The sequence below is a fragment of the Erythrobacter litoralis genome (assembly GCF_001719165.1).
Taxonomy (GTDB): Bacteria; Pseudomonadota; Alphaproteobacteria; order Sphingomonadales; family Sphingomonadaceae; genus Erythrobacter; species Erythrobacter litoralis.
This window is the reverse complement of record NZ_CP017057.1, coordinates 2351013-2461548: the sequence shown is the minus strand read 5'-3', so window position 1 is coordinate 2461548 and position 110536 is coordinate 2351013. Positions and strand designations below refer to the sequence as shown.

At 66.6% G+C, this 110536-nt stretch carries 107 protein-coding genes, 3 tRNA genes, 3 pseudogenes and 1 riboswitch (2 of these 114 only partly in view); of the genes and pseudogenes, 53 read left to right on the top strand and 60 right to left on the bottom strand.

What is annotated here, in order from left to right; translation table 11 throughout:
• The 8 genes from Ga0102493_RS11795 to Ga0102493_RS11760 all read left to right on the top strand — a co-directional run.
• Positions 1-323 carry the 3' portion of a type III secretion system chaperone family protein gene (locus Ga0102493_RS11795; RefSeq protein WP_034903776.1) on the top strand. It extends 184 nt beyond the left edge of the window, so only the last 323 of its 507 coding nucleotides appear in the window; its start codon lies off the left edge, out of view; it ends in the stop codon at positions 321-323.
• A 9-nt stretch (positions 324-332) separates the two neighbouring features.
• A complete protein-coding gene (locus Ga0102493_RS11790; protein WP_236922216.1) occupies positions 333-1136 on the top strand; it encodes a pyrroline-5-carboxylate reductase family protein in 804 nt (267 codons plus the stop codon).
• A gap of 164 nt (positions 1137-1300) precedes the next feature.
• On the top strand, positions 1301-2041 hold the full coding sequence (locus Ga0102493_RS11785) for a Bax inhibitor-1/YccA family protein (protein WP_034903522.1): 741 nt from the start codon (positions 1301-1303) through the stop codon (positions 2039-2041).
• A 162-nt stretch (positions 2042-2203) separates the two neighbouring features.
• Complete coding sequence (locus Ga0102493_RS11780) at positions 2204-3238, top strand: hypothetical protein (protein WP_069297530.1); 1035 nt, start codon at positions 2204-2206, stop codon at positions 3236-3238.
• A 146-nt stretch (positions 3239-3384) separates the two neighbouring features.
• Positions 3385-3460 (top strand) — tRNA-Ala (locus Ga0102493_RS11775).
• 102 nt (positions 3461-3562) lie between these two features.
• Positions 3563-4645, top strand: a complete 1083-nt coding sequence (gene cgtA / locus Ga0102493_RS11770) for an Obg family GTPase CgtA (protein ID WP_034903524.1) — start codon at positions 3563-3565, stop codon at positions 4643-4645.
• 11 nt (positions 4646-4656) lie between these two features.
• Positions 4657-5778 (top strand): glutamate 5-kinase, encoded by a 1122-nt coding sequence (proB, locus tag Ga0102493_RS11765; protein ID WP_034903785.1) that lies wholly within the window; start codon positions 4657-4659, stop codon positions 5776-5778.
• On the top strand, positions 5775-6683 hold the full coding sequence (locus Ga0102493_RS11760) for an NAD-dependent epimerase/dehydratase family protein (RefSeq protein WP_034903526.1): 909 nt from the start codon (positions 5775-5777) through the stop codon (positions 6681-6683). Before proB ends, Ga0102493_RS11760 begins: the two co-directional genes overlap by 4 nt.
• Here the strand turns inward: Ga0102493_RS11760 and Ga0102493_RS11755 are convergent.
• The 10 genes from Ga0102493_RS11755 to Ga0102493_RS16160 all read right to left on the bottom strand — a co-directional run bounded on the left by Ga0102493_RS11755 (position 6680) and on the right by Ga0102493_RS16160 (position 15893).
• Positions 6680-7261 carry a hypothetical protein gene (locus Ga0102493_RS11755; RefSeq protein ID WP_034903528.1) on the bottom strand — a complete coding sequence of 194 codons (582 nt, stop codon included), beginning with the start codon at positions 7259-7261 and terminating at the stop codon, positions 6680-6682. The genes Ga0102493_RS11760 and Ga0102493_RS11755 overlap by 4 nt on opposite strands.
• Positions 7262-7299: 38 nt before the next feature.
• Positions 7300-8055 (bottom strand): phosphoadenylyl-sulfate reductase, encoded by a 756-nt coding sequence (locus Ga0102493_RS11750; RefSeq protein ID WP_034903531.1) that lies wholly within the window; start codon positions 8053-8055, stop codon positions 7300-7302.
• Positions 8052-8531, bottom strand: coding sequence for a DUF934 domain-containing protein (locus tag Ga0102493_RS11745; RefSeq protein ID WP_051697936.1), 480 nt, complete (start codon positions 8529-8531; stop codon positions 8052-8054). The genes Ga0102493_RS11750 and Ga0102493_RS11745 overlap by 4 nt, the downstream gene beginning before the upstream one ends.
• Entirely contained in the window at positions 8524-10152 is a 1629-nt protein-coding gene (locus Ga0102493_RS11740) for a nitrite/sulfite reductase (protein ID WP_034903534.1), read from the bottom strand. Before Ga0102493_RS11740 ends, Ga0102493_RS11745 begins: the two co-directional genes overlap by 8 nt.
• A gap of 1 nt (position 10153) precedes the next feature.
• Complete coding sequence (locus Ga0102493_RS11735; RefSeq protein WP_034903537.1) at positions 10154-10453, bottom strand: DUF2849 domain-containing protein; 300 nt, start codon at positions 10451-10453, stop codon at positions 10154-10156.
• A complete protein-coding gene (gene cobA / locus Ga0102493_RS11730) occupies positions 10450-11232 on the bottom strand; it encodes a uroporphyrinogen-III C-methyltransferase (RefSeq protein ID WP_034903540.1) in 783 nt (260 codons plus the stop codon). Before cobA ends, Ga0102493_RS11735 begins: the two co-directional genes overlap by 4 nt.
• Positions 11233-11313: 81 nt before the next feature.
• A complete protein-coding gene (locus Ga0102493_RS11725; RefSeq protein WP_034903543.1) occupies positions 11314-12417 on the bottom strand; it encodes a mechanosensitive ion channel family protein in 1104 nt (367 codons plus the stop codon).
• The gene (metC, locus tag Ga0102493_RS11720; protein WP_034903789.1) at positions 12414-13637 is read right to left on the bottom strand and encodes a cystathionine beta-lyase; all 1224 of its coding nucleotides are present in this window, start codon (positions 13635-13637) and stop codon (positions 12414-12416) included. The genes Ga0102493_RS11725 and metC overlap by 4 nt, the downstream gene beginning before the upstream one ends.
• Entirely contained in the window at positions 13634-14488 is an 855-nt protein-coding gene (locus Ga0102493_RS11715) for a sulfurtransferase (RefSeq protein WP_034903545.1), read from the bottom strand. The genes metC and Ga0102493_RS11715 overlap by 4 nt, the downstream gene beginning before the upstream one ends.
• Before the next feature lie 61 nt (positions 14489-14549).
• Entirely contained in the window at positions 14550-15893 is a 1344-nt protein-coding gene (locus tag Ga0102493_RS16160; protein ID WP_161490063.1) for a hypothetical protein, read from the bottom strand.
• Positions 15894-16054: 161 nt separating this feature from the next.
• Between Ga0102493_RS16160 and queF the strand changes: the two genes are divergently transcribed.
• Positions 16055-16516, top strand: coding sequence for a preQ(1) synthase (queF, locus tag Ga0102493_RS11705; RefSeq protein WP_034903550.1), 462 nt, complete (start codon positions 16055-16057; stop codon positions 16514-16516).
• 28 nt (positions 16517-16544) lie between these two features.
• Here the strand turns inward: queF and Ga0102493_RS11700 are convergent, their stop codons facing one another.
• Entirely contained in the window at positions 16545-17825 is a 1281-nt protein-coding gene (locus Ga0102493_RS11700; RefSeq protein ID WP_034903553.1) for an NADH:flavin oxidoreductase/NADH oxidase family protein, read from the bottom strand.
• A 124-nt stretch (positions 17826-17949) separates the two neighbouring features.
• Between Ga0102493_RS11700 and Ga0102493_RS11695 the strand changes: the two genes are divergently transcribed.
• From Ga0102493_RS11695 to Ga0102493_RS11680, 4 genes are all read left to right on the top strand, one after another.
• Complete coding sequence (locus tag Ga0102493_RS11695; RefSeq protein WP_034903556.1) at positions 17950-18339, top strand: hypothetical protein; 390 nt, start codon at positions 17950-17952, stop codon at positions 18337-18339.
• Positions 18340-18516: 177 nt separating this feature from the next.
• Entirely contained in the window at positions 18517-19557 is a 1041-nt protein-coding gene (locus Ga0102493_RS11690) for a universal stress protein (protein ID WP_034903559.1), read from the top strand.
• Positions 19558-19649: 92 nt separating this feature from the next.
• Entirely contained in the window at positions 19650-27773 is an 8124-nt protein-coding gene (locus tag Ga0102493_RS11685; protein WP_161490062.1) for a GH36-type glycosyl hydrolase domain-containing protein, read from the top strand.
• 215 nt (positions 27774-27988) lie between these two features.
• Positions 27989-28426 (top strand): baeRF12 domain-containing protein, encoded by a 438-nt coding sequence (locus Ga0102493_RS11680; RefSeq protein ID WP_034903565.1) that lies wholly within the window; start codon positions 27989-27991, stop codon positions 28424-28426.
• 31 nt (positions 28427-28457) lie between these two features.
• Here the strand turns inward: Ga0102493_RS11680 and Ga0102493_RS11675 are convergent, their stop codons facing one another.
• Positions 28458-28820: an ANTAR domain-containing protein gene (locus Ga0102493_RS11675; RefSeq protein ID WP_051697938.1), complete on the bottom strand. Its 363-nt coding sequence runs from the start codon at positions 28818-28820 to the stop codon at positions 28458-28460.
• A 459-nt stretch (positions 28821-29279) separates the two neighbouring features.
• Between Ga0102493_RS11675 and Ga0102493_RS11670 the strand changes: the two genes are divergently transcribed.
• Both Ga0102493_RS11670 and Ga0102493_RS11665 read left to right on the top strand, forming a co-directional pair.
• A complete protein-coding gene (locus tag Ga0102493_RS11670; RefSeq protein WP_081845643.1) occupies positions 29280-30629 on the top strand; it encodes an erythromycin esterase family protein in 1350 nt (449 codons plus the stop codon).
• A 196-nt stretch (positions 30630-30825) separates the two neighbouring features.
• Positions 30826-31479: a phosphoribosyltransferase gene (locus tag Ga0102493_RS11665; RefSeq protein ID WP_236922215.1), complete on the top strand. Its 654-nt coding sequence runs from the start codon at positions 30826-30828 to the stop codon at positions 31477-31479.
• Positions 31480-31498: 19 nt separating this feature from the next.
• Here the strand turns inward: Ga0102493_RS11665 and Ga0102493_RS11660 are convergent, their stop codons facing one another.
• Positions 31499-32434, bottom strand: a complete 936-nt coding sequence (locus Ga0102493_RS11660) for a 1-phosphofructokinase family hexose kinase (RefSeq protein ID WP_034903569.1) — start codon at positions 32432-32434, stop codon at positions 31499-31501.
• A gap of 246 nt (positions 32435-32680) precedes the next feature.
• Between Ga0102493_RS11660 and Ga0102493_RS11655 the strand changes: the two genes are divergently transcribed.
• Complete coding sequence (locus Ga0102493_RS11655; protein WP_051697940.1) at positions 32681-34585, top strand: PAS domain S-box protein; 1905 nt, start codon at positions 32681-32683, stop codon at positions 34583-34585.
• Positions 34575-35243, top strand: a complete 669-nt coding sequence (locus Ga0102493_RS11650; RefSeq protein ID WP_034903572.1) for a response regulator transcription factor — start codon at positions 34575-34577, stop codon at positions 35241-35243. The genes Ga0102493_RS11655 and Ga0102493_RS11650 overlap by 11 nt, the downstream gene beginning before the upstream one ends.
• Before the next feature lie 67 nt (positions 35244-35310).
• Here the strand turns inward: Ga0102493_RS11650 and Ga0102493_RS11645 are convergent, their stop codons facing one another.
• From Ga0102493_RS11645 to Ga0102493_RS11595, 11 genes are all read right to left on the bottom strand, one after another.
• Positions 35311-36105: a universal stress protein gene (locus tag Ga0102493_RS11645; RefSeq protein WP_034903575.1), complete on the bottom strand. Its 795-nt coding sequence runs from the start codon at positions 36103-36105 to the stop codon at positions 35311-35313.
• On the bottom strand, positions 36102-36356 hold the full coding sequence (locus tag Ga0102493_RS11640; protein WP_069297528.1) for a hypothetical protein: 255 nt from the start codon (positions 36354-36356) through the stop codon (positions 36102-36104). The genes Ga0102493_RS11645 and Ga0102493_RS11640 overlap by 4 nt, the downstream gene beginning before the upstream one ends.
• Positions 36353-36895, bottom strand: a complete 543-nt coding sequence (locus Ga0102493_RS11635; RefSeq protein WP_051697942.1) for an Hsp20/alpha crystallin family protein — start codon at positions 36893-36895, stop codon at positions 36353-36355. The genes Ga0102493_RS11640 and Ga0102493_RS11635 overlap by 4 nt, the downstream gene beginning before the upstream one ends.
• Before the next feature lie 271 nt (positions 36896-37166).
• Positions 37167-38570: a transporter gene (locus Ga0102493_RS11630; RefSeq protein ID WP_051697944.1), complete on the bottom strand. Its 1404-nt coding sequence runs from the start codon at positions 38568-38570 to the stop codon at positions 37167-37169.
• Between the two features lie 15 nt (positions 38571-38585).
• Positions 38586-39173, bottom strand: coding sequence for a peptidoglycan-binding domain-containing protein (locus Ga0102493_RS11625; RefSeq protein ID WP_034903578.1), 588 nt, complete (start codon positions 39171-39173; stop codon positions 38586-38588).
• Positions 39174-39205: 32 nt separating this feature from the next.
• Complete coding sequence (locus tag Ga0102493_RS11620; RefSeq protein WP_034903580.1) at positions 39206-40063, bottom strand: hypothetical protein; 858 nt, start codon at positions 40061-40063, stop codon at positions 39206-39208.
• A gap of 11 nt (positions 40064-40074) precedes the next feature.
• On the bottom strand, positions 40075-40812 hold the full coding sequence (locus tag Ga0102493_RS11615) for a C39 family peptidase (protein ID WP_069297527.1): 738 nt from the start codon (positions 40810-40812) through the stop codon (positions 40075-40077).
• Between the two features lie 169 nt (positions 40813-40981).
• The gene (locus Ga0102493_RS11610) at positions 40982-42001 is read right to left on the bottom strand and encodes a hypothetical protein (protein WP_051697947.1); all 1020 of its coding nucleotides are present in this window, start codon (positions 41999-42001) and stop codon (positions 40982-40984) included.
• 21 nt (positions 42002-42022) lie between these two features.
• The gene (locus Ga0102493_RS11605; protein WP_034903583.1) at positions 42023-42676 is read right to left on the bottom strand and encodes a hypothetical protein; all 654 of its coding nucleotides are present in this window, start codon (positions 42674-42676) and stop codon (positions 42023-42025) included.
• The gene (locus Ga0102493_RS16155; RefSeq protein WP_069297526.1) at positions 42673-43167 is read right to left on the bottom strand and encodes a hypothetical protein; all 495 of its coding nucleotides are present in this window, start codon (positions 43165-43167) and stop codon (positions 42673-42675) included. Before Ga0102493_RS16155 ends, Ga0102493_RS11605 begins: the two co-directional genes overlap by 4 nt.
• 194 nt (positions 43168-43361) lie before the next feature.
• The gene (locus Ga0102493_RS11595) at positions 43362-43913 is read right to left on the bottom strand and encodes a helix-turn-helix transcriptional regulator (protein WP_034903586.1); all 552 of its coding nucleotides are present in this window, start codon (positions 43911-43913) and stop codon (positions 43362-43364) included.
• Between the two features lie 237 nt (positions 43914-44150).
• Between Ga0102493_RS11595 and Ga0102493_RS11590 the strand changes: the two genes are divergently transcribed.
• The 3 genes from Ga0102493_RS11590 to Ga0102493_RS11580 all read left to right on the top strand — a co-directional run bounded on the left by Ga0102493_RS11590 (position 44151) and on the right by Ga0102493_RS11580 (position 45856).
• Entirely contained in the window at positions 44151-44939 is a 789-nt protein-coding gene (locus Ga0102493_RS11590; protein WP_034903589.1) for an SDR family oxidoreductase, read from the top strand.
• A 29-nt stretch (positions 44940-44968) separates the two neighbouring features.
• Positions 44969-45541: an NAD(P)H-dependent oxidoreductase gene (locus tag Ga0102493_RS11585; RefSeq protein WP_034903591.1), complete on the top strand. Its 573-nt coding sequence runs from the start codon at positions 44969-44971 to the stop codon at positions 45539-45541.
• Positions 45542-45673: 132 nt separating this feature from the next.
• Positions 45674-45856, top strand: a complete 183-nt coding sequence (locus tag Ga0102493_RS11580; RefSeq protein WP_034903593.1) for a DUF1289 domain-containing protein — start codon at positions 45674-45676, stop codon at positions 45854-45856.
• A gap of 51 nt (positions 45857-45907) precedes the next feature.
• Here the strand turns inward: Ga0102493_RS11580 and Ga0102493_RS11575 are convergent, their stop codons facing one another.
• The 8 genes from Ga0102493_RS11575 to Ga0102493_RS11540 form a co-directional block, all read right to left on the bottom strand.
• The gene (locus Ga0102493_RS11575) at positions 45908-46690 is read right to left on the bottom strand and encodes an ABC transporter ATP-binding protein (protein WP_034903596.1); all 783 of its coding nucleotides are present in this window, start codon (positions 46688-46690) and stop codon (positions 45908-45910) included.
• A complete protein-coding gene (locus tag Ga0102493_RS11570) occupies positions 46687-47664 on the bottom strand; it encodes a FecCD family ABC transporter permease (protein ID WP_034903598.1) in 978 nt (325 codons plus the stop codon). The genes Ga0102493_RS11575 and Ga0102493_RS11570 overlap by 4 nt, the downstream gene beginning before the upstream one ends.
• A complete protein-coding gene (locus Ga0102493_RS11565; protein ID WP_034903600.1) occupies positions 47661-48494 on the bottom strand; it encodes an ABC transporter substrate-binding protein in 834 nt (277 codons plus the stop codon). The genes Ga0102493_RS11570 and Ga0102493_RS11565 overlap by 4 nt, the downstream gene beginning before the upstream one ends.
• 10 nt (positions 48495-48504) lie before the next feature.
• Positions 48505-50457, bottom strand: a complete 1953-nt coding sequence (locus Ga0102493_RS11560; RefSeq protein WP_034903603.1) for a TonB-dependent receptor plug domain-containing protein — start codon at positions 50455-50457, stop codon at positions 48505-48507.
• 166 nt (positions 50458-50623) lie between these two features.
• Positions 50624-50847: riboswitch (cobalamin riboswitch) on the bottom strand.
• Between the two features lie 17 nt (positions 50848-50864).
• On the bottom strand, positions 50865-51626 hold the full coding sequence (locus Ga0102493_RS11555) for a hypothetical protein (protein WP_236922214.1): 762 nt from the start codon (positions 51624-51626) through the stop codon (positions 50865-50867).
• Positions 51627-52524: 898 nt separating this feature from the next.
• Positions 52525-52600, bottom strand: a tRNA-Thr gene (locus tag Ga0102493_RS11550).
• A 45-nt stretch (positions 52601-52645) separates the two neighbouring features.
• Entirely contained in the window at positions 52646-53530 is an 885-nt protein-coding gene (locus Ga0102493_RS11545; RefSeq protein WP_034903606.1) for a hypothetical protein, read from the bottom strand.
• Positions 53527-54861 carry a replication-associated recombination protein A gene (locus tag Ga0102493_RS11540; protein ID WP_034903609.1) on the bottom strand — a complete coding sequence of 445 codons (1335 nt, stop codon included), beginning with the start codon at positions 54859-54861 and terminating at the stop codon, positions 53527-53529. The genes Ga0102493_RS11545 and Ga0102493_RS11540 overlap by 4 nt, the downstream gene beginning before the upstream one ends.
• 98 nt (positions 54862-54959) lie before the next feature.
• Here Ga0102493_RS11540 and Ga0102493_RS11535 point away from each other — a divergent pair, with 98 nt between their 5' ends.
• Positions 54960-55601 (top strand): PadR family transcriptional regulator, encoded by a 642-nt coding sequence (locus Ga0102493_RS11535; RefSeq protein WP_034903803.1) that lies wholly within the window; start codon positions 54960-54962, stop codon positions 55599-55601.
• Between the two features lie 136 nt (positions 55602-55737).
• Positions 55738-56199: a hypothetical protein gene (locus tag Ga0102493_RS11530; RefSeq protein ID WP_034903611.1), complete on the top strand. Its 462-nt coding sequence runs from the start codon at positions 55738-55740 to the stop codon at positions 56197-56199.
• Between the two features lie 35 nt (positions 56200-56234).
• Here Ga0102493_RS11530 and Ga0102493_RS11525 read toward each other — a convergent pair whose 3' ends face one another.
• The gene (locus tag Ga0102493_RS11525; protein ID WP_034903614.1) at positions 56235-57416 is read right to left on the bottom strand and encodes a glycosyltransferase family 4 protein; all 1182 of its coding nucleotides are present in this window, start codon (positions 57414-57416) and stop codon (positions 56235-56237) included.
• Between the two features lie 256 nt (positions 57417-57672).
• On the opposite strand from Ga0102493_RS11525, the gene Ga0102493_RS11520 reads away from it, so the two are divergent.
• The 5 genes from Ga0102493_RS11520 (at position 57673) to Ga0102493_RS11500 (ending at position 62787) form a co-directional block, all read left to right on the top strand.
• Positions 57673-58854 carry a phosphoserine transaminase gene (locus tag Ga0102493_RS11520; RefSeq protein WP_034903617.1) on the top strand — a complete coding sequence of 394 codons (1182 nt, stop codon included), beginning with the start codon at positions 57673-57675 and terminating at the stop codon, positions 58852-58854.
• A 111-nt stretch (positions 58855-58965) separates the two neighbouring features.
• On the top strand, positions 58966-60549 hold the full coding sequence (gene serA / locus Ga0102493_RS11515; protein ID WP_034903620.1) for a phosphoglycerate dehydrogenase: 1584 nt from the start codon (positions 58966-58968) through the stop codon (positions 60547-60549).
• Between the two features lie 89 nt (positions 60550-60638).
• Positions 60639-61769, top strand: coding sequence for an ATP phosphoribosyltransferase regulatory subunit (locus tag Ga0102493_RS11510; protein WP_034903622.1), 1131 nt, complete (start codon positions 60639-60641; stop codon positions 61767-61769).
• Positions 61766-62170 carry a RidA family protein gene (locus tag Ga0102493_RS11505; RefSeq protein WP_051697949.1) on the top strand — a complete coding sequence of 135 codons (405 nt, stop codon included), beginning with the start codon at positions 61766-61768 and terminating at the stop codon, positions 62168-62170. Before Ga0102493_RS11510 ends, Ga0102493_RS11505 begins: the two co-directional genes overlap by 4 nt.
• Before the next feature lie 101 nt (positions 62171-62271).
• Positions 62272-62787, top strand: coding sequence for a DUF1697 domain-containing protein (locus Ga0102493_RS11500; RefSeq protein ID WP_034903806.1), 516 nt, complete (start codon positions 62272-62274; stop codon positions 62785-62787).
• On the opposite strand, the gene Ga0102493_RS11495 is transcribed toward Ga0102493_RS11500, so the two are convergent.
• Both Ga0102493_RS11495 and Ga0102493_RS11490 read right to left on the bottom strand, forming a co-directional pair.
• Complete coding sequence (locus Ga0102493_RS11495) at positions 62788-63168, bottom strand: DUF3224 domain-containing protein (RefSeq protein ID WP_034903807.1); 381 nt, start codon at positions 63166-63168, stop codon at positions 62788-62790.
• Between the two features lie 147 nt (positions 63169-63315).
• Positions 63316-63804 (bottom strand): annotated as a pseudogene (locus Ga0102493_RS11490) (transposase); the annotation flags it as partial.
• Positions 63805-63980: 176 nt separating this feature from the next.
• Between Ga0102493_RS11490 and istA the strand changes: the two are divergent.
• Both istA and istB read left to right on the top strand, forming a co-directional pair.
• Positions 63981-65483 (top strand): IS21 family transposase, encoded by a 1503-nt coding sequence (gene istA, locus Ga0102493_RS11485; protein ID WP_034901634.1) that lies wholly within the window; start codon positions 63981-63983, stop codon positions 65481-65483.
• Entirely contained in the window at positions 65480-66316 is an 837-nt protein-coding gene (istB, locus tag Ga0102493_RS11480) for an IS21-like element helper ATPase IstB (RefSeq protein WP_034901636.1), read from the top strand. The genes istA and istB overlap by 4 nt, the downstream gene beginning before the upstream one ends.
• 103 nt (positions 66317-66419) lie before the next feature.
• Here the strand turns inward: istB and Ga0102493_RS11475 are convergent.
• Positions 66420-67313: pseudogene (locus Ga0102493_RS11475) on the bottom strand (transposase); the annotation flags it as partial.
• A gap of 128 nt (positions 67314-67441) precedes the next feature.
• A complete protein-coding gene (locus tag Ga0102493_RS11470) occupies positions 67442-68494 on the bottom strand; it encodes an alpha/beta hydrolase (protein WP_034906963.1) in 1053 nt (350 codons plus the stop codon).
• A gap of 221 nt (positions 68495-68715) precedes the next feature.
• Here Ga0102493_RS11470 and Ga0102493_RS11465 point away from each other — a divergent pair, with 221 nt between their 5' ends.
• The 3 genes from Ga0102493_RS11465 (at position 68716) to Ga0102493_RS11455 (ending at position 71732) form a co-directional block, all read left to right on the top strand.
• Positions 68716-70005 (top strand): adenylosuccinate synthase, encoded by a 1290-nt coding sequence (locus Ga0102493_RS11465; protein ID WP_034906961.1) that lies wholly within the window; start codon positions 68716-68718, stop codon positions 70003-70005.
• Positions 70006-70075: 70 nt separating this feature from the next.
• A complete protein-coding gene (locus Ga0102493_RS11460) occupies positions 70076-70636 on the top strand; it encodes a L,D-transpeptidase family protein (protein WP_034906960.1) in 561 nt (186 codons plus the stop codon).
• 106 nt (positions 70637-70742) lie between these two features.
• Complete coding sequence (locus Ga0102493_RS11455) at positions 70743-71732, top strand: helix-turn-helix domain-containing protein (protein WP_034906959.1); 990 nt, start codon at positions 70743-70745, stop codon at positions 71730-71732.
• Here the strand turns inward: Ga0102493_RS11455 and Ga0102493_RS11450 are convergent.
• From Ga0102493_RS11450 to argH, 4 genes are read right to left on the bottom strand one after another with little or no spacing between them, the layout of a single operon-like run.
• A complete protein-coding gene (locus Ga0102493_RS11450; protein WP_034906958.1) occupies positions 71729-72580 on the bottom strand; it encodes a precorrin-2 dehydrogenase/sirohydrochlorin ferrochelatase family protein in 852 nt (283 codons plus the stop codon). The genes Ga0102493_RS11455 and Ga0102493_RS11450 overlap by 4 nt on opposite strands.
• A gap of 15 nt (positions 72581-72595) precedes the next feature.
• Positions 72596-73852, bottom strand: a complete 1257-nt coding sequence (lysA, locus tag Ga0102493_RS11445; protein WP_034906956.1) for a diaminopimelate decarboxylase — start codon at positions 73850-73852, stop codon at positions 72596-72598.
• Positions 73853-73876: 24 nt separating this feature from the next.
• Positions 73877-74125, bottom strand: a complete 249-nt coding sequence (locus Ga0102493_RS11440; protein WP_034906954.1) for a hypothetical protein — start codon at positions 74123-74125, stop codon at positions 73877-73879.
• Positions 74122-75519, bottom strand: coding sequence for an argininosuccinate lyase (gene argH / locus Ga0102493_RS11435; protein ID WP_034906952.1), 1398 nt, complete (start codon positions 75517-75519; stop codon positions 74122-74124). Before argH ends, Ga0102493_RS11440 begins: the two co-directional genes overlap by 4 nt.
• Positions 75520-75583: 64 nt before the next feature.
• Here argH and Ga0102493_RS11430 point away from each other — a divergent pair, with 64 nt between their 5' ends.
• Positions 75584-76165 (top strand): TlpA family protein disulfide reductase, encoded by a 582-nt coding sequence (locus Ga0102493_RS11430; protein ID WP_034906950.1) that lies wholly within the window; start codon positions 75584-75586, stop codon positions 76163-76165.
• Positions 76166-76230: 65 nt separating this feature from the next.
• Here the strand turns inward: Ga0102493_RS11430 and Ga0102493_RS11425 are convergent.
• Positions 76231-76306: transfer RNA gene (locus Ga0102493_RS11425), tRNA-Val, on the bottom strand.
• A 130-nt stretch (positions 76307-76436) separates the two neighbouring features.
• On the opposite strand from Ga0102493_RS11425, the gene Ga0102493_RS11420 reads away from it, so the two are divergent.
• From Ga0102493_RS11420 to Ga0102493_RS11385, 8 genes are all read left to right on the top strand, one after another.
• On the top strand, positions 76437-77873 hold the full coding sequence (locus Ga0102493_RS11420; RefSeq protein ID WP_034906949.1) for an amidohydrolase family protein: 1437 nt from the start codon (positions 76437-76439) through the stop codon (positions 77871-77873).
• Positions 77874-77953: 80 nt separating this feature from the next.
• The gene (locus tag Ga0102493_RS11415) at positions 77954-78784 is read left to right on the top strand and encodes a hypothetical protein (protein ID WP_051698499.1); all 831 of its coding nucleotides are present in this window, start codon (positions 77954-77956) and stop codon (positions 78782-78784) included.
• A 13-nt stretch (positions 78785-78797) separates the two neighbouring features.
• Complete coding sequence (locus Ga0102493_RS11410; RefSeq protein WP_034906948.1) at positions 78798-79784, top strand: asparaginase; 987 nt, start codon at positions 78798-78800, stop codon at positions 79782-79784.
• Positions 79785-79904: 120 nt separating this feature from the next.
• Positions 79905-80501, top strand: coding sequence for a hypothetical protein (locus tag Ga0102493_RS11405; RefSeq protein WP_150132464.1), 597 nt, complete (start codon positions 79905-79907; stop codon positions 80499-80501).
• A gap of 152 nt (positions 80502-80653) precedes the next feature.
• Positions 80654-82006, top strand: a complete 1353-nt coding sequence (locus tag Ga0102493_RS11400; RefSeq protein ID WP_081845806.1) for a metal-dependent hydrolase family protein — start codon at positions 80654-80656, stop codon at positions 82004-82006.
• Between the two features lie 199 nt (positions 82007-82205).
• Positions 82206-82757, top strand: a complete 552-nt coding sequence (locus Ga0102493_RS11395; RefSeq protein ID WP_199796955.1) for a porin family protein — start codon at positions 82206-82208, stop codon at positions 82755-82757.
• Positions 82758-82975: 218 nt separating this feature from the next.
• Positions 82976-84031, top strand: a complete 1056-nt coding sequence (locus tag Ga0102493_RS11390; RefSeq protein ID WP_034906967.1) for a linear amide C-N hydrolase — start codon at positions 82976-82978, stop codon at positions 84029-84031.
• 36 nt (positions 84032-84067) lie between these two features.
• Positions 84068-84520 carry an META domain-containing protein gene (locus Ga0102493_RS11385; RefSeq protein ID WP_081845805.1) on the top strand — a complete coding sequence of 151 codons (453 nt, stop codon included), beginning with the start codon at positions 84068-84070 and terminating at the stop codon, positions 84518-84520.
• Between the two features lie 73 nt (positions 84521-84593).
• Here the strand turns inward: Ga0102493_RS11385 and Ga0102493_RS11380 are convergent, their stop codons facing one another.
• Genes Ga0102493_RS11380 through fmt form a run of 3 tightly spaced genes read right to left on the bottom strand, consistent with a single transcriptional unit; the run spans position 84594 to position 87378 of the window.
• A complete protein-coding gene (locus tag Ga0102493_RS11380; RefSeq protein ID WP_034906944.1) occupies positions 84594-85706 on the bottom strand; it encodes a zinc-binding dehydrogenase in 1113 nt (370 codons plus the stop codon).
• Entirely contained in the window at positions 85703-86476 is a 774-nt protein-coding gene (truA, locus tag Ga0102493_RS11375; protein ID WP_034906942.1) for a tRNA pseudouridine(38-40) synthase TruA, read from the bottom strand. The genes Ga0102493_RS11380 and truA overlap by 4 nt, the downstream gene beginning before the upstream one ends.
• Positions 86473-87378 carry a methionyl-tRNA formyltransferase gene (gene fmt, locus Ga0102493_RS11370; RefSeq protein WP_034906941.1) on the bottom strand — a complete coding sequence of 302 codons (906 nt, stop codon included), beginning with the start codon at positions 87376-87378 and terminating at the stop codon, positions 86473-86475. The genes truA and fmt overlap by 4 nt, the downstream gene beginning before the upstream one ends.
• Positions 87379-87431: 53 nt before the next feature.
• Here fmt and recR point away from each other — a divergent pair, with 53 nt between their 5' ends.
• On the top strand, positions 87432-88028 hold the full coding sequence (gene recR, locus Ga0102493_RS11365) for a recombination mediator RecR (RefSeq protein ID WP_034906939.1): 597 nt from the start codon (positions 87432-87434) through the stop codon (positions 88026-88028).
• Between the two features lie 100 nt (positions 88029-88128).
• A complete protein-coding gene (locus tag Ga0102493_RS11360; RefSeq protein WP_034906938.1) occupies positions 88129-88701 on the top strand; it encodes a peptide deformylase in 573 nt (190 codons plus the stop codon).
• A 170-nt stretch (positions 88702-88871) separates the two neighbouring features.
• Here Ga0102493_RS11360 and Ga0102493_RS11355 read toward each other — a convergent pair whose 3' ends face one another.
• Complete coding sequence (locus Ga0102493_RS11355; protein ID WP_034906936.1) at positions 88872-89285, bottom strand: four-helix bundle copper-binding protein; 414 nt, start codon at positions 89283-89285, stop codon at positions 88872-88874.
• A gap of 127 nt (positions 89286-89412) precedes the next feature.
• Between Ga0102493_RS11355 and Ga0102493_RS11350 the strand changes: the two genes are divergently transcribed.
• Entirely contained in the window at positions 89413-89799 is a 387-nt protein-coding gene (locus tag Ga0102493_RS11350; protein ID WP_051698493.1) for a DUF1622 domain-containing protein, read from the top strand.
• A 59-nt stretch (positions 89800-89858) separates the two neighbouring features.
• Positions 89859-91283, top strand: coding sequence for a DNA recombination protein RmuC (locus tag Ga0102493_RS11345; protein WP_034906933.1), 1425 nt, complete (start codon positions 89859-89861; stop codon positions 91281-91283).
• A gap of 48 nt (positions 91284-91331) precedes the next feature.
• On the opposite strand, the gene Ga0102493_RS11340 is transcribed toward Ga0102493_RS11345, so the two are convergent.
• The 8 genes and pseudogenes from Ga0102493_RS11340 to Ga0102493_RS11305 form a co-directional block, all read right to left on the bottom strand.
• The gene (locus tag Ga0102493_RS11340) at positions 91332-92132 is read right to left on the bottom strand and encodes a TrmH family RNA methyltransferase (RefSeq protein ID WP_034906930.1); all 801 of its coding nucleotides are present in this window, start codon (positions 92130-92132) and stop codon (positions 91332-91334) included.
• Positions 92133-92164: 32 nt separating this feature from the next.
• Positions 92165-92931 (bottom strand): annotated as a pseudogene (locus Ga0102493_RS11335) (IS5 family transposase).
• Positions 92932-93000: 69 nt separating this feature from the next.
• Positions 93001-93291, bottom strand: a complete 291-nt coding sequence (locus Ga0102493_RS11330; RefSeq protein WP_034900458.1) for an HPr family phosphocarrier protein — start codon at positions 93289-93291, stop codon at positions 93001-93003.
• 47 nt (positions 93292-93338) lie between these two features.
• On the bottom strand, positions 93339-93776 hold the full coding sequence (locus tag Ga0102493_RS11325) for a PTS sugar transporter subunit IIA (RefSeq protein WP_034900459.1): 438 nt from the start codon (positions 93774-93776) through the stop codon (positions 93339-93341).
• 58 nt (positions 93777-93834) lie between these two features.
• On the bottom strand, positions 93835-94773 hold the full coding sequence (gene rapZ / locus Ga0102493_RS11320; RefSeq protein WP_034900532.1) for an RNase adapter RapZ: 939 nt from the start codon (positions 94771-94773) through the stop codon (positions 93835-93837).
• A 76-nt stretch (positions 94774-94849) separates the two neighbouring features.
• Positions 94850-95302, bottom strand: a complete 453-nt coding sequence (locus Ga0102493_RS11315; protein WP_034900533.1) for an HPr kinase/phosphorylase — start codon at positions 95300-95302, stop codon at positions 94850-94852.
• Between the two features lie 7 nt (positions 95303-95309).
• Complete coding sequence (locus Ga0102493_RS11310) at positions 95310-96899, bottom strand: sensor histidine kinase (protein ID WP_081845486.1); 1590 nt, start codon at positions 96897-96899, stop codon at positions 95310-95312.
• Positions 96900-96966: 67 nt separating this feature from the next.
• Complete coding sequence (locus Ga0102493_RS11305) at positions 96967-97788, bottom strand: response regulator transcription factor (RefSeq protein WP_051697437.1); 822 nt, start codon at positions 97786-97788, stop codon at positions 96967-96969.
• Positions 97789-98123: 335 nt separating this feature from the next.
• Here Ga0102493_RS11305 and Ga0102493_RS11300 point away from each other — a divergent pair, with 335 nt between their 5' ends.
• Entirely contained in the window at positions 98124-99731 is a 1608-nt protein-coding gene (locus Ga0102493_RS11300) for a phosphoenolpyruvate carboxykinase (protein WP_034900461.1), read from the top strand.
• 117 nt (positions 99732-99848) lie between these two features.
• Positions 99849-100208 carry a hypothetical protein gene (locus tag Ga0102493_RS11295; protein ID WP_034900462.1) on the top strand — a complete coding sequence of 120 codons (360 nt, stop codon included), beginning with the start codon at positions 99849-99851 and terminating at the stop codon, positions 100206-100208.
• A gap of 26 nt (positions 100209-100234) precedes the next feature.
• Here the strand turns inward: Ga0102493_RS11295 and Ga0102493_RS11290 are convergent, their stop codons facing one another.
• Both Ga0102493_RS11290 and Ga0102493_RS11285 read right to left on the bottom strand, forming a co-directional pair.
• Positions 100235-101800 carry a hypothetical protein gene (locus Ga0102493_RS11290; protein WP_051697439.1) on the bottom strand — a complete coding sequence of 522 codons (1566 nt, stop codon included), beginning with the start codon at positions 101798-101800 and terminating at the stop codon, positions 100235-100237.
• 161 nt (positions 101801-101961) lie between these two features.
• Complete coding sequence (locus tag Ga0102493_RS11285; RefSeq protein ID WP_034900465.1) at positions 101962-103851, bottom strand: DUF885 domain-containing protein; 1890 nt, start codon at positions 103849-103851, stop codon at positions 101962-101964.
• Positions 103852-103987: 136 nt separating this feature from the next.
• Between Ga0102493_RS11285 and Ga0102493_RS11280 the strand changes: the two genes are divergently transcribed.
• Positions 103988-104203, top strand: a complete 216-nt coding sequence (locus Ga0102493_RS11280) for a hypothetical protein (RefSeq protein ID WP_236922212.1) — start codon at positions 103988-103990, stop codon at positions 104201-104203.
• 131 nt (positions 104204-104334) lie between these two features.
• Here Ga0102493_RS11280 and Ga0102493_RS11275 read toward each other — a convergent pair whose 3' ends face one another.
• From Ga0102493_RS11275 to Ga0102493_RS11265, 3 genes are all read right to left on the bottom strand, one after another.
• Positions 104335-104490 (bottom strand): energy transducer TonB, encoded by a 156-nt coding sequence (locus tag Ga0102493_RS11275; protein WP_150132462.1) that lies wholly within the window; start codon positions 104488-104490, stop codon positions 104335-104337.
• 32 nt (positions 104491-104522) lie between these two features.
• Positions 104523-104915, bottom strand: a complete 393-nt coding sequence (locus tag Ga0102493_RS11270) for a hypothetical protein (protein ID WP_034900467.1) — start codon at positions 104913-104915, stop codon at positions 104523-104525.
• Between the two features lie 198 nt (positions 104916-105113).
• Positions 105114-105770: an alpha/beta hydrolase gene (locus Ga0102493_RS11265; RefSeq protein ID WP_034900469.1), complete on the bottom strand. Its 657-nt coding sequence runs from the start codon at positions 105768-105770 to the stop codon at positions 105114-105116.
• Positions 105771-105885: 115 nt separating this feature from the next.
• Here Ga0102493_RS11265 and Ga0102493_RS11260 point away from each other — a divergent pair, with 115 nt between their 5' ends.
• The 4 genes from Ga0102493_RS11260 (at position 105886) to Ga0102493_RS11245 (ending at position 109603) form a co-directional block, all read left to right on the top strand.
• Entirely contained in the window at positions 105886-106941 is a 1056-nt protein-coding gene (locus tag Ga0102493_RS11260; protein WP_034900471.1) for a cysteine desulfurase family protein, read from the top strand.
• A complete protein-coding gene (locus tag Ga0102493_RS11255; protein WP_034900473.1) occupies positions 106938-108035 on the top strand; it encodes a cysteine desulfurase family protein in 1098 nt (365 codons plus the stop codon). Before Ga0102493_RS11260 ends, Ga0102493_RS11255 begins: the two co-directional genes overlap by 4 nt.
• A 31-nt stretch (positions 108036-108066) precedes the next feature.
• Positions 108067-108402 (top strand): 2Fe-2S iron-sulfur cluster-binding protein, encoded by a 336-nt coding sequence (locus tag Ga0102493_RS11250; RefSeq protein WP_034900474.1) that lies wholly within the window; start codon positions 108067-108069, stop codon positions 108400-108402.
• Between the two features lie 97 nt (positions 108403-108499).
• Positions 108500-109603 (top strand): AI-2E family transporter, encoded by a 1104-nt coding sequence (locus Ga0102493_RS11245; protein ID WP_051697442.1) that lies wholly within the window; start codon positions 108500-108502, stop codon positions 109601-109603.
• A 195-nt stretch (positions 109604-109798) separates the two neighbouring features.
• Here Ga0102493_RS11245 and Ga0102493_RS11240 read toward each other — a convergent pair whose 3' ends face one another.
• Positions 109799-110341 carry a type 1 glutamine amidotransferase domain-containing protein gene (locus Ga0102493_RS11240; RefSeq protein WP_034900475.1) on the bottom strand — a complete coding sequence of 181 codons (543 nt, stop codon included), beginning with the start codon at positions 110339-110341 and terminating at the stop codon, positions 109799-109801.
• Positions 110342-110532: 191 nt separating this feature from the next.
• On the opposite strand from Ga0102493_RS11240, the gene parC reads away from it, so the two are divergent.
• On the top strand, positions 110533-110536 hold the 5' end (the start) of the coding sequence (gene parC / locus Ga0102493_RS11235) for a DNA topoisomerase IV subunit A (RefSeq protein ID WP_034900476.1). 2303 nt of this gene lie beyond the right edge of the window; the window shows 4 of its 2307 coding nt (coding positions 1-4); the start codon lies at positions 110533-110535; its stop codon lies beyond the right edge, outside the window.

Sequence of the window (110536 nt, the reverse complement as noted above, 5' to 3'; positions counted from 1 at the left end):
TCCTGCAATTCCTCTGCCTGCCCGACATCCGCGTCAGCCGCGAGAAGCGCGGGGCGGCCTATGAACTTCTCAGCCTCGTCAACGAACAGATGTGGCTCGGTCATTTCGACATCTGGTCGAACGGTGACATGCTGCTTTACCGCCATGGCGCGCTGCTGGGCGATGACGGGATGCTCTCGCTCGACCAGGCGCAGGCGCTGGTGGAAAGCGCGGTCGACGAATGCGACCGATTCTACCCCGCCTTCCAGTTCGTCCTGTGGGGCGACAGGAACCCGCGCGAGGCGCTCGATGCGGCGCTGGTCGATGCGGCGGGCGAGGCCTAGGCGCAGCCCGTGGCATCGCGGCTCCTGCTGATCGGCTGCGGCAACATGGCGGGCGCGATGCTCGCCGGCTGGCTGCGAGCGGGTGAGGATGCGGGCCGGTTTGCGGTGCTCGATCCCGCGCTTTCCGGGACGCCCGATGGGGTGCGCCTGCATCGCACGCCCGAACAGGCCGCCGAGGCGGGCCACGACGCGGTCCTGCTCGGCTTCAAACCGCAGCAATTGCGCGCGCTCGCCCCGACGTTTCAGCCGCTTGCCGGGCCGCAGGTCGCGGTCCATTCACTGCTTGGCGGGATTACGCTCGCGCAGATCGCCGCCGCCTTTCCCGATGCGCGCGCGCATGTCCGGGTCATGCCCAATCTCGCCTCGCGGATCGGCAGGTCTCCGGTTATCCTGGCCGAACGGGGGCTGGGCGAAGCGGAGCGCGAGCAGGTGCGGCTGCTCTATGATGCGCTCGGCTTCGCGGTGTGGCAGGCGGACGAGACGCGCTTCGACCTCGTCACCGCGCTCGCCGGGTCGGGCCCGGCCTTCGTCTATCGCTTCATCGACGCGCTGGCGGGCGCGGCGGCCGATCTCGGGCTCGACGCGGACGAGGCGACCCGGCTCGCAACCGTCATGGTCGACGGCGCGGCGAGCCTTGCCGCGGCCTCCGATCTCGCACCCGGAGAGCTTGCCGAGCGCGTCGCGAGCCCGGGCGGGATGACGCGCGAGGGGATGGACGTGCTCGATCAAGGCGACGCACTGCGCCGCCTGCTCACGGTGACCCTGCGCGCGACGGCCGACAAGGGCGCGGCGCTGGCGCGCGAAATCGGCTAGGCGCCGCCGCCCCCTCGGCGTTCACCTGCGGGCAAGTCAAGGTTAATGACCGGCAGGTATCGCGCGCCGGTTTCGCTTGAAAAGCCGGGGCAAACACCCGATATTGCGGATCACAAGGCGCGGGCTGCAAAATCCGCGCCGCATTTGGAGACAAGGGTTCCACGATGGCTGATTGGAAGAACGAACGCACCGAAAGCCGCTTCGGCTCGGTACCGCGCGCGGGCGGGGACGTCCAGGGCCGCGCGACCTATGACGAGGGCCTGCGCAAGCACATGCTCTCGATTTACAACTACATGGCCTCCGGCGTGCTGCTGACCGGCATCGTCGCGCTGCTCGCCGCCGAAAGCGGGATCACCCTCGCGCTCGCGAACAGCGGGCTGTGGTTCGTGATCGCGCTCGCGCCGCTCGGGTTCATCCTCGCGATGAGCTTTGGCCTCCACAAGATGAGCCAGTCGACTCTGCAGATCGTGTTCTGGTCGTTCGCGACCGTGATGGGGCTGTCGATGTCGACGATCTTCCTGCGTTTCACCGACGAATCGATCGCGCTGACCTTTTTCGCGACCGCCGGTGCCTTCGCGGGGCTGTCGCTGTGGGGCTACACGACGAAGAAGGACCTGTCGGGCTTCGGCACCTTCCTCGTGATGGGTGTGGTCGGCCTGCTGATCGCGATGCTGCTCAACTTCTTCCTGCAGTCGGGTGCGCTCGCGCTCGTCATCAGCGTGCTCGGCGTGCTGATCTTTGCCGGGCTTACCGCCTGGGACACGCAGCGACTGAAGAACGAATACCAGTATGTGCGCGGGACGCAGATGGCGGGCAAGGCGGTCATCATGGGCGCCACCAGCCTCTATCTCGACTTCGTGAACATGTTCATGTTCCTGCTCAACCTGCTCGGCAATCGCGAATAGGACGCATATCCGCCCCCGGGCGGGCCGCCTGGCGACAGGACTGGTGAAATCCGGAACGCCCGGATCCTTTTTCGAGGGTCCGGGCGTTTGCTTTGTTCCCTCAGCGAATTAAAAGGGTGACGCTTAAGGCCAGCGCAAGGCTGGGTCTGGCATGGGACAGGCATGAACATGACTGCAGGCGCGAACGACAAGGATACGCACGCCGATATGGGAGAGAAGACGCGAACCCACGTCACGGGCTTCGGCTTCAGGATCGTGACCGTCGCCGTGACGGCCGGAATGCTCGCCGCCTGCGCGACCCCGCCTCCGCCGCCGCCTCCGCCGCCGCCTCCGCCGCCGCCCCCGCCTGTCGAGGCGATCCCCTATCGCCCGCTTCCGCCGGGGGGCGCTGCCTATGTCATGAACATCCCGCCCAGGGGGCCGGATGGCCGGCGCATGACGGTCAACCGCGAACTGACCGAGGACGAGCTTGTCTGGCATTTCCGTTCGGGCTGGAACGTTGCCGCGCTCAATTGCGTCGCGCCACGCTTTCAGCCGATCCTCGACGGCTACAGTGCCTTCATCAGGGATAACGAACGCGAACTCAAGCGGGTCAACGACCGGCTGGAGAAGGTCTATCGCAGCCAGGCCCGCACCCGGCGCGAGGCGATGGTCGCGCGCGACGGGCGCACCACCATGGTCTACAATTTCTTCGCCCTGCCTCCGGCGCGCTCGGAATTCTGTGCCTCCGCGCTCGAAATGGCGAACCGCGCGCTGGCGAACCCGCCCGAGGGCGCGCTGCAATTCGCGCGCGACAATTTCGACCAGCTGGTCGACCCGTTCTACAGCTTCTTCGATCAGTATGAGCGTTACCAGCATCTCTCGGCCGAATGGGACGCGAAATACGGCGCTCTCTACGGGCCTTCGCAGCCCGGCTGGGTCGCGGTGGAGGAGGCGCGCGCGAACGGCGTCTACGTGCCGCGCGCGGGCGAAAGCGATCCTTCGACAACGATCGCCAATCCGCGCGGGAGCATGACCGTCACCGATCCCGAGACGGGCGAGAAGGTTCCCGTCGTGCCGGTCGACGAGCGGACGATCTCGCAGCCCGTGGTCGAACCGATCCCGACCAACGCCAATGAGCGCGATCGGGGCGATGAAGGCAGCGCGGGCGACCCGTCGGAAAGTCCGCAGCCCGCTCCCGGCGCGCGCCTACGCTGACCCGGGCGAGAGGCGCCTGAACGCCTCCCCGGACCAGGGCCGCAGAGCGGGCGAAAGATTGGCGTTGCAAGCCCGATGCCTTCACGCTAATGCGCGCGCCTGCCCGCAGCCGGGAGCGCCAGGCGCCCCCTGCCAAGCACCTGAACGGGGCCGTAGCTCAGATGGGAGAGCGCGTCGTTCGCAATGACGAGGTCAGGGGTTCGATTCCCCTCGGCTCCACCAGGTGCCTTTCGGGCTTTCCCCTTTCCCGAGCGATCCCGCGCCCGTCCGGAGCGGAGAAAACAGGAATCGCTTTTCCCCGCGCAAGGCCATAGGTGAAAGCCCATGCATTTCCTCGACCAGGCCAAGATCTATCTCAAATCGGGCGCAGGCGGCCCGGGCGCGGTCAGTTTCCGGCGCGAGGCCTATGTCGAATATGGCGGGCCCGATGGCGGCAATGGCGGGCGCGGCGGGGACATCATGTTCGAAGCCGTGCCCGGGCTCAACACGCTCATCGACTTTCGCTATTCGCAGCATTTCAAGGCCGCGCGCGGCGGGCACGGCATGGGCCGCAACCGCACCGGCGCGAGCGCCAAGCCGCTCGTCATCAAGGTCCCGGTCGGCACCCAGATCCTGTCCGAAGACAAGGAGGAAGTGCTCGCCGACTTCACCGAAATCGGCCAGCGCCTGACCCTGCTCGAAGGCGGGATGGGCGGGCGCGGCAATGCCTCCTACAAGACCGCGACCAACCGCGCTCCGCGCCAGCACCAGCCGGGCATTCCGGGCGAGGAGATGTGGGTCTGGCTCAGGCTCAAATTGCTCGCCGATGTGGGCCTTGTCGGGCTTCCCAATGCGGGCAAGTCCACCTTCATCAATGCGGTGTCGAACGCGCGCGCCAAGGTCGGCGACTACGCCTTCACGACGCTCGTGCCGAAACTGGGCGTGGTGCGCCACAAGGGCCGCGAATTCGTGCTTGCCGACATTCCCGGCCTGATCGAGGGCGCCGCCGACGGAGCGGGGATCGGCGATCGTTTCCTCGGCCATATCGAGCGCTGCCGCGTGCTCATCCACCTGATCGACATTTCGGGCACGGGCGAACAGGACCCGGCCAGCGCCATGCGCGTGGTCGAGGAAGAGCTCGAAGCCTACGGCGCGAAGGAACACGCGGGCCTTGCCGACAAGCCGCGCCTCGTCGCTCTCAACAAGCTCGACCTTGCCGATGAGGAACTGGTCGCGGGTTTCACCGACGAACTGCTCGAAGCGGGTGCCGAGAAAGTCTTCGCGGTCTCCGGGGCGACCGGAGAGGGGATCGGGAAACTGCTCGATGCGGTCCTGTCCTATCTCCCCACGCGGACCTCGACAGAGACCAAGGCCGCCGAAGTGGACGACGGGGACGGCGAGGAGCCGGACGAGTGGTCGCCGATCTGAACCGCACCGACATGACCCTCGCGGACCTCCTCGATCCGGCGCGATGCGGTCGGCTGGTGGTCAAGATCGGCTCTGCCCTGCTGGTCGAGAACGGGGCGCCCCGCAGGTCATGGCTCGAAACCCTGGCGGACGATCTTGCGGCCCTGCGCGAAGGCGGCACGCAGGTGATCGTCGTCAGTTCGGGCGCGATCGCGCTGGGCGCGGCGCGGCTGGGGCTTTCCGGAGGCGGGCGCGCTAACCTTGCCGAGGCGCAAGGGGCGGCGTCGGTCGGGCAGGTCGCGCTGGCGCAGCTGTGGGCGGGCGTGTTCGAGGCACACGGGATCATCGCGGCACAGATGCTGGTCACCCTCGGCGATCTGGAGGACCGGCGGCGCTATCTCAATGCGGCGGCGACGATCGATATGCTGCTTGGCAAGGGCGCGGTCCCGGTCGTGAACGAGAATGACAGCGTGGCGACCGAGGAAATCCGGTTCGGCGACAATGACCGGCTCGCCGCGCGCGTGGCGCAGGCTGCGGGGGCCGACGGCGTGCTGCTGCTGAGCGATGTCGACGGGCTCTACGACCGTCCGCCGTCCGAAGAGGGCGCGAAGCTGGTCGAGCGGGTCGAGGGCGTGACGCCTGAGGTGATCGCGATGGCGGATGGCGGCTCGGGTTCGGGGCTGGGCTCGGGCGGGATGCTCGCCAAATTGCAGGCCGCGCGCATCGCCGAGCGGGCAGGCATCGCGCTCGGCATTGCGGACGGGCGGGGCGATGCGCCGCTTGCCCGCCTGCGCGGGAGCGGGCGCGGGACGATCTTCCTTCCGGTTCGCTCCGACAACGCCCGCAAGGCATGGCTCGGCGGGCGGATCGCGCCCGAAGGCGTGCTGACGGTGGACGATGGCTGCGTGAAGGCGCTCGGCGAAGGGGCAAGCCTGCTGGCAGCTGGGCTGACCGAGGTCGCGGGCGATTTCCAGCGCGGCGCGCTCGTCAGCCTGCACGGTCCCAAGGGCGAGCGGCTGGGGCAGGGCCTTGTCGAATATTCGGCCGAGGAATGCCGCGCGATCGCTGGGCTGCGTGCGAGCGAGCAGGAGGCACGCCTTGGCTACGCCCCGCGCGCGGCAGTGGTGCACCGCGACCACATGGTGCGCGCGTGAAGGCGCTCGCGCTCACCGGGGCGACCGGCTTCGTCGGTTCTGCGGTGCTGGACGAGGCGCTGGCAAAGGGCCGCTCCGTGCGGGCGCTGACCCGGCGGGAGCAGGGCCCGCGCGCAGGCGTCGAATGGATCGCCGGCACGCTGTCCGATCCCGAGGCGCTGGCCGGTCTGTGCGAGGGTGCCGACGCGGTGATCCATGTCGCCGGGCTGACGAACACGCCGGACCCGGCCGAGTTCGAGGCCGCCAACGCCGTCGGCACTTCTACCATGATCGGCGCCGCGAAACGGGCGGGCGCAAGACGGTTCGTCTTCGTCTCCTCGCTTTCCGCGCGCGAGCCGAAGCTGTCCGCCTATGGCGCGTCGAAGGCACGCGCCGAGGCATTGGTGGAAGCGAGTGGCCTTGACTGGACCATCGTTCGTCCGCCTGCCGTCTACGGCCCGCGCGATGCGGACATGTTCGAACTGTTCCGATCGGCAAAGCTGGGTGTGGTCCCGCTGCCGCCGGGCGGCGCGACCTCGATCATCCACGTGGCCGACCTCGCCTGCCTGCTGGTCGCGCTCGCCGGGGACAAGGGCGCGAAGGCGATCTACGAACCCGACGACGGGCGCGAAGGCGGGTGGGCGCACAAGGAGCTCGCGCAGGCGATCGGGCGCGCGGTGGGTCGCCGGTCGGTCTTCGCGCCGCACCTGCCGCGCACCGTGCTCGACATGGCCGCGCGCGCGGACCGGATGCTGCGCGGGGACGGGGCGAAGCTGACCGCCGACCGGGTGGGCTACATGGCGCATCCCAACTGGGTCGCGCGCTCCGACCGGCGCGTGCCGCGCGAGATCTGGGAACCGCGCATTGGCGGCGAGGAAGGGCTGAAGGCTACGGCGGAGTGGTATCGCAAGCAGGGCTGGCTCTAGCTGTCCTCCCCGTCCTCTGCGAAACAGGCAGGGGCCGAGTAGACATCGGCATAGCTCTTGCCCCAGCACCGCTCGAAGGCTTCGAGCACGTGCAGGTTGGGCGGCCACTTGAAGTCGGTCGCCGGCCTGCCGTCGCCATAGACCATGCCTGCGGGGCTTCCGCCGATCCCTTCGAGCCGCGCCTTGGCCCGGTCGAACGCGGCGCGGTCGCCTTCGAGGAAGGCGATCGTCCCGTCCATGTAGTGATTCCAGCCGAAATTCGCGTCTTCGTCCACCGGCTTGTAGGTCAGCCGAAGGAGCGCGATGGCCTGCTCGGTCTGCCCGGCATAGGCGCGCATCTGGCCTTCGTGGGTGTAGAGGATGCTCGCATGGTCGCGCTTTTCGTGACGCCATGCGCGGATCAGTTCCGCGGCTTCGACATAGCAGCCGCGTTCGTAGAGCGCGCGCCAGCCGCCGTCGGGCAGGGTCTGGTCGAATTCCTTTCGGGAGAGCGCGAGCATCGCCTCGAGATCGTAGGAGCAATCGGGCTGCGGAGAGGGATCCGGCTGCGCGGCGGCGAGAAGAAGTGCTTCGATCATCGGGCAAGCCTAACGCCCGCGCGAGGTAACACAACGCTTTACAGGAACGGCTCCTCGCCGGGCCTGTGAATGCCGCATTCGGTCTTGTCCCAGCCCTTCCACCGGCCTGAGCGCGGGTCCTCGCCCGGCGCGACCTTGTGGGTGCACGGCTCGCAGCCGATCGAGGGGAAACCACGCGCGACCAGCGGGTGGCGGGGCAGGTCGTTAGCCTCGAAATAGGCGTCGATGTCATCGGCCGACCAGTCGATCAGCGGGTTGATCTTGAGGCGGCCCTGCGTGTCCGAAGTGTCGATCTCGAAACGCGGCAGGTTCGCCCGGGTCGAGGACTGGAACGCCTTGCGCCCCGTCAGGCTGGCATCGTAGCGCGCGAGCGCTTGGGCAAGCGGCTTCACCTTGCGGATCTCGCAGCAACCATCGGGATCGTAGGACCAGCGCAGCCCGCTTTCGTCCTTGGCGGCAAGTTCCGCCTCGTCCGGCTTGAGCACGACGAGGTTGAGGCCAAGCCGTTCGACGAGCGCGTCGCGATAGGCCAGCGTCTCTGCGAAATGCTTGCCGGTGTCGAGAAAGAGGACCGGCACGGGCGGGTCCACATCGGCGACGAGATGCAGCAGGACCGCGCTTTCAGCGCCGAAGCTCGAAACCACGGCGAGGTCGCCGGCAAGGTCGCCTTCGATCACGCCCGCGAGCATTTCCCGGGTCGAGGCACCGCGGAACATCCGGTTGAGACGCACTGCGTCATGTTCGGTGAAGCGCGGGGCGGCGTCGAGCCGGTCGATCTTCCGGGTCTCGTTCATGCGCCCTCTCCGTGGCGGCGCTGGGCAATGGTCGTGCGGCCCGTCAGCGCGGTGTCGGCAGCGTGCTGGTAGACTTTTTCCCAGGTCGCGAAGGCGCGCTTGGCATCCTGCTCGTCGAGGCGCTTGTCGGGTGCGAAGCTGTCGAAACCGCAGCGGCGCATGTGAGAAAGCTGGTCGATCAGCACATCGCCCACCGCGCGCAGTTCGCCCGCATAGCCCGCCTCGCGCAGGATGCGGGCCGCGGAATAGCCGCGCCCGTCGGTGAAGGCGGGAAAGTTGATCTCGACCAGCGCCAGCCGGTCGAGGAAGGGCAGGAGCAGGCGCGCGTCGTCGCCGGGCTCGATCCGGACGGCGTTGGCGTTGGTCTGCTCCAGCGCGGAATCGACCGTGACCGTGCCATGATCGACCGGCTCGTCGTCGCGGAAGCGGAACTGCACGTCGTCGGGGCTGGTGCCGAAATCCCCTGCCTCAACCATAAAGCGCCTCCTTGAAGGGCTCCATGCCGAGCCGGCGATAGGTGTCGATGAAGCGTTCGCCTTCGGTGCGCTGGGCGAGATAGAGGTCGGTGACCTTCTCGACCGCCTCGATCACGCCGTCCTCGTCGAAGCCGGGGCCGGTGATCTTGGCGAGGCTGACATCCTCCGCCTCGCTGCCGCCGAGCGAGAGCTGGTAATTTTCCTTGCCCTTCTTATCGACGCCGAGAATGCCGATATGGCCCGCGTGGTGGTGACCGCAGGCATTGATGCAGCCGGAAATCTTGAGCTTCAATTCGCCCAGTTTCCCGGTCTTGCCGGACTTGTCGAAGCGTTCGCTGATCCGCTGGGCGAGCGGGATCGAGCGGGCATTGGCGAGGCTGCAATAATCGAGCCCGGGGCAGGCGATGATGTCCTCGATCGTGTCCATGTTGGGCGCGCCGAGGCCGGCTTCGTGGAGCTCGGCCCACAGGGCGGGCAGGTCCGCGATCCGGACATGGGGTAGCACCACGTTCTGCGTGTGCATGACGCGGATTTCATCGAAGCTGTATTGCTTCGCCAGCCGCGCCATCAGGCGCATCTGCTCGCCGGTCGCATCGCCGGGAATGCCGCCGACGGGCTTCAGGCTTATGACGGCAGAGACATAGGCATCGTGTTTATGGCGGTGCGTGTTGCGGTCGACCCAGACGGCGAAATCGGGGTCGGAGCGCTCGACGCTTTTCGCACCGTCCTCGAACGGCGGATCGGTGAAGAAGGTGCGGATGCGCTCCAGTTCGGCCAAAGGCGGTTCCACCCCCTGTTCGAGGAGATGCGCGAATTCCTCTTCGACCTGGCGGGTGTATTCCTCAGCGCCCAGTTCGTGGACGAGGATCTTGATGCGCGCCTTGTATTTGTTGTCGCGCCGTCCGTAGCGGTTGTAGACCCGAAGGCAGGCCTCGGCATAGGTGACGAGCTGGTCGAGGGCCACGAAATCGCGCACCATCGGCGCGATCATGGGCGTGCGGCCCATGCCCCCGCCGACGAAGAATTGCGCGCCGAGCTCGCCATCGCGTTCGATGATGCGGATGCCGATATCGTGCAGGCGCATCGCCGCGCGGTCCTTCTCCGAGGCGATCACGCAGATCTTGAACTTGCGCGGCAGGTAGCTGAATTCCGGGTGGAAGCTCGACCATTGGCGCAGCAATTCGGCATAGGGGCGCGGGTCCACGACCTCGTCATGCGCCGCGCCCGCGAAATGATCCGAGGAGATGTTGCGGATGCAGTTCCCGCTCGTCTGGATCGCATGCATTTCGACCGTCGCAAGATCGGCGAGAATGTCGGCGGCGTCCTCCAGCTTCACCCAGTTGTACTGGATGTTCTGCCGGGTGGTGAAGTGGCCATAGCCGCGATCGTATCTGTCCGCGATATCGCCCAGCATCGTCATCTGGCGCGAATTGAGCGTGCCATAGGGGATCGCGACACGCAGCATGTAGGCGTGAAGCTGGAGATAGAGCCCGTTCATCAGCCTGAGCGGCTTGAACTGGTCTTCGGTAAGCTTGCCTTCGAGGCGGCGGCGGGCCTGGTCGCGGAATTCGGCGACGCGAGCATCGACCATCTGCTGGTCATATTGGTCATAGGCGTACATGTCAGATCACCCAGTCGAGAGCTTCGGGGTCCTGCGGCTTCAGCGTGAGGTCCGGGCGGACCGTGGGGCCGAGTGCGCGGACGCGGTCCTTGATATGGGCGGGGCGGACATGGCCGTCGTCCTCGCGCGTGGCCTCTATCGCATAGGGCACGTTGACCCGGCGCGCGGCCTCTTCGGCGGCCATGATCTCTTCGGCGCGCTCGCCCACATCGACCGCTTCGTCGACATGGAGCGACCAGAATTCGCCGGTCCACCAAACGACGGCACCGGTCTTCAGGTCGTTGCCGGTCAGGATCTTCATTGATGCGCCTCCATCGCGATCCGGGCGAGCGCGGAATTGTCCCGCTGCGTGACTTCACCGATCACGATCAGCGCGGGGCTGGTGATGCCGTGATCCGCGACGAGATCGGCAAGACCGGCAAGCGGCCCGCGCACGACGCGCATGTTCGCTCTCGCGCCGTTCTCGATAACCGCGACCGGCATTGCGGGGGAAAGGCCGTCGCCCATCAGTTTCTCGGCGATTTGCGGCGCGGTGCGCACGCCCATGTAGATGACGAGCGTGCGGCCCTTGCCCGCAAGGCCCGACCAGTCCTGGTCCGACAGGCCCTTGCACTGGCCCGCGACGAAGCTGACCACGCTCGCCGCCTCGCGGTGGGTGAGCGGGATGCCGGATGCCGCCGCGGCGCCGTTCGCGGCCGAAATGCCGGGCACGATCTCGACCCGGACCCCCGCCTCGCGCGCCGCTTCGGCCTCTTCGCCGCCGCGCCCGAAGATGAAGGGATCGCCGCCCTTCAGCCGGACCACGTCGCGCCCCGCCAGCGCCTCGCGCACCAGCAGGGCGTTGATCTCCTCCTGCGGCAGGGTGTGGCGCGCACGGCTCTTGGCGACCGAGATCATCCGCGCATCACGGCGGGCTAGGGCGAGGATTTCGTCGCTGACGAGGCCGTCATGGACGATAGTGGCTGCGCGCTCGATCAGCCGCGCGGCGCGCAGGGTCAGGAGGTCCGGATCGCCCGGACCCGCGCCGACAAGGAAAACCGTGCCCGGCACGAGCGCCTGCGGAGTGGGTGTCGCTTGCATGGGAAGCGAAATGGGCGAAACCGCCCGGCGCTGCCAGCGAGAATGAATTTGCGCCGCGCAAGCGAAACTTGTGCGCCCGCCTCACTCGGCCTTCTTCGGGTCCCCTTCCAGCGCCGCGATCAGCCGGTCGAACTGTTCGGAACTGCGCACATTGAGGTCGCGCTGCGGGAACGGGATCTCGACATCGTTCTCCTTGAACAGGTGCCAGATGCGCCGGTAGATGTCGGAGCGGATGTTGGCCATCCCCTCCTCCGGATCCTGGATCCAGAAGCGCAGCTCGAAATTGACCGAGGAATCGCCGAATTCCATGATGTTGACGCGCGGCCTCGGCGTCTTGAGCACGCGTTCGGTGTCCTCGGCGGCCTGATAGAGCAACTTGGTCACCAGCTCGATGTCGGAATTGTAGGACACGCCCACCGGCGCCTTCACCCGCACATCGCGCGAGGAATAGGACCAGTTGACGACCTGGTTGATCATGAGCGTTTCGTTGGGGATGAGATATTCGGTCCGGTCGCGCGTGATGACCGATATCGCGCGAATGCCGATCTTGCGGATCTGGCCGAAGCTTTCCGCACCCGAGGAATCGTGGACCGAGATGACGTCGCCCGGCTTGATCGACTTGTCGAGCAGCAGGATGATCCCCGAGATGAGGTTGCCGAAGGTCTTCTGGAGGCCGAAACCGATGGCGAGGCCGAAGGCGCCGCCGAAGAAGGCGAGCGCGGTCAGGTCTATGCCGAGCAGGTCCACCCCGATGAAGAAGGCCGCGGTCCAGATGACGATGGTCGCGATCTTCTCCGCCAGCAGCGCCTGCGCCCCGTCAAGGCGGCTCATCCCGCGCAGGCCCTTGCGTACGAGCCGCGTGCCGAACCACGCCGCGCCCAGAACAAGCAGGATCGTCGCCACCACGAACAGGATGTCGAAAGCCGAGATCCGTACCGACCCGATCACGAAGGCCCAGCTGTCGAGGCCCTCGACCACGGCTCCGACGGTTTCGCTCTGCTTGGCTATGCCTTCCTTCGCGCCGCTGGCAACGCCGATGATCTGTTCATCCGGGGCATCTTCGGCGAGAGTCCAGACCTGCCCGGGAGAGGGCGGCTGCGCGGCCCCTTCGGCGGGTGCGCCGGTCGCGGCGGCATCCGGGGAGGCGGCCGTTTCGGCGGGAGCGGGCGGCGTCGTGGCGGTCATTCGGTGTCCAGCTGCGCAAGGCCTCTCGCGAGATCCGCGATGAGGTCCTCGCTGTCTTCGAGCCCGATCGATAGGCGAATGGCAGGCCGGGTTCCACCCCCGCTCCCGGGCGCCTGAGTGGGCGAGGGCATGACAGTGCGGTGGACATGCGGCGTGATCGGCAGGGCGAGGCTTTCGTAGCCGCCCCAGCTGTAGCCGATCCCGAACAGGCTGAGCGCGTCCACCACGCGGCCCGCTGCCTTCATGTCATCGCTCGCCAGGATGAAGCTGAACAGCCCGCAGCCGCCGGTGAAATCGCGCCGGTAAAGCGCATGGCCCGGATCGTCCGGCAGGAGGGGACAGAGCACCCGTTCGACCTGCGGCTGGTCGGCGAGCCATTCGGCAATGCGCGCGGCGCTTTTCGTCGAGGCCTCGAGCCGCACCTTCATCGTCCTGAGGCCACGCGCGGCGAGGGCGGCATCGTCGGGGGAGACCACCTGGCCCAGTTCCTGGGCGGTGCGGCGCAGTTTCGCATAGAACGCATCGCCCGCGCTGGCCGACCCCATCATCACGTCCGAATGGCCGCCGACATGTTTCGACAGGCTCATCATCGCGATGTCGCAGCCATGTTCGAGCGCTGCAAAGCCGAGCGGGCTTGCCCAGGTGTTGTCGATGATGCTGACCGCTTCGTGCTTGCGCGCTACCGCCGCCAGTTCGGGCACGTCGCAGACCTCCATCGTCAGGCTGCCCGGGCTTTCGAGCCAGACCGCCTGGGGGCGGAATTCCCCGACCAGCGCGGCATAGGCGGCAAGGTCAAGCGGGTCGAAAAAGCGCGTCTCCACCCCCATCCGCGCCAGCAGGCCGGTCGCCATGCTGCGGCTGGGATCATAGGCATTGTCGCTCATCAGAAGGCGATCGCCGGGAGACAGCACTGCGAGCAGACAGCCCGCGATCGCGGCGACCCCGCTCGGATAGAGCACGGTGCCCGCCGCACCCGGTTCGATCTTGGTCAGCGCCTCGGCAAGCGACCACTGGGTCGGTGCGCCGCGGCGCCCGTAGAAGAACTGTCCGTCATGGTCCCGGCCGCCCGCGCGCCGTCGCTCGGCATCGCTGGCATAAAGGTGGGTCGAGCCGCGCCAGACCGGCGTGTTGACGACGCGCCCGGTCCATTCGGGCCGTCGGCCCGCGCGGGTGAGGCGGGTGCTCTCGCCAAGGCCCTCGGGTTCGTCGCCGCCGCTCATGCCTCCCGCCCCTGCGCCTTGGGCGTCGCGGGATCGGCGCCCCATTCCATCCAGCTCCCGTCATAGAGCGCGGTGTCGTGCTTGCCGATCAGGTGGAGCGCGAAAAGCAGTACGCTCGCCGTCACGCCGCTTCCGCAGGTGGTGACGACGGGGCGGGAAAGGTCGATGCCGGCCGTCTCGAAAGCCGCGCGCAGGTCTTCGGGCGACCTGAAGGTGCCGTCTTCGGCGAACAATTCGCCATAGGGCAGGTTCCTGGAACCCGGGATGCGCCCGTTCGCGCCGCCATGGACCGGGTCCTCGCCCGTGCCGAAGACGCGGTCGGCCCCGCGTGCGTCGAGCACCTGTTCGGCCGCATTGTCCAGATTGGCGAGCATGTCGGCCTTGCTGCGCACCCTCCGCGCGGCGTGGAGCACTGCCGGTTCGGCGCGCTGGACGACGCCCGGGCCGCTTTCGAGCGGGCGACCCTCGGCCCGCCACTTGCCGAGGCCGCCATCGAGGATCGCAACCGCCCCGCGCCCTGCCTCGGTCAGCGCAAACCACGCCCGCGCCGAGGTTTTCACGGCGCTGTCGTCATACACGATGATGGCCGCCTCCGCTGCGACCCCCAGGGACGCAAGCCGGGCTGCGACCTGCTCGCCGGTCGGCAATGCGGCGGGAACCGGCGAGGCGGGGTCGGTCAGGCTCGCCAGGTCGAGGAAGCGCGCTCCCGGTATGTGCGCAGCCTCGTATTCGGCGCGCGGGTCGCGCCCGGTGGCGGGCAGGTGGCGCGAGGCGTCGAGAACGGCGATGCTCTCATCGTCCAGCCGCGCGGCCAGCCATTCGGTCGAAACGAGGCTCGGAAAATCGTCCATCGGCCAGCGGGTAGCGCGGACGCGCGCCTGCGCCAAGGGTGAGCGGGGCGGGAAGGTGCGTTCAGGCCCTCCTTTCGGCGGCGCGGGGGATATGGACGAGCTGCGCCCTGAGGCCGTGGATTCCCCCCAGGGGTGCGGCCATGGAGAGCGGGTGAAGCCGCCCGGTTCCGTTCGCGCTGGGCGTGCCGATCACGAAACTCCGCCGGGTCGCGGGGACGTCTTCGCCTTCGAAAGTCACGTGGACGAGCGGGATGAAGACCAGCCCGCCCCCCTGCTCGATGAGATGCATTTCGGCGACCGGCATCTCCACCCGTCCGGTCAGGCTCGCGCCCTGGTGCGGGCCGATCCGGGCGATTTCGCCGAGCGGCTGGCCCGTGCCCGCCGCGCCGCCGCCTGCCTTGTCCGGCCTCGCGCAATCGAGCTTTGCGGACACCGACACACCGCGCACCGCGCGCTCGGAGCGGTTGGAGAAGGTCAGGCGCAGGTCGAGCGAGACAAGCATCATCGAACGCGTCGCGCCTACCATGTCGAGCCGCACGTCGATGCGCGGCGGGACTGCAGCGGAACCGGGCGCATCCTGCCGCACAGGGGCGTTTTTTTCGGTGTCGCCGTCGGTGGCATAGCCCGGCCGCGCGGGGGTGGGCGCGCCGCCGCGGCGGCGCGCGGCGATCCAGAGCGGTACCGCAAGGGCCGCCAGCAGCGCGAGGGCCGCGAGCAGCCAGCCCTCATAGGCGCGCAGCAGGTCGAGCAGGCCCGGCCGATGGACGCGCATGTCGAGGTCCTGCTCCCGCTCCGCTGCGGAGGGCGGCAGAGCGGATGCCGGGGTTTCCCTTTCGCCCGGATCGTCGGGCGGCTGCTGCGCGACGTTTTCCTCGGCTACGGGCGCCTGTCCCTGCGCGCGCGCTGCCGGGGACGGCGCAGGCGCAGGCGCAGGCGCGGCCGAGGGCGCGGCCGAGGGCGCGGGCGAGGGCGGGGGCGGGGGCGAGGGCATCGGGGAGGGGACGGGCGACGGGCTCGCCGCGGGAGCGGGGACGGGTTCCGAAGGCGGGGCCTGGCGGGCGGGTGCGGGGCTCTGCTCGGGGGACTGTTCGGCCCCCTGCTCCTCGAATACGCGGGGGCCGATGACGACGCCTTCACGGATATCGACCGGGCCCTGCGGTGCGGTTCTGGTGCTGGGGCTGGGGTTGGGGCTGGGGCTGGGGCTGGGGCTGGTGCTGGGTTCGGGCAGCGTGAAGGTGCCGGGCGATTGGCGGGCCTGCGCCTGTCCGGCAAGCGCGAGGCAGAGCGCGATCGCCAGCGTCGATAGCGTCGCCGACCGGACTTCGCCGCAACTGGTTCCGCCACCGCGCCGGGGCGGGCAAAGGGCGATACGGGCCGGCAAGCGGTCGGCGGGCCGATCGGGCAAGGACTGTCTTTCGGCGGGGCGCATGGGGTCGATCCGTAAGCCGGCTATCCGGACGCCAGCGCTAGTTGCGCCGATTCCGGAGACAGCAAACCATAAGGCGCAGCCGGGCGCAAGCTACCTCCCGGCTTGCGCCGTCCCGTCTTTCGCGGCAACAGCGCGGCATGGAAACCACACAATCCGGCCCCGCATTTCTCGGCAAGGACACCCCGCTGCCCGCTTCGCCCGAAGAGGCGCAGCTCGATTACGTGCCCAATCCGCGGCCCGGCACGCTCTATCTGGTGCGCTTTGCCGCGCCCGAGTTCACCTCGCTCTGCCCGGTCACGAGCCAGCCCGATTTCGCTCATCTCGTGATCGATTACGCACCGGGCGAAACCATCGTCGAATCCAAGAGCCTCAAGCTGTTCCTCGGCTCCTTCCGCAATCACAACGGTTTCCACGAGGACGTGACGGTCGGGATCGGACAGCGCCTGGCCGAGGAAATGAAGCCGCGCTGGCTGCGCATCGGTGGCTATTGGTATCCGCGCGGAGGCATCCCGATCGACGTGTTCTGGCAAACCGGAAAGCCGCCGGAGGAATTGTGGCTGCCCGATCAGGGGGTCGCGCCCTACCGCGGCCGCGGCTAGCGCCCGCCCTTCTTCGCGGGGCGAGCAATCAGCCCGCGCGCGCGGCGAGGATTTCGCGGTTGCGCTTCTCGAGCGCCATGAAGGCCCTGAACGCAGCGATGCCCCGCTCGGTGCGGCCCTCGTGCCCGAGCAGCCAGAGCTGCTGGTAGAACCACGCCATCCCGGCAAAGCCGTTGACCGCCTTCACCACCTGAAGGCGCTTGAGAAAGCCGAGCCAGCCCGGGATCATGTCGAGTTCGTCCTCGTATCGGGGAAGTTGCTCCAGCCCCTCCATCAATCGACGCGGCGCATCGGTCATCAGACACATCGGCCGCCCGAGTCCGATAATGTCGGCCGCCCCGATCTCGAGCGCCTGCACCATAGCCGCGCGGCTGCGAAAACCGCCCGTGACCATCAGCGGCACCGCGACCTTGTCCTGCATCGCCTTGGCGAAATCGACGAAATAGGCCTCGCGCGCGGCGGTCGAGGGGGCGACGTCCTGCTTTTCCTCGGCCTCCATGCCTTCCATGCCCATCAGCTTGGGCTGTTCGTAGGTCCCGCCCGATATCTCGATCAGGTCGACGCTCGCTTCCTCGAGCCATCCGACGACCGCGAGGCTGTCGTGGAAATCGAACCCGCCCTTCTGGAAGTCGGCGCTGTTCAATTTCACCGAGACGGGAAAATCCGGACCCACGGCCTCGCGCACCGCGCGCACGATCTCCAGCAGGAAGCGCGCCCGGTTTTCGAGGCTGCCGCCATATTCGTCCTCGCGCAGGTTCGAGCGGGGGCTGAGGAATTGCGAGACGAGATAGCCATGCGCGGCGTGCACCTGGACGCCGGTGAAGCCCGCATCCCGGCACGCCTTTGCCGCGATCGCCCAGCGCCGGACGAGGTCGGCGATCTCCTCGCGGGTCAGCGGCACGGGCTTGGCGAATTGTCCGCCCGGAAGCGCGAGCTGCACGTCAGAGGCGGATTTGGGCGCGGGATTGACGCTTTTCTGCACCTGCCTGCCGCCATGGCTGATCTGCGCCCACAGGTGATTGCCCCCGCGTGTCCCGGCCTTCGCCCAATTCGCCAGCGCCAGGGCCATGGCGGCATCGGGTTCGCGATCGATCACGACATTGCCGGGGCGTTCGAGATGGTCCCGGTCAACGATCACGTTGCCCGTCAACAGCAGCCCGGCCCCGCCATCCGCCCACAGGCCATAAAGCCGCTCGAGCGCGTCCGTCGGCACGCCCTCGGGCGTCGCCAGACCTTCGGTCATGGCGGCCTTGGCGATGCGATTGGGCAGCATGGCGCCGCAGGGGAGGGTGAGAGGCGTGTCGAGCATGGCGGGGCGGGTCCGGTGTTCTTGCGATGGTGCAACCTGTCTGAACCATCCTCGATCTGCGCTCAAGCGCGCGGCTTCCGGCACCGGAAGGCCCGGCGCGCGTTGGAAGGGCAAGGGGCACATCATGATCTACGTAATTCTCAACCTCCTGCCGATCGCGGCCGCCACCGCCGTGGGCCTCGTCATCGGGATCGTCTGGCTGCGCGCCTCCGATATCCTGCTGCCGGGCTGGAAGACGCTCGCAGGCGCCGCGCTGGCCGAGTTCTGGCTCGCATCGATCCTCGCTGGGGCGCTCATTCTCGCTCCTCCCGAGGCGGGCGAATGGGTGATGGCGCTGGGAAGCGCGGTGGTGATCTGGATCGGTTTCGTCGTGCCGGTGCTGTGGGTGACGTTCATGGCCTACGAAATGGGAGCGCGACGGACGCTTTCGGCGGCGCTGCACTGGCTGGTGGTGATGGTAGCGCAGGCAATGTGCATGCAGTGGATCGGCCTTGCCCCGCCGCCGGGCGTGTAGCGTTCGCGCCTGTCCGGGCGCCCTTCGCACCGGCGGGTGAGGGCCGGCGAGCGCGGTCCGAAGCCGGAAGGGCAAGGGCCGCTAGCAGACCTTCTCCCCGTAACTTTGCGGATTTCGCGCAAGGCCTGAGATCGGCTCAATCCGAGACCCGCCGATCTTGCCCGAGAGTGCCCTGCCATGCCCACCCTTTCCCTGTTCCCCTCGCTCCGATCCGAGCTCGATCCGTCCCGGCCCGACGCCGCCGCGATCATCGCCTGCCTCGATCTTTCGCCGCATTCGCAGCGTGTGGCGCGACTGGCCGCCTTTCTTGCGCGGGAGACGGATCGTCCGCTGATCCTTTTCCATGCGGTCTCGGACGAGCAGCCTGCTGGGGGCCTTCCCGATCCGCTCGAATGGCATCTGCGGCGGAGCCGGGCGCGCCGGTTCCTCGAGGAGATGGCCGCCTCGATCGAGAATTTCCCGGGCGAAATCGGAATCGGCATCAAGGAGGGGCAATGGCAGGCGGGGCTTGCCGAATTGTGCGCCATGTCGGGTCCGGCAACCGCGGTCATCGGGAAATCGAGCGTGGGCGACCATGTCCACCTGTCGGCCAGCCTGCTCGAAAGCGGGGCAGGCAGCCTGCTGGTGGTCCCCGCTTCCGCCAGGGCCGAGCGCCCCGCGCGGCTGCGCATCATGGTGCCTCTCGACGGGTCGAGATTCGCCGATGCGGCGCTTGCCCGGGCGCGCGCGATCGCGGCAGCGACATCGGCCGAACTGCTGCTTGCCCATGTCATTCCCGCCGCCGGGATCGAGGAGTTCGGGCCGCCCGCTCTGGGCGATCTCGAATTGCAGCGGCGCGTCGATCGCCGCAATGAACGGGCGGCCTGCGAATTTCTCGAGGATGCGCTGCACCGCCTCGAAGCCGAGGGCATTGCGGCGCGCAGCCGCTGCCTGAAAGGCGATCCGCGCGCCGGTCTCGACCGGCTGATGGCGGAGGAGCAACCGGGTCTCGTCATCCTTTCCGCCCGCGGGCACGGGGTCAAGACCTGCGAGAACATGGCTCTGGGCAGCACGGCGGCCTATCTGCTCGACCACGCGTCCGTGCCGATCATGGTGGTGCCGATTATGATGGTCCCTGGCCGGACGGCAACCTCGCCCGGCCCCGCCCGGCAGGCCGGACGCGCGCACGGGACCGTTTCGGGCAGAGGGCCACTCAACCGGCGTCCTGCCGCCGCATGATCGCCGATCCGTTTACGGATCCGGTCGCATCGCAGGGGTGGGAGGCGGGAAAGGATTGGCGGTTCGCGGCAACGCGCCGGAAATCGCGCGGCGTGCCGGCCTGGCGCTCGCTCGATTCCCTTGATGCCTGGCTCGCCGATGCCTTGGGCGCTGCGAGCGAAGCCCATCCGGCGGCATCCTCGGCGGCCGAATGGCTGCTCGACAACGGCTATATCGTAAAGCGCGCGATCGTGCAGCTCGGCGAGGATCTGCCGCGCGGCTTCTATGCGAGGCTGCGCCCGATCGAGGGCGGACCTGCCGGGGGCGAGCCGCGCGTCCTGATGCTGGCCCACGGCCTGCTCCATGCCGGCAAGCACCAATTGTCGCGCGAGGTGCTGCTTGCCTATCTCGAAGGCTACCAGTCGCACCATCCGCTCGATATCGCGGAATTGTGGGCGCTGCCGGCCATGCTGAGGCTCGCCTGCATCGAACGGCTCGCCAGCGCGGTCGGCGAGGCGTTTCCGGCGGTCAAGGTGCCGTTCGAATGCAGCCGCAGCTGCCGTGCTTTCGCGCCGCCGGCGGCGGCGGAGGAATCCATCGCGCGGATGATCGCCAATCTCGTCGCCATATCGAGCATCGACTGGAAGGACATCTTCGACCATGCGAGCGCGGTCGACCGCCTCCTGTGCGAGGACCCGGCCGAAACCTATGCGGCCTGCGATTTCGAGACCCGCGATGCCTATCGCGATTCGCTCGAGGATCTCGCCGATCGCGCCGCGCTTGCCGAAGTCGAGGTTGCAGAGGCGGCGCTGGCGATGGCGCGCGAGACGCAGGACCTGCCCGGGCGGCATGTCGGCCATTGGCTGTGCGGCGCGGGCCTTGCGGCGATGGAGCGGCGGATCGGGATCAGCCTTTCGCTGGGCCGCAGGATGGCGCGGGCGATGCGCGCGCGGGCGGGGCTGGTCTATGCCGGATTGCTTTTCGCTTGCGGGCTGGCCGGGCTGCTGCTGCCCGCGGCCTATCTCGCCTACGAGCAGGCGAGCGCGGTGCAATGGGTGCTTGGCCTTGCGCTTTGTGCCCTGCCGACGACGGTGCTGGCGGTCACTTTCGTCAACTGGCTAGTCACCGCGACTGTGCCGCCGCGCCGATTGCCCAAGCTTGACTTTCGCGAGGGGATAGACCGGTCAGCGCGCACGATCGTCGCGGTCCCCGTCATCCTCGGCAGCGTCGCCGAGGCGCAGGAAATCATTGCCCGGCTCGAGCTCCACCGCCTCGCCAATCCCGAAGCCGATGCCTTCGTTCTTCTGAGCGATCCGACCGACGCCCCGCAGGAGCGCATGCCGGGCGACGAGGAGATCGAGCGGGCCCTGCGCCGCGGCGTCATCGCGCTCAACCGCAAATGGCATGGCGGATTCTGCCTGCTTCACCGCGCGCGGCAATACAACCGGGCCGAGAATTGCTGGATGGGCTGGGAGCGCAAGCGCGGCAAGATCGAACAGTTCAACGCCTTCCTCGAGACCGCCAATCGCAGCGCCTTTCCCGTCACCGCAGGCGCCGTGCGGCGGCTGGTCGGCACGCGTTTCGTGGTCACCGCGGACGCCGACACGCGGCTTTCCCCGGGCTCCGTCGCGAAACTCGCGGGCGCGCTCGCCCATCCGCTCAACCGGCCGGTCTTCGATGACGGAGGGCGGGTGCTGGCGGGATACACGGTCCTCCAGCCACGCATCGAGATCGGACCGCAGGGCACGCATACGCGCTTTGCCCGATTGTTCGGCGGCGATAGCGCGATCGATATCTATTCTCGCGCGGTCAGCGATGTCTATCAGGACCTGATCGGAACCGGGAATTATGTCGGCAAGGGCATCTACGACGTCGAGGCCTTCGCCCGCAGCCTTGCCGGGCGCATTCCCGAAAACCTGCTGCTGAGCCACGATCTGTGGGAAGGCCTGCAAGGGCGCGCGGGTCTGGCGAGCGATATCGTGTTCTACGAGGGCTTTCCCGAAAGCTATGCCGAATATGCGCGGCGCTGGCATCGCTGGGTGAGGGGGGACTGGCAGCTTCTCCCGTGGCTGTTCGACCGCGTGCCCGGCCCGGGCGGACAGCGGATCGCCAATCGCCTGACGACCTTCGACCGGTTGCGGATATGGGACAATATGCGCCGCAGCCTGCTCCCGCCGAGCGTCATGCTGCTGCTGGCGGGCGGCTGGTTCGTGCTGCCCGGTTCGGCATGGGTGTGGACCGCGATCGCCCTGCTTGTGCCCGGCGCGTGGCTGTTCACCGAAGTCGTCACCGGAATGGCGCGCGGCCGCAGGCGCGGGGTGCTCGCCACCACGGGCAACCGCGCGCGCGAGCATCTGGCGCGCTGGCTGCTGCAGATCGTGTTCCTGCCCGCGGACAGCTTCGTCGCCCTGCATGCAATCACCCTGACGCTCGTGCGGCTGCGGCGCGGCGAGCGGCTGCTGCAATGGACGAGCGCGGCCGAGGTCAACCGCCTGATCGCGCTCGGCAGCGTGAGAAGCGCGCAATTCGCTGCCACCTGGCCGGCTCCGGCGGCGGGGCTGATCGCGCTGGCCGCGCTCGGTCTTGCGCGAAGCCCGGCGCTCGCCGCGGCGCTGCCGCTGGTCGCCGCGTGGCTCGCTGCGCCTCTGATCGCCCGCCTGACCGCCTTCCCTGCGCGCCGGCCGCGCCCTTCGCTCGAACGCGCCGACCGGCACTATCTCAGGGCCGTCGCGCGCCGGAGCTGGCTGTTTTTCGAACGCTTCGCCGGGCCGCAGGACCACTGGCTGCCGCCCGACAACCACCAGGAAGCGCCGATAGCTGCGACCGCGCACCGCACTTCGCCGACCAATATCGGCATGATGGCGCTCGCTGCCCTGTCGGCCTGGCGGCTCGGCCATCTCGGCACGCCTGAATTCGCGATCCGGATGCAGTCCATGCTCGACGCGCTCGACCGGCTGGAGCGCTGGCACGGCCACATCCTCAACTGGTACGATACGAGGAGCCTCGCTCCGCTGGAGCCGCGCTATGTCTCCAGCGTCGACAGCGGCAACCTTGCGGTAAGCCTCGTCACGCTCGCGCGCGGATGTCGCACCATCGCGGACGCGCCGCTTTTCACGCCGGCCCGCTGGGATGGCTTCTCCGACTGCCTGCGGCTGCTCGGCGAGGCGATCGACAGCTGCTCTCTCGACGGCGATCTAGCGGGAGAGGCGGCCCATCTGCGCGAGATCGTCGCCGGGCTCGCGGAGGAGGAGCGCCACTGGCGCGACCTCATCGATGCGGCGGAACGCCAGCTTGCATGCCTGCGCAGCGGGATCGTGCGTGCGCTGGTCGAACAGGAGGCAAACGAACCGACCGGCATCGAACAGGTGCACGACTGGCTCGAGCGCTCGGAACACCATCTCGCCGAATGCCGCCGCGAATTGCTGGGCGAGGCGCCTTCCTCGCGCGATCGGATCGCGCACGTGCTGCGCGACATCGCCCGCCGGGCCGATGCCTTTGCACAGGGCATGGATTTCGCTCCGCTCTACGACAACCACCGCCGCCTGTTCCATATCGGCTACGATGTCAGCGGCGAACGGCTCGACCCGCATCTCTACGATCTGCTCGCGAGCGAGGCGAGGCTGGCGAGCTATTTCGCCATCGCCAAACGCGACGTGCCGACCGAACACTGGTTCCGGCTCGGGCGCCCGGTGCGCCAGCGGCGGGGGCGCACGGCGCTCGTCTCGTGGAACGGTTCGATGTTCGAATACCTCATGCCCTCACTGTTCGTGCGCAGCGACGAAGCGACCCTGCTCGGCATGACGGAAAGGGAAGTCGTCGCGATCCAGAAGGCGCATGCCGGGCGCCGCCGGGTGCCATGGGGCATCTCGGAATCGGGCTTTGCATCCTATGGCGGCGACGGCGCATGGCGCTATCGCGCATTCGGCGTGCCCGATATCGGCCTGCGGCGGGGGCTGGAGGAGGATCTCGTCATCGCTCCTTACGCCTCGGCGCTCGCCTTGCCGGTCGATCCGCGCGGCGTGGTCGCCAATCTGCGCCGTCTCGAAAAGCTGGGCGCGCTCGGCCGTTTCGGCTTCCACGAAGCGCTCGATTTCACGCCCGCGCGGCTTGGCGAGGGGGGAGCGCCGGCACTGGTGCGCTCGTACATGGCGCATCATCACGGCATGACCATCGCCGCGATCGCCAACGCGGTGGCCGACGATGCGATCGTGCGATGGTTCGGGGCCGACCACCGAATGCAGGCGGTCGATCTCCTCCTCAACGAACGCATTCCGTGGGAGATACAGCCCGAACTCGAACGCCGGCAGACGCTCGCCGAGCCTTCTCCGGCCGCATCCAAGCCGCCGCGAGCGCAGGCGTGGGAACGGGGCGGCGAAGAATCGGACATGGTGCATCTCATGGGCAATGGCCGGGTGTCGTTCGCGATCGGGACGGATGGGGCGGGCGATCTGGTGTGGAAGGGCAATGCCGTGACCTGCCCAGCCGGGCGCGACCGCGATCGCGGCCATTTCCTGCATCTTCGCGGCGGCAGGGACACTCCGCTTGCCGCAACCCTGTCGCCCTTCCCCCCGGCGGCCGGACGCAGCGCCGTGATCCATCCGCACAAGCTCGAGATCCGAAGCCAGGCCGGAGACCTTTCCGCCGTGCATGAAATGCTCGTCGCCCCGGTCGACGATGTCGCGCTCCACCGGCTGCGGCTCGTCAACCATTCGGCAAGAACGATGCATCTCGACTTCGCGAGCGATGCCGAAATCGCGCTCGCCCCGCTCGGAGAATGGAATCGCCATCCCGCTTTCGCCCGGCTGTTCGTCGAAGCGCGTCATCACCCACCCACGGATGCGCTGGTCTTTACGCGCCGGTCGCGCGATGCGGATGCACCCGGTCTCGCCATGGCGCAGCGGATCGTCGGCACGCCCGGGCGGGTGCGCGTGACGGGGTTCGAGGTATCGCGCCGCCATGCGCGCGGAAGGCTGGCTACGCATCGCGCCTTTCCCGAGGTCGCAGCGCGTCCCGCTTCGCTAGAGACGCATCCGCTCGATGCGGCATCGGTGCTCGCGGCGCGGATTTCGCTGCCCGCGCATGGCGAGGCGGAGATCGCCGTCGTCACCGCGCTCGCGCCGAGCGGTGAGGAAGCGCTCGAAGTTCTCGAACGCTATGGCTCGCTCGCCGCGCTCGACTGGATCGACGGCGATGCGAAGCACCGCGCGCGTGCAGACCTTGCGCGGATCGGCCTGTTGCCGGAACGACTGCGCGATGCGCAGCTGCTGTTCTCGGCGCTCGTCGCGGAACCGGGGCCGCGCAATCCCGCCAGCGGCGAGGCGCGGCGCCAGGACCTTTGGGAGCTTGGCCTGTCGGGCGACCTGCCGATCCTGGTCTACGAACCCGGCGAGGATGTCGCCGGCGAGGATCTGCGGTTTGTCCTGCGCGCGCACAGGCTGTGGCGCTGGCATGGCCATCCGGTCGACCTCGCGATCCTCTATCCCGGCCCGCCGGGCTATATCGATCCGGTACGCGAGCGCATCGCCGAAAGCCTGCGCGATGTCGGAGTGGAGGACCATCTCGGCCAGCGCGGCGGGATCGTCCTGATCGGCAAGGAGCAGCGCGAGGCGCATCTGGTGGCGGCGCTCGAAGCCGCGGCGAGAGTGACGCTGCGGGCCGGGCTGGAGGCGGTCGAGAGGCAGATCGACAGCGGTCGGGCCGGGCCCGTCCCGCTGCCTGCCTTCCTGCCCTCCGCAGCGCCGGCGCAAGACAGTTCGGGCGAGGGGCGGGGTCCCGCGCACGAGGATCGCGCGCTCGTGGCGGGGCCGGGCGGTTTCACCCCGGCGGGCGATTACGCGATCGAGCTCGCACCGGGCGAGGCGACGCCTGCGCCCTGGTCCAATGTCATCGCCAATGCCTCCTTCGGGACGGTCGTCACCGAAGCCGGGCTCGGCTTCACTTTCGGCGGCAACAGCGGCGAGCAGCGGATCACGCCATGGCACAACGATCCACTGCGCGATCCTTCGGGAGAGGCGCTTTACCTGCGCGACGAGGCGAGCGGACGGGTCTGGACGGTCACTCCGCTTCCCGCCGGCCGCGATGCGCCCTGCCGGATCGAGCACCGGCCGGGCGAGACGATCTGGACACGGAATTCGGACGGGCTCGAACAGACGCTGGCTTGCTCGCTTGCCGAAGACGATCCGGTCAAGATCGTGCGTCTCACGCTGCGCGATACGAGCGGGCAGGCGCGAAGGATCACCGCGACGTTCCTGGCCGACTGGATCATCGGTGCGAACGCCGCCGATCCGGCACCGCTTCGCACCAGCCGCTACCGCGCCGACCTCGCCGCGATCCTCGGGCAGAACCCGATGGACGGAGCTATGGGCGGGGGCATCGCCTTTCTTGCGGGGGAAGGGACGATCCACGGCCTTTCGACTTCGCGCTCTGACGTGCTGGGCGAACCGCCCGACTGGAAGCGGCCCGTCGCGCTCGGCGCATGGGGCCTCGGCGACCGGTCCGGCAATTCGGGGGAGGATGCCGCCGCCGCCCTCCAGGTCCATATCGACATCGCGCCCGGAGGCGAGGCCGGGACGGTCTTCTTCCTCGGCATGGCCGCAGGAGAGGACGAAATCGCCGATTGCCTCGCCCGGTTGCGCGGTCCCGGCGCGGCGGCGGTGGCAGCGGCCAACACCATCGCTTCCTGGGAGGAGCGTTTCGCCTCTTTCGAGGTCAAGACGCCCGATCCGGCTTTCGACCTGATGGTCAATCGCTGGCTGCCCTATCAGATCCTGTCCTCGCGGGTGTACGCCCGCGCGGGCTTCTACCAGGCATCGGGCGCGTTCGGTTTCCGCGACCAGTTGCAGGATGTCTCGGCGCTGTTCCTGTCCGCGCCCGGGATCGCGCGCGCGCACATCCTCAGGGCCGCCGCCCACCAGTTCGAGGAGGGCGACGTGCTCCATTGGTGGCATCCGCCTTCGGGAAAGGGAGTGCGCACGCGCTGTTCCGACGATCTCGTCTGGCTGCCTTTCGTGACCGCCGACTATGTCAGGGCAACCGGCGACATGACGATCCTCGATGAGGAGGTGCCGTTCCTGCGCGCGCCGGAACTCGCGCCAGACGAGGCGGATCGTTACGGCGAATTCGCGCATGGCGAGAGCGGCAGCCTGTTCGAGCATTGCCGCCGCGCCTTCGACCGCGCCTTTCGCACCGGAGAGCACGGCCTGCCGCTGATCGGAGATGGCGACTGGAATGACGGCATGAACAGGATCGGGGCGGGCGGGAAGGGCGAGAGCGTGTGGCTCGCCTGGTTTCTCATCGCTTCCATCCGTTCCTTTTCCGACGTGGCGCAGGCGGCAGGACAACCCGAATTCGGCGCGCGCTGGATCGCGCGGGCGGACCAGCTGACCCGCGCGCTCGAGGAGCATGGCTGGGACGGGGCATGGTATCTGCGCGCCTTCGACGATTATGGGCGGCCCTGGGGTTCGGCGGAAAACGAGGAATGCCGGATCGATGCACTGGTGCAGGCCTGGTCGGTGATCGCCGGCGGCGACAGCGCCCGCTCGCGGCGGGCGATGGACAGCGCCTTCGAACAGCTCGTGCGGCCTTCGGACAGCATTGCCCGGCTGCTCGACCCGCCGTTCGCCGACTCGCCGCGCGATCCCGGCTACATCCAGGCCTATCCACCCGGCATCCGCGAGAATGGCGGGCAATACAGCCATGCCGCGGCCTGGCTCGGGATAGCCTGCGCGATGCTTGGCGACGGGGCGCAGGCAAAGGAAGTGTTCGACCGGATCAACCCTGCATGCCACGCCGCCACGGTCGAGGATGCAATGCGCTACGCGGTCGAGCCCTATGCCGCGGCGGGCGATATCAGCGGCGGTGACGAACATCTCGGGCAAGGCGGGTGGACGTGGTATACCGGCGCTGCCGGATGGGCATGGCGGCTCGCGAGCGAGCACATTCTCGGCATCCGTCTCGATCGCGGGCGGATCGATCTTGCCCCGTGCCTGCCGCCCGACTGGGACGGCTTCTGCGCCTCGGTGCGAGGGCAGGGCGTGATCGAGATCGAGGTGCGCCGCGGCGAGGCCAGCGCGCTGACGATCGACGGCGAACAGGCCGAAAGCGGTCCGATCGACTTTCCGGGCGAAGGCAAAAGGCGCGAAGTGCTGCTTGTCCTCGCCCCGGCGCCCGGTACGCGCCCCGCCTCCTCTTCCGACCCGGTCCCTCAGCCCAGCGGAGCCGCAGCCGGCCGCGCCTGATCGGGAACTCTACGGAGAGAACCGGCCCCGCCCGCAGCGCATTATCGCCCTGCCTTGCGCACCACGAAGGCGGCTCGAAAGGGAAGAAGTTCGATGGTCAAGGTTTCCCGGGTCATGGATGGCGGGGCGGTCCCGATCGACCGTGATGATCCCCTCGCCGAAACTGCCGCGCGACCGGTATCGCCGTGCGCGGCGCAGGTGGAGGAAAGCGCGCCATGAAACTGCCGAACCGCACACTCGTCCTCGTCACCGACGGAGCGCGCATGGTCCTGCTGCGCAATGCGGGCGATGCGGTCTATCCCCGGCTCGAGGTGCTCGAGCATCGCGAGGTCGTCCTTGTTCCCAACCGCTATTTGTTTTCCGGCGCGCCGGGCCGGACCTTTTCGAGCCAAACTCCCGCGCGCAGCAGCTATGAGACGGGCGATCCGCATGGCGCGCACGAAAGGGAGTTTCTCGAAGGGGCGATGGCCGCGCTCGCGGAATTCGCGGAGGAAAGCACGCCCGCCATCGTGATAGTCGCCGATCCCGTCTCGCTCGGCCGGCTGCGTTGCACCTGCCCCCGGCAAGTGAGGGACAAGCTGCTGGCCGAGATCGACCGCGATTACACCGCCATGCCCGTGGCCGAGATCACGCACCGCCTGCTTTCGGCCTGAACGACCCTGCGGGGGGGGGGGGGCTTCGCCATCAGTGCAGGACGGGCCTGCCTTCCAGCGCGATGCCGACCGCTTCCTCGATCTGGTTGACGCGGAACGGGCCTTCATAGCTCGATGCCATTTCGAGCCGTTCGCTTGCCCGTGCCGGATTCCCGCTCACCATCAGCACCGGGATCGAATCGTCGAGCGAGATCCTGCGCGCCGCGCGGATCGCGGATCCCCATTCGATGTCGTCGCCGATCACGATGATGTCGGGCCGCCGTCGCGCCGCCGCGTCGAGCGCCTGCTGTTCGGTCCAGGTGATGTCGAAGGAGGCAAAGCCGAGCCCGCCCAGGTGATGCTGGATGGCGCGACTGATCGCGATGTTTTCGTCGATGATGAGTGCATGCGGCATGCCGGTTTCCCTTCTTCCTGTCCGTCCTGTTGCCGGGCGAATGTGGCGGGGGCCTTTCGCGAACGCCCTTCGCAATTGTCCGTAGTGCGGGCGATTTCACCGAATGGACGAGGCATAGGGCGATCCCGCAAGGATCCTTAGGGACATCTACCGATGGAGGGCGCCGTGCGGCAGGCCTAGACGATGATTGTCAGACGGGAGCGCCAGCTTCGTTTTGAACCGGATCGCAAAGAAAAGGTTCTGACCCAAGACTGCGCGACGATCGTATGACCAGGGCTCGCGGAGGTTCCCAAAACGAGATGCGCCCGCGCATCACGGGTCAGGGAACCCCGCGGGTTCGCCCCTTTGTTGACCCAGACTCGGCGGTCCCGAAGCCGTGCGCTTCGGGGCCGTGCTTGCCTTTGGCTGACGAATGCGCCGATGGCAGGGCGCATTTATCCTATCCTCGGGAGGCGGCCGATGAATGCGATTACCGCGACGCGTGAGAACACCGAGCTGCCGCAGCTGTCCGTCCTTCTGCACGATGCCGCCGAGCCCCTGCCGCATCCGGCCGATGCCGCCCGTTTCGGGAGCCGGTTCGACCGCTTCGCCGATGCGAAAGTGCTGCTTCTGGGCGAGGCGACCCATGGCAGCAGCGAATTCTACCGCGCGCGCGCAGCGATCACGCGCCGGATGGTCGAGCGCCACGGCTTTTCGATCGTCGCGGTCGAGGCCGACTGGCCCGATGCAGCGCGGATCGACGGTTACGTCCGCCGCGACGGGGGCCACGTTGCCGCACGGCCCGCGCAGGGCGATGCCTTCGTGCGGTTTCCTACCTGGATGTGGCGCAATCTCGAAACGCTCGAATTCGCCGACTGGCTGCGCGGGCACAATCAAGGCCTGCCAGCCGGACGCCAGGTCGCGTTTCGCGGGCTCGACATCTATTCGCTGAACCAGTCGATGAATGCGGTGATCGATTTCCTCGAGGAGCGCGACCCGTTCGATGCCGCGCTCGCGCGGGAACGCTATGGCTGCCTGTTTCCCTGGCGCGAGGACCCGGCGCGCTACGGCCATGCGGTGGTCCATGGCGGGCGCGAAAGCTGCGAGAACGAGGTGGTGGGGCAATTGCGCGACCTGCTCGACCTGCGACTCGCGGCGCTGGACGACAATGGCAAAGGCTGGTTCGACGCGGTGCAGAACGCGCGCATCGCCGTCACGGCCGAGAAATATTACCGCGCGCTCTACCGCGGCGCGGCCGAAAGCTGGAACCTGCGCGACCGGCACATGTTCGCGACGCTTCAGTCGCTCCTTGCCCATGGCGGCGATACCGCAAAGGCAGTCGTGTGGGCGCACAATTCGCATGTCGGCAACGCCGCGGCGACCGCGATGGGATGGCGGGGCGAATTCAACATCGGCGAATTGTGCCGCATGGCGCACGGCGACGAATGCGTCGCCATCGGCTTCGGCACCGATCGCGGCACCGTCGCGGCGGCAAGCGAATGGGGCGGGCGGATGCAGGTCAAGACCGTGCGCCCCGCGCGGATCGACAGCTGGGAGCACGCCTTTCGGCATGCCGGTTTCGCTCGCTCGCTGACCGACTGGCGCTCCCCCTCCCGGCGCACGCTCGCCGAACAGCTGCGCCGCACCCTGCTCGAGCGCGCGATCGGCGTCGTCTACCGCCCCGAGAGCGAATATCTCAGCCATTACTTCGAAGCCGTGCTCGCCGACCAGTTCGATGCCTATGTCTGGTTCGAGGAGACCACTCCGGTCACACCCCTGGGTGTCGAGCGGCCCGAAGGCGCGCCTGAAACCTACCCGTTCGGATTGTAGCCATGGACGATCCATCTTCCTTGCCTAGTTTCCTCTTAAAATCGCTGACTGCACCGCACGAAATCGTCATCGACCCTGGTGCCGGCCACCTGTCCGGGGAAGCGGGGGCATCGGCCCGGCCTGCCGGGCGTGCGAGCCGCCGGTTCGATCGCCATTCTGCGTTCGGCGAGGTGTTGATGGGATGAGGATAGCGTCCGTGATCGAGAACAGGGCCAGCGCCGGAAAGCAGCTTGCAGCAAGGCTCGGCCATCTGCGCGGACACGATCCGCTGATCCTCGCCCTGCCGCGCGGCGGGGTGCCGGTCGCCTGCGAGATCGCCCGCGCGCTCGATGCGGAGCTCGATCTGATGATGGTCCGCAAGCTCGGTGCGCCCGGCAATCCCGAATATGCGATCGGAGCGGTGGTGGACGGCGAGGACCCGCAGGTCGTCCTCAACGACGAGGCGCTCGAGATCATCGCGCCGGGGACCGATTATCTCCAGCGCGAGATGAGCCGCCAGCTGGTCGAACTCGAACGCCGCCGGATGGCCTATATGGGCAATCGGCGAAAGCCGCGCATGGAGGGGCGCACAGTGGTGATCGTCGATGACGGGATCGCCACCGGGTCGACCATCACCGCCGCCATTCGCGGAGCGCGCAAGGCGGGCGCAGAGCGGCTGATCCTCGCCGTGCCCGTCGCCCCGCGCGACATTGCCGACAGGCTCGCCCCCTTGTGCGACGAGATCGTGGTGCTCGAATTGCCCGAACCGTTCGGATCGGTGGGACAGCATTACGGCGATTTCAGCCAGACAAGCGATGCCGAGGTGGTGCGGATCATGGAGCGCGCGCGCGGCAATCGGGCAGAGGACTGATCCGCACCGTGCCGGCTTCCTAGCCTCCGGTAAGCGGCAGGAGGCGTTCGATGTCGCGCGGCTCGGCAAGACCCGTTCCCGGCGTCATGACGGCCGCCGCGCCCGCCGCGATGCCGTGCCTGAACGCCTCCTCTATCGCGCGTCCCCCGCTGAGCGCGAAGACCATGGCCGCAAGGAAGCTGTCCCCCGCTCCGACCGCGCTGCGCCGTTCGACCTCGAGCGCGGGCAGGCGGACATGCCGGTCCTCGCCGACCAGCAGCGCGCCGTCTGCGCCCAGCGTCACCGCGACATGGCGTGCCGACCCGGCCGCTACCATGCGCCCGGCGGCCTGGGCGATATCCCTGTCGGTCGAAAGATCCTCGCCGGTGAAGGCGCGCAATTCGCTCAGGCTCGGCTTGACGAGGAAGACCCCTGACCCGGAAAGACCCCCGGCAAGGCCGCGCCCCGAACTGTCGAGCACAACTTTCGCGCCGTTCGCCGCAGCCATCGCGGCAAGCTCGGCATAGGCATTGTCGGGCACGCCGCGCGGCAATGTCCCGCTCAGCACCAGCCACGAACAGCGCAGGCTGCGAAAGCGTTCGAGGCAGGCGGCCCATTCGCCGGGCGATATTTCGGGTCCGTCGGTGGTGAAGCGATATTCGGCATCGCCCGCGCGTTCGTAGACGGTGGTGCTGATCCGGGTCGAGCCGCAGATGGGGATCGGGCGCTTCACCAGCTGGTGCCGGTCGAGCAGGTGATCGAACGCCGCGCCGCCCGGCCCGCCCGCGAAATAATGGCAGGGCGCGGTCCCGCCGAGCCGGGCTATGACGCGCGAGACATTGATCCCGCCGCCGCCCGGATCGTGTCGCTCGCTGTCGCCGCGCATCTTGTGGAGCGGGTAGATCCGGTCGACCGCGAAGGACAGGTCGATCGCCGGATTGAGCGTCAGCGTGGCTATCGGGAAATTGTCGGCCATGACGCTGCCACCCTAACCGAGGATGGGCCGCCCCGCCACTGTCTTCGATTGCCCCCGACAGTCCATTGCCGCCAAAAAAAAGGCGATCGATTTTCGATGATTCTAGCGGTTGTCTAGGGGCCCGAAAGAAAGCGCCGTGCGCACTTCGCGCCACTTCTCCGTAATATTACGGATGTCCCCAATGGCTTGTCCCCCGACACTGGCGCGAGGACAATTGACGTCGTATAACGGGGCCCAAGAGAGCGGATGAACAAGGCGGACATCAATTTCCGCACGGAGCGAATTCCCTATGTCCGGCTGGTCGCTCCCATGATCGACCAGATCCCGGCAGCGATCGCCTTGTTCGATACAGATCTTGCCTGCGTGCTGTGCAATGCGCGCTGGAAGGGGTTGTTCGACCTGCCTGCGGACTCCGGTCCGCCCTATTCCCCCGACCATGTATCTTCCTGCCATCAGGGGCCCTGGCGCAAAGTGCTCGGGCAAGCGCTCGATGGCGAGACGATCGCTAGCGATTTCGACCGGCTCGAACGCGCCGACGGCGGTGTCGAGTGGATCCGGTGGAGCGTCTCGCCGTGGAAGGACACGAAGGGCGCGGTGCGCGGCGCCCTGATGGTCTGCGAGGATATCACCGCTGAGATGGAGCAGCACCTCAGGTCCAAGGTGCTGAAGCAGGAATTGTCGCTCTTCATCGACATCGCGGAGAATTTTGCGCTCTGCATGCTCGACGACGAGGGGCGCATAACGATCTGGAACCAGGGAGCCCAACGCCTGTGCGGCTGGCGCGAGGCGGAGGTGCAGGGTCGGCACTTCGATATCCTGTTCGACCCGTCCGAGCGCGAGCGGGGCCTGCCGCAAAGGCAGCTCGAGCTTGCGCGCAAGAACGGGTCGTTCCGCGACCGCTGCTGGCGCACGCGCAAGGACGGGTCCCGTTTCCTCGCCGAGGTGACGATCTCGCGCGTGGAAGGGGACGATGTCCTGCCTAGCGGGTTCGGGCAGATCGTGCGCGACATAACCCATGAGGACACGCAGGCGCGCTCGCTCGAGGCGAGCACGGTCCTCCTTCGCTCGATTCTCGACACCGTGCCCGAAGCGCTGATCGTGATCGATGTGGACGGCAGGATCCTGCTCTTCAGCAAGACGGCCGAAGAGATGTTCGGCTATTGCGCGCACGAGGTGATCGGGCGCAACGTGTCGATGCTGATGCCTTCGCCCGACCGCGAGGAGCACGATGGCCACATGCAGCGCTATCGTTCGCAGGGGGAAAGCAGGGTCATCGGGTCGAAGCGCCGGGTCTACGGCCTGCGCAAGGACGGCACGATCTTTCCGCATTCGCTCAGGATCGGCGAGGCTTTCGGCGGCGGGCAGCGGATGTTCGCGGGCTTCGTCCAGGACCTTACCGAGAAGGAGGCGACCGAGGCGCGGCTCGAGGAATTGCAGCGCGAACTCGCTCACATCGCCCGCGTGAGCGAGATGGGAACGCTCGCCACCTCGATCGCGCACGAACTCAACCAGCCGCTCATGGCGATCGGGAACATCGTCCAGACTTCGGCAGAACTGCTGCGCCGGGCGGAAACGGATTCGATCGAGAAGGTCGCCGATGCACTTGAGCAGGCCGGGCACGAGGCGCTGCGGGCAGGAGAGATCGTCAAGCGGCTGCGCAGCTTCGTCGCACGCGGTGAGATCGAACGCACGCTGGAGGATCCGGGCAGGCTCGTGCGCGATGCCATCGCACTTGGGACGGCCGGCACCCGCCATCGCAACATCGAGCGATCGGTCACGGTCGGGCCGGAACTCAAGCACGTTTTCGTCGACCGGGTGCAGATCCAGCAGGTTCTGCTCAATCTCATGCGCAACGCGGTCGATGCGATCGAACGCGACGGAGAGGTGAACGTCGCCATCACCTGCGATGGCAGCGCGGTGCGGTTCACCGTCACCGATTCCGGCCCCGGCGTCCCGCCGGAGCGCATCGAACGGCTGTTCGAGCCCTTCAGCACGACCAAGAAAGACGGCATGGGCATGGGTCTCGCCATCTGCCGGACCATCATCGAGGCTCATGGCGGGCGGATCTGGTACGACCCCGATCTCGCCGACGGTGCGGGTTTCGTCTTCACGGTGCCCTGCTTAAGGGAGGAGGACGAACATGGCGATTGAACGCTGGCTGGTTCATGTAGTCGATGACGAGGAATCGATCAGGCGGTCGCTTGATTTCCTGCTGTCGAATTCGGGCTATGACGTGATGCGTTGGTGCGGGTCCGAAAGCTTTCTCAAGGGCGCCGACAAGATGACGCCCGCCTGCGCTCTCGTCGACATCAGGATGCCGGGGATGGACGGGCTAGAATTGCAGCAGGAGATGAAGCGGGAGGGATTCAACTTTCCCGTCATCTTCCTGACCGGTCACGGTGACGTGACCATGGCCGTCAAGGCGATGCAGGAAGGCGCGGTCGATTTCCTCCAGAAACCGGTCGATCGCCAGAATGTCCTCGCCGCCGTGCAGGCCGCTTTCGAAACGATGCGCGACAGCGAGGAACGGCTCAACCGCAAGGAATGGGCCAAGACCCAGCTCGGCCGGCTCACCTCGCGCGAGCAGGAAGTGCTCGATGGGCTCGCCTGCGGCTATCCCAACAAGACGATCGCCTACGATCTCGGCATCAGTTCGCGCACTGTCGAGGTCTATCGCGCCAACGTGATGGGCAAGCTCGACGTGCACAGCTTCGCCGATGCGCTGCGGATCGCCTTTGCCGCGGGGCTGGGTTCGGAAAGACGCTGGCTGTCAGAGCACACCCTGCTCGCGCCGCGCGAAAACAACTGACGGGCGCCCCGTCTCCCCCCGACGGCGGGGCGAGCTGGAACGAGGGAAAGAAGGGCCGGGTGCCGCCTCAATGCGCCAGCAGCAACGGCACAGGGCTCTGCTGGAGCATCGTGCGGGTCACGCCGCCGAAGATCCGCTCCGCGCTCGGCAGGCTGCCATAGGCCCCCATCACGAGCAATTGCGCACCGATCAGCTGCACCTGGTCGAGCAGGGCGGCAGCCACGGTCGGCTCGCGGTCGCGCTTTATCAGTTCGGGCCTGATCCCGTGGCGCGAGAGATAGACCGCAGCCTCCTCCATATCGAGCGCGCCCGAGCCCTTGCCGACCTGGATCAGGACGACTTCGCGTGCGCCCTTCGCAAGCCGCGCGGCCGCGCGCACCGCCTCCACCGCGGGACGCGATCCGTCCCACGCGATCACCATCGGCGCGTCGAGATCGATCCCGCGCGCTTTGGGCGGCACGGCGAGAATGGGTCGTCCCGAGCGCAGCGGAAGCCGTTCGGGCGCGGGCGGCTCGTCGGCGTCGTCGTCGAGCCGGGCGGACATGACGATGAGATCGGCGAAGTCGGAGGCATAGGCCAGCGCTTCGGTCGGAGCCTCGAAGGACCGGTCGAAGGACCAGCCCACGTCCTCGCTCGCGAGCCGTTTCTCGAGCGCGGATTGCAGCGAACCGGTCTTGACCTCGCCCGCATCGAGCAGGACCATCGCCTCGCTGGCCGAATAGTCGCCATAGGCGATCATCGGCAATTCGCGCACCGCAAGGCATTCGAGATGCCCGCCGAGCCTGCGAGTGACGTCGAGCGCGACCTGGAAGCGTGCTTCCTGGGCCGGGTCGTCATGGACGAGCAGCAGGATGTTCTTCATTCGAGGTATCCCTTCCTTCGGGGGGAGGCCGCACCATCATGCGAACGTCCGTCTTCCTGCGGGCCGGGATATTCCTCCGGCGAGCGGTTTGGTTCGTCGATGTCGGGTTCGGTCGGCTCGGTTTCGGGAACGACGCCCGGCTCGTTTTCATCCGGCAGCGGTTCCACGTCGGGCGGCCCGACCGGGTCGATCCGGTCGGGCCGCAGCGGCGGAATGCCGGCAAGCCGGGGCAGGCGGACCGCCAGGGTCATGCGACCTTGATCTTCCGGACGCGCTCGGCCGCCTTCTTGTCCTTGCCGAGCGTGACATTGAGCACGCCGCGCTCGTATTTCGCGTCGATCTGTTCGGGGTCGACATCCTTGGGCAGGTTCAGTCGCCGCCGGAATGCGCCATAGCTGCGTTCGCTGATGAGGCAGCCCTCGCTTCGCTCCTCGCTTTCGGCATGCTTTTCGCCCGAAATCGACAGGACCCCGTCGGCGAACTCGACGTCGATGTCCTTGTCATCGAGGCCGGGCAGTTCGATCGCGAGCGCGTAATGGTCCCGCTTGTCCTTGAGCTCGATCGCCGGAGTGAATTCGATCCCGCCGGACATGTGCAGCGCCCGGCGCACCTGCCGGGGCATGGCGACGTCATCGAACAGATCGTCGATCTCGTCGCGCAGTCGGCCAAAGACGGCGGCGATGCCCTGATCGTTGCGGTGCTCGTTGCGGGGATCCTTGCGGAGATCGTTGCGGGGGGCGGTGCTGGGTTCTTTCCCGGTGCTTGCCGGGATATGGGCCTGTTCGTTCATGCTGATCCTCTTTCCTCTTCGAAGCCCCGCCGCGGGTTTCGCCGATGGAGCGCGGGGCCTGGCAGAGTGCTATTCCGACGCGGCGCGCGGCGACATCGGGAAACCTACGGGGAAGCCTGCAGCCTGCGCGGCGACCTTCGGTAAGCCCGGGCCGGGCATTTACTGATGGCACCGGACCGCTTGATGCGTGCATGATCGGTTCCGCAGGCGATCCGGGCGAAGGACGGCCCTCAAACCCTCCGCCCGGTTGCCTGCACCCTCAGCGGCAGCTTCAGAATCGGAACGGCAGGCGGATGCCGACCGACATGTCGGGGCTGTCGTCGGTGAGGCCGATCCCGACATTGGCGATGAGGGCAAGACGCCGGGAAAGCGAGAAGGTCGCACCCAGGTTGACGAGGCCGACATTCGCCTGGCTCCCCACGACGATGCGCGAATCCTGGCCTTCCGGCCTCAGCCGCGTGCGCTCGATGATGCGCTGGCTGTAGGACATGGAAATGCTCGACTTGTCGTTGAGCGCAAAGGCGAGCCCGGCACCGAACTGGAACGCATCGCCGATATCGACCCGCCCGGGAATGTTGCCCTCGTTCTCGTCGATATCCGCGAAATCACGCGAGAAATTGTGGAAGTAGGTCGCATTGCCGAAAATCACCATCGGGTCGAGCGTCTTGAGCATCGCCCAGCCGATCGAGGCACCGTAGACGCCGGTCCCGGTGGCGAGCGCCGCGGGAACCTGCAAATTGCCCTCGCTTCCCGCCACCTCGACGAATTCGATGCCGAACGGATCGCGCCCGGTGGGCACACGCACCCGGGCGCTGACCACGACATCGGGCATGCTGGCGGTTTCCTCGATCAGGCGGTAGCTCGCGCCGAAATTGAGATCCCCGATGCCTTCATCGTGGACCGTCCGCTCGATCAGGGCCGAAGCCGAACCGCCGGCGCCGCCGGAGCGGAAATTGGACGTGCGGTAGAGCACCGGCAGGTTGGCATCGACGAACAGGCGATCGCTGATGCCGTAACGAATGGTCGGATCGAAGGTGAAGATGTCCGATTTCACTTGGTCGATGCTGATCGTCCCGAGGAAGATCGCATCGAGCGCGAGGAAGCCGTTGAGCGAGATCCGCGCGGTGTCGAAATGCGAATAGGACAGCCCCAGGTCGAAGCCGAGCCGGTCGCCAAAGCGTCCCTGCTGTTCCCCGCTGATCTCGGCCACCGCCTCGCTCGGAGCGGGGGAACGGCGTTCCTCCTCCTCCTCGCCTCCGGGCGGAGGTGCGTCCTGCGACGGGAGGACGAAGGATTGCGACAGATCCTGCTTGCGAAAGAAGGCGAGCGAGGGATCGTCGGGGATCGCGACGGGCCGTGGGGCGATATAGGCACCGCGCAGGTTCGCTGCCTCTGCCGCGCCCAGAGAGGCGCCGGGAACGGCCTGGCCGCGCTCGATCAGGGCAAGCCGCGCCTCGAGCTGTTCGAGCCTGCGGCGATATTCCCGTTCCCGCTCGCGCAGTTCCTCGACCTGTCGTTCGAGATCGGCGCGCGCGTCCGCCTCTTCATCGGGCGCCTCCTGCGGTTCTTCCTCGGGCGCCAGGGCATCCTGCGCGAATACTGGCTGGGCGCTGATCGAGAGTGCAGCGGCAAGGGCAAGGCCCGCGACGGTGCAGCGAAAGTCCGCTTTCATCATCCATCTCCCGTCTTGTCAGGGGTTGAGCAGTTTCCACAGGGTCGCAGGATCCGGCACGCCGGTTTCGTCCAGCTCGACCTCGCGCTGGAAGGCGCGGAATGCCTCTCGCAGTTCCGGGGAATAGGTCCCGTCCTCGGGGCCCGAATAAAATCCGCGCAGCTGCAGCGCGGCCTGGGCGCGGCGCAGGATCGCCTCGTAGACGAAGGCGCTGTTCTGCTCGTCCCCGACTTCGAGCATGGGCGAGAAGCGGGCGACCCGAAACGGCCTGAAGCCGCCCACCATGCGCTGGGTCACGCCGACCAGGCGATCCTCGGGATATTGCGAGCAGTGATGCTCGACGATCATGTCGAGAGCGGCCGCGTTGTGCCACGGGGTGAGATCGAAGGTATCCGGTTCGTAGAGATTGGCCGCGCTGAGATAGCCTTCGATGAAACCGATCATCCGCTGGTGTTCGAGCGGTGCGTCGGTGCGCGCTTCTATGAATCGTGCGCAGGTCGCCATCCCCGCGCCTTCGACGGCGAATTGCCGGGTATCCTCCTGCGCGCTCGCGGATGCCAATGCGGTGGCCGCGAGCGCTGCCATCGCCATGAGATGGTTCTTCATGTCCTTTCTCCCCCGAAGCGTGTTTTCGAATTTCAGAACCCGTGTCCCTTCATCGCGCTCAGCGCCTCCTGCACGCGGACGGTCTGCTGGTTCTGCAGCGCGTCGATGCCGAAGATCACCGAAGCCCGGTTCTCGATCATGTTGCTGTTGCTGTTCAGGATGGTCTGCTGAAGCACCTGTCCAATATCGCCCCCGGCCAGCTGGCTGGTGCTGTCGAACCCGTCATTGCCTGTCATGACGATGCCGAGCTGGTTGTCGGCGAGCCGGAATTGCAGCGTGTCGCCGTCGGCGAAGGCGAGTTCCGCCGGGCCGTCGATCGCGGTCAGGCCGTCCTGCGACAAGGCCCCGACCGCAGATGAGGGCACGACCATCACCTGCATGGAATTGAGCGAGCGGTTGTCGGCGCCGGCAATGACATTCACCTGCGCGGCGCCCGAAAAGGTATCGAGCCCGCCGACGCCGAAGGCCTCCTGGGGCGGGATATAGGGCGTGTAGCCCTCGTGCATGTCGGTCACGTCCATCGAGGGGTCGCCCCCGGTCTCCCCGGCGCGCGACCAAGCGATCATCAATTGCGGCGTGGGCGCGCCGCCTTGCGCGCCCGGCAGGAAATCGACGCTGAAAAGCAGCCGGGCGAGCGTTGTGACCCCGCTTGAGTCCTGCCAGCTCGTGAGCATCGTGATGCCGAAGAACGACACCGCGTCCGAGGTCACGAACTTGCCCCTCATGTCGGCCAGTTCCTCGTCCGCGATTGGCTCTGCATCGGCGAGCGCGGACAGATCCGGGCCTGCCGCGAGGAGCGGCTGGGTCGGGATGGCGAGCAGCAGGGTGAGCGTCGCTGCGCTGGCGCACCTGCGTCCGGCGACATGGCTGCTATTGGCTTTCCGGGACATCTTTGCCTCCTTCAGAACGAGATCCGCGGGCCGAAGCCGAATTCGGCCAGCTCGGCACCGGGCATGGTTGCAGTGAGCTCGAGCAGCTTTCTTGCGGAAAGCGGCTCGGGCGGATTGCGCAGGATGTTGTCGGGCACGTAGCCATCGCCCGAGATCACGAAGAGGATGCCGTTCCAGGCTTCCTCGAATTTCTCGCGCGGCATCGTCATGTTGCCGAGTGCCGGATCGCCGATCGCGATGCGGTCGCCCCAGGCGCGGCGGACGACGACGAAATGCTTGTATCCGCGGATGTCGAGCAGGGCGATCGTCGGCACGTCGAGCTTCTCGAGCGTCGCGTAATCGACCCTGTATCCTTCCGCCTCGTAGCCGACCGATTGCGAATAGGTCTTCATGTCCAGCAGCGAGAAGCCCTTCTTGCGCACGACGTCCGGGTCGGCGACGCGCAGCATGTTGACGAGCACCTGCTCCTCGGTCGTTTCGCGGCCGAACGCGTAATTGAAGACGGTGGCGAGCGCGGCGGCGCCGCAGCTGAAATCGGTGCGCTGGCGCACGAGGTTGTCGAACTTCATCTCCTTCCAGCTGGAAAGGGAAACCGCGAGCGTGGGGCCGTTGGTCGTCACCGCTCCGAGCCAGAGCGGGACCGCCTCGCCCTCGGGCGCGCTGGCGCAGCCGGTCGCAAGAGCGAGCGCGGCCAATGCCGCTGCCGCTGCTGCGGGCCTTGCCGCGCCATGTCGCCTTGCGCTTTTCATCTCGGTGTCCTCTCCAGGATCCCTCGGTTCCCGATCGGGGGAAGAGCCGGTTGGCTCTTCCCCGTCACGGCCGGCAGATGCTTGCTTCGGGGGCGCGTCTTTCTGCCGGTGCCCCTCCCCGCCATCCGGGTCGCTGCATGGCGATTGGGGCGGGCTTCATGCGGCTTGCTCAGTTCGGGTCGGTACCGCCACCACCGTCGCCATTGGCCGGCGCACCGCCGGCAGAGGCCGCGATGGTCAGCGAATTGAGCTGCTGGTTGCCCACGCCCGCGGCGAAGTTCACCCCGACATTGCCCGAGGCGCCGTCGATGTTGAGCCCGGTCACGAAGTTCTGGCTGTCCTGCTGCTCGACGAAGCTGAGCGTCGAGGACTGGATCAGCCCGGCATTCGCTTCGGCCAAGGTCGCATCGTTGGCCACGGCCAGCGTCATCAGGTTCGCCTGCTGGTTGAGGCTGCCTGCTGCCGCGTTGACGCCGATATTGCCCGAACCGGCGATCGTTCCGCCGAGAACCGAATTGCGGTCGCGGAAATTGTTGTTTCCGCCGCCTTCATCGGGATCATCGCCCGGCGAGCTGAAGCCCGGGACTGCCGCCTGGCTCACGCCGAGCAGCGACTGGAACGAGGTGGTCGAGGCTTCGGCCCAACCGCCGGCGGCTTCTTCCGAGGCATTGCTCGAGGTGGCGAGCGTCGCCGCATTCATCTGCATGTTGAAGTAGCCGGCAGCGAGGTTGACGCCCGTATTGCCCGAGGAATCGATCGAGAACTCGTCCACGGTATTGATGATCGGCGCGAAGTAACCGGCGCGGATGCGCGGTTCGAGGGAGCCGTCGATCAGATCGTCATTGGGGTCGTTGCCCGCTTCGCTCCAGGCCGGGCCGAAGATGGGATCGACATAGCCGTTCTCGCCGTTGAGCTCGTTCTCTTCACGATAGGTCACCGCGACGCCCTGCTGCAATTGCTTGGCATCGGTGATCGCCACCGCCGAACTGTCGACTTCGACGACACCGGTCACGATCGCACCGCCGAGAATGCCGACGAGCTTGAAGAACGTCGCATCGGTGGTGAGGCTGGTGTCGATGTTGTTCGAATAGTCGAGATCGACGCTGACCTCGACATCCGCGTCCTGGGCCATAGCCGGCATGGCGATGAACGCCGACGCCGCGACGGACGAAAGCAGAAGTTTCTTCATCTCGTTTCTCCTTCAGTTCACTCAGGGTTGCCCACCCGCCATCACGGCGAGCGAGAAGGTGTTGGCGGAGGAATTCCTCTCGCCACCGATCAGGTTGGCCTGGAAAACGCCGCTTCCGCCGGCGAATGCCCCATCGTCGATTTCGATGGAGTCATTCCGCCCGCTCGCGGCCGCCCTCGGCCCCCCGGATGGTTCGATGGGAGCGCGCGTCTGCTCGAGCAGCTGGTCCGACAGCGCGCTTGCCTGTCCGATTGCGATGGAAGCCAGGTTGGCGGACTGGTTGCCCGTCCCGGCAGTGATGTTGAGGCTGGCAAGGCCCGCATGGCCCGCAAAGGTCCCGTCGCCCAGAACGATCCTGGTCGACCGCTCCTCGGCGCCGCTCGCCTCGCTTTTCTGGACCACCCGTTCGCGGGTCACCGCGATCGCACCCTGGGCCAGAACCACGCTGGAGGCCTGCTGGTTGAGATCGCCGGCCGCGATATTGACCGCAAGACGTCCGCTCCCGCCCGCACCCTGTTCGCCTTCGAGGACAACGACATCCTGAGTTCGCACGTCCTCGGACGGGGATTGGGTGGCCGACCCGGCGCTCTGGGCACACAGGCCCGCGACCGGAACGATCGGCCCGAAAGCCAGCATGGCGAAGGCGGGCCACGACATGTTTCGCGCGCCGCTCATGGCTTGCCCCCGGTGATGACCGAAAGGCTGCCGAGCGCGCCGTGAAGCGATTGCATCGCCGTTCCGATCGTCGAACCGGGGTTGAGCGAGGCGTTTTCGGATGGGTTGATCTGGTTCGCCTGCCCGCCGAGCGTGCTGGCGATGATGCCCTGCGCCCCACCGAGATCGAGAACCGCGAGCGAGCGGGGCAGCGATGCGGTCACACTGGCTGTCTCGAGGTCGGAAAGCGGGACGAGCCCGTTCGACACGGTCGCTATGAGCATGCCCGTCGGGGCGGTCACGGCCTCGTGGCTGCGGCCCGGAAAATTCGGTGCGCCGACGCTGTGGCCGACTTCACGGGAATAGACGATGTGGCCATCGCTTGCTGGCTGTGCGCCGGTAGCGGCTGTTTCCTGGGCAATCGCCGGAAGAGGTATGGCCCCCGCAAGGGATGCCATTAGAAACCAGGGCAAGGCGAGCGGGCGCCTGCCGAAAATCCATGTCGAATGCATGATTCCTCCTCCCGTCCGACTCCGTGGAGCCGATCAAAACCTGACCAGATCGGATCGATCCGTGTGGTTTGACGTGACTGGGATATAATCCGCCGTATCGGGGACTGGATGCATCCGGTTTTATACTAATCGAATATTAACTAAGTAGATAACAATGAAATTCGATTAGTCAAAATTGACGATTGAATAAAAACCTAAAGGCAGATTCTGGCAATACGACTCAGCATCTCTTCGCGGGTTTTCGCGCCGATCTTCTGGTGACATTGCCGGATATGCGCGCGGATCGTGTGGATCGAATTGCCGCGCCGGTCGGCGATCGCCGCGGGCGAGCGTCCCTCAATCATGTCGAGCACGACCTGGGCTTCGCACGCCGTCAGCCCGAACAGCGAACCGAGCTCCTCGATACGGCCGGACCTTTTCGCGCTCGCCATCAGGAAAAGAATGCAGACATGCCTGTCGTCGATCGCCGAGGCGCGAACGATGATCGGTCCACCTCCGTCCGCCCGTTCGAGCATGGCGATTTCCGTTTCGTCGCCACGCACTCTCAGCAGGCGGTCGGCCAGCCGGGGCGCTGCCACGATGCGCGAGGCGACGCCGCCATTGCCGCGCGATGCGGGCTGGTTGTCGCCGATCATGTTGCCGAGAAGTGAGGAGGCGAGACGCGGGCGTGCAACGATCATGCCGTCGCGATCGACAACGAGCCGGATTCGCCCGTCAAGCTGCGCCAGGCAATCGAGAAACGCCACGATACTAGGCTCTCCCGCTGCTTTTCCTGCTGGCTCTCTATCGATCGCTTCGCTTGCAGACATCGCTGCCCCCTCTCGCGCGGAGTTGAATGCGGCATCGTGGCTGTGCGTTGCATCCGCAATTCCCCCGATGTCTTGCGAAGCTGCCGCCCGTCCTTCCTCCGTAGGTTTCCCAATCGTGCCGGACGGCGGGCGTGGCAGGATGCGCGAAGGGTCAATGGAAGGACGAGTGCTGCAATGAATGCCCCGCCGAACGCTTCGCGGACGATCCTGATCACCGGGGGAGCCCGCGGTATAGGGGCGGCGAGCGCGCGCCTCCTTGCCGAAAAAGGGGCAAGGGTGTTGGTCACGGACATACTCGACGGGGAGGGGGAAAGCCTTGCCGCGCAAATCGGCGAGCGGGCGGCCTATCACCGCCTCGACGTGTCGAGCGAGCAGGGCTGGGCGGACGCGATCGCGCGCTGCGAGGACTTGTTCGGGCGGATCGACGGACTGTTCAACAATGCCGGCATCCTCGCCCACGGATCGGTCACCGAATGTTCGCCCGAAGAATTCCGGCGGGTCGTCGAGATCAATCTTACGGGGATATTCCTAGGCATCAGGGCCGCCGCCCCGGCACTGCGCCGCGCAGGTGGCGGGACGATCGTCAATACCTCGTCAATTGCCGGGATGCAGGGCTATGCCCGGCTGTGCGCCTATGTCGCGAGCAAGTGGGCGATCCGGGGCCTCACCAAATCCGCCGCGCTCGATCTTGCCGGGGACGGCATCCGCGTCGTCTCGCTCCATCCCGGCCCGATCCGCACCCCGATGACCGAGGACATGCCCGAAAAGGTAGCGGCGAACCAGCCGATCGCGCGCTTCGGCGAAGCGGAGGAGGTCGCGCGGATGGTGCGCTTCCTGTTCAGCGAAGCCTCCTATTCGACCGGATGCGAATTCGTGATCGATGGGGGTGCCCTTGCCGGGACCTGCCTGCCTTTGGAGCCGGAGAGCCCGGGCAGCGAGCAATCCGTGCCGGACGGCAAGTAGCAAGCGGGCGCAGGAAAATCGGGACCGGCATGGCGCGCATCACGATCATCGACGGTCACCCCGATCCCGACCCCGATCGCTTCGTCCATGCCCTCGCGCGGACCTATGCCGACGCCGCCCGCGTTTCTCACGAGGTCCGCGATGTCGAGATTGCCGCGCTCGACTTTCCGCTGCTGCGCGACCCGGCGCAGTGGCGCAATGGCAAGGTTCCCCCCGGCCTCGAGCAGGTCCAGCGCGATATCGAATGGGCCGAACACCTGGTGTTTCTCTACCCGCTCTGGCTCGGCGACGTGCCGGCCCTGTTCAAGGGCTTCCTCGAGCAGGTGCTGCGGCCCGGTTTCGCGATCCAGCCGAAGGAAGGCGGGCTGTTCGGCAAGCTTCTGCTGGGCAAGTCGGCCCGGGTCATCGTCACGATGGGCATGCCGGCGGCAGGCTATCGCCTTTACTTCTTCTCCCACAGCCTTCGCAGCCTGAAGCGCAACATGCTGCATTTCGTGGGCATCTCCCCGGTCAGGATGACACTTATCGGGAGCGTTGAGGACGCGGACGCGCGCGCGCGCGGGCTGCGCAAGGTGGGCGATCTCGGGCGGCGCGGCCGATAGCCGGGCCTGCCCGGTCAAGGGCGTGCGGCTTTCGGGCATGAGGGCCCGCCGACGGACGCGATGCCAACCGGTTGCCACTTGCCGCACTGAACGGTTACACCGCGCCTTTCGCTCGGTCGAAAGGTTCCCCGCATGGACGATTGCGTGCCGTCTCCCTGCCGAAAGATCTGCCAACTGTCGCAGGACGGCCAGCTCTGCGTCGGCTGCGGGCGCACCCTGGGCGAGATTACCGGCTGGCCGACGATGACGAGCGATGAAAGACGTGTGGCGAGCAAGGCCGCGAGTGCGAGGCTGGCGGGGCTAGCCGCGCGATAGGGCCGCGTCGATAAGTCCGTGGGGATGCCCGACGGGGGCAGGAGCAGCGGCCTATTGCGGCGAAGGACCGATGATCCGCACCTGCACGCGTCCCCCGGCGTCCGGCGCCCGTTCGGCCTCGATCCCGAAGACGGCGCGGAGGCGTTCGGGCGTCAGGGTTTCGGCAGGCGATCCGTCGGCCACGATGCGGCCATCCTTCATCCACAGCAGCCGGTCGGCATAGCGCGCGGCGAGGGCGAGGTCATGGACCACCGTCAGCACGGCCGTCCCCGCGCTCGCCGCACGCTCGAAGATGCGCAGCACCTCGTGTTGATAGCGCGGGTCCAGCGCTGCGACCGGTTCGTCGGCGACCAGAACCCGCGCCTCGGCGGCGAGCGCGCGGGCGAGGTGGACGCGCGACATCTCCCCGCCCGACAGCGTGTCGGCTGCGCGTTCCTCGAACCCGGCGAGGCCGCAGGCGGCGATCGCGCGCTCGACCGCCTGCGCGTCATCGGGGGAAAGCCGGGCGGGCGTGCCGCCATAGGCGAAGCGGCCGAGAGCGACGATATCGCGCACCGGCTGCGGCCAGACGAGCGGGCGCTGCTGCGGCAGGTAGGCTGCGAGCTGGGCGCGATCGCGCGGGGGAAGGGCGCGGGCGTTCCGCCCAAGAATCAGCGCCTCGCCTGCATCGGGTGCGAGCAGGCCGAGCGCGAGGCGAAGGAGCGTCGTCTTGCCCGCGCCATTGGGCCCGATCAGCACGGTAAGCGCGCCCTCTTCGAGCGCAAAACCGGCCTCCGCAACGAGCAGCCGACCTTGCGCCTGGTAGGTGAGCGAGCGGGCTTCGAGCGCGCTCATGTGAGCCTCCGCCGCGACGCGATCCAGACGAAGATCGGCGCACCGATGAGCGACGCGACGACGCCGAGTTTCAGCTCGCTGTCGGTCGGAACGAGCCGCACGCCGATATCGGCCAGCACCAGCAGCAGCGCACCGAGCAGCGCGGAGGGCACCAGCAGCCGCGCCGGGTCGTAACGCAGGAAGGGCCGCACCAGATGTGGCGCGACGATCCCGACAAAGCCGATCGCGCCCGCCAGCGCCACCGCCGCGCCCGTCGCAAGCCCGGCGCCGAGGATCACGCCGAGCCGCTGGCGGGTGAGATCGAGCCCCAGCCCCTCGGCGGTTTCCTCGCCCAGCGCGAGCGCCGCAAGGCCGCCGCGTCCGACAAGCAGGATCGCCATGCCGACGCCGAGGAAGGGGGCAGAGAAGGCGATGTCGGCGAAACTGCGATTGGCGACCGTGCCGAGCATCCAGTTGACCATGTCGGCAAGGCTGAACGGGTTGGGTGCGAGATTCATCAGCAGCGCCATCAACGCCGCGGCGAAGCTCGAAAGGCCGACCCCGATCAGGATCAGCGTAACCACCGACCGGGTTCTGAGCGCGGCGGCAGCGACCAGGCCGGTCGCAGTGAGCGCGCCCGTCACCGCTGCGATCGGCAGGACCAGCGGACCGGCGCCTGCGAGGCCAAAATAGAGCACGCAGCTCGCGAACAGCGCCGCGCTCGCCGAAACGCCGAGAATGCCGGGTTCGGCAAGCGGATTGCGCAGCAGGCCCTGCAGCGCCGCCCCGCTCATGCCGAGCGCCGCGCCGACCATTGCGGCGGCAAGCGCGCGGGGCATGCGGATCTGCCATACGACGAGGCCGTCCCCCTCGCTCCCGTTTCCTGCCAGCGCCGCGAGCACCCGCGCAAGCGGCAAGGAAACCGAGCCGAGCAGCAGCGAGCAGAGACAGGCGATCACGAGCGCAGCGGTGAGGATGGTGGAAATGCGGTTCATCGCGCGCCGGCCTGCCCGCGCCCCTGCGCCAGCGCCTTGATTGCATCGACCAGGAACCAGCCCCCGCACGATGTCCATGCCCCATCGAGCCGGACGACCGGCTTTTCGCCGAGCAGTTCCAGCGCGACCGGGTGGCGCATCGCGCTCCAGCTGTCGACATGGCTCGCCCGGTCCTCGAGAAAACCCGCGGCGACGAGATCGGGCCTTTCATAGGCCAGCCGTTCGAGCGGGATCGGGTTCCATCCGGGGCGATCCTGGAAATTGGCAAGGCCCGCCGCCAGCATCAGTTCGTGGACCAGCGTGCCTTCGCCCGCCGCCACCCCGCCCGGTGTCATGTAGAGCGCACGAGGCCGCGGGCCATCGCGCTGCGCAAGCGCCGCCAGCCGCGCATCCATGTCATTTGCGACGGCGCGCGCGGCATCCGGCCCGCCGAGTTCGCTGCCCACGCGCAGCACCTCTGCGCGGACGTCTTCCAGCGTTTCGGGAAAGCCGATCTGCACCACCTCGACCCTGGCGCGCTCCATGAAGCCGGTGACATTCGGCCCGCCGCCATAGGAACGCACCACATGGGTAGGCCCGAGCGCGAGGATATCGGCTGAGCGAGGCCGCACGAGCGGCAGTCCCTCGGCGGCCTTGCGCATGTAGGAATAGGGATCGCGCGCATGGGGCGAAAGGGCGAGGATCTCCTCGCGCCGGGCAAAGCGCAGGACATACTGGTCGGCGCAGTAATCGAGGCTGACGATCCGCCGCGGCGCGGACTCCTCCCGCTCCGCGCCCTGCGAACAGGCGAGGAGAAGAAGGGAGGCAAGGCCCGCGAGGATCGTCCGCATCGTCACCGCCTCACATCCGGTAACGCAGGCCGCCGAACACGCCGCGGCCCGGCTGGCCATAGAGGAACACCGTTTCGTATCGCTCGTCGGTCACGTTCTCGATCCGCCCGAACACCTCCAGGCCTTGCGTGATGCCGTAGCTGACCCTGATGTCCGCCACCACATAGCCGTCGAGCCGGATCGTGTTCGCGGCGTTTTCGAAACTGTCCCCGGCGACGAAGATCGTCGTGCCGATGCCGAGGCCGTTTTCCATCCGATAGTCGGCGACGAGGCTGAACGTCTCCTCCGCCCGCCGCGGCAGGCGGTTTCCGGTGGCTTCGTCGAAGGCGTCGATGATCGAATAGTTCACCGCGACGTCGAAGCCGTCCACAGGGCGCAGCGCAAGCCCGAATTCCCAGCCGTCGGCGCGTGCGCGCGCGATGTTGTCGTAGGTGCCGAAGGGCGGATTGGGGACCTGGCAGGGCGGCAGCGGGTTCTGGAAACAGCCGACGAAGACGATTTCGTTGGTCCCCTCGCGTTCGAAATAGGTGACGCCGATCTCGGCCCGTCCGCCAAGAAAGCCGTGGGTCGCCCCGATGTCCCAACCATCCGAGCGTTCGGCATCGAGGCCGGGATTGCCGAAATCGCTGAACAGCTGGAACAGCGACGGGGCCTTGAAGCCTTCGCCATAGCTTGCGCGCACCACCGTATCGCCGTCATTGGGCGTATAGGCCCCGCTCGCGGCGAAGGTGGTCGCGCTGCCGAAGGTTTCGTGATCGTCATGGCGCAGGCCCGCGGTAAGCGAGAGGCCGGCGAGCGGCGTAAGATTTACCTGCCCGTAGATCGAATTGATCCAGACATCGGCAAGGCTTGCCGGGCCGCCGAAGCTCGACGTGCGGAACTCCGATTCCTCGCGCTCGGCCCCGAAGACAAGGCCGGCGAAATCGGTCGCATCGAACACGCCCTGGTATTCGAACCGGCGGTTCTCGCCATTGGCATCGAAGGTCTCGATCTCGGAACCGCCGGACACATCGATGCTCTGCCGGTCGATATTGGTGTAGGCAAAGCCGAGCCGGTTGCGCAGCCGCCCGTCGAGAAAGGCCGCGTTGATCCCGGCATAGCCGACGAAATCCTGCCTGCGCGAAAGCTCGTCCGTGTCGGCAAGTGCGAAGGTGGGTGGAGCAAAGCCGTCGGCCTCGCTTTCGCCATCGGCATAGAAGGCGCGCAGGTCGAGAGAGAGTGCGTCGGTTATCGCGATGTCGAGCTTGCCGTTCACGCCGAGGCTTTCGAACCCGTCGCGCTCGGTGCCGCCGCGCGCCTCGCTGAAGGCCGAAATTCCGTCGGACCTGAGATAGGTCGCGCCTACGCTGGCGGCGACCGAGCCGAAGCGCCCGGAGACATTGCCGACCAGTTCGGCCGTGTCGCGCGCGCCGTATTCGGCGCGGGCGAAAGTCTCGATCTCCTCGCTCGGCTCCCTTGTGAGGAGGTTGACCACCCCGCCGATCGCCTGGCTGCCATAGAGCACCGATTGCGAGCCGCGCACGACCTCGACCCGGCTGATATTGCCCACCAGCAGCGTGCCGAAATCGAACCCGGCGCCGGGCGAGGCCGGATCGTTGAGCTTGATCCCGTCGATCAGGACCACGGTCTGGTCCGCCTGCGCGCCGCGGATCGAGACGCCCGATACCGTGCCGAGCCCGCCATTGCGGCTGAAGGTCACGCCGGGGACGGTGCGAAGTATGTCGAGCACCTCGCTCGGCTGGCGGTTGACGATTTCTTCCTCGCCGATGACCGTCACGGATTCGCCCACCTGCGATTTCGCGCGGGCGGTGCGGTTGGCCGTGACGATGATCTCCTCATCCTCCGGATCCTCGCCTCCCAACCGGTCGAAGGACTGCCGATCGAGAGCCTGCTGGGCCAACGTGGGTCCGGGCACCAAGGCGAGGATGGAGACGGCTGCAAGCAGCCGGATTGTGATTTTCATGAGCGTTTCCAAAGTCGTGCCGCGAGAGGGGTCCGGTTCCCCGCGCGGATCGGCAGACAGTTGGCCCGCCAGCTGCACCCGCAATCGGACCGCTGACGCCGAAACCGGCCTCGCTGTCGTTACTTCGGAAAAAAGCTTTCCTGTCCCACTGGGCTGGTCCCGGCCCCGGACGAACGACGCGACGGCAGGTCTCCTGGCTCACCGATCGTCGCCCTCGAAGCGTCTTCCCGGCGCCGCCCCCGAAAGGGCCTTGCCAGTGACATGGGTGCTTCGGGACTCCCGGCCTACAGTTGCGGGCACAGCGCCGGCCTTGCCCCGAAAGGCGCACCGGCTTCCCTCTTAGCTCCGGGCGTTCGTCTGCCCGCAGCACCGTCTGCACTGTTCAATGCTGTGGACGCGGCTGGCTGTCAAGCCGAGCGCATCGAGGCGAGCGACCCAGCGTGCAGGGGCTCGACTATGGCGCTGTCGGCGCGCGGCAGCGGTGGGCCTGGCTGGTGCAGGACGAGTGCGGAAAGGGCGAGCCATGCGGTGAACATCACCAGATAGGGCCAGCGCTGCGGCCACAGCCATGCCACCAGCAAGGTCGCCGCCGCAGTACCCGCAAGGGCGAGCATGGCCGAGCCTGCGGCAAGAGCGCCCGGTCCGGTCAGCGCCGTCTGGATCGCGACGCTCGCCCACTGGGCCGGCAAGAGGGCAAGCAGCCAGTCCGGCAGGGCCTCCGGCGCGGCGAGGGCAGTCAGGACGATCGAAACCTCCCCGGCGATCACGAGCAGGGCGATCCACCAGCCCTTGTCGGAGGCGGAACGGGCAAACAGGGCGCCGCGCGCGGCGAAGCTGGTGCTGGCGATGACGACGGCCAGCCCCAGTGAAACCGGATTGGGGAGGGGCGGCATGCCCAGCACACGCGCAAGACCGACAAGACCGGCGCCGGTCAGCAGCGCAAGCAGAATGCCTACCCCGAGACGAGAGGCAGCGGCCGCGCCGATCATCCCGGCTCCCATCAGGCCCACCGCCAGTATTGGTCCGCCGAATTGGGCGAGCGGGAATGGTGCAGACGAAATGCGAGCGTGCGCGTTCACAATAAGCACCATGGCAAGAGCAGGCGCTGCCATTCCGACCAGCGCCGCCATGAACCATGCTAGCTGCCACTTTTGCGAACGGAGCTTCATGAGGCAGTCATTGCTTTGAGCCTGAGGCGTTGTCGAACGACGAATGCGGCGCGGAGATGACAGGACCCGGCCCCAGGGCGGGTCTCACGTTCGCGTCTTTGCACAGCGACGGTGCAGATGGAAGCTTCGCGCGCTCCTTGTCCGCGTTCGCGGCGATCTCACTCAGACTCTGCCTGATCACCACTGGGCGATTCTGGAAAGTCCCTAGGGTTCGTCTGGGTGTAGAAGTCCTACTGGGGATCAACATCGCCCGCTCGGAAACAGCCAATCAGCCGGTTCCGAAACGCTTGCCTATCCTCAGTTCCAGGGGGGTCAGCGATCAGACTTTTCATCGATCGCGGTTTATGCAGCAATGCGGGCGGATTTCTGAGTTTTCGACGAACGCGGCCCCTAAATCCCTTTCTGCTTTGTGCGTAGGTGAGGAGAGCTTCGACCTCGTCTCGCCGTATTCGAAGCGTCGAGAGTTCGTGCTTGTCGTTACATGCCGACATCTCGGCTTCGATCTGTCTTAGGTGTTTTTCGCAGATGCGTGCGAGCTTCTCCGGGCCAGTCTCGCCTGCCGGATCGAATTGCTGCCCTAGTGATTGCAGTCTGGCTTCTGGGGACGCCACTGTACAGCTTTTCCACGGCCCTGATTCGCCAGCAACGCTTGGCGGCGTGACGAACCGTTCAGGCTTGGCTGCAAAGTCGAATGCTTCTGGCAAGTCTGGCCTCCCTTTGAGCAGTCGAGGATCCGGCGCTAGGTCAGTTCCACTTTTCCATATGGCCCCTAAATGTGGCCCCCAAATTGCTTATCTGTCAATGGATCGCGGTGAACTTGTCCGAACTTTCGGAGCCTACGAGATACCAGTTTTCTGCGGGTTTCTCGGCCCTCTCTGAACTTGTCCGGATTGGTATCTGGTGCCGGCTGCAGGAATCGAACCCGCGACCTGATGATTACAAATCAACTGCTCTACCAACTGAGCTAAGCCGGCCCTTGCTTCACGAACCGCGACCCGCGCGGGAAAGCGCCTCTATCTTCACAACGCGCCGAAAGTCCAGCCTTCCGTCGCCGCGAGCGTGGGGGTGAGGCCGCGCGGCTTCCAGCGCGCCTCCTCGCGGTGCACCGCGCGCAGCCAGACGGCGGTGATGAGCGCGTCGCAGCTGTGATCGTCGAGCGGGCCTTCGCCCGGGACCGGAGGCGCGCCGAGCGCAGCGAGCGCTTCGTTCAGTTCTTCGACACTGCGCATCTTGGCCCGCGAAGCGGACCGCCCGGCCTCGATCGCGGCGAGCGAGGTGTAGATCTCGCAGACGACCGGGCCGCTCGCAGGAAGCGGGTCGATCGGCCAGACGGACACTGCGCGCCCGAGCCGGTGAAGCAGGCGCATGCCGGTCAGCGAGGACTTGCCGACCTGCGCCGCCCCCACGAGATTGAAATTGGAATAGGGTTTCAGGCCCATCGCGGCCTGTGCATGTTCGGTCACGCGCAGCCGCCCGCGGCCATGCGCAGCATCGTCGGCCCTGAAGCGCGCGCCCTCGCGTCCCCCATGGCGGCGGAAATAGGGGGCGATTTCGGGATGGTCGACGAAGCTTCCCGCAGCAAGGTAATCGTCGGCCCCGGCAAACGCGTCGACCAGCGCCCAAAGGCCGCGCGCGGCAGGGGGCGAGCGATCCCAGCCGGGAAAGAAGGCGTCGCAATCGGCGTAAGGCAACGAGATGCCGAGATCCATGCCGACCAGCGTGTCGCCCGGAAGATCGAGCAACAGCGCCAGCACCTCGCCCCGCGACCAGCCGCGCGGGTGAGGCGGGCGGATGAGGACCGGGGCCCCGCCTGCGCCGTGGGCAAGCGCGAGCGCGATCCCCCGTTGCCGCTCACCCGCAGCGCCCGACCAGTCGACGGCAAGGAAATGCCCGAAGCCTCTCACGCTCCGCGCCGCTCCGCGCGAAGGCGATTCCAGTATTCCATCCGCTCGCGCACCTTGCGTTCGAATCCGCGCTCGACCGGCGTGTAGAAGGCCTGCGGCTCCAACTCGGCGGGCCAGTAATCGTCGCCTGAGAAGCCTTCGCCTGTATTGTGGTCGTAGGAATAACCCTCGCCGTATCCGATCTCCTTCATCAGCTTTGTCGGCGCGTTGAGGATGTTGGCGGGCGGCATCAGGCTGCCGGTCTCCTTCGCCGATTTCCACGCCGCCTTCTGCGCCGCATAGGCGGCGTTCGATTTGGGCGCGGTGGCGCAATAGAGGCAGGCCTGGACGATGGCGAGCTCGCCTTCGGGGCTGCCGAGGAACTGGTAGGCGTCCTTTGCCGCGAGGCATTGGGTGAGCGCCTGCGGGTCGGCGAGACCGATGTCTTCAGAGGCGAAGCGCACGAGGCGGCGCAGGACGTAGAGCGGTTCCTCACCCGCAGTCAGCATCCGCGCGAGATAGTAGAGCGAGGCCTGCGGGTCCGATCCGCGCAGAGATTTGTGGAGCGCGCTGATGAGGTTGTAATGCCCGTCGCGGTCCTTGTCGTACACCGCCACGCGGCGTTGGAGGAACGCGCCGAGCTCCGCCGGGCCGAGCGGCTCGTCGAGCCCCGCATTGTAAAGCGTTTCTGCCTGTCCGAGCAGGAACCGCCCGTCGCCGTCGGCGCTGGCGATCAGGGCGGCGCGCGCTTCGTCGGTGAGGGGGAGGGGGCCTTCGAGTCCCTCCGCGCGGTCGAGCAGCTTTCCAAGAGCCTCGTGGTCCAGCCGTTCGAGGATCAGCACCTGCGCGCGGCTGAGCAGCGCGGCGTTTAGAGCGAAGCTGGGATTCTCGGTCGTCGCACCGACCAGGGTGACGGTGCCGCGCTCGACGAAGGGCAGGAATCCGTCCTGCTGCGCGCGGTTGAAGCGGTGGATCTCGTCCACGAAAAGGAGCGTCTTCCTGCCCGATCCGGCCATGCGATCGGCTTCGGCGAAGGCCTTCTTCAGATCCGCAACGCCGGAAAAGACCGCGCTGATCGAAACGAAGCGCATGTCCACCGCATCGGCGAGCAGCCGGGCGATGCTGGTCTTGCCGGTGCCCGGAGGCCCCCACAGGACCATGCTCGAAAGCCTTCCGGCAGCGACCATCCGCCCGATAGCGCCTTCGGGGCCGGTCAGGTGCTCCTGCCCGATCACCTCATCGAGCGCGCGAGGCCGCAGCCGGTCGGCAAGCGGGGCATCATCGCGCCCCGCGCCGCTCAGGGTGCCGGGCGAAGGGGAAGGGGGTGCGTCATCTCCGAACAGGTCTGCCATTGGTCCGGTGAGATAGGCCTTCGGTCGGAAAATGCCACGGCCCGCTTGCATCGCTGTATCCAAGATATATCTTGAACCTATCGAACATGGAGGATGCGATGACAGGTTTCAGATTTACCCGCCATGGCGGCCGCGGTCGGCGCGGCTCCGCGTGGCAGTTCTACGGCCCGCTGATGGCGATGGCCGCAGCCGGGAGCGGCCGCTGGGGCGGCGACTGGAACGCCGACTGGAGCGAGGAATGGGGCACGGGGCCGCGCGGCGGGGGGCGGCGACGTCGCCGCCAGCGCATGTTCGGCTCCGGCGAATTGCGCCTTGCCCTCCTCGCGCTCATCGCCGAGCAGCCGCGCCACGGCTATGAACTGATAAAGGCGATAGAGGAGATGACCGGCGGCACCTATGCGCCGAGCCCGGGCGCGGTCTATCCCACGCTCCAGCTGCTTGCCGACGAGGGCAAGATCGCCGAGGCCCAAGCGGAGGGCGCGAAAAAACCCTTCGAGGCGACCGAGGAAGGGCGCGCCGAACTCGACGAGCGCAAGGGCGAGGTCGATGCGCTGATGGCCCGACTTTCCGACGAAGGAAGCCGCGCGGAAAAGGCCCGTTCGCCAGACCTGATGCGCGCGCTCGGCAATCTCGCCAATGTTCTTGCCAACAAGGCCAAGGGCGGGCGGCTGGACAAGGCGGCGATGGAGGAGATCGTCGATATCATCGACGAGGTCGCCAAGCGCATCGAACGACTCTGACCGATCGCGCTGTGGACGCTGGGGGGGAGGCGTCCGCACAGCGGCCTGCGCGGGCTGGCAGACAAGGCGATTGCCGCGTCCGGCGCGCTTGCGTATTCCTTGCGCGGGTCGCGCCCACCGGGAGAGGGGAAGGACAATGACCGAGACCGCATCGCGCGCAAGGGCGCCATGGCACCTGTGGGCGCTCGCCCTCGTCAGCCTGATATGGTTCGCAGGCGGCGCGAACGACTACCTCCAGACCAAGCTGGGCAACCGCGAATACCTTGCGATGGCAGCCGAGGGCAGCGGTGTTTCGCTCGAGATCATGGACGGCTATGTCGCGAGCTTTCCGCTCTGGGCGACGATCGCCTGGGCGCTCGGCGTGTGGGGCGCGGTGGGGGGTTCGCTGCTGCTTGTGCTGCGCAGCCGCTTCGCCGTTCACGCCTTCATCGCCTCGTTGGCCGGCCTCGCCGTAACCACGGCCTGGACCTATGCCTCCGAGGCGTCCGCGCCTTTCGTGAACACCTTCCAGATCGTATTCAGCGTCCTCATCTGGCTGTCGGTGATCGGCATGGCCTATTATTCGTCGCGCATGACCAAGGCGGGGGTCCTGCGCTGAGGTGAGAATACCGGGCGACCCTTGCGCCCGGCCTACTAGGCCGCTTCCGCCTCGCGCCTTTGCAGCGCGCGGCGCTCCTCGACCAGACGGACATAGATATCCGCCACCACCTGGTTGATCGCGTCCCAGCTGTATTCCCGCGCCCGCGCCTCGCCCGCCGTGCCATGGGCGGCGCGCAGGGTCGCATCCTCGCAATATGGCGCGATCGCCTCGGCATAGGCACACGCATCGCCAGGTGGCACCAGCCGCCCTGTATCGCCGTCGACCACGAGGCTCGAGGCGCCGGTCGCGCCTGCCGCAACGACCGGCAGCCCGCTCGCCATCGCTTCCAGCGTTACATTGCCGAAAGTCTCGGTGACGCTGGGGTTGAAGAACACGTCGCCGCTGGCGAGCGCTTCGCCCAGGGCCTCGCCCGTCTTGAACCCGGCGAAGATGCCGCCCGGCAGCGCTTCCTCGAACCATCCGCGCGCCGGTCCGTCGCCGATCACGAGCACGCGGTGCGGCACCTGGCGCTTGCGGAGTTGGACGATCGTCTCGGCGAAGATGTCGAGCCCCTTTTCCATCACCAGCCGACCGAGGAACACGATCGCCACGTCGTCATCAGCAAGGCCGAGGCTGCGCCGCCATTCGAGATTGCGCCGCTTCGAGGTGAAGACCGCGCGGTCGACCCCGCGGCTCCACAGCCCGATATCGTCGTGCATCTCCATCGCCAGCAATTCGTCGATCATGCTCTGCGACGGCGCGACGAGCGCGTCGCAGCGATTGTAGAACCGCCGCAGCAGGCGCACCAGCAGCGGTTCGAGGAAGGCCATGTTGTAATAGCGCGGATAGGTCTCGAAGCGGGTATGGACCGAGGCGAGCACGGGCACGTCGTGTTCCTGCGCCCAGCGCAGCGCGGCATGGCCCGAGGGATCGGGCGAGGACAGATGGACGATGTTCGGCCCGAAGCGGGCAAGATCGCGCTTCACCTTCCCCCCGAGCCCGGTCGGCAGGCGGTATTCACCGCGCCCCTTCACCGGCATGGGGATATTGGGCACGCCGACGAGATCGCCGGTCGGTTCGAAATCCGGTTCCGGCACGACGGGCGAATAAACCCGCACCGCCGCGCCCTCGTCGAGCAGCGAGCCGACCAGCCGGTTCAGGGCCTGGTTCGCCCCGTCGCGGGTGTAGTTGTAATTGCCGCTGAACAGGGCGATGCGGAGGTCACTGGTTTCCATTAGCCGGCCCGTTTAGGCGAGGCAGCGCCGACGCTCAAGCAGGGAGGCACCGGCGCCGCAAGGACCCGCCTTTGGCCCAAGGCGCGCGGCTCGCGCGGCCAGTGACCGGAAAATGTCGCCGAAAGACCATCTCGCCGAAGGTTTTGCTCGGCGAAGTTTTTGCATTGCGTCATTGACTTGGCGCGCAAGCTGTCTAGTTCGGCCAGCGGGCCACGCGGTCCCAACGCCGCGCGAGCTCTCTGGAAGGAGAGAATACATGACTGCATATGCACGCGGGCTCCTGCACGAGCCGCCCGTGAAACCTGAACGTCCGCAATTTTCTTCCGGCCCTACGGTGAAATTCCCGGGCTGGTCCCTCGACAAGGTGAAGACCGCATCGCTCGGCCGATCGCACCGTTCGGCCGATGCCAAGGGCCGTCTCAAATACGCGATCGACCTCTCGCGCGAGCTGCTCGGCGTGCCCGACGACTATCTCGTCGGGATCATGCCCGGCTCCGACACCGGCGCGATCGAGGCGGCGATGTGGACCATGCTCGATCCCGCGCGCCCCGCGACGGTGGCGGCGTGGGAAAGCTTCGGCAATGTCTGGATCCAGGACGCGGTCAAGCAGCTCAAGCTGCCGAACCTGCAGATCCTCTCGGCCGATTACGGCCAGATCCCCGACCTCACCACCATCCCGCAGCGCAATGACGTGGTGTTCACCTGGAACGGCACGACTTCGGGCGCACGCATCCCGAACACGGACTGGCTCGAAAAGGGCCGCGAGGGCGTCGTGCTGAACGATGCCACCAGCGCCATCTTCGCCCAGGAGATGGACTGGCCGAAACTCGATGCCACGACCTATTCCTGGCAGAAGGTGATGGGCGGCGAAGCGCAGCACGGCATGCTGATCCTCAGCCCCAAGGCGGTCGAGCGGATCGAGAGCTATGATCCTGCCTGGCCCCTGCCCAAGTTGTTCCGCCTGAAGAAGGGCGACAAATTGAATCGCGCGATCTTCGAAGGGGCGACGATCAACACGCCCTCGCTGCTCGCGACGGAGGATTACATCGCCGCGCTCGAATGGGCGAAGTCGATCGGCGGGCGCAAGGCGTTGATCGAACGCGCCGATGCGAACGCACGGATCGTCCTCGACTGGATCGAATCGACACCCTGGCTGCGCAACATGGTCTCCGACCCGGCGCTGCGCACCAATACCGGCGTATGCATGGTCTTTCAGGGCGACTGGTACGACAACCTGCCCGAGGACGAGAAGGCCGCAGTGCCGAAGAAGATCGTCAAGCTGCTCGAAGAGCGCAATGTCGGCTACGATTTCAACGGCTATCGCGATGCGCCGCCCTCCCTTCGCATCTGGTGCGGCGGCACGCTCGAACAGGAGGATATCAAGCGCCTCCTGCCGTGGATCGAATGGGCCTACGCGACCGTCAAGGGCGCGGCCTGAGTCATTCTCACGGGTGAGGCCCCGCGCAGGCGGGGCCCTCGTTCCCATGCCTTCCCCATTGCCGCAAGAAGTCCCCGCCTGCGCGGGCGACTCGCTGGATTGGAATTTCCCATGAGCAAGCCAAAGGTACTCATTTCCGACAAGATGGACCCCAATGCCGCGCGCATCTTCGAAGAGCGCGGCTGCGAGGTCGACGTAAAGCCCGGCATGACGCCGGATGAACTGAAGGGTGTGATCGGCGACTATCACGGTCTCGCGATCCGGTCCTCGACCAAGGTCACGCCCGACATTCTGGACGCTGCGACCAATCTGAAAGTGATCGGCCGCGCCGGCATCGGGGTCGACAATGTCGATGTCCCCTATGCCAGCGGCAAGGGCGTCGTCGTGATGAACACACCGTTCGGCAATTCGATCACGACCGCCGAACACGCCATCGCGATGATGATGGCGCTCGCCCGCCAGATCCCCGACGCCAACACCCGCACCAAGGCGGGCGAATGGCCGAAGAAGGATTTCATGGGGGTCGAGGTGACCGCCAAGACACTCGGCCTTATCGGCGCGGGCAATATCGGCTCGATCGTGGCCTCCCGCGCGCAGGGTCTCAGGATGAAGGTGATCGCCTACGATCCCTTCCTGACCGAGGACCGCGCGATCGAACTGGGGATCGAGAAGGTCGATCTCGACACGCTGCTTTCGCGTGCCGATTTCGTGACGCTGCACACGCCGCTGACGGACGAGACCCGCAATATCCTCAGCCGCGAGCGGCTCGAGAACGCCAAGCCCGGCATTCGCATCGTCAATTGCGCTCGCGGCGGCCTGATCGATGAGGTCGCTCTGAAGGACTGCCTCGAAAGCGGCCAGGTCGCGGGTGCAGCGCTCGACGTGTTCGCTGAGGAGCCGGCCACGGACAACCCGCTGTTCGATGCGCCCAATTTCATCTGCACGCCGCATCTCGGCGCTTCGACGACCGAGGCCCAGGTCAATGTCGCGCTGCAGGTGGCCGAACAGATGGCGGACTATCTCGTCAATGGCGGCGTCACCAATGCGCTCAACATGCCGAGCCTGTCGGCCGAGGAAGCGCCCAAGCTGCGCCCCTACATGGCGCTTGCCGAAAAGCTCGGCAGCCTCGTCGGCCAGCTTGCTCATGGCAGCCTTACCAAGATCAGCATCGAGCGCGAGGGCGCGGCAGCCGAACTCAACGGCAAGCCGATTACCGGCGCGGTGCTTGCAGGCTTCATGCGGCGCTATTCGGACACCGTGAACATGGTCAACGCACCCTATCTCGCGAAGGAACGCGGATTGGACGTGAGTGAGATCCGGCATGACCGCGAAGGCGCGTTCAACACGCTGATCCGGGTGACGGTCGAGACATCCTCCGGTCCGCGCTCGGTCGCCGGCACGCTGTTCGGGACGCAGTCTCCGCGCCTCGTCGAGATTTTCGGGATCGGGATCGAGGCCGAACTCGACGGCGACATGCTCTACGTGGTCAATGACGACAAGCCGGGCTTCATCGGCAGGATCGGGACCATGCTCGGCGGCCACGGGATCAATATCGGCACCTTCAATCTCGGCCGCCGCGATGCGGGGGGCGAGGCGGTTCTGCTGCTCAGCCTCGACGAGCATCCGGGCGCGGAAATCATGACCGAGGCCGAAAAGCTCGAGGGCGTTAAGACGGTGAAGGCGCTGAGGTTCTAAGTCTCTCGCACCAAGCTGGCGAGAATCCATCGGCCTCCCGGCGCGCATGCTTGCCGGGGGGCCGTTTTCCTTTTAGCGCCAGCGCCGACATGACCCAACCGACCGACCTGTTGCCCGAGGGGCTCGAGGACCGCCTTCCCGCTTCGGCCGCGCGCATCACCCATGCGATGCGCGCCTGCCTCGACGTGCTCCACACCCATGGCTACGACCGGGTGCGCCCGCCGCTGCTCGAATTCGAACGCTCGCTGGCGAGCCGGATGCAGGGCATCCGCACGCAGGCCATGTTCCGCTTCGTCGATCCCGCGAGCCTGCGAACGCTCGCTCTGCGTTCCGACATCACTCCGCAGGTCGGGCGGATCGCCGCGACCAGCATGAAGACTGCCCCGCGCCCGCTGCGGCTCGCCTATTGTGGGGAGACCGCGCTGATCCGCGCGAGCCAACTCGATCCCGCACGCCAGCGGCTGCAACTGGGCGCGGAACTGATCGGCGTGGATACCATCGCCGCCGCGAGCGAGATCGTGATGGTGGCGATAGAGGCGCTCATGGGCGCAGGGCTGACCGGTATCAGCGTCGATTTCACTCTCCCCGACCTCGTCGATACGCTGGCCGCGAGGGACGGCGACACCGATCCTGACCATATCGAGGCGGTGCGGCGCGAACTCGATACCAAGGATGCGGGCGGGCTGAGAGATGCGGGCGGCGAGGCCTATCTTCCTTTGCTCTACGCCGCCGGTCCGTTCGACAGCGCACTCGCCGACCTGCGGGAATATGATGCGGGCGGGGCGCTCGCGACGCGGCTCGACGGGCTCAAAGCGATCGCGGCGCGGGTGAAGGCGGCGCACGGGCCGGACGTTCGCCTGACGCTCGATCCGACCGAGCGGTATGGCTTCGAATACCAGAGCTGGTTCGGCTTCACGCTCTATGCCGATGCCCTGCGCGGCGCGGCGGGGCGCGGCGGGACCTACCGGATCGGCGGGAGCGAGGAGGCGGCGACGGGTTTCTCGCTCTATGTCGACCACCTCGCCGAGGTCGCGCCCGAGGCGGGCGGCGGGCGGGTGGTCTACCTCCCGCTCGGCCACGACGCGGACGCGGCGGCGAAGCTGCGCGCCGAGGGCTGGCGCACGCTCGCGCAGCTTGGCGAGGGCGAGGATGCGGGGATGCTCGGCTGCACCCACGTGCTCGAAGGCGACACGCCGAAGGAACTGGAGGCATCGCAATGACCGACGCCGATAAGAAGGTAGGGGCCGCCCCCATCGCGCTCGAAAACGACCCGCTCGCGCCCTATTTCATAGCCCCCGCATGGCGCGTGGGCGACCTCGTGCTGTGCTCCGGGCAGGCGAGCATCGGCGAGGACGGCAGCATCGTCGGCGAAGGGGATTTCGACGCCCAGCTTGCCCAGACCTTCGCCAATATCGAACGCGTTCTGGCCGCGGCCGGAAGCGACCTGTCGAAAGTGGTCAAGGTCGTGATCTACCTCACCGACATGGCGCATTTCCCCAAGATCGTGGAAGCGCGGCAGAAATACTTCACGCCGCCCTACCCTGCCGACACGACGGTGGAGGTAAAGGGGCTGGCGCTGCCCGAGCTACTGGTGGAGATCGACGTTACCGCTGTGGTTTGAGGGGGTGCTGAGCCAGGGCCGCAATGGCTGCTTCTGGGTGGTTTTCTGACTGGCGGGTTTTGGGCAGCGTTAATACAGTAGCTGCCATACGGAGAGCGAAATTGATCGGATATGTTGCCTTGCTTCGTGCCGTGAATGTCGGCGGGACCGGCAAATTGCCGATGACCGAACTGGTTCGGATGAGCGAGGCGGCAGGGTTTGAGAATGTGAAAACCTACATCGCGAGCGGCAATGTCGTGTTCAAAAGCAAGAGGTCCGAGGGCGAGGTGCGGTCCGCTCTCGAGGAGCGGCTAAAAGAGTATGCTGGCAGGGACGTGGGCGTGGTCTTGCGGACGGCCACCGAACTCGCTGATACATTGGCCCGCAACCCGTTCTCGGACTCACCAGGCAATCGCGTCACGGCGCTATTTGTGAATGAAACACTTCCTACCGATCCACTTGACGGCGTGAAAGGGATCACGAACGAAGAGGTGCGACTAGGCAAACGCGAACTGTTTGTTCTCTATCCGGACGGCATGGCCAAAACCCGGCTTCGCATACCGAGCGACAGACACGGAACGGCCCGGAACATGAATACCGTGGCGAAGCTCGCGGAGATGGCCGCGACCGTCGCTTAGTCAGAGTTTGTAACGGAACACATAATCATGCCGATCCTGCAGGGCATCGATAGTCATCGTTCCCGTGAGTCCGGTTAGCCCATCTGATGCGGAATCTGGGACGACGACGACCGTCAGTGATGGCGTGCCCTTGTCCATCAATCCGCTATGCTGGAGAATGAAGGAGCCCTGTTTGCCGCCGAGAGTGGCGGTCACACGCTCCATCGCTACGTAGCCGGCGGAACCTTCAACGCCACTGCGAAACGCGAGCATCTGCCCAGCACTCGTTCCTTGCAGGTCACCGCGAAAAGTCTTGTCGATAGACATACCGCCGATTGGGCCATCATCCGAACCGATTGGCGTTAGCTTTACGTCAAAAGTGCCTGTCGCTGTGTTCTGCATCTGCTTCCTCATTCCAGCTCTGTCTGCTTTTAGCTCCCTCGCGCTCAGGATGGAACGACCGAAAAGGGGTCTATTCTGTTGAAGAAGTCGCGGCAGGGGCGAGCTGAAGGCGAGGTTTGGATTTACGCGAGCGAGCTGCCATCCCGCTCAGGCGGGTGCGAGCCCCGGCATTGGTTGCATCTTGGCCAGTTTTCGGAGGTTCTGGGCTGCTGCGGCGAGGTGGAACTCGTCTTTTGCTCCGTTGGGACCGCGCAGGCGTAAGCGGTCTAGCTTCAGTATTCGCTTGAGGTGCGCAAACAGCATCTCGACCTTCTTTCTCTGGCGGCGTGAGACGAGATAGGCTTCGGTGTTGGCGATATCGCGGGCCATATCGCGTGCGCCTTCGTGGATCGAGCGCATGATCTTGCGGGCGGGCATTTTGGGCGTGCAGCGCTGCTTGAGTTCGCAGCCCTGGCAGTCCTTCTGGCTTGCGCGGTAGCGGATGAAGCCATCGGCATTGGCCAGCGGACGCGGCGTCTTGAAGTTGCGATTGGACGGGCGGAGGCGTTTGCCGCCAGGGCAGATATAGCTGTCGTCCTCATGGTCGAAGGTGAAGGCTGATCGCTCAAAGGTGTCGTCCTTTCTGGCCGACTTGTCGCGCGACAATCAGGATGAGAAAGCGCGACAATCAAGATGAGAATCCGGTGTGGGGGAACCGGCGCAGGGCGTAGCCCGTAGCCGGTTCCCCCACACCGGGGCGCCCTTTGCTGGGCTGCCGAGATGATCGCGGTGTCAGGTATGGTTGGGTTTTCCTTCTGCGGAGGACCTGCCGTGTGCCTGGCCGTCACATAACCGATCATCAGATGAGGCTGTTCATGACATTGAGGAAAGATCACTCGGTAGCGCAGGCTGCGGTGAAGGCCGGGATGAGTCCCGCGACGGGCTATCGGCTGTTGCAGGATCCGCAGCGGCCGTTGCAGACGAAAGCGCCGCGCGGGCGGCGGCGTCCCGATCCGCTGGCAGGATACTTTGACGAGGAGGTCGTGCCGTTGCTGGAAGCAGCGCCCGGGCTTCGTCCGATCGCGATCTTCGAGGAGCTGCGCCGCCGGCATGGCAGCCTGCCGTTTGCGCGCCGGACGCTCGAGCGACGGATCAGGGCCTGGCGTGCGCTGCATGGGCCCGAACGCGAGGTCATCTTCCGGCAGTTGCATGAGCCTGGCAGACTTGGCCTGTCGGACTTTACCGATATGGGCGATTTTGATGTCACGGTCGCCGGCGTGCCGCTTGAGCACATGCTCTATCACTTCCGGCTGACCTATGGCGGGTTCGAGCACTGCCATGTGATCCTGGGCGGCGAGAGCTTTGTTGCCTTGGCCGAGGGGCTGCAGAATGCCTTGTGGTCAGCGGGCGGCGCACCGCGGCTTCACCGGACGGACAGCCTGTCGGCGGCGTTCCGCAATCTTGCTGCTGATGCCCGGGCTGATCTGACCACGCGATATGATGCGCTGTGCCAGCATTACGGGATGGAGCCGACCCGCAACAACACAGGGGTGGCCCATGAGAACGGTTCGATCGAGAGCTCTCATGGCCATATCAAGGCTGCGGTGAGGGATGCCTTGCTGCTGAGGGGAAGCAGCGACTTTGCCGATCTGGCGGCGTATCGCTGCTTCATCGATGAGGTCGTGACCGCGCGCAACCGGCGTCATGCTCCCTCGATCGATGCCGAGCGCCGCACCTTGCAGCCGCTGCCTGACACGCGCACGAGTGATTACGAGGAGGTGCTGGTCGCGGTCACCTCATCGGGCGGCTTCACCTTGCGCAAGGTGTTCTACACCGTGCCCTCGCGGCTGATCGGACACAAGCTGCGCGCGCGGCTTTACGATGACCGGATCGACCTGTTCCTGGGCGGCACCCAGCTGATGACCCTGGTGCGCGGCCGCGCTGGCGACAATGGCAAGCATGGTCATATCGTCGATTACCGGCATGTGATCCACTCGCTCAGGCGCAAGCCGATGGCGCTCATGGGGCTGGTCTATCGCGACAGCCTGTTCCCCCGCGAAGCCTACCGGCGGATGTTCGAGCATCTGCTGGAGCAAGAAGGCGAGCGCTCGGCTTGCAGGATCACCGTTGATCTGCTGGCCATGGCGCACGAGCGGGCCTGCGAGGCTGAACTTGCCGGACTGCTCGAAGCCGATCTTGCCGCGCGACGATGCCCTGACATCGGCGCCCTGCGAAGCCGGTTCTCCCCCGATCCCGCTCAGCTGCCCGCGGTCACGGTCAAGCTCGGCGGGCTTGCATCCTATGACAGCCTGATCGGATGGGGAGAGGCGGCATGAGCACAGGTCCGATGATCGATGCCCAGCGCCTCAGCCTGATGCTGAACGAGCTGCGCTTGCCGGCAATCAAGCATATCTGGGGCGACTTTGCCGCGCGCGCAGACAAGGAAGGCTGGCCTGCGGCCCGGCTTCTGGCCGCGCTCGCCGAGCATGAGATCGCCGAACGGGATCGGCGGCGGACCGAGCGGCATCTGGCCGAAGCCAAGCTCCCTGCCGGAAAGACCCTCGATACCTTCGCGTTCGATGCCGTGCCAATGGTCTCCAAGGCGCAGGTCATGGCGATGTGCGCCGGCGACGGATGGCTCGAGCAGGGTGCCAACCTCATCCTGTTCGGCCCTCCTGGTGGCGGCAAGACCCATCTGGCCGCTGCCATCGGCCTCGCGCTGGTCGAGAATGGTTGGCGCGTCCTGTTCACGCGCACGTCCGATCTGGTGCAGCGGCTCCAGATCGCCCGGCGCGAACTGGCGCTCGAATCCGCGCTGGCAAAGCTCGACAAGTATCATCTGCTGGTGCTCGACGACTTCGCTTACGTCAGCCGGGACCAGGCCGAAACCTCGGTCCTGTTCGAACTGATCAGCGCCCGCTACGAACGTCGCTCGCTGCTGATCACCGCCAACCAGCCCTTCGGCGACTGGAACAGTGTCTTCCCGGATCCGGCCATGACGCTCGCCGCGGTGGATCGTCTGGTCCATCACGCAACAATCTTCGAGATGAACGTCGAAAGCTACCGGCGACGAACCGCCGAAGCGCGTCGCTCAGGCCCAGGCCGACCAGCGACCTACACGACGCCCAAGGTCCTCGAAGCCGTCCGCGACAATCAGGACGACAAATAGCCCTTGCCAGCGACAATCAGAATGCGCACAAACTGTCGCGCCGCGACAATCAACTTCTCATCCTGATCGTCGCGCAACTCTCACCTTGAATGTCGCGCTACACCGACTTGTCGAACACCGGGATATGCGGCTCGATGCCCTGATCCTCGACCAGCCAGGCGAGGTTCGGTGCTGAGCCATAGGCCGCATCTGCCACCAGCTTTTCAGGCCACAGCCCGAAGCGTTCTTGCGTCCGCTCGATCATCCGGCGCTGGGCGAGCACTTCGGCCTGGCGCACCGATGTGGTCGCCTCGACATCGACGATCACCGCGTGGTCGAGGTCGATCATATAGTTGGTGGAGTAGGAGTAGAACGCCGCCTCGCGCGTTGCCGCAGTCCAGCGCGCGGCAGGATCGGTGAGGTTGATCCGCTTGGGTGTGACCGGCGTCGATCCACCGAACGCGGCATCGTCGAGCACTTCGAGATACTCGGCCACCGCGCGGCCCGCAGCTTCGGGTGGCAGCCCCTCCTCGCCAGGCACCGAACGCTGCCGGTGTACATCGGCGCGGATCAGGCTGGCATCGACCGCGAAGCCTTCGGCACCCACCAGCCCTTCGGCCATGCAGCGCTCGACGGTCATCTCGAACAGCTTGCGCAAGAGGTCACTGTCGCGGAACCGACCATGCCGGTTCTTCGAGAAGGTCGAGTGATCGGGCACTGACCCATTGAGATCAAGTCGACAGAACCAGCGATAGGCAAGGTTGAGATGAACTTCCTCGCACAGCCGCCGCTCTGATCGGATGCCCATGCAGTAGCCGATGATCAGCATTCGGATCATCAGTTCGGGATCGATCGAAGGGCGACCGGTCGAACTGCAAAACGGCTTCAGGTGCTCGCGGATGCCATCAAGATCGACGAACCGATCGATCGAACGCAGCAAGTGATCTTCGGGGACATGATCCTCGATGCGAAAGCTGTAGAACAGCGCCTCCTGCATCACCGTCCGCTCGCCCATCATCAGCATATCTCCCGCTTCGCGAAGATCACTGAATCAGCAGCTTAGCCCTTCTGCAAGCGGAGTTTTTCAACAGAATAGGGGTCGTAAGCGGACAGTCCGCTGTCGGCTCTCGGCAGGGCCGCTCGCCCTTATCCGAGCACCCGCGCCAGGAACGCATCCACCTCCCGGGTCTGCACCCCGCCCGCCTCGGTGCCGATTTCGCGGTTCATCCGCCCGTGGTCGGTCCCTTCGACCGCCACCGCTTCCGCTTCGACGCCGCCCGCGCGCAGGCGTTCGGCAAGCGCCTCGGACTGGGCGGAGGAAGCCTCGCGGTCCGCGACGTAGAGCGCCAGCCAGTTGGGCGCGTCTTTGCCGCCGACATGGGTGACGGGGGAAAACGCCTCCTGCACCGCTTCGTCCGCGGTGAAGGCGTTGTAGTAGACCTGCCAGAACTCGGGCGCGGCCGAGGCCATCTGCGCCTTCACGTCGTAGCCGGCCCCGTCGAGCAGGACGACGCCCCGGATCGCGTGGAACGCCTCGTCCGCGTATTTCGGATCGGTCGCGACCAGCGCGGCGAGATGCGCGCCCGCGCTGTGGCCCATCAGCACGATGCGGTCCGCGTCGAAGCCGATCGCGCCCGCTTGTCCGCGCAGCGCCCGCAGGGCCGCACCGATGTCCCCGGCCTGCTCCGCCACGCTCACATCCGGCACCAGCCGGTATCCCGTCGACGCGAAGTAATACCCTTGCGCGTTCAGATGCGCCGGCTTCACCTGCACCAGCTTGTGGTTTCCCATCCGCCAGCCTCCGCCATGGACGAACAGCACCAGCGGCAGCGGATCGACCGCGCCCTCGGGTTCGTAGACGTCGACCTGCTGGCGCGCATCTTTCCCATAGAGAACGCTGCGCGTCGGTTTTGCCGTCGGGCGCAGGCCCTCGGGACGGGTTTCGAGCGAGCCCTGACGCCCGCGCGCCTCGATCCGGGCGCGCAGCTCGGCCTTGCATTCATCGGGGATCTCGGCCCGCCGCTCGCGCAGGCAGGCACGGAATGCCGCGCGGTCGGCTTCGTCCACCTCGTAGCACAGCGCGATCAGCTCCTCGCGGCAGTTTTCCGACAGGCGGCCCGCGCGCTGCTGCGCGAGGATCGGCGTCGCGGCGAGCGCGCCAGCCACGAGGGCGGCGAGCGCGGCTGTGAATTTCGTCATGTTGACCCCTTTTTGCTTGCCTCTATCGCTTTAACGCGCGCTTCGCCGCCACCCTTCGCCCGCCCGGGGAGCGAGTGCAAGCAAGCAGCGCGGCAAGGTTCGCGCAATGACCGCAGCGGGGCGGCTCCGGCGGTGCTTGCCCTTGGCTGCCCAAGCGCCTAACCCCGCCCGGTTTGCGCGCCCGAGCCGGGCGCGGCCGAGAGGACTCGCAAAGGACATACATGGCCAACGTCACCGTGATCGGCGCCCAGTGGGGCGATGAAGGCAAGGGCAAGATCGTCGACTGGCTGGCGAGCCGCGCCGATGCCGTCGTGCGGTTCCAGGGCGGGCACAATGCGGGCCACACGCTCGTCATCGACGGGACCACCTACAAGCTTTCGCTCCTGCCTTCCGGTATCGTCTCGGGCACGATGAGCCTCATCGGCAACGGCGTCGTGCTCGATCCCTGGGCGCTGCGCGACGAGGTCGGCAAGCTCGAAGGGCAGGGGGTGAAGATCGATGACGACAATCTCGCCATCGCCGACAATTGCCCGCTGATCCTGCCGCTGCACCGCGACCTCGACGCGCTGCGCGAAGGCGCTGCGGGCAAGGGCAAGATCGGCACGACCGGGCGCGGGATCGGCCCTGCCTACGAGGACAAGGTCGGCAGGCGGGCGATCCGCGTTTGCGACCTCGCCCATCTCGACACGCTGGAGCCGCAGCTCGACCGGCTGTGCGCGCATCACGATGCGCTGCGGGCAGGCTTCGACCAGCCGCCGGTCGACCGCGCGGAGCTGCTCGAACAATTGCGCGATGTCGCCCCCTTCGTGCTGCGTTTCGCCCAGCCGGTGTGGAAACGGCTCAAGAAGATCAGGAAGGCCGGGGCCAAGGTGCTGTTCGAGGGCGCGCAGGGCGTGCTGCTCGATGTCGACCACGGCACCTATCCCTTCGTCACCAGTTCGAACACGGTGAGCGGGACGGCGGCGAGCGGAAGCGGGCTCGGGCCCAACGCGACCGGCTTCGTGCTTGGCATCGTCAAGGCCTACACCACCCGCGTCGGCTCCGGGCCTTTCCCGACCGAACTCGACGACGAAACCGGCAAGTCGCTGGGCGAGAGGGGGCACGAATTCGGCACTGTCACCGGGCGCCAGCGGCGCGTCGGCTGGTTCGACGCGGTGCTCGTGCGCCAGACCTGCGCGATCAGCGGCGTGACCGGCATCGCGCTGACGAAAATCGACGTGCTCGACGGGCTCGAAAAGGTGAAGATCTGCACCGGTTATCGCCTGCGCGGCAATGTCTACGACTACCTCCCCAGCCATGCCGGCGACCAGGCCAGCGTCGAGCCGATCTACGAGGAGATGGAAGGGTGGCGCGAAAGCACTGCGGGCGCGCGCAGCTTCGCCGATCTTCCGGCCAATGCTGTCAAGTACATCCAGCGCGTGCAGGAGCTGATCGAATGCCCCGTCGCGCTAGTCTCGACCAGTCCCGAGCGCGATGACACGATCCTCGTGCGCGACCCGTTCGAGGATTGAGGCGAACAGTCAAGTGCCGGGGGTCGCCCCCAATTGAACGGAAACCGGCGCGGCTGTATTGTGCGCAGCCATGCGATGCCTGATCTCAGCGGTCCTGCTGGTCATCCTTGCCGCCTGTTCCGGTCCTCCGGAAGAGGTCGTGCGCGCGCCGAGCGAGGGGATCACCACCACGCGCAGCCCGGCCTCGCGCGAGCTGCCGCCGGGCCGTGCGCTGGTCGCGGACTACCTTCTGGTCGACAAGTCGGAACGGCTTCTGGTTGCCTACAGCAGAGGCGAGCCGATCCGCGCTTATCGCGGCCTCGCATTCGGTGACGCGCCGATGGGTCACAAACGGTTCGAAGGCGACGAACGCACTCCGGAAGGGATCTACAGCATCGACTTGCGCAATCCCAACAGCCGCTATCACCTGTCCCTGCGGATCTCCTATCCCAATGCCGACGACCGCGCTTTCGCCGCGCGTTACGGGCGTTCTGCTGGCGGCGACATCTTCATCCACGGCCAGCCGAACGGCTATCCCGGACCGCCTCTGCCCGGCAATTGGACCGATGGCTGCATCGCGCTCTCGAATGCCGAGATCGAGGAACTCTGGCGGCTCGTCCCCGACGGCACCCCGATCGAAATCAGGCCCTGAAGCGGCCTGAACCCGCCCCCGCGTCAAGCGGTCGGGACGGCTTTTGGACTTGACATGATCGCGCTTTGTTCTAATTTTGTTCCGATCAGGCAGAAGGGGCAATTCGATGAGCGCGACAGATTTTGCATATGACCTCGCCAGCGATGCGGCGGGGCTTCCCTCTCGCATCGCCGTTTTCGCCGATGGCACGGCAAGACGCCGCGAAATGCTCGGCGATCTTGCCGGGGCGGGCTTTCGGACGATCGACGGGGGCGCGCTCGATGCGCTGCTCGGCGGGCCGATCACTTTGCTGGGCGATGTCGTTCTGGTCGATTGCCCCGCCGTCGATGCGCAGCACCTTGCCGCGCTCGCCCGCCTCGACATGCGCGTCGCGCAGTCGGGTGCCCGGCTGATCGTTTCGACCTCGATGAAGGCGCTCGACGACGTGTTCGCCGCGCTCGACCAGTGCGAACCGCAGATCCTCGTCACGCCCAGCCGGGCAGAGCGGGTCGTGGCGGTCGGCCGCGTCATGGCCGAGATCGCCGATCCGCGCGTACGCGAAATGACCGAAGAGGACCGCTTCGACCTGCTGCGCCTTTCGCAGCAGGTCGAAGCGATCGCGAGCAAGCTCGATGGGCTTTCGGGCAGCGGCCGCTTTGCCGGGCCGCATGGGCAGGCCGACAATGCGGGGGAGGGCCGGTCCTTACCCGATACGCCCGCCCACCAGCCTTCGAGCCCGGCCCGGCTGTACGATTCCCAAAACCCCCCGCTCCCCGATCCGCGCATGGTGCGCAGGATCATCGCCGGCCGACAGGCGCATGCGCGCTTCTTCGATGGCGCGCTTTTCGTCGATCCTGCCTGGGACATGCTGCTCGACCTCACCGCAGCCCATGGAGAAGGGCAGAAGGTTTCAGTGACCTCGCTGTGCATCTCTGCGGACGTGCCAGCGACAACGGCGCTGCGCTGGCTGGGGCAGATGGTCGAAACCGGTATCTTCCGGCGGATCGCCGACGAAACCGACCGTCGACGCGCCTTCATCGCGCTGAGCGATGCCTCGATCGAGGCGATGTCGCGCTATTTCGCCGAAGTCGAGGTGCCGCTGGCGCAGCCCGCCTAGCCGGGGTTCGCGCCAGTACCATGGCGCAGGATAACCGTCATCCCGGCCGGGTCTGCGCCGCCGTCCGGAAAAGCGCATCGCGGCCTTTCTGAAGAACGGCAGGACAGACGATCGCAGGTTATCCGCCGCGCATCTGCGCGGACCCGGGCGAGGATCGCAGGGGCGATCCCCGGATCGGCGCAGACCGTGTCGGCCTCGCCAAGCATCCGGGCCTGTTTCACGGTGAGGTCTTCGGGATCATCGCTTCGGATGGTGAATTCGGCAAGGGTGGGGGGGCGCGGCGTATCGGCTGCCTCGAGCCAATCGCCAACCCGCTCGTGCGAGGCGGGATCGAGCACATCGAGCGCGCCACCTTCGCGCAGCGCCGCATCGAGCGCGCGGCGGCGTTCGGCAGCGTCGGGGAACCTATCTCGCAGGCGGGCGCGGAATGCGAACAGCGCATCGGCAAGCCCGCCCAGCTGATCGGGAAGGATCCGTTCAAGCCTCAGGCGCAGGTGCTTCGCAAGGCCGGCCGAAGCTCCCCCGGTGCCGACCGCGATCAGGACGGGTTTGCGGTCGAGCAGGCTCGGCGTGGTAAAATCGCACAATTCTGGCCGGTCGACGACATTCACAAGCATTCCTGCACAGCGCAGGTTGATCGCCGCCACCTCGCAGGCCTTCGCGTCCTCGTGCGCGACAAAGGCGATGCGCACCCCCTCGTCTATGGCGCGCTGCATGTCCTCGACGATTATCCCGCCAGCACGCTGCACAAGCCGCCGCTTGGGTTCGGCCGCCTGCCCTTCGCCCAGCACCAGGACCTTCTGACCCTCGATCCGGTGAAACAACGGGAGGCTTTCAAGTTCGGCCATGTCAGCGGGTGGGGCTCAGAGCCATTCGGGAACGCGCTCCGCATCCATGATCGCAGCAGCCTCGATCCGGTCGGCAACGACGGCGTAGCGGTCGCCATCGACCAGCACTTCGGCGACGAAACCGCGCGAATTGTAGGACGACGCCATGGTCGCGCCATAGGCGCCGGCAGTGCGGAACACGGCGAGTTCGCCCGCTGCGAGCCGGTCGCATTCGCGGCCCATCGCAAAGGTATCGCCGGTCTCACAGATGGGCCCGACGATATTCGCGGTCATGTTCTCGCCCGAAGGCTCGACCCCGACGAAGTCATGATACGCGCCGTAAAGTGCCGGCCGCGCGAGGTCGTTCATCGCTGCATCCACGATCACGAAGGGATGATTGAGCCCGCGCTTCACCCGCACCACCCGCGTCAGCAGAACGCCCGCATTGCCCGCGATCACCCGGCCGGGTTCGAAGATCAGGGTCACGCCCCAGCCCTTCGTCACCCGCGCGACCATTGCCCCGTATTCTGCCGGGCTCGGCAATTCCTCGCCGCGCTTGTAAGGCACGCCCAGACCACCGCCGAGATCGACATGGGTGATCGTATGGCCCGCCCCGCGCAGCGCCTCGATCAGTTCGCCGAGCTTGCCGAAGGCGCGTTCGAGCGGGGCTAGGTCGGCAAGCTGGCTGCCGATATGGACCGCGATCCCGCGCATCTCGACGCCCGGCAGGCCTGCAAGCTGGCCGAATATCTGCCCGGCCTCGTCGATCGGCACGCCGAACTTGTTGTCGGCCTTGCCGGTCGAGATCTTGTCATGGGTCCCGGCATCGACATCGGGGTTCACTCGCAAGGCGCAGCGCGCGCACATGCCCATCGCTTCGGCGATCGCGGCGAGCTCCTCGCCTTCCTCGGCGCTTTCGATATTGAACTGGCCGATCCCCGCTTCGAGCGCGGCGGCGAGTTCGGCTGCGGTCTTGCCCACACCCGAGAAGACGATCTTTTCGGGCGCGATCCCCGCCGCGAGCGCGCGGCGCATCTCTCCCACCGACACGACATCGGCGCCATATCCCTGGCCCTTGAGCACCTTGAGAACGGCGAGATTGGGATTGGCCTTCACCGCAAAGGCGATGAGCTTGTCCGGCACGCCGTCCAGCGCCTCGCGAAAGACGCGGGCGTGGCGTTCCAGCGTTGCGCGGGAATAGACATAGACGGGCGTGCCGACTGCCTCCGCGATGCGCGGCAGGGGAATGTCTTCGGCATGCATGACGCCGTTCTTGTATGCGAAGTGGTCCATGATCGTGTTCGTTTCGCAATAGGCCTATTCGGGCGGAAGATCGAAGGGGTCGTCCTCGCGTTCCTCGGAGCGGCGGCGCAGTTCCACCGAGCGTTCGGGAGCGGCGAGCGCATCGAGTTCGAGCAATTCCTCGGCATCGAGCCGGGCGGGGGCGCCGTAGGGCGCAGGCGGGAGCGTCTCGCCCGGCGGCGGGGTGAGCGGTGCGCTCGCCCCGCATCCCGCGAGGGCACCGGCCAGCGCGGCGATACCGATGCCGAATCCAATGCGCCTCATTCGCCCGCCTCGCCGGTCAAGGTTTCCATGCCGAGCGCCGCGCGCGCCCGATCGACCTGCATACGCACCTGTTCGGGCGCGGTTCCGCCATAGGAGGCGCGCGCGGCGACCGAGGCATCTACCGAAAGCGCGTCGAACACGCGCTCGTCGATCCGTTCGTCGATCGCGGCGAGGTCGGCCAGCGGTACTTCGTTGAGCGCAAGGCCGCGCGCATCGGCGAATTTCACGACCGCGCCGGTCACGTGATGCGCTTCGCGGAAGGGGATCCCCGCCTCGCGCACCAGCCAATCGGCAAGGTCGGTCGCAGTGGCATAGCCCATCTCGGCCGCCTGTCGCATCCGCGCGGTGGCGAAGGTCGCATCGCCGATCATGCCGGTCATCGCCGCGATCGACAGCGCCATCAGCGACGCCGCCTCGAACACCGGCGGCTTGTCGTCCTGCATGTCCTTCGAATAGGCGAGCGGCAGGCCCTTCATCGTCACCATCAGCGCGGTCGCGCAGCCGATCACCCGGCCCGCATGGCCGCGCACCAGTTCGGCGGCATCCGGGTTCTTCTTCTGCGGCATGATAGAGGAGCCGGTCGAAAGGCTGTCGGGCAGGCGCACGAAACCGAAGGGCTGGCTCGCCCACAGCACCAGTTCCTCGGCCAGGCGAGAGAGGTGGAGGGCACACGCGCTGGCGGTGAACAGGTAATCGAGCGCGAAATCCCGGTCCGACACGGCGTCGAGCGAATTGGCCGTGGGCCGGTCGAAGCCCAGCGCCTCGCTGGTGATCTCGCGGTCGATCGGAAAGCCGGTCCCGGCGAGCGCAGCGGACCCCAGCGGGCATTCGTTCAGCCGATCGCGCGCATCGGCAAGGCGCGAACGGTCGCGCCGGAACATCTCGTAATAGGCCATCAGGTGATGGCCGAGCGTCACGGGTTGTGCGGTCTGAAGATGGGTGAAGCCGGGCATGATGGTGGCGGCGTGTTCGCCCGCGCGGGTGACGAGCGCGCGCTGGAGCGCAGCGAGCCCGGCATCCATTTCGTCCAACGCCTCGCGCACCCAGAGCCGGAAATCGGTCGCCACCTGGTCGTTGCGGCTGCGCGCCGTGTGGAGGCGCCCCGCGGCCGGCCCGATCAGTTCGGCGAGCCGGGCCTCGGTCGTCATGTGGATGTCCTCGAGGTCCCAGTTCTCTGGCACGCCGTCGCGCTCGTATTCGTGGGCGATTGCGGCGAGCCCGTCGCTGATCGCGCGCGCGTCCTCGGCCGAGACGATGCCCTGCGCCGCGAGCATGGCGACATGCGCTTCGGAGGCCGCGATGTCCTGCCGCCAGAGCGCCTTGTCGAAGGGAATCGAGGCGTTGATTTCGCGCATGATCGCGCTAGGGCCTTCGGCGAACCTGCCGCCCCACATCGCGTTGCCGCCGCCTGCCGCAGCGTTCCCGCCGGGGCGGGCGGAAGCCTGAGAGGTACCCGATATGTTGCGTTTCTCGTTCATTCTGGCCGCGATGGTCCTTGCGCTTGGCGGCTGCGATAGGGCGCGCGAGGGCGAGGCGCAACCAACGAACGCCCCGCAGGCGGCGGAAGGGGACGATACCACGGCGCTCGCCGGAGTCGTCTCGCGCGATCAGGCGGGGGAGCCGCTGCCCGAATTCACGGTCACCGATCCCGCCGGCAATACGCTCGATCTTGCCAGTCTCGAAGGAAGGCCTGTCCTGCTCAACCTGTGGGCGACGTGGTGCGCGCCCTGCGTGGTCGAGATGCCGATGCTCGATGCGCTGGCGCAGGATATGGCGGGCGAGCTGAGGGTGGTGACGGTCAGCCAGGACATTCGCGGGGCGGAAAAGGTCGAGCCCTTCTTCGACGAGCGCGGGTTCGAAAGGCTCGAACCGTGGCTCGATCCCGGCAGCGAACTGGCCGTGCGGATGAGCGAGGGCGGCCAGCTGCCGCTCACCGTGCTTTACGATGCACAGGGGCGCGAGGTGCTGCGGATCGCTGGCGGGTATGAATGGGACGGTGAGGAGGCGCGCGCGCTCATCGGGGAAGCGTTGGGCGGCTAGGCGAGGGTTCGGCCCTGCGCCCCGGAGTGATCCGGCCGAAATCGCCACGCGGACGGTCCGGAAACTGGTGGGCGATGACAGGCTCGAACTGCCGACCCTCTCGGTGTAAACGAGATGCTCTACCAACTGAGCTAATCGCCCTCTTGCGAGAGGGATGCCGATTAGGCTTAGGTATCGAGGTGGTCAAGCACGGGTCTTCGATCGCTTGCCACCAGTCGCCGGGGAGCGATGATGGCTTCGCTGCGCCGGGCAAGTCACCGCGGAGAGGGGCATGCGGATTTGGCATCTGGGTTTCTGGTTCGCCGCGCTGCTCGGGCTGAGCGCGCAGGCGGGGGCCGGCGGGACGACCGGGGACGGCGAGACGATCCTGCTCGATGACGTGAGCGTGCTCCACCTCGACGAGCCGGGCGGCCGGATCGAGACCGGGCGCTCGATCCTGATCGCCGACGGACGGATCGCGCGGATAGAGGCCTCATCGCTGACAGCGCCGGCGGGTGCGCGCATGATCGAGGGCAATGGCCGCCTCGTCATGGCGGGCCTTGCCGACATGCATGTCCATGTCTGGGACGAAGCCTCGCTCGGTGCCTATCTCGCGGCAGGGGTCACGACAATCCGCAACGCTTCGGGCATGCCGTTCCACCTGCGGCTCGCCCGGCGGATTTCGAGCGGCAAGATGCCGGGTCCGAGGCTGGTCACGACCGGTCCGATCCTAAACAGCCCCGGCCCCAATGCGCAGGTCAATCATCACATGGTGGTCACCGCCGAGGAGGCGCGCGCTGCCGTGCGGGCGCACCACGCGGCGGGCTTTCGCAGGCTCAAGGTCTATTCGAACCTCACGCGCACGGCCTATGAAGCGGTGCTGGAGGAAGCGCGCCAGCTTGGCATGACGATCATGGGCCACACGCCCGAGGGTGAGCGGCTGCCGGGCATGCCTCACGAGAAGCCTTTCGCCATCGCTTTCGAAGAGGTGCTGGACGACGGCTTCGTCACGATCGAGCATGTCGAATCCATCGTCTGGCACGGGCTTCGCGATGCGCATGACGATGCGGCGGGCCGTGCCCTCGCGCGGCGAATCGCGCAAGCGGGCGTGCCGGTCGATCCGACCCTGCTCGCTTTCTACAACCTGTTGCAGGTGGCCGAGACGGGAGGCGCCTATCTCGATCGGCCCGGCACCGACAGGCTCAACCCGCTGCTCGTCGCAGCCAGCGGCGCTGAATACGAGCGCTGGTCGAACGAGGACCCCATCCGCCACCGCGCGGCGTTCGAATTCTACAAGGCGATGACGAGGATGCTCCACGAAGAAGGCGTGCTGCTGGTTGCAGGGAGCGATGCGGGAATCTTCACCAACATTCCCGGCACTTCGCTGCTCGATGAACTGCACCTGCTGGTCGAAGCGGGAATCGCGCCCTCCGATGCGCTGCGCATGGCGACGCTGAACGCGGCAAAGGTGCTGGACGAGGAAGGCGAATGGGGCGCCGTTAAGGAAGGCCAGAGGGCCGACCTCCTGCTGCTTGGCGGCGATCCGCGGGGCGATCTGGGCATGCTCGGTTCGCCTGATGCGGTGATCGCGGGCGGGCGGCTGTTCGACCGTCAGGCGCTCGCTGAAATGCAGCGCCGCGCCAGCGCGCACGATCTTGCCCGCACGCAGGCCAATCTCGTCGAGGCGTTCGAGGCGCAGGGGATCGATCCGGCCATCCTCGGCCTTTGATCCGCTGCCCGCTTTCCTTTGCATGCGCTCCACCCTCGTCCTAGGGAGCGGGCGACGAAAAACAGGCACAGGGCTGCGCGATGAAGGTTGAAATGAAGACATGGGCGCAACTCGGGCTTGCGGGCGCGCTGGCGGGTTCGGGCCTTGCCGGATGCGCGGAGGAAGCCCCCGTCGATACCGATGGCGAAACCGCCGAAATGCAGCCCGGCCCCGCGGGCGAAGGCGGCGAAGGTGGTGAAGCCGGAGAGGGCGGCGAAACCGGAGAGGGCGGCGTCGATTTCGATGCCGCCGCCCGCGATCCGGTGGTCTACCTCACCGCGCTTGCCGTGGCCGAGGCGCATGCGATCGCTGCCTACGACGCCTTTCTTGCCGGAAAGACCGATCCGGCAGCGGAAATGTTCGGTCACCCGGTGTCCGAAGTGCTCGCCGACATGGACCCGGTCTTTGCCGAACTGGGCGTCGCCGATCTGAAGCCGCGCTTCAACGAGGCCTCGCAGGCGGTGCTGTCCGGCCGCGCGGATATCGAGGTGAATGAACGCTATGGCGCGATCCTGGCCGCCATCGAGGAAGCCGGGCGCAAGGCCCCGGACAGTCAGGCGAGCGAGGCCGACATCGCCGCTCGGGTCGCCTCCAACATGATCGACCGCGCGATCGCCATGTACGGCGAGGCGCAGGGTTCCGATCGTTACGAACCCTATCTCGACGGCTACGGTTTCTATCGCGCCGCCGCGAGCGCTTTCGAGGATGCGGAGCCCGCGATCCTCGCCGCAAAGCCCGGTCTCGCCGCGGATATCCGCGAAGCGCTCGACCTGCTGGGCCAGGCCTATCCCGGCGCCGAAAGGCCCGGCACGCTCGCTTTCGAGCGCGGCCGTCTGATCGCCGCGGGCTCGCGCGTGACGCTCGCGCTCTAGGCGCGGTGGCCCGATGACGATACCGCGCATCCTCGTTCTCGGCACCGGCGGCACCATCGCCGGGGCGGCGCGTACGCGCACGGGCAAGGCCTATGCCGCAGGCGAGGTGGCGCTTGAGACGATGCTCGGCGAAGCCGGCTCGCTCGAGCTCGAGGCGGAGCTTGTCCCCCGTCCCGTCGCGCGGATCGGCTCGCAGGACATCGGCTGGAAGGAATGGGACGCGCTCCACCGGGACATCGCCGCGGCCCAGGACGACCCCGTGATCGCCGGGATCATCGTCACCCATGGCACCGACACGGCCGAGGAAACCGCCTTCCTGCTCGACTTCACCCTGCCCCCGCGAAAGCCTGTCGTGCTGGTGGGCGCGATGCGGCCCTCGGACGCGGTGGGAAGCGACGGGATGCGCAATTTCGCCAATGCGGTACGGGTGGCTAGCGATCCCGAAAGCGCCGGGCGCGGGGTGCTCGTCGTCATGGCCGACACGGTCTTCGCCGCCGCCGATGTGCGCAAGGCCGCGACCGCGAATATCGACGCGTTCAGGGGCTTTCCGCGCGGGCCGCTGGCGCGCGTCACCCCTTCGAGCCTCGACTGGTTCGCGCCCGCCCACCGCACCGGCAGCCCGGCGCGCTTTGCCTGGCCCGACGCGCTTCCCCGCGTCGCCATCCTGACGGCGGGCGCGGGCATGGATGCAAAGCCTGTCGAAGCGCTGCTCGGCATCGGATGCAAGGGGATCGTGCTTGCCGGGATGGGGCAGGGCAACGCGCCGCGCGTGGTGATCGAGGCGCTTTCAAGGGCAGCCGCAGGCGGCGTGCCAGTGGTCCGTTCGGCCCGGGTCGATGAAGGGATGGTCGATCGCAATGTCGAGGTCGACGACGATGCGCACGGCTTCGTCGCCGCGCGCGCACTTGGCCCCGCCAAGGCGCGAGTGCTGCTGATGGTGCTGATCGCGAACGGGATTACCGACCCCGCCCGGATACAGGCGGCGTTCGACGGACGGTGAGCGGCGGGCGGCGCGCTCCTGTCGATATCCCGCCCGGCGCATTGGAATGCGATGATCCCGGCCCTAGGCTCGGCCCGGCCAGCGCATTGGTGCGGCGGGACGGACACAGGGCAGGTGCGCATGATCGACGGGATGGAGCCGGTACAGGTCGACGAGGCGACCTTCGCGCATATCCGAGTGATCCTTGGCGTGGTCACCTCGCTGGCCATCGCGCGGATACTCAACGGCCTTGCAGGTTTCGCCCAGAACCGGCGGCGCAACACGCCCTATCTCGTCCATACGCTGTGGGCGATTTTCCTGCTTCTGCTGACCGCGCATTTCTGGTGGTTCGAATTCGCGCTCGCCAAGGTCACCTTCTGGCCGTTCGAGACCTATGCCTTCCTCATCTTCTTCGCCTCGCTGCATTTCTTCACGGCGGCGCTGCTGTTTCCCGACCAGCTGGACGAAGGGGCGCCTTACGAAGATTACTTCTTCGAACATCGCGGCTGGTTCTTCGGCTTTCTGGGTGCGCTGTTCCTGTTCGACATGGTCGATACCGCGCTGAAGGGCCCGGCGCACTTCGCCTCGCTCGGAGCGCTCTATCCGGTGCGCCAGGTCTCCTATGCAATCGCCTGCCTTGCCGCGATCCGCTGGGACAATCGCCGGTTCCACCTTGCCCTCGTGATCGCCTTCCTCGTTCTCGAGGCGGCCTGGATAGTCGAGCGATATGCCGACTGAGGGACCCGAAGATCGAGTGAAATCATAATTAAATATTATTCATCGCTCCATTGGCGAAATAAGTTTCTTTCAAATTCATCTCGATCTGTCATCATATGATAAAATTGCAGGCCTAGACAGTGTCGGGTCGCAAGGAAGGAGGGGAGACCTTCATGAGGACGACTTCGATCGAGGGCGCGCTCGGCCCGCTGCTGGTCTTTCTGCTCGCTGCATTTTTCTGCGTGTCGGTTTCCGCGCAGGATGCGCCGCCCGATGAAGTCCTGTTCACCGGCGTCCGCATATTCGACGGATCTTCGGAAACGCTCTCCGATTCGACCGATGTACTGGTGCAAGGCAACACGATCGCGGCGATCGGGGCCGGGGCGAAGGCTTCGGGTGAGGGCGCGATCGTGATCGATGGGCGCGGGCGCACGCTGATGCCCGGCCTGATCGACAACCACGTCCACATGATGTTCAACAGCCTTTCGCCCGCGCAGATGCTCGAACCTGACATGGGCCTTGAAAAGGTGATGCAGCTTTCCGCCGGGCAGGCGCGAGCGATGCTGTTGCGGGGCTTCACCGCGGTGCGCGATGTCGGAGGGCCGTCTTTCGAACTGAAGCGCCTGATCGACAGCGGCCGGGTGATGGGGCCGCGCATATGGCCGTCAGGGCCGATGATCTCGCAGACTTCGGGCCATGCCGATTTGCGCCTGCCGGACGAGCCATCGCGCCGTTTCACCGGCAAGATCCCGCGCGCCGAGCAGGTCTGGGCAAGCGTCATCGCCGATGGCCGGGCCGAAGTGCTGACCGCGGTGCGCGAGAACCTGCGTTTCGGCGCCAGCCAGATCAAGATCGCCGCGGGCGGCGGGACAAGCTCGGAATACGACCCGCTCGATGTCACGCAATACACGCTCGACGAAATGAAGGCCGCGGTCGATGCGGCCTCCGACTGGAACACCTATGTCACCGTCCACGCCTATCATCCGAAATCGGTCCGCCGTGCGATCGAGGCGGGGGTGAAGGTGATCGAGCACGGCAACCTGCTCGACGAGGACACGCTGAAGCTGATGGCGGAAAAGGGCGTGTGGCTGTCGGGCCAGATGCTCGTCGAATCGACCGAGGCGATGGACCCGAAACGGCGCGAGAAGCGCAAGCCCGTGATCGAGGGCCAGAAGCGCGTCTGGCCCCTGGCGAAGCGGCTCGGCGTCAAGCTCGCCTGGGGCACCGATTTCCTGTTCGAACCCGATCTCAACGAACAGCAGAACGCCTATCTCCTGCGGCTCAAGCCCTATTTCACGCCGGCCGAATTGCTGCGCCTCGCGACGCATGACAACGCGCAATTGCTCGCGCTCTCGGGGCCGCGCACGCCCTATGAGGGTCGGCTCGGCGTGGTGGAGGAAGGGGCGCTTGCCGATCTCATCCTCGTCGAGGGCGACCCGCTTGCCGATATCGACCTGATCGCTGATCCGCAGCGCAATTTCGCCGTCATCATGAAGGATGGCCGCATCGTGAAGGGCGCGCCGTGATGGACCTTGCGAAGGCATTTCTGGGTGCGGCCGCTCTCGCTGCCCTCGCGGCGCCCGTCCATGCGCAGGAGGTGGAAGACGAAGAGGCTTCCGACGGGGCGGGCAGATAACCGTCTATGGCTGGCTCGCCGAGGCGACCGGAGATTTCACCCCCTTCGCGGGCGCACCGGCACTCGAATTCGACAATTCCTTCGGCGAGGTGCTGGAGGATCTCGATGCGGCCTTCTTTGCCAGCGGGCAGTTCCGGCGAAACCGCTTCGTGGTCGTTGCGGACGTGTCCTACGCCTCGCTCTCGCGCGAGGGGCTGGTCCCGCCCGGCATACCGGCTTCGGGTGAGGTCTCGCAGCTTGCGATCACCGCGCTGGCAGGCGCCCGGGTCGAGGATGGCGACGACATCACGGTCGACCTGCTCGCAGGGGCGCGCCTGTGGAATCTCGACGGGCGGGTCGACGTGCCGCTCGCCGGAGTGAGCGTCGCACCCGACAAGACATTCGTCGATCCGATCGTGGCCGCGCGGGTCAACATCGCGCTCGCCGAGCGGCTTTCGGGAATCGTCCATGCCGATATCGGCGGCTTCGGCGTGGGCTCGGACTTCACCTACCAGGTTGTCGGCACGCTCAATTACCGGATCGCCCGCAGCACCTTCGTATCCGTGGGCTGGCGGCATCTTCATCTCGACTACGATGATGCGGGTACCGCCTTCGAGGGCAGCCAGACCGGGCCGCTGGTGGGCGTGACCCAGAGGTTCTGAAGGGAGGCGGGCTTGGACGCAGTGCGCGAAAGCGCCATCGGCAAGAAGGAACGAGCGAGCGCAGCGACGCCCGCCCGGACGCGTGCCGCGCCCGCGCTGGCCTGTCTCGCCGGCGGTGTCATGCGAAGCATCACTTCCCCCGCAATGGCAGCTTCCGGTCCGTTCCTGTGGATGACCCTCTTCCCCTTCGAAGACTTGAACAGATGCAGGAGAAAGACATGGCCAGCCTGATAAGGTGTTTCACCGTGCTGCTTTGCGCCCTTGGCCTGGTTAGCGCGCAGGCTCTTGCCTGCACCCGCGTAACCTATCTTGGGCCGGAGGGGCGCGTGCTCACCGGACGCTCGATGGACTGGAAGCTGCCGATGATTTCCAACCTTTGGGTCTTCCCGCGCGGAATGGAACGCGAGGGGGCGGCCGGGCCTCGTTCGGTCAGGTGGACCTCGAAGCACGGCAGCATGATCTTCTCGGGCTATGACATCTCGACCGTCGACGGGATGAACGAGAAGGGGCTCGTCGCGAACCTGCTGTGGCTGGCCGATTCCGAATATCCCGAGGATGACGGGACGACACCGCGTCTTTCGCTGTCAATGTGGGCACAATACTTCCTCGACAATTTCGCCAGTGTCGAAGAGGCGGTCGACCATATCCGCAGCAACCCGATCGACCTTGCTACCGGCGACGTGCCAGACCAGCCCGGCAAGCTGACTACGGTCCACCTCTCGCTGTCCGATGCAAGCGGCGACAGTGCGATTCTCGAATGGGTCGATGGCAAGCTCGAAATCCACCATTCCCGCGAATACCGCGTGATGACGAACGAGCCGAGATTCGAAGATCAGCTCGCGATCCGGGCATACTGGAAAGGCGTCAACGGACGCGAGTTCCTTCCCGGGACGAACCGCGCGAGCGATCGCTTCGTGCGCGCTTCGCACTACATCGACGCAGTACGCCAGTCGGATGACCCTCGGATTGCGGCGGCTTCCGTATTCAGCGTCATGCGGAATGCCTCGGTCCCTTATGGCATCAGCATGGAGGATGCGCCCAACCTTTCGACCACGCGCTGGAGGGTGGTGGCCGACCACAAGGATCGTCGCTTCTACGTCGAATCCGCCGTGTCGCCGAACGTCTTCTGGGTCGAACTCGACCAGCTCGACTTCAGCGAAGGCGCAGGGGTCATGAAACTGGACCTCGGCCTCGACATGACGGCGATCCATTCGGGCGAAACCTCGGCCGCTTTCGTCCCGGCCACCCCTTTCACCTTCGAACCGGCCCAATGACCCGTTTGCCAAGCCTCTGACCTAGGGAGAACAGAAATGACACGTATCCTTGCCTCAATGTCCGCAATCGCGGGCGCTGCACTGCTTGCCGCCTGCACGACCACGCCAGACATGGCCGAGCCGCTGGCCGGCACGAGCTGGCGGCTGCTGGAAATGCAGTCGATGGACGATGCGCAGGGGACCACGCGCGCCGACAATCCCGACCGCTACACGATCACCTTCGCCGAGGACGGGACGGCCTATATGAAGCTCGACTGCAATCGCGGGCGCAGTTCCTACGAGACCGCCAGCACCGGCGCGAAGCAGGGCTCGCTCCAGTTCGGGAACATCGCCTCGACCATGGCGATGTGCCCGCCGGATTCGCTGAGCGAAAAGCTCGGCCAGCAGCTTGGTTTCGTGCGCAGCTACGTCATGCGGGACGGGCGCCTCAACATGGCGCTGATGGCCGATGGCGGCATTCTGGTGTGGGAACCGACAGAGGCCGAATGAAGGGGCGATCTCCGGTAAGCCGAAGACCGCCGCCTCTCCCGGCGGCGGGGCCTGCGGCGGCCCTGCGCCCCTTTCAGCCCCAGGGCGTGACGAGATATTTCTCGCCCGTCTTCATCTGGCGGTAGTCGCAGATCGCCTCCTTGGTCAGCATCCCTTCGAGGTCGACCTTGCTCTTGTAATGCGAGGCGAATGTGGTGGTGAGATTTGCGAGCACGCGCTGGCGCATCTTCACCACCGTCTCCATTCCCGCGCGCTGGAGGAAGGGCGTCAGCAGCCAGCCCGACACGGTCCATTGCAGGCCATAGGAAGGCGTCAGGATGGTGGGCGAGAAATCGAGCCTGCCGTAAATGTAGACCTTCTTGTCCTGGTTCGAGCCGTAGCGGGAGAATTCCTTCATCTGGCTGGAGGCGACCTGTTCCATCGCTTTGAGCACATGGTCGGTGTTCTTGCCGCCGCCGATCGGGTCGAAGCCGAGATAGGCCCCGGTTTCGGCAATGGCGCTGCGCAGCTGATCCATGAAATCGTCGTCCGATGAATTCACGACGTATTGTGCGCCCTGCGATTTCAGCAGGTCGACGTGTTCCTTGCGCCGCACGATGTTGACCAGCTTCATTCCGTCCTCGATGCAGATCCGGTTGAGCATCTGGCCGAGGTTCGACGCGGCAGCGAGATGGACGATCGCGTCGTGCCCTTCCATCTTCGCGGTCTCGACGAAGCCCAGCGAGGTCATCGGATTGACGAAGGAGGACGCGCCGGCTTCGGCGGAGTGATCGCCCAGCGGCAGGCACATCATCGCATCGGCAATGGCGTATTGCGAGAACGCCGTACCAGGAACGCAGGCGACCCGCTGGCCCATCAGCGCCTTCGCCGCGTCGCTGTCGCCGGTCGCGACGACCGTGCCCGCGCCTTCATTGCCAGCCGGAAGACGCTGGCCGTGGCGGCCCTTCTGGCCCGACAGGAACGGCTCCGGCATGTCGGCGACGACCTTGCCGGGGGAATAGTCCGCGTTCTCGAAATCGGCAGCGCCCGTTAGGATCGCGAGGTCGGAAGGGTTGATCGGCGCCGCCTCCATCTTGAGCAGCACCTGGTTACCGGTCGGCTCGGGGAAGCTTGCCTCGGCCACTTCGAGCGTCAGCTTGCCGTCGGCGGTAAGGGTGGTGAAAAGCTGTTTTCCGGTCGTTGTCATGATGTTTCCTCTCCGGTTTCGGGATAGATCGCTTCGACGAAGTAGAGGCCGTGGGGCGGCGCGTTAAGGCCCAATTCGGACCGGTCGCGCGCTGCGAGCGCTGCGGCGACGCGATGCTCGGGCCACGTGCCTGCGCCCACCAGCTTGAGGCAGCCCACCATCGAGCGGACCTGGTGGTGGAGAAAGCTGCGCGCCTCGGCACGGATGTGGATTTCGGGGCCGAACTCGCCTGCGCTCGGGGCGACGTCGAGCCGGTCCAGCGTCTTCACCGGGTCCTTCGCCTGGCATTGCACGCTGCGGAAGGTGGTGAAATCGTGCCGCCCGACCAGCGCCTGCGCGGCGCGGTGCATCGCGAGCGGATCGAGCTCGGCCGCGACATGCCATGCGCGCCCGCGCCCCAGCGTGAGCGGGGCGCGCCGGTTGACGATGCGATAGAGATAGCGCCGCCCGATGCAGGAAAAGCGTGCGTGCCAGTCGTCGGGCACGATCTCGCAATGGGTGACCGCTATCGGGTCGGGCCGCAGATGCGCGTTCAGCGCCCCCATCAGGCGGAACGGGGCGATGTCTTTCGCAAGATCGACATGGCTGCGCATGGCGAGCGCGTGGACCCCCGCATCGGTGCGGCCTGCGCTGTGAAGCGTCGCCTCCTCGCCGGTGATCCGGTGGAGCGCATCCTCGATGCTCTGCTGCACGCTCGGCCCGTGGGCCTGCCGCTGGAGGCCGTGGAAGGGCGTGCCGTCGAATTCGAGGGTGAGAGCAAAGCGGGTCAAGACAGGCGCGTTCCCGCCGCGACCGGGCGCCCGCGCAGCACGTCCTCGCGCGCCATGGCGGGCTTGCCCGCGCGTTGCAGGCGAACGGGGCGGATCGCGCCGGACCCGCAGGCGATGGTCATGTCCGCATCGAGCACTTCGCCCGGTTCGCCCGAGCCTTGCGCGAGTTCCGCCAGCAGCAGCTTGACCCGTTCATCGCCCCATTCGAACCAGGCACCGGGAAAGGGGGCAAGTCCGCGCACCTGCCGCTCGATCGTCTCCGCGCTGTTCGACCAGTCGATCCGGGCCTCGGCCTTGTCGATCTTGGGCGCGTAGGTGGCGTCGGCGTCGTCCTGCGCCACGGGCGGGAAGGCGGGGAGGTCGGCAAGCACTTCCACCATCGCCCGCGCTCCGATAGCGGCCAGTTCCCCGGTCAGTTCCCCGGTCGTCTTGCGGTCGATGGGCGTCTTGACGACATGCAGCATCGGTCCGGTATCGAGCCCTGCCTCCATCTGCATGATCGTCACCCCTGTCTCGGCGTCGCCCGCCAGCACCGCGCGGTGGATCGGCGCCGCGCCGCGCCAGCGGGGCAGGATCGAGGCATGGATGTTGAGACAGCCGTGCCGCGGCGCATCGAGGATCGGCTGCGGCAGGATCAGGCCATAGGCCGCGACCACCGCCACGTCCGCCCCGAGCGCGGCGAAGTCGGCCTGTTCCTGCGCCCCCTTGAGCGATTTGGGGTGCCGCACCGTCAGGCCCAGCGCCTCCGCCTTCGTCTGCACCGGCGAGGCGCGCAGGTTCTTCCCCCGCCCGGCGCGCGCGGGCGGCTGGGTGTAGACGCAGGCGATTTCGTGCCCGGCCTCGTGAAGCGCGACAAGCGCCGGGACGGCGAAATCGGGCGTTCCCATGAAGATGATGCGCATAAGAGCGGAGCCCGAGCTTTGTGAAACTGCTGTCCGCCCCTATCTGTCCCCCCATGGCATCGCAAGAGATCGAGACCCTCGCCAGTGCGCTCGCCCGGTTGCCCGGCCTGGGCCCGCGCTCGGCCCGGCGCGCGGTGTTGTGGCTGGTCAAGAACCGCGAGGCCGCGCTCCCCGCTCTGCTCGAGGCACTGGACGCCGTGTCGCAGACTCTCGTCGAATGTTCGAACTGCGGGAATGTCGACACGCGCGACCCCTGCGGCATCTGCGCCGATCCCCGGCGCGACGAGCGCGCGATCTGCGTGGTCGAGGATGTCGCCGATGTCTGGGCGCTCGACCGTGCGCGGCTGTTCCAGGGACGCTACCACGTTTTGGGCGGGCGGCTTTCGGCGCTCGACGGGGTTGGGCCTGAGGACCTTGCCATCCCCTCTCTTCTATCGCGGGTCGAGAACGGGGCGGTCGACGAGGTGGTGCTGGCGATGAACGCGACGCTTGAGGGGCAGACGACGGCGCATTACGTCGCCGAACGGCTCGAACCGCACAATGTCCGGATTACCCAGCTCGCCCACGGCCTGCCGGTCGGCGGCGAGCTTGATTATCTCGACGAGGGTACGCTGGCGCAGGCCCTGCGGGCGCGTCGCCCGCTCGACTGACACCACGGGTGCGCCGCCCGCTCGACTCGGCGCATTTTCGATCATCGTGATCGCCCCCTTTGTCTTGCAGCAAACGCACCGCGCGACTATCTTGCGTCCCATGGCTATCCGCGAAATTCTCGAAGTGCCGGACCCCCGGCTCAAGACCGTCTCGACCCCGGTGGAACCGGACGAATTCAATGACGACCTGCGCAGTCTGGTCGCCGACATGTTCGAGACGATGTACGATGCCCCCGGCATCGGCCTTGCCGCGATCCAGGTCGGCGTGCCCAAGCGCGTGCTCGTCATCGACCTCCAGCCCGAGGACCCGGACGCCGAGCCGGTCGAATGCGAACATGACGGGCACAAGCACACCCATCCGGCGACGAAGAACGACCCGCGCATCTTCATCAACCCGGTGATCGTCGATCCGGCACAGGAATTGTCGACCTATCAGGAAGGCTGCCTATCGGTCCCCGAGATCTACGCCGACGTCGATCGCCCGGCGACCTGCACGGTGCGCTACCAGGACCTCGACGGGAACCACCACGAGGAACAGCTCGAAGGGCTGATGGCGACCTGCCTCCAGCACGAGATGGACCACCTCGAGGGGATCCTGTTCATCGATCACCTCTCGCGGCTGAAGCGGTCGATGGCGCTGAAAAAGCTCAAGAAGATCCGTCAGGCGGCCTAGCTTGCCTTGCGAAGGTGCATTCGCACCGTCGTCCTCGCCAGGCGCGCAGCATAGCTGCGGCCGCTGCGGGCGGGGGTGCAGGTGCGCTTCGCACGTCTGCGCTTTCGGCTTCGAATCCGGCCTTACGGCGCTGCGCGCCGAATTTGCGCCTGTTCATCGAGTTTGCGGCCTCAATCCGCCGCTTCGTTGTCCATCAGGCCGTGCACGGCGGCTTTCACGTCGGCGATCACTTCCTCGCACATCATCGCACAGCGCCTGCAATGCGCATCGTCATGCTGCTTGCACAGCTGGTGGCATTCCTCGCAGGCGATGATCGCCGCCGCGCCGACCGCCTTGATCGTGCGCACGTGGCCGCCCACACGGCGCGAGGCGATGCGGTAGAAGGCGGTGCAGGCATCAGATGCATCCATGCAGCGCCGGATGCATTCGGCGCGGGCATCCGCGTCGGCCTCCGCAAGGCACGCATCGGCGCAGGCGTTCATGATCGCAGCGCCATACATTGCGTGCTTCACCGCCTCGCCCAGCTGATCGTCGTGATCCCCGCCTGCGAGCGGGTGTTCCTTCAGCATTTCCTTGATCGACATGACTTCGCTCCTCCTTCGCCAATGAAGCGAGCCGTGCCGGGGTTCGGTTCCGAGATCGCGTCTCGCCGCGCGGCCCGGCGGGGGGCAGGGGGCGGAACACACCAGCCTCATCGCCCGTTTGCTCGGCATGTTCAGCGACGACACAATGCTCGCCATCGTCCACGCCGTCGCGCGGGTGTTCGAACTCGCCGGGATCGGCGCGATCCTGCTCGGGGCCCTCATCGCGCTCGGCCACCTGGTCCGCAATCTCGCCCGGGGCGGGACAGGCAAGGCGCAAGAGGACGACAGCATCGCGGTGTTCCGCCGGATGCTCGGCCGCTCGATCCTCACGGGTCTCGAATTGCTGGTCGCAGCCGACATCATCCTGACCGTCGCGGTCGACCCGACGCTTGAGAGCGTCCTCGTCCTGGGCGCGATCGTGCTGATCCGGACATTCCTCAGTTTCAGCCTTGAGGTCGAGATCGACGGACGCTGGCCGTGGCAGAAGAAGGCGACGGGCGAGGCGGAGCAATAGTCGGGGAAATCGTTAGAAAGACGCTGGCGTTCCCTATTCGTTCCGTGTAGGGGAAGGTCATGGACCCGACGATTCTCGCTCTCGCTGCGCTGCTTGTCGGCGCGATATCCGGACTTGCCGCCGGCCACTGGTTCGGCGCGCGCCCGCTGGCCGACCTGCGGGCGCGGCTGGCCGCGCGCGAAGAGGAATTCAGGACCGCGATCGCCGAACTGGGCGAGGCGCGGATCGAGCTTTCGGATGCGAAGGCGGCGCTGTCGGCGGCCAATGAACGCGCCTCGCATGCCGATCGCCTGTCGGGCGATGTCGAAAAGCTGCGCGCGGAAAACGCCACCTTCCGTGCCGAGCGTGCCGGGTTCGAGGAGCAGAAACGCCTGCTCGAGGAATCGCGCGAAAAGCTGCTCAAGGAATTCGAGAACACCGGCGCCAAGGTCCTGGAGGCGGCGCGTGCTCGCTTCGACAGCGAGGCGACGAAACGGCTTGGCGAGGCGCAGAGCCAGCACAAGGATGCGGTGGCTAACCTGCTGAAACCGGTCAGCGATCGGCTGGAGAAATACGAACGCCAGGTCGAAACGCTGGAAAAACAGCGCGCCGATGCCTTCTCCAGCCTCAACCGCGAAATCGAATTGATGCGCGTCTCTCAGGAACAGGTGCGCAAGGAGGCAGAACGGCTCGGCAATTCGCTGACCAACGCACCCAAGGCCCGCGGACGCTGGGGCGAGCGGGCGCTGCAGAACGTCCTCGAACAATGCGGCCTGTCCGAGCACACCGATTTCATGCTCGAACAATCGGTCAACACCGCCGACGGACGCCTCCGACCCGATGCGATCGTCAACGTTCCGGGCCAGAAGAAGCTGGTGATCGACGCCAAGGTGTCATTGAACGCCTACCAGGCCGCGTTCGAGGCGGAGGACGATGCCGAGCGCAAGCGGCATCTCGACCTCCACGCCAAGAGCATGCGCAACCACGTCCAGACATTGGGGTCTAAGGGCTACCAGAGCCAGTTCGAGGACGCGCCCGATTACGTCGTGATGTTCGTCCCCGGCGAACACTTCGTCGCCGCCGCGCTCGAACACGATCCGGAACTTTGGGACTTCGCCTTCCACAACAAGGTTCTGCTCGCGACGCCCACCAACCTCGTTGCGATCGCGCGCACGGTCGCGCAGGTCTGGCGGCAGGACCGGATGGCGGAGGAAGCCGCCGAGATCGGGCGAATGGGGGCGGAACTTTATGATCGTCTTGCCAAGGTCACCGAAGATCTCGGCAAGATGGGCACGCATTTGGGCCGTGCGGTGTCGAGCTACAACGATTTCACGCGCAGCTTTGAAAGCCGCGTTGTCGTGTCGGCGCGCAAGATGCATGAAAAGGGGGTGGAGATCGGCAAGAGGGAGATCGCCGATGTCGATCTCATCGAGACGAATCCGCGTGTGCCTGAGACACTAAAGCTGGATGGTTCGAGCGGCGCCGATCGCGACGCGGCGGAATAGCGGTCGGCTCGGACGGGTGAGTCCTGCTCGATCAGGACGCTGACAGCATCACCCCTCCAGCGCCGCCAGCACCTCATAGGCAAGAACCGCCCCTGCGACCGCGGCGTTCAGGGAATCCGCTCTGCCCCGCATCGTCATCGTCACGCGCAGGTCGCATTCGGCCTCGTAGGCTGCGGGCAGACCCCGGGATTCGTTGCCGACGAGGATGAAGCAAGGCGCCCGGTAGGCAGCCCCGCGATAAGGCACCGCATCGCGCAGGGATGCCGCGACCAGCTGGCCCTCGCCCGCGCGCAGCCATTCGACGAACTCGCTCCACCGTGCCCGTGCGAGCCCCTGCGTGAACACAGCGCCCATGCTCGCGCGGACGGCCTCGGCGCTGAAGGGATCGGCGCAATCGTCGATCAGGATCAGCCCGCCCGCCCCGACCGCATCGCCGGTGCGCAGCATCGTGCCGAGATTCCCCGGATCGCGCAGGTCCTGCGCGACCAGCCAGATCGGCGCCGCTCCCCGGTCGAGCCGGGCGAGGCCGGTGTCCCATTCGCCGAACACGCCGGCCACCGCCTGCGGGTTCTCCTTGCCAGTGATCTTCGAGAGGATGTCGGGCGTGGTCACCACGATTTCTCCGCCCGCCGCCTCGACTTCCTCTTCGAGCCGGGCGAGCAGCGCGTGCGGCGCGCGCCCTTCGGCCATCACCAGCAGGCTCGGCACGCGGCCGCTGGCGCGCGCATCCTCGAGCAGGCGCAGCCCCTCGACGAGAAATTCGCCCGCCCGACGGCGATGCTTCTTGTCGCGCAAGGAGCGCAGGTGCTTGACTGTGGGATTGGAGAAACCGGTGATGTGCCTGCGCATGGATCGTCCGTAGGCCGCCGGCCGCGGCAAGACTAGGTCGTGGACTCATAATTTCTGGTCCAGAGCCGGATGGCTGCGAGGGCTACGGCTGCGAGGAAGTTGCTAGCGAGTTTGTCGTATCGAGTGGCGATGCGGCGGAAGTGCTTGAGCTTATTGAAGAAGCGCTCGACTGGATTGCGCTGACGATAGAGCTCGACGTCGATCACGCGCTGCTGTTTGCGATAGCGGGGCGTCGGAGTGCAAGTTTGCCCTCCGGCATCTGCGACCAGCGTGAGCAGGGCATTGCTGTCGTACGCGCGATCCCCGATTACAACGGCACCTGGCCTAAGATCGGCGAGCAAGGCACCTGCTGCACGACTGTCATGCTGTTGACCGGGAGAGAGGATCAGGCGAACGGGCAGTCCGCGCTCGTCGACGACCACATTGATCTTGGTGCTCAATCCGCCACGAGAGCGACCGATGGCGTTATCCGGACCCCCTTTTTTGCCCCCGCGGCGTGTTGATGCGCGCGGATGATCGAACTGTCGATCAAAGCCATCGAACGCGGACTTCGCGCCGCAAGCGCCTCGAATACACGCAGCCACACGCCCGCTTTCGCCCACCGGTTGAAACGATTGTAGACCGTGGTGTGCGGACCGTAGCGCTCGGGCAGATCGCGCCACGGCGATCCGGTTCGCAGCACATAGAAGATCCCATTGAGCACTCGCCGGTCATCCACTCGCGCTACACCGCGCGGACGGTTCGGCAACAAAGGCTCGATGATCGCCCATTCGGCATCCGACAAATCAAAACGCGCCATCTCCAAGGCTCCTTCCGCAAACCTTGAATCAGCCTCTCCCAAAATACGCAAGATCTATGAGTTCAGAACCTAGTCCTCGCCGAAACCGCTTTCGATGAGAGCGGCGAGATCGTCCATGACGGCTTCGGCATTGTCGCCCGCAACGACCAGCTCGACCTCGTCGCCTTTGGCCGCGCCGAGCATCATGAGGCCAAGGATCGACCCTCCCGAAGCGCTGTTGCCGTCCTTTGCGAGGCGCACCTCAACCCCGTCGTCCAGCGCGCTCACCGCGCCGACGAAGCGAGCGCTGGCCCGTGCATGAAGGCCGCGGCGGTTGACGATCATAACCTTGCGGCGGATTTCGGTCCTGTTCTCGTTCATCCTGCGGCCCCCTCCCTGGCCTTCTCTCTCGATTGCCCGGTGCGGGGTCAGCCCGAGCCGCCGCTCGCCTTGCGCGGCGCGCGGCCGTCGTCGCCGAGCAGTTCGCTCGCCACGGTGATGTAGGTTCGCCCGGCGCTCTGCGCCGCCTCGACCGCCTCGACCACGCCCAATGTCTTGCGCGCTCCGGCGAGCCGGATCAGCATCGGCAGGTTGATCCCCGCGATCACTTCGACGCGGCCCGCATCGAGCAGCGAGATCGCGAGATTCGAAGGCGTGCCGCCGAACAGGTCGGTGAGGATGATGACGCCCTGGCCCTCATCGACTGTCGTGATCGCCTCGGCGATTTCGGCCCGGCGCTGCTCCATGTCGTCATTCGGCCCGATACAGACCGTGACGATCCCTTCCTGCCGCCCGACCACATGCTCCATCGCCTCGACGAACTGGTCCGCAAGGCGGCCATGAGTGACCAGTATCAAACCAATCATGCCGGAATTACGTCCATTTGTTCACGGCGTTGCAGCGCCCCGTTGGAGAGGAATCGTGTCACGTCACACCGGCCTGCCTGCGCTCGAGCTCGTCCGCGGCGCGCGAGGCAAGATTGCGGTGCCGGACAGTGGGCGAAAATCCCTGCTCGCGCAAGGCCTGCGCCATGCACTCGGCGGTGTAGACCGAGCGATGTCTCCCTCCGGTACAGCCGAAGGCGACATGGACATAGGATTTTCCCTGGGCATGGTAGCGCGGAAGCAGGGTGAGCAGCAGGTCGCGGATGCGCGCGAAGGCATCGGCGAACGCGGGGTCCTGTTCGATATGCGCGCCGACGGGCGCATCGCGGCCGGTCAGCTCGCGCAGGCCCGGGGCCCAGTGCGGGTTGTCGAGAAATCGCATGTCAAAGACGAGATCGGCGAGCGGCGGCATCCCGCGCGCGAACCCGAAGCTCGAGATCGTCAGCGTGGTCCCGTCCGCGTCCCGCTCGCCGAACAGCTCGCGGATGCGCGCCTGCAGGTCGTTCGATGACAGCGCGGTCGTGTCGATGACGATATCGGCCCAGCGCCGCAGCGGTTCGAGCAGTTCGCGGTCCGCCGCGATCCCGTCGAGCACCGGGCGCCCCTGCGCCATGGGGTGGCGGCGGCGGGTTTCGTTGAAGCGCCGCTCGAGCTCCGCATCGGCGCAATCCATGAACATGAAGCTGGTGGTGAGTTGGTCGCGGCCCGCAAGCTCCTTAGCCAGCGCGATCACGTCGGCGGGGACGAAACCCCTCGTGCGCGAATCGAACCCGATCGCGAGGCGTCCCTGTTCCTCGCCCGGCCGTGCCACCAGCCGCTTGAGCATGCGCACCGGGAAATTGTCGATCGTCTCCCAGCCGAGATCCTCGAGCACATCGAGCGCGGTCGACTTGCCCGCACCGGACAGGCCGGTGAGGAGCAGCAAGCGCTGGCGGTCGGTCGTCCCTGCATTGGCCTCGGGTTCGCTGGAATTCGTCATGCCGCGCATTTTCGCCGGGAGAGCCAGCTATGGGAAGCGCCTTTTTTGCACTTCGTGCTGCTCGGCGCCGCGCGTTTCAACGCGGGGCCAGACCATGCAGCCGCAGCGCCCATTCGGCGCGCATCGCCGGGGCGAGGGGTCCGGGTTCGAAGGGCAGGACGGGGATCTCGCAGCCGAGCAAGGGGCGGGTGGGCACGCTCTCGGGCAGGCGTTCCGGCGAAGCATCGCGGGGAGAGCGAAGCGCGAGAATCAGCGCGACCGGGGCGGGAGGAGCGGTCTCCAGCCGCACGATCCCGACCCCGCGCAGTTCGATCATACCGGCGATGCGGGGTGGCGGTGCGGCGATGAGCGCGCCGTCCTCACCGCGCGAAAGCGACACGCCGTCATCGCCGATCAGTCTCGCGCCCCGTTCGATCAGCGCGAGCGCGAGGCTCGACTTGCCGCTGCCCGGCGCGCCTTCGATGAGAAGTGCGCGGCCGGAAATCGCGACCGCGCTCGCCTGGATGACGGTGGTGTCGTCCTCCGCCATCGCGGCTTCAGGCGGCCGGCAGGCGCAGGCGCAGGCAGGCGCCGCGCTTGGCATCGGGGCGGCTGTCGGCGCGAAGCGTGCCGTCATGCGCTTCGGCGATGGCGCGCGCGATGGCGAGGCCGAGGCCGGAATGATGGCCGAAATCCTCCTGTTCAGGGCGCACCGAATGGAACCGCTGGAACACCTTGTCGCGCGAATCTTCGGGGATGCCGGGACCATAGTCGCACACGGTGAGCGTCACCCAGTCGCCGTCATTGTCGATCCCGACCTCGATCGGCGCATCGGGCGGCGAGAAGGAGACGGCGTTGTCGAGCAGGTTTTCGACCACCCTTTCGAGCCGCGCGCCCACTCCCGCGACGATCGGTGCGAAGCCGCGCGCGGCAAGCTCGATCGCGCGACCTTCGTTCTCCGAGCGGTGTTCGCGGCTGCCGATGATCGCGCGCACGAGATCGGCAAGGTCGATCCGTTCGAGCGTGGCGCGGCTCATCTCGGCGTCGATCCGGCTCGCATCCGAGATTTCCGAGACGAGCCGGTCGATCCGGCGCACGTCGTGGGTGGCGATCTGTTCGAGTTCGCGGCGCAGATTGGGATCCTCGACGCGGGGCAGGGATTCGATCGCGCTGCGCAGGCTCGCGAGCGGGTTCTTGATCTCGTGCGCGACATCGGCGGCGAAGCTGTCGACCGCGTCGATCCTCTGGCGCAATGCGCCAGTCATGTCCGAAACCGCGCGGGCGAGCAGGCCGATCTCGTCGCTGCGTTCGGGCAGGCGGGGGACCTCGACCTCGCGTTCGCGGCCGGCGCGCACCCGCATCGCCGCCTTGGCGAGCAGCCGCAGCGGCGTGACGATCGTGCGGGCGAGGAACAGCGAGAGCAGGATCGAGGCGGCGAGCACGCACAGCACCGCGATGCCCAGCGTCGATCGCGCCGCGCGCACGCTTTCGGTGATGTCGACCGCGTTGCGCACGGTCAGCAGGGTCGCCCCGTTGAGGCCGACCGGCGCCGCCGCGGTGATGACCGGCGTCCCGTCGAGCCAGTCGTAGAGCCGCACCTGGCTCACCCCCTCTTCGCGCGCGCGGGCGAGTTCCGGCCAGGCGTCGGCTTCCTGCGCTTCAGGTTCGACGTAATCGGTGACCGGTTCGGCCGAGACGATCGTGTCCACAGTCCGGTCGAGCCAGCGGGCGAATTGCTGGTCCCAGCTGTCGTCGGAGATGTCGTCGAACTGGAAGGCGGGCTCGGCGAGCGCGAAGCTGTCGGCCCACAGCCGCCCCTCGGCATCGAACATCCGAAGCCGCATGCGCTGTTCCTTGCCGATCTGGACGAGCAACGCCTCCTGCCGCTCGCGGGTCGCGCCGGCAAGCGCCTCGGCCGTGATCTGGGCCTCGATCCGGGCCATCTTGAAGCGTTCGTTGATGAGCTGCGTGCGGTAGCCGTCAAGGTAGAACAGCCCGCCGCCCAGCAGCACCAGCGGCAGGATGTTGACCACGAGGATGCGCGCGGTCAGCGCAAAGCGGCCGGTGGTGGTGAACTGCTCGCCCGTGCGCAGCGCGGAATGGACCTCGCCCGAGCCGCGCCGCGCACCCGGCGGCAGTCGCCCCATAACGCGCGCGGGCGAGGGCGCGCGAGCGGACAGACGGGCGGCGGGCCGCGCCCGGGCGCCCCCGCGGTTAGACATCGTTGAAGCTGTAGCCCGCGCCATAGAGCGTCTCGATCGCGCCGAAGTCGGGATCGACGCTGCGGAACTTGCGGCGCATGCGCTTGATATGGCTGTCGACGGTGCGGTCGTCGACGAAGACATCGTCCGGATAGGCCGCGTCCATCAGCTGGTTGCGGCTCTTGATGACGCCGGGGCGCGCGGCGAGCGCTTCGAGGATCAGGAATTCGGTCACGGTCAGGCTGACCGGGCGATCGTCCCAGGTGACGTGGTGGCGGGCCGGGTCCATGAACAGCCGCCCGCGCTCGATGATCGGATGGGTGGGCCGGGCCTCGCCGCTTTCGCTCGCCCCGGCGCGGGCCGGCTCGGCCCGGCGCAGGATCGCCCGGATGCGCGCGATCAGGAGGCGCTGGCTGAACGGCTTGGATATGTAATCGTCCGCGCCCAGTTCGAGCCCCGCTTCCTCGTCGCCCTCATCGTCCTTGCTGGTGAGGAAGATGACCGGCAGCGCGGAATGTTCGCGCACCCGGCGCAGCAATTCCATTCCGTCCATCTTGGGCATCTTGATGTCGAACACGCCGAGGTCGGGCGGATTGTCGACCAACGCCTTCAATGCCGTCTCGCCATCGGAATAGAGCCGGGTCACGAACCCTTCGGCCTGGAGCGCGATCGAGACCGTGGTGAGGATGTTGCGGTCATCGTCCACCAGGGCGATTTCGCTGCCCCTCGGCTGGGCGTTGCCGGACTGCGCGTCGTCGTCCGCGTTCGCCGGCGCGGACGCATGGGAGGCGGCTTGCGCCTGCGTCTCGCCGATCGCGTCATCGCTGGCCGACATCGTGTCCTTCCTCTCGCCCGCGCCGGACCCCGCTTGCGGAACGCTACCCGGGTCGTCTCATGCGCCGGACCAGAGTTAGCGCGGGCGCCCGTCCAAGACAACGCCGCCGTCGCAAGCAGAGGCCCGGCCACGCCTTGCGGGGCATGGCGGGCAAGCGGGCGCAGGGCGGTTTGACGACGCGCCGACGCGCCCCTATGCCCAACGGTCTTGGGGGTCCGGATGCGCCACGAATCGCTTCGCATTCGCGGGAGAATCGGGTGCATTCGCCGGCCTTCAGATCCGAACGTCGAACACCATGCCCGCATCAGCGCCATCCGGTTCAGGAGACCAAGAAGTTGACCCCGCTCGCCTTTTCTCTTGCCAGCCAGGGAATCGAGACCTCGGCTGAAATCCACCCAAATCTAGGCACTCCCGAACTCGTCGAGGCCGCGCTCGCGAATGGCGAGGGATCGCTTTCCAGGCATGGCGCGCTTGTCGTGAAGACCGGCGCGCATACCGGGCGCAGCGCGAAGGACAAGTTCATCGTGCGCGACGGCGAGACTGAGGACAGCGTATGGTGGGGCAAGGTCAACGTGCCGATGACGCCCGAACATTTCGCCGCGCTCAAGGCGGATTTCATGCAGGCGGTCGCGGAAAAGGACACGCTCTATGTCGCCGACCTTTTCGGCGGCTCGCAGCCGGAACACAGGGTCAATGTGCGCGTCATCAACGAACTGGCGTGGCACAACCTGTTCATCCGCACCCTTCTGGTGCGCCCGGATGCCAATGAACTCTCCGGCTTCTCGCCCGAATACACGATCATCGACCTGCCGAGCTTCCGCGCCGATCCCGAACGCCACGGCACGCGGGGCGAGACCGTGATCGCGGTCAATTTCTCCGAAAAGCTGATCCTGATCGGCGGTACGAAATATGCCGGCGAGATGAAGAAGAGCGTCTTCGGTATCCTCAACTACCTGCTGCCGACGCGCGGCGTGATGCCGATGCACTGCTCGGCCAATATCAGCGAGGACGGCAAGACGGCGGTCTTCTTCGGCCTGTCGGGCACGGGCAAGACCACGCTGTCGGCCGATGCCAGCCGGACGTTGATCGGCGACGATGAACATGGTTGGTCGGACACCGCGGTCTTCAATTTCGAAGGCGGCTGCTATGCCAAGATGATCCGCCTGTCCGAAGAGGCCGAGCCCGAAATCTACGCCACCACGCGCCGGTTTGGCACCGTGCTCGAGAATGTCGTCATGGACCTCGACACGCGCGAGCTCGACCTCGACGACAATTCCCTCGCCGAAAACACGCGCGGGGCCTATCCGATCGACTTCATCCCCAATACGAGCGAGAAGAACCTCGGCCCCGTTCCCTCGAACGTCGTGATGCTGACGGCCGATGCCTTCGGCGTGCTTCCGCCGATCGCGCGGCTGACGCCGGAACAGGCAATGTATCACTTCCTGTCGGGCTACACCGCCAAGGTCGCCGGGACCGAGATCGGCGTGACCGAGCCCGAGGCGACGTTCTCGACCTGTTTCGGTGCGCCGTTCATGCCGCGCCATCCGAGCGTCTACGGCAATCTCCTGAAGGAGCGCATCGCCAAGGGCTCCGTGCAGTGCTGGCTCATCAACACCGGCTGGACGGGCGGGAAATACGGCGCTGGCCACCGCATGCCGATCAAGGCGACCCGAGCGCTTCTCAATGCCGCGCTCGACGGCGATCTCGACCATGTCGAATTCCGGCAGGACCCCAATTTCGGCTTCGCCGTGCCGATCAGCGTGCCTGCCCTGTCCGAGGCGGGGATCGAGCAGTCGATCCTCGACCCGCGCAGCACGTGGGACGACAAGGCGGAATACGACGCGACCGCGGCGAAGCTGGTTCAGCTCTTCATCGACAATTTCGCCGAGTTCGAGGCCCATGTCGACGAAGGCGTGCGCAAGGCGGCGCCGGTGGCGGCCTGACCGTGCCTGCGCTCCCCGCCCCTGTCGGCGGCGGGGAGCGTCCTTGCGTCGTAATGTAAGGCTGTCATGATTGCATCGCGCGCCAATCCGACTCGCGTGCGATGAGGGAGGACAGTTATGAGCATGCTCGATCATTTGATGAGGAATATCGGCGGCGCGCCCGACGACGTGGCTAATCTGGCGAGCAAGGTCGGCATCGATCCCGCCCTTGCGGAAAAAGCGATCGCGGTTCTCGGCCAGACGCACCAGATGGAAGGCGACACGATCGAACTCGCTTCCGAACGAACCGGGCTCGGTACCGGCATCCTGTCGCAGATCGTCGCCCAGATCGGGGGCGATGGCTCGCTCTCCGAATTCGCGCGCATGATCGAGGAAGACCCCTCCTCGCTTTCCGGGCTGCTCGATCTTGACGGCGACGGCGATGCGATGGACGACATTGCCGGGATGGCGAAAGGTCTGTTCGGCGGGAAGGGCTGAGGCCGGGCAGGAACGGGCGGCAGGTTTCAGCCCCCGCTCTCGGTGTCCTCGTCATTGTCCGCCACCAGTGCCGACATGTCGAGCGGGGTCCCGTCCGGGGTCTTTTCCAGCACCGCGATGAGCTGTCGCGCCTTTTGCGCCGCGCCTGAGCCGTGCGGGTCTGCGGCGAGCGGCGCTAGCGTGGCGCGCGCCGCCTGGTTGAGCCGTTCGCTGATCAGCATCATCCCGACATTGAGCCGCAGCCCCTGATCGAAGGGCGCAAGCTCCGAGGCCCGCTTGAGCGCGAGCTTCGCGTTCTCCTCGGGACGCATCCCGCGCTGAACGAAGCTGCGGTAATAATAGATCAGCGGGAGCGGGTGGTCTGGCTCCATCTGGTTCAGTGCGGTGAACGGCTCCATCGCGTGATCATAGGCGGCGTCCTGGTCTTTCGCGTCGAGGGCCATGCGAAACAGCGCATAGCCCTTCTGGACATAGGCGTTCTTGCGCGACGGATCGAGCGCCAGCGCGCGGTCGGCCGCGGCAATCGCCTCGGCATCGTTGCCGGCATCGTATTCCGCTTCGGCGAGCGCGGTGAGCACGCCCGCATCCTGCGGAAATTCGCCTGCGACCTGGCGCGCGTCGGGCAGCAGTTCGAGCGCTTCCTCCTGGTTCACGCCGCGGCGCGATTTCACGATCACGTCCATCATCTCGTTCATGCCCTCGGACAGTTCGGACACGGTGATCTGGCCGATCGGGAGGAGTTCCGCCGGCAGTCGCTGGGCCGGGATCCGGCGGCTGCGCTGGTATGCCTTCAGCTCCTTTTCGAGCTCGCCGAGATCGCCGAATGCCTCTTCGGCCGCCTGCAGGCTGGGCATGCCCTGCATGTAGAGGCGGGCATATTCGCTGTATTGCGGAAAGCGCGTTTCGTGGAACATCAGGTAGTGGAAGAGCAGCCACGCCTGCCCGTAAAAACCGTCACGCCGCCGACCCCTTTCCGCGACGACCCGGTCGTAATCGAGGATCTCCTCGATCGACAGCTGGTCGGCGAAATTGAGGTCGCCGACCCGGTGATTGGCCGGCAGACCGAGATCGACCCCGCCATTCTTCTGGAACCGGGCGGCGGCGAAGAATTCCGCCGAGCCTTCGGTGATCCAGCGTGGCAGGGCATAGGGCGTGGCTGACAGAAAGAAATGGTGCGCATATTCGTGCATCAGCACGATCAGGGTGAAATCGGTCTCGTTCCCGCGCAGCCTCACATTGGGCACGAAGGCGACCGAACCGCCCGCGCGCGGAATGTAGAAGCCCGCGACATTCGAGCCGGTATCGCCATAGAGCTTGCGCAGCGTGCGCTCCGAACCGACGGCATAGACCGTCACCCGGTTGGAGGGACTGGGAACTGCGGGATTGAAGCCCGAAAGCTTCGACATCGCCATGTGATAGCGTTCGAGCCGCTCGGCGAATTCGCGGATGTCGCGCGCATCGCTGTCGGAATAGATGACGAAGCGTTCGGTTTCGGCCTTGTGCCAGTCGGCCTGCGCGGGCGCAGCGAAAACAAGCGCGGCGGCGAAGAACGCGGCCGCGCGGGCGAGAAAGCGCGCGATGTCGGTAAGCATATGTCCCCCCTTGAGCGTCTGCGATACGCTTTTCGGATGGCGGGACTATAGCTCGGCGCGGCCGTGTTGCCACCCCGAACCCGCGACTACTTAGGCACTTGCCGCCCGGCTCCAGCCCCTTGCCACCTCACCCCTTGCCACCTTGCGCGGTGGCGCGGGCGTCACCCCCGCGCGCCGGCGATGTAGCGGCCGACCGTGTTCTCGACCACGTTGAGGGGCGCGTTTCCGCCAAGGATCACCGCGGTGTTGAAGGACCTGAAATCGAAGGCGCTGCCGAGCGCCGTCTTCGCCCGCTCGCGCTGTTCGACGATCTGTGTGTGCCCGACCTTGTAGCCGCAGGCCTGGCCCGGCCAGCTGCAATAGCGATCGACCTCGCTTGCGACTTCCTGCGGCTTCGACCCGTTTTCCTCGACGAAGAACCGGCGCCCTTCCTCGCGCGTCCAACGCTTTGCGTGAAGGCCCGTATCGACCACCAGCCTGCAGGCGCGAAAGGCGAGGCTCTGCAGGTATCCCAGCCGCCCGACCTTGAATTCCTCATAGGCGCCCAGTTCGTCGGCGAGCTGTTCGCCGTAGAGCGCCCAGCCTTCGGAAAACGCGTTGAAGGCGAGGATCGAACGGATCAACGGCAGGCGGTTGGAAAACTCGCCCTCCCAGACATGACCGGGAATGGTCTCGTGAAAGGTGAGATCGGGAAGGTCGTATTTGCGGTGGAGATCGGTGGTGCGAAGGTTGATCCACATCCGGCTCGGGATGGTCCCGTCCTTGCTTCCCGCGCCGCCATAGGCGCCCGGCGCGCCCGGCTCCTCGGCCAGCGGCAGGCGGCGCACTTCGAGGTTGGGGTCGACCAGCTGCGTGAAGGCGCGCGGCATCTGCGCCTTGATCCAGCCAATCCGCTCTTCGATGAAGGCCATGATCTCGGCCCGGCCCTCATCGCCCTTGGCGAACTGGTAGCGCGGGTCCTTGGAAAGCGCCTTCATCCGTTCGCCGACCGTGCCTTTCGTATAGCCGATTTCGCGCAGGATCGGGTCCATCCTCCCATGCAGATCGGCCAGTTCCTCAAGCCCCTGCCGGTGGATTTCGTCGGGCGAAAGCGAGGTCGTGGTCGAGGCGCGGATCGCCCAGTCGTACCATTCATCGCCCATCGGGCGCGCCCACATGCCGGCATCGGACGTCGCGACGGCGCGCTGGGCCTTCAGCTCCTCCATTTGCGCGGCGAGCGCGGGCGCAATGTCGAGCCTGCTGATCTCGCGCGCCATCTCGACCTGTTCGTCGAACGAACCGTCCGGCAGATTCGCGCGTATCCCCTCGGCGAGCGGCCCCGCATAGGGCGTGCCCTCGGCGGCGGCCGCAATGCTTGCTTCCATCTGCGCGATCGCCTTGTCGAGCAGGAAGTCGGGCGGGACCACGCCCATGCCCCGTGCCTCGCGCATGCGTTCGCGCTCGGCATCGAGGATGGTGGGCACCTGGCTGAGGCGGTTGAGGTACAAATAGACGTCCGAATCCGATCGCACCGGCTGCGTCGATCCGAAAAAGCGCGGATAGTCGATATAGCCGCCGACATTCTGGATCACGACATAGGGCGCATTGCGCCACGATCCGACGGCGACTTCGCCATAGGGCAGCGCCATGCCTTCGAGCGCGCTGGCAAAGGCGGTCTCGACCACTTCGAAGCCGACCTGCTGGTCGGCGGAGATGCCCTCACGCGGATAGGACCGCGCCTTTTCGAGCGCGTCACGCAGGGTCGAGGCATAGGCCTCGCGCCCTTCCTCGCCGACCTTGCCGAAGGTCCCGCGCCAGCCGGCATATTCGCCGTTGTCGATCCCCAGGCCGGTCGCACGGCCCGGCTCGTGCTCGAGCATCGCATAGGCGATCCGGTCGAGCATCCGGTCGGGCGAAAGCGTGTCGGGCGGCGTGTCGCGCAGGCTCGGCTGGGAATATCCCGCGGCGCAACCGGGCAGCAGCGCGAGCGCGGAAACACCGCCGAACGTGCCGAGCGCTTCGCGGCGATTGACGGAACGGGCGGGGATCTTGGCTGCGTTGCTCTCTCTCATGGGCCGGGGTGTTAAAGTCCGCATCCCGGGTGTCAATCGCGGGCGTCGAAAGCTGCCGGGCGCTTGATCGGGGCGGGCGGAGCTATCATAGGCGGGGGAATATCGCGGGCGGATTTAACCGGACAAGGACGCAGGCGTGACGACGGACCTCGTACTCTCGATCGTGATGCTGGCCGCGCTCGCGCTGCTGGCGGGGGCTTTCGTCCTGTGGCGCCGCACGGGCGAAGTGCGCAATCCGGCGCTGATGGTGCTGCTGGCGCTGATCGCGGTGGCGAACGTGCTGATCTGGACCGTGCCGACTTCCAACGGGACGACGCCGCTCGGCGAAGTGCAGAAAGGCGGGGAGGGCTGAGCCTCCCGCACCCCCCGTGCACCTGCGCCCGGATCAGTCCGGGATTTTCCAGTTGATCGCGTTGGAATAGGTCCCCGCGACCCTGTTGCCTGCACCATCGCGCGCGGGCTCGAAACGGGCGCGGCGCTCGATCAGGCGACAGTCGCCGCATCGAGTTCGGCATGGCCAGAAGACCGGGTGATGGTGCATTCGCTGATCCGCCCCGATGGATCGATCGCGAGCGTGAAGCGAGCGGTCCCGCTCATTCCCTCGCGGATCCAGCGGCTGCGATAGTCGGCGTCGGTCACCCACTCGCCCAGACTGCCCTTGGGCCTGGCGATCACCGGATCGGCGAAGGCGGGAAGCGGGGCGGGGCGATCTCGCCGATCTCGCCGGGCAATGCGTCGCCGAGGCCCGGCAAAGCCCCGATCGGGGCGGTGTCGCCGAATTCGAAGCGGGTGTCGGCATGTCGGTCGGGACGGGCCGAGACCGTTTCGACCGGCGCGGTCGCCGGTGCGGCGGGATCGACCGGACGCTCGGGCAATTCGGCCATGGGGGTGATCTCGACCACTTCGTCCTCGATCGGCTCGGCGATCGGATTGGGCACGAATTCGGGCGTGACCGCGGTGACCGCGAGGCCGGCGACGAGCAGCGCGGCGAAGGCGGCAGGCACGCCGAGCGCGCCGAGGAGCGCGGCCGGATTCGGCTTCGCGCGATATGCGAGCGTGCTCATGAAGGGCTCCTTTCCCGTTGCCTGTAGGCGAGGGGCCGTAGGAAACGGCCCGCTCGCCTGGCAGGTTGCAATGTAACGGGAGAGAAACGAAATTGTTTCGAGTTGCCGATCAGGACCGGTCGCGGATTAAAACTAATCCAACTTGCGTAATTAAATTACGCCAAAGTTTCACGCGGCAAAGCCCGCGAATGTACGAAGTCACTTGATCGGGCAGTCGGGCGAAAGCCGGAAATCGAGGTAATTATCGACCGAACCCATCAATTCCTCGAGTTCGTTCTCGAAGAAGTGATTGGCGCGCGGGATTTCCTCGTGATGGATCGTGATGTGCTTTTGCGTGCGCAGCTTGTCGACGAGCTTCTGCACCGCGTTCGGCTGGACCACGGTATCGGCTGCGCCCTGCACGAAAATACCGCTCGCGGGGCAGGGGGCGAGGAAAGAGAAGTCGTACATGTTCGCAGGCGGTGCGACCGAGATGAAACCGCGCACTTCCGGGCGTCGCATGAGCAGCTGCATGCCGATCAGCGCGCCGAAGGAATAGCCCGCGACCCATGTCGTTTGCGCTTCGGGATGGATCGACTGGACCCAATCGAGCGCGCTTGCCGCGTCGGAGAGTTCGCCCACGCCCGAATCGAAGCTCCCCTGGGAGCGCCCGACGCCGCGAAAATTGAACCGCAGCGTTGCGAAACCACGATCGGCGAAGGTCTTGTAGAGCCTCTGCACGATCCGATCGTTCATCGTGCCCCCGCCTTCAGGATGGGGGTGGAGGATCAGCGCGACCGGCGCACGCGGGCGCGGCGGCGGTGAGAAACGGCCTTCGAGACGGCCTTCTGGGCCGGGAAAGATGACTGAGGGCATCCGAGATTGAACCTTGCGTAGAATCGACACGCGGACGACCGGTTGGTCCCCGCGAAAGCGCGCTCTATATAGGCCCCGATGCCATTTTCGCAATTTTTTGTCGGGTGATTCCAGCTTGACGCGCAATTACCTCGACCATGCCGCCACGACACCGCTGCGTCCGGAGGCGAAGGCCGCCTTGCAGGAAGGCTTTGCCTTGTGGGCGAACCCGTCCTCGCCCCATGCCGAAGGGCGCAAGGCGAGAGCCGCGCTCGAGGATGCGCGCGCGCGGATCAGGGCGGCGCTGGGCTGGGAGGGGGAGCTGATTTTCACCTCGGGCGCGAGCGAGAGCGCGGAACTTGCCCTGACCCGCGCCCAGGCGGGCGCGCGGCTGGTCAGCGCGGTGGAGCACGACGCGATCCTCAAGGCCGCGCCGACCGCCGAACGCCTGCCCGTCATGCCCGACGGGGCGCTCGACCTCGACGCCTTGCGCGAATCCGTGCGGCGCGAGCGCCCGCTGGTCGCGGTCCAGCACGTCAATTCCGAGACCGGCAACCGGCAGGATCTCGAAACGATTGCGGGCATCGTGCACGAGGCGGGGGGGCTGCTGCTCGCCGATTGCGCGCAGAGCGCGGGCAAGTTCGCGCTTCCCCCGTGCGACATGGCGATTGTGTCGGCGCACAAGTTCGGCGGGCCGATCGGCGTCGGCGCCCTGCTGGTAAGGGATTACGCCATGCTCGAACCATCGGGCGGGCATGAACGCGGCTATCGGCGCGGGACCGAGAATCTGCCCGGCGCGCTCGGCATGGCGGCGGCGCTGGAGGCCGATGGCGATCCCTATCTCGCGCCCGAAACGCTCGAACCGCTCGATGCGCTGGCCGAGGATTGCCGGCAGCTGGGCGGGACCTGGCTCGCCGACCGCCTGTCCGATCCCACACCCTATGTCCGCGCGCTTGCCATGCCGAACATGAGCGGCAGCGCGCAGGTCATGCGCTACGACATGGCGGGGTTCGCCGTGTCCCAGGGCTCGGCCTGTTCGTCGGGCACGATGAAGACCAGCCACGTGCTGGAGGCGCTGGGGATTGACGAGAAGATCGCGGCGAACACGATCCGGGTTTCGTTCGGCTGGTCGACGACGCGCGAGGAGGTGATGCGCTTCTGCGACCAATGGCGGGAGTTCGCGGGCGGATGATCTATCTCGATTACCAGGCGACCACCCCGCTAGCGCCCGAGGCGCGCGAGGCGATGCTGCGCTGGCTCGAAGGGCCGGAGGGAACAGGCTTCGGCAATCCGCACAGCGCGCACCGCATGGGCCGGTCGGCCTCGGCCGCGATAGAGGCCGCGCGCGAGCGGGTTGCGGCGCTGCTGCCGGCCGGCGGGCGCGTCATCTTCACCAGCGGGGCGACCGAGGCACTGAACACGGCGCTCAGGGGCACGGGCGGCGACGTGCTGACCTTTGCCACGGAACACGCCGCCGTGCTCGATTGCATGCGCCCGGTCGAGGCTTCGCGGCGGGCTTTCACCGTGCTTCCCGTCCGGCCGGACGGACGGGCCGATATCGCCGCGCTCGAAGAAGCGGCGGGGCCGGCCACCGGGCTCGTCGCGGCGATGGCGATCAACAACGAGATCGGGACGCGCCACCCGCTCGGCGACATAGTCCGGATCGCGCGCGCCAAGGGCGCGCTGGTGCTGGTCGATGCGGTGCAGGCCTATGGCCGGGTGCCTCTGACCGAACTCGATGCCGATTTCATCGCCATCTCCGCGCACAAGATCCACGGTCCCAAGGGCATTGGCGCGCTCTGGATACGCGACGGGGAGGAGGTCGAACCGCTGATGTTCGGCGGCGGTCAGGAAGCGAAACTGCGCTCGGGCACGCTTTCCCCGGCGCTTTGTGCAGGCTTTGGCGCGGCGGCGCAGATCGCTGAGGAACGCATGACCGCGGATGCCGAACACATCGAGGCGCTGTGGACCCGCGCGCGCGAACTGTTCGCCGAATGGACCCTCAACGGCAGCGCATCCGAACGCTGGCACGGCAATCTCAATATCCGCCGCGAAGGCCTCGATGTCTCCCGCCTGATGTCCGATTGCCGCAATGTCATGTTCTCGGCCGGAAGCGCCTGCGCCAGCGGATCGGGTAGGCCGAGCCATGTCCTGAGCGCGATCGGCCTGTCCGATCGCGAAGCGAAGGCCTCGATCCGCCTGGGCTTCGGGCGCTATACGCGGCGGGACGATATCGAACAGGCGGCGCGCGCGATCACCGAGGCCGCCGGAGGGCAGTGGCCATGAGGACGGGCGGAGCCATGAAAAGGATCGGGCCATGGGCATAAAGGTGCGCTTCATCGACCCGCAGGGCCGCGCGGTCGAGGCCGAGGGCGAACCGGGCGACAGCCTGCTGCGCGTCGGCCAGGCCGCGGGCCTGCCGCTGGAGGGGACATGCGAGGGGCAGATGGCGTGTTCGACCTGCCACGTCATTGTCGCTCCCGAGTGGTTCGACCGGCTCGCGCAGGCAAGCGAGGAGGAGGAGGACATGCTCGATTTCGCCGCCGGGGTGCGCCGCACGAGCCGCCTTTCCTGCCAGATCGAGCTGACCGATGAGATGGACGGGCTGACGGTGAGCGTGCCGTCCGAAAGCATCGACGCCCGACGGATGTAGCCCCCCGGGGGCAAGTCCGTCCGCGCTGGCAAACGCATCGCCGCAGCGCCGATGAGGGCCGGAACAGGCCCGCGGCATCCTCGTTTCCATAAGTTGCATGGAAAAGAACAGTCCAAGTCCCGCGCCTTCGGATCGCTCGCCCGAGCGCAGGGGAGCCGCGCGCAATGCCTATCTCGGCGCGATCGCCTTCGCCGCCGTATTCTGGCTGCTGATGGAGACGATGACGATCTCCATGCCCTTCTTCGCGGCGCTGCTGCTTGCATTGGGTGTCTGGCCGCTGGTCGAGCCGATCCGGGAGCGGATGCCGCGAAACCTCAAATGGACGGGCGCGCTTGCTGGCATGTTGCTGGTGGTGGGGATCCTCGCGATATTCCTGCTCGGTCTCGGCCTTGCCGCCCAGCAGGTCTATGGCCTGGTGCAGGATGTCGGACCGGAGCTGCGCGAACGTCTCGGCGCGCTGCCCGGGCCGCTGCCCGATTTCCTCGACGGCTCGCCCGGCGGGAGCGCGTTTTCGGCAGGCGGGCCGCTCGTTTCGACCGCGCTCGCCGCGCTCAACATAACGGCGAGCACGCTGGGCGGGCTCATCCTCATCGTTTTCCTGATGCTGCTGATGTTGACCGAGGCGGAGAACTGGCACAGCAAGATCCTCACCCTCTCGAGCCAGGGCGGCGACCAGCGCTGGCTCGAGATCGGGCGCAGCGTGGGACAGAAATTCCGTGCCTATTTCACCACCCGCTTCATCATCAGCCTGATCAGCGCCGGCCTTTACATGGGCTGGCTCGCGCTGTTCGGGGTCGATTATCTCGTTCTTTGGGGCGTGCTCACCGTGCTGCTCAATTTCGTGCCTACAGTCGGCTCGATCATCAGCGGGGTGCTGCCGGTATTCTACGTGCTGGTGACGCGCGATCTCGGGACGGCGGCGATCATCGGCGGGGGGCTTCTTGCGATCGAACAGGTGATCGGCAATTTCCTCGATCCCAAGCTGATGGGCAAACGGCTCGCGATTTCGCCGCTGGTGGTGCTGATTGCGCTGATGTTCTGGTCGATCGTCTGGGGCATTCCGGGGGCGCTGCTGGCGGTCCCGCTGACCGTGCTGCTGACCATGGTGATGGCCCATTTCGACCGAACCAAGGGCGTCGCCCTGCTGCTTACGGATTGTTCGACGATGGAAGAACTGGAGAAATATCGCCGGCCCGACTGAGGTCCTGAATTATTGGGATCCCGACTGACAAAACCCCGACTGAGCCATCGCGCCCGTGGCTGCGCCCCGGCACGCGAAAACCCCGCCGCGCCTTGCGGCACGACGGGGCGCTTGCCACGACCGGCCCTGCAGAGGGGAGGTCGGGACCGGCCGCGGCTTTGACGGATCAAAACGGGCCGGGTTTCGGGTTGAGGATCAGGCGTTCTCGCTGACGCTTTCCATTGCGAGCGCTTCCTTGATCGCTCCGGCGAAGGCCTTGATGTCGTCCGGCTTGCGGCTGGTGATGATGTTGCCATCGACCGCCACCTCCTGGTCGACCACGTTCGCGCCTGCATTGGCAAGGTCGGTTCGGACCGAGGGCCAGCTTGTCATCGTCTTGCCCTTGGCGATGCCTGCTTCGATCAGCAGCCACGGTGCGTGACAGATGGCCGCGACCGGTTTCCCGGCGGAATTGAATTCGCGCACCAGTTCGATCGCTCGCGGCTGGAGCCGCAGGATGTCGGGATTGATCTGGCCGCCGGGAAGCATCAGCGCGTCGAAATCGCCGCTCGAAACTTCATCGAGCGTGATGTCGACCGATACGCCGTCGCCCCAATTGTTCTTGTCCCAGCCCGTGATCGAGCCGCTTTCGGGACTGGCGATGGTCACTTCCGCGCCAGCCTTCTCGAGGATCGAACGCGGCTCGGTCAGTTCCGACTGTTCGAAACCGTTGGTTGCTATGATGAGAATGCGTTTCATGATTGTGTCTCCTTTATCCGTTTGATTATTCAACGAAACAGGAAGGCCATGCGTTCCGCCTTGCCCGCTCGCTCGTGGCTGGGTTTCGGCGGGTCGAGCGCGGGCGGGCCGAACCGGCTCGCAGGGGCGCCGCATCGAGACTGTGGAAACGCCTCTCCCGCCCGCGCGCGCGGCTTGCTAGGGGCTGATTCATGG

What these genes read in the sequence shown, in the direction of transcription:
- Ga0102493_RS11400 (WP_081845806.1), top strand. Translation starts at nt 80,654, where the DNA reads ATGAGGACGACTTCGATCGAGGGCGCGCTCGGCCCGCTGCTGGTCTTT.
- Ga0102493_RS11780 (WP_069297530.1), top strand. Translation starts at nt 2,204, where the DNA reads ATGAACATGACTGCAGGCGCGAACGACAAGGATACGCACGCCGATATG.
- Ga0102493_RS11575 (WP_034903596.1), bottom strand. Translation starts at nt 46,690, where the DNA reads ATGAGCGCGCTCGAAGCCCGCTCGCTCACCTACCAGGCGCAAGGTCGG.
- Ga0102493_RS11505 (WP_051697949.1), top strand. Translation starts at nt 61,766, where the DNA reads ATGACCGACGCCGATAAGAAGGTAGGGGCCGCCCCCATCGCGCTCGAA.
- Ga0102493_RS11295 (WP_034900462.1), top strand. Translation starts at nt 99,849, where the DNA reads ATGAGCATGCTCGATCATTTGATGAGGAATATCGGCGGCGCGCCCGAC.
- Ga0102493_RS11695 (WP_034903556.1), top strand. Translation starts at nt 17,950, where the DNA reads ATGATCTACGTAATTCTCAACCTCCTGCCGATCGCGGCCGCCACCGCC.
- Ga0102493_RS11560 (WP_034903603.1), bottom strand. Translation starts at nt 50,457, where the DNA reads ATGAAAATCACAATCCGGCTGCTTGCAGCCGTCTCCATCCTCGCCTTG.
- fmt (WP_034906941.1), bottom strand. Translation starts at nt 87,378, where the DNA reads ATGCGCATCATCTTCATGGGAACGCCCGATTTCGCCGTCCCGGCGCTT.
- metC (WP_034903789.1), bottom strand. Translation starts at nt 13,637, where the DNA reads ATGAGCGGCGGCGACGAACCCGAGGGCCTTGGCGAGAGCACCCGCCTC.
- Ga0102493_RS11390 (WP_034906967.1), top strand. Translation starts at nt 82,976, where the DNA reads ATGGCCAGCCTGATAAGGTGTTTCACCGTGCTGCTTTGCGCCCTTGGC.
- proB (WP_034903785.1), top strand. Translation starts at nt 4,657, where the DNA reads ATGACCCTCGCGGACCTCCTCGATCCGGCGCGATGCGGTCGGCTGGTG.
- Ga0102493_RS11340 (WP_034906930.1), bottom strand. Translation starts at nt 92,132, where the DNA reads ATGCGCAGGCACATCACCGGTTTCTCCAATCCCACAGTCAAGCACCTG.
- Ga0102493_RS11585 (WP_034903591.1), top strand. Translation starts at nt 44,969, where the DNA reads ATGGCGCGCATCACGATCATCGACGGTCACCCCGATCCCGACCCCGAT.
- Ga0102493_RS11245 (WP_051697442.1), top strand. Translation starts at nt 108,500, where the DNA reads ATGGAAAAGAACAGTCCAAGTCCCGCGCCTTCGGATCGCTCGCCCGAG.
- Ga0102493_RS11325 (WP_034900459.1), bottom strand. Translation starts at nt 93,776, where the DNA reads ATGATTGGTTTGATACTGGTCACTCATGGCCGCCTTGCGGACCAGTTC.
- Ga0102493_RS11590 (WP_034903589.1), top strand. Translation starts at nt 44,151, where the DNA reads ATGAATGCCCCGCCGAACGCTTCGCGGACGATCCTGATCACCGGGGGA.
- lysA (WP_034906956.1), bottom strand. Translation starts at nt 73,852, where the DNA reads ATGGACCACTTCGCATACAAGAACGGCGTCATGCATGCCGAAGACATT.
- Ga0102493_RS11725 (WP_034903543.1), bottom strand. Translation starts at nt 12,417, where the DNA reads ATGACCGCCACGACGCCGCCCGCTCCCGCCGAAACGGCCGCCTCCCCG.
- rapZ (WP_034900532.1), bottom strand. Translation starts at nt 94,773, where the DNA reads ATGACGAATTCCAGCGAACCCGAGGCCAATGCAGGGACGACCGACCGC.
- Ga0102493_RS11360 (WP_034906938.1), top strand. Translation starts at nt 88,129, where the DNA reads ATGGCTATCCGCGAAATTCTCGAAGTGCCGGACCCCCGGCTCAAGACC.
- Ga0102493_RS11470 (WP_034906963.1), bottom strand. Translation starts at nt 68,494, where the DNA reads ATGACGAAATTCACAGCCGCGCTCGCCGCCCTCGTGGCTGGCGCGCTC.
- Ga0102493_RS11465 (WP_034906961.1), top strand. Translation starts at nt 68,716, where the DNA reads ATGGCCAACGTCACCGTGATCGGCGCCCAGTGGGGCGATGAAGGCAAG.
- Ga0102493_RS11310 (WP_081845486.1), bottom strand. Translation starts at nt 96,899, where the DNA reads ATGGGGCGACTGCCGCCGGGTGCGCGGCGCGGCTCGGGCGAGGTCCAT.
- Ga0102493_RS11510 (WP_034903622.1), top strand. Translation starts at nt 60,639, where the DNA reads ATGACCCAACCGACCGACCTGTTGCCCGAGGGGCTCGAGGACCGCCTT.
- Ga0102493_RS11615 (WP_069297527.1), bottom strand. Translation starts at nt 40,812, where the DNA reads ATGAAAAGCGCAAGGCGACATGGCGCGGCAAGGCCCGCAGCAGCGGCA.
- cgtA (WP_034903524.1), top strand. Translation starts at nt 3,563, where the DNA reads ATGCATTTCCTCGACCAGGCCAAGATCTATCTCAAATCGGGCGCAGGC.
- Ga0102493_RS11330 (WP_034900458.1), bottom strand. Translation starts at nt 93,291, where the DNA reads ATGAACGAGAACAGGACCGAAATCCGCCGCAAGGTTATGATCGTCAAC.
- Ga0102493_RS11670 (WP_081845643.1), top strand. Translation starts at nt 29,280, where the DNA reads ATGAATGCGATTACCGCGACGCGTGAGAACACCGAGCTGCCGCAGCTG.
- Ga0102493_RS11625 (WP_034903578.1), bottom strand. Translation starts at nt 39,173, where the DNA reads ATGAAGAACCATCTCATGGCGATGGCAGCGCTCGCGGCCACCGCATTG.
- Ga0102493_RS11620 (WP_034903580.1), bottom strand. Translation starts at nt 40,063, where the DNA reads ATGTCCCGGAAAGCCAATAGCAGCCATGTCGCCGGACGCAGGTGCGCC.
- Ga0102493_RS11680 (WP_034903565.1), top strand. Translation starts at nt 27,989, where the DNA reads ATGAAACTGCCGAACCGCACACTCGTCCTCGTCACCGACGGAGCGCGC.
- Ga0102493_RS11265 (WP_034900469.1), bottom strand. Translation starts at nt 105,770, where the DNA reads ATGCCCTCAGTCATCTTTCCCGGCCCAGAAGGCCGTCTCGAAGGCCGT.
- Ga0102493_RS11635 (WP_051697942.1), bottom strand. Translation starts at nt 36,895, where the DNA reads ATGAACGAACAGGCCCATATCCCGGCAAGCACCGGGAAAGAACCCAGC.
- Ga0102493_RS11240 (WP_034900475.1), bottom strand. Translation starts at nt 110,341, where the DNA reads ATGAAACGCATTCTCATCATAGCAACCAACGGTTTCGAACAGTCGGAA.
- Ga0102493_RS11495 (WP_034903807.1), bottom strand. Translation starts at nt 63,168, where the DNA reads ATGCAGAACACAGCGACAGGCACTTTTGACGTAAAGCTAACGCCAATC.
- Ga0102493_RS11645 (WP_034903575.1), bottom strand. Translation starts at nt 36,105, where the DNA reads ATGAAGAACATCCTGCTGCTCGTCCATGACGACCCGGCCCAGGAAGCA.
- Ga0102493_RS11640 (WP_069297528.1), bottom strand. Translation starts at nt 36,356, where the DNA reads ATGACCCTGGCGGTCCGCCTGCCCCGGCTTGCCGGCATTCCGCCGCTG.
- Ga0102493_RS11355 (WP_034906936.1), bottom strand. Translation starts at nt 89,285, where the DNA reads ATGTCGATCAAGGAAATGCTGAAGGAACACCCGCTCGCAGGCGGGGAT.
- Ga0102493_RS11415 (WP_051698499.1), top strand. Translation starts at nt 77,954, where the DNA reads ATGAAGGTTGAAATGAAGACATGGGCGCAACTCGGGCTTGCGGGCGCG.
- Ga0102493_RS11565 (WP_034903600.1), bottom strand. Translation starts at nt 48,494, where the DNA reads ATGCGGACGATCCTCGCGGGCCTTGCCTCCCTTCTTCTCCTCGCCTGT.
- Ga0102493_RS11405 (WP_150132464.1), top strand. Translation starts at nt 79,905, where the DNA reads ATGATCGACGGGATGGAGCCGGTACAGGTCGACGAGGCGACCTTCGCG.
- Ga0102493_RS11650 (WP_034903572.1), top strand. Translation starts at nt 34,575, where the DNA reads ATGGCGATTGAACGCTGGCTGGTTCATGTAGTCGATGACGAGGAATCG.
- Ga0102493_RS11520 (WP_034903617.1), top strand. Translation starts at nt 57,673, where the DNA reads ATGACTGCATATGCACGCGGGCTCCTGCACGAGCCGCCCGTGAAACCT.
- argH (WP_034906952.1), bottom strand. Translation starts at nt 75,519, where the DNA reads ATGTGGGGCGGCAGGTTCGCCGAAGGCCCTAGCGCGATCATGCGCGAA.
- Ga0102493_RS11350 (WP_051698493.1), top strand. Translation starts at nt 89,413, where the DNA reads ATGTTCAGCGACGACACAATGCTCGCCATCGTCCACGCCGTCGCGCGG.
- Ga0102493_RS11530 (WP_034903611.1), top strand. Translation starts at nt 55,738, where the DNA reads ATGACCGAGACCGCATCGCGCGCAAGGGCGCCATGGCACCTGTGGGCG.
- Ga0102493_RS11655 (WP_051697940.1), top strand. Translation starts at nt 32,681, where the DNA reads ATGAACAAGGCGGACATCAATTTCCGCACGGAGCGAATTCCCTATGTC.
- recR (WP_034906939.1), top strand. Translation starts at nt 87,432, where the DNA reads ATGGCATCGCAAGAGATCGAGACCCTCGCCAGTGCGCTCGCCCGGTTG.
- queF (WP_034903550.1), top strand. Translation starts at nt 16,055, where the DNA reads ATGGAAACCACACAATCCGGCCCCGCATTTCTCGGCAAGGACACCCCG.
- Ga0102493_RS11250 (WP_034900474.1), top strand. Translation starts at nt 108,067, where the DNA reads ATGGGCATAAAGGTGCGCTTCATCGACCCGCAGGGCCGCGCGGTCGAG.
- Ga0102493_RS11440 (WP_034906954.1), bottom strand. Translation starts at nt 74,125, where the DNA reads ATGAGGCGCATTGGATTCGGCATCGGTATCGCCGCGCTGGCCGGTGCC.
- Ga0102493_RS11755 (WP_034903528.1), bottom strand. Translation starts at nt 7,261, where the DNA reads ATGATCGAAGCACTTCTTCTCGCCGCCGCGCAGCCGGATCCCTCTCCG.
- Ga0102493_RS11750 (WP_034903531.1), bottom strand. Translation starts at nt 8,055, where the DNA reads ATGAACGAGACCCGGAAGATCGACCGGCTCGACGCCGCCCCGCGCTTC.
- istB (WP_034901636.1), top strand. Translation starts at nt 65,480, where the DNA reads ATGAGCACAGGTCCGATGATCGATGCCCAGCGCCTCAGCCTGATGCTG.
- Ga0102493_RS11745 (WP_051697936.1), bottom strand. Translation starts at nt 8,531, where the DNA reads ATGGTTGAGGCAGGGGATTTCGGCACCAGCCCCGACGACGTGCAGTTC.
- Ga0102493_RS11305 (WP_051697437.1), bottom strand. Translation starts at nt 97,788, where the DNA reads ATGTCGGCCAGCGATGACGCGATCGGCGAGACGCAGGCGCAAGCCGCC.
- Ga0102493_RS11715 (WP_034903545.1), bottom strand. Translation starts at nt 14,488, where the DNA reads ATGGACGATTTTCCGAGCCTCGTTTCGACCGAATGGCTGGCCGCGCGG.
- cobA (WP_034903540.1), bottom strand. Translation starts at nt 11,232, where the DNA reads ATGCAAGCGACACCCACTCCGCAGGCGCTCGTGCCGGGCACGGTTTTC.
- Ga0102493_RS11785 (WP_034903522.1), top strand. Translation starts at nt 1,301, where the DNA reads ATGGCTGATTGGAAGAACGAACGCACCGAAAGCCGCTTCGGCTCGGTA.
- Ga0102493_RS11580 (WP_034903593.1), top strand. Translation starts at nt 45,674, where the DNA reads ATGGACGATTGCGTGCCGTCTCCCTGCCGAAAGATCTGCCAACTGTCG.
- Ga0102493_RS11455 (WP_034906959.1), top strand. Translation starts at nt 70,743, where the DNA reads ATGAGCGCGACAGATTTTGCATATGACCTCGCCAGCGATGCGGCGGGG.
- Ga0102493_RS11735 (WP_034903537.1), bottom strand. Translation starts at nt 10,453, where the DNA reads ATGAAGATCCTGACCGGCAACGACCTGAAGACCGGTGCCGTCGTTTGG.
- Ga0102493_RS11290 (WP_051697439.1), bottom strand. Translation starts at nt 101,800, where the DNA reads ATGCTTACCGACATCGCGCGCTTTCTCGCCCGCGCGGCCGCGTTCTTC.
- Ga0102493_RS11555 (WP_236922214.1), bottom strand. Translation starts at nt 51,626, where the DNA reads ATGAAGCTCCGTTCGCAAAAGTGGCAGCTAGCATGGTTCATGGCGGCG.
- Ga0102493_RS11410 (WP_034906948.1), top strand. Translation starts at nt 78,798, where the DNA reads ATGACGATACCGCGCATCCTCGTTCTCGGCACCGGCGGCACCATCGCC.
- Ga0102493_RS11345 (WP_034906933.1), top strand. Translation starts at nt 89,859, where the DNA reads ATGGACCCGACGATTCTCGCTCTCGCTGCGCTGCTTGTCGGCGCGATA.
- Ga0102493_RS11315 (WP_034900533.1), bottom strand. Translation starts at nt 95,302, where the DNA reads ATGGCGGAGGACGACACCACCGTCATCCAGGCGAGCGCGGTCGCGATT.
- Ga0102493_RS11610 (WP_051697947.1), bottom strand. Translation starts at nt 42,001, where the DNA reads ATGAAGAAACTTCTGCTTTCGTCCGTCGCGGCGTCGGCGTTCATCGCC.
- Ga0102493_RS11525 (WP_034903614.1), bottom strand. Translation starts at nt 57,416, where the DNA reads ATGGAAACCAGTGACCTCCGCATCGCCCTGTTCAGCGGCAATTACAAC.
- Ga0102493_RS11255 (WP_034900473.1), top strand. Translation starts at nt 106,938, where the DNA reads ATGATCTATCTCGATTACCAGGCGACCACCCCGCTAGCGCCCGAGGCG.
- Ga0102493_RS11450 (WP_034906958.1), bottom strand. Translation starts at nt 72,580, where the DNA reads ATGGCCGAACTTGAAAGCCTCCCGTTGTTTCACCGGATCGAGGGTCAG.
- Ga0102493_RS11420 (WP_034906949.1), top strand. Translation starts at nt 76,437, where the DNA reads ATGCGGATTTGGCATCTGGGTTTCTGGTTCGCCGCGCTGCTCGGGCTG.
- Ga0102493_RS16155 (WP_069297526.1), bottom strand. Translation starts at nt 43,167, where the DNA reads ATGCATTCGACATGGATTTTCGGCAGGCGCCCGCTCGCCTTGCCCTGG.
- Ga0102493_RS11460 (WP_034906960.1), top strand. Translation starts at nt 70,076, where the DNA reads ATGCGATGCCTGATCTCAGCGGTCCTGCTGGTCATCCTTGCCGCCTGT.
- Ga0102493_RS11700 (WP_034903553.1), bottom strand. Translation starts at nt 17,825, where the DNA reads ATGCTCGACACGCCTCTCACCCTCCCCTGCGGCGCCATGCTGCCCAAT.
- Ga0102493_RS11605 (WP_034903583.1), bottom strand. Translation starts at nt 42,676, where the DNA reads ATGAGCGGCGCGCGAAACATGTCGTGGCCCGCCTTCGCCATGCTGGCT.
- Ga0102493_RS11740 (WP_034903534.1), bottom strand. Translation starts at nt 10,152, where the DNA reads ATGTACGCCTATGACCAATATGACCAGCAGATGGTCGATGCTCGCGTC.
- Ga0102493_RS11270 (WP_034900467.1), bottom strand. Translation starts at nt 104,915, where the DNA reads ATGAGCACGCTCGCATATCGCGCGAAGCCGAATCCGGCCGCGCTCCTC.
- Ga0102493_RS11430 (WP_034906950.1), top strand. Translation starts at nt 75,584, where the DNA reads ATGTTGCGTTTCTCGTTCATTCTGGCCGCGATGGTCCTTGCGCTTGGC.
- Ga0102493_RS11675 (WP_051697938.1), bottom strand. Translation starts at nt 28,820, where the DNA reads ATGCCGCATGCACTCATCATCGACGAAAACATCGCGATCAGTCGCGCC.
- Ga0102493_RS11540 (WP_034903609.1), bottom strand. Translation starts at nt 54,861, where the DNA reads ATGGCAGACCTGTTCGGAGATGACGCACCCCCTTCCCCTTCGCCCGGC.
- Ga0102493_RS11285 (WP_034900465.1), bottom strand. Translation starts at nt 103,851, where the DNA reads ATGAGAGAGAGCAACGCAGCCAAGATCCCCGCCCGTTCCGTCAATCGC.
- Ga0102493_RS11380 (WP_034906944.1), bottom strand. Translation starts at nt 85,706, where the DNA reads ATGACAACGACCGGAAAACAGCTTTTCACCACCCTTACCGCCGACGGC.
- Ga0102493_RS11385 (WP_081845805.1), top strand. Translation starts at nt 84,068, where the DNA reads ATGACACGTATCCTTGCCTCAATGTCCGCAATCGCGGGCGCTGCACTG.
- Ga0102493_RS11660 (WP_034903569.1), bottom strand. Translation starts at nt 32,434, where the DNA reads ATGGCCGACAATTTCCCGATAGCCACGCTGACGCTCAATCCGGCGATC.
- Ga0102493_RS11690 (WP_034903559.1), top strand. Translation starts at nt 18,517, where the DNA reads ATGCCCACCCTTTCCCTGTTCCCCTCGCTCCGATCCGAGCTCGATCCG.
- Ga0102493_RS11535 (WP_034903803.1), top strand. Translation starts at nt 54,960, where the DNA reads ATGACAGGTTTCAGATTTACCCGCCATGGCGGCCGCGGTCGGCGCGGC.
- Ga0102493_RS11570 (WP_034903598.1), bottom strand. Translation starts at nt 47,664, where the DNA reads ATGAACCGCATTTCCACCATCCTCACCGCTGCGCTCGTGATCGCCTGT.
- serA (WP_034903620.1), top strand. Translation starts at nt 58,966, where the DNA reads ATGAGCAAGCCAAAGGTACTCATTTCCGACAAGATGGACCCCAATGCC.
- Ga0102493_RS11630 (WP_051697944.1), bottom strand. Translation starts at nt 38,570, where the DNA reads ATGATGAAAGCGGACTTTCGCTGCACCGTCGCGGGCCTTGCCCTTGCC.